Source organism: Streptomyces sp. NPDC046122 (assembly GCF_056429965.1).
The window spans coordinates 688,428-803,770 of record NZ_JBWKLQ010000001.1 but is presented as its reverse complement, the minus strand read 5'-3'; the positions used below and the strand labels follow the sequence as shown (position 1 = coordinate 803,770).

General features: G+C 72.8%; 85 protein-coding genes and 4 pseudogenes (2 of these 89 cut by a window edge). 49 read left to right on the top strand and 40 right to left on the bottom strand.

The window, feature by feature from the left end; genetic code table 11:
- Window positions 1–1,405, bottom strand: partial view of an acyl-CoA dehydrogenase family protein gene (locus AC07FK_RS03485; protein WP_479102106.1) — the 5' portion only. It extends 230 nt beyond the left edge of the window; only the first 1,405 of its 1,635 coding nucleotides appear in the window; the start codon lies at window positions 1,403–1,405; its stop codon lies off the left edge, out of view.
- 17 nt (window positions 1,406–1,422) lie between these two features.
- On the opposite strand from AC07FK_RS03485, the gene AC07FK_RS03480 reads away from it, so the two are divergent.
- Together AC07FK_RS03480 and AC07FK_RS03475 are read left to right on the top strand one after the other, a co-directional pair.
- Complete coding sequence (locus AC07FK_RS03480) at window positions 1,423–2,610, top strand: YihY/virulence factor BrkB family protein (RefSeq protein ID WP_479102105.1); 1,188 nt, start codon at window positions 1,423–1,425, stop codon at window positions 2,608–2,610.
- Between the two features lie 71 nt (window positions 2,611–2,681).
- Entirely contained in the window at window positions 2,682–3,449 is a 768-nt protein-coding gene (locus AC07FK_RS03475) for a helix-turn-helix domain-containing protein (RefSeq protein ID WP_479102573.1), read from the top strand.
- Here the strand turns inward: AC07FK_RS03475 and AC07FK_RS03470 are convergent.
- The 3 genes from AC07FK_RS03470 to rpmF form a co-directional block, all read right to left on the bottom strand.
- Window positions 3,377–3,775: a VOC family protein gene (locus tag AC07FK_RS03470; RefSeq protein WP_479102104.1), complete on the bottom strand. Its 399-nt coding sequence runs from the start codon at window positions 3,773–3,775 to the stop codon at window positions 3,377–3,379. The two genes, AC07FK_RS03475 and AC07FK_RS03470, sit on opposite strands and share 73 nt — an antisense overlap.
- Window positions 3,776–3,853: 78 nt before the next feature.
- Window positions 3,854–5,041 (bottom strand): GTP-binding protein, encoded by a 1,188-nt coding sequence (locus AC07FK_RS03465; RefSeq protein ID WP_479102103.1) that lies wholly within the window; start codon window positions 5,039–5,041, stop codon window positions 3,854–3,856.
- Window positions 5,042–5,046: 5 nt separating this feature from the next.
- The gene (gene rpmF / locus AC07FK_RS03460; protein WP_028814853.1) at window positions 5,047–5,217 is read right to left on the bottom strand and encodes a 50S ribosomal protein L32; all 171 of its coding nucleotides are present in this window, start codon (window positions 5,215–5,217) and stop codon (window positions 5,047–5,049) included.
- A gap of 164 nt (window positions 5,218–5,381) precedes the next feature.
- Here rpmF and AC07FK_RS03455 point away from each other — a divergent pair, with 164 nt between their 5' ends.
- Window positions 5,382–6,320 carry a slipin family protein gene (locus AC07FK_RS03455; RefSeq protein ID WP_479102101.1) on the top strand — a complete coding sequence of 313 codons (939 nt, stop codon included), beginning with the start codon at window positions 5,382–5,384 and terminating at the stop codon, window positions 6,318–6,320.
- 149 nt (window positions 6,321–6,469) lie between these two features.
- Here AC07FK_RS03455 and AC07FK_RS03450 read toward each other — a convergent pair whose 3' ends face one another.
- From AC07FK_RS03450 to tdh, 3 genes are all read right to left on the bottom strand, one after another.
- Window positions 6,470–7,387: a LysR family transcriptional regulator gene (locus AC07FK_RS03450; protein WP_479102100.1), complete on the bottom strand. Its 918-nt coding sequence runs from the start codon at window positions 7,385–7,387 to the stop codon at window positions 6,470–6,472.
- A complete protein-coding gene (locus tag AC07FK_RS03445; RefSeq protein WP_453402853.1) occupies window positions 7,384–8,565 on the bottom strand; it encodes a glycine C-acetyltransferase in 1,182 nt (393 codons plus the stop codon). The genes AC07FK_RS03450 and AC07FK_RS03445 overlap by 4 nt, the downstream gene beginning before the upstream one ends.
- Window positions 8,566–8,705: 140 nt before the next feature.
- Window positions 8,706–9,734 (bottom strand): L-threonine 3-dehydrogenase, encoded by a 1,029-nt coding sequence (tdh, locus tag AC07FK_RS03440; RefSeq protein WP_479102098.1) that lies wholly within the window; start codon window positions 9,732–9,734, stop codon window positions 8,706–8,708.
- A gap of 162 nt (window positions 9,735–9,896) precedes the next feature.
- Here tdh and AC07FK_RS03435 point away from each other — a divergent pair, with 162 nt between their 5' ends.
- The 5 genes from AC07FK_RS03435 to AC07FK_RS03415 all read left to right on the top strand — a co-directional run bounded on the left by AC07FK_RS03435 (window position 9,897) and on the right by AC07FK_RS03415 (window position 15,865).
- Window positions 9,897–10,934, top strand: a complete 1,038-nt coding sequence (locus AC07FK_RS03435; RefSeq protein ID WP_479102097.1) for an enoyl-CoA hydratase/isomerase family protein — start codon at window positions 9,897–9,899, stop codon at window positions 10,932–10,934.
- A gap of 36 nt (window positions 10,935–10,970) precedes the next feature.
- Entirely contained in the window at window positions 10,971–11,600 is a 630-nt protein-coding gene (locus AC07FK_RS03430) for an alpha-ketoglutarate-dependent dioxygenase AlkB (RefSeq protein WP_479102096.1), read from the top strand.
- Between the two features lie 127 nt (window positions 11,601–11,727).
- Complete coding sequence (locus tag AC07FK_RS03425) at window positions 11,728–13,494, top strand: S8 family serine peptidase (RefSeq protein ID WP_479102094.1); 1,767 nt, start codon at window positions 11,728–11,730, stop codon at window positions 13,492–13,494.
- A 56-nt stretch (window positions 13,495–13,550) separates the two neighbouring features.
- Window positions 13,551–14,630, top strand: a complete 1,080-nt coding sequence (locus tag AC07FK_RS03420; RefSeq protein WP_479102093.1) for a ComEC/Rec2 family competence protein — start codon at window positions 13,551–13,553, stop codon at window positions 14,628–14,630.
- Between the two features lie 38 nt (window positions 14,631–14,668).
- Window positions 14,669–15,865 (top strand): patatin-like phospholipase family protein, encoded by a 1,197-nt coding sequence (locus AC07FK_RS03415; protein WP_479102091.1) that lies wholly within the window; start codon window positions 14,669–14,671, stop codon window positions 15,863–15,865.
- A gap of 39 nt (window positions 15,866–15,904) precedes the next feature.
- Here the strand turns inward: AC07FK_RS03415 and AC07FK_RS03410 are convergent, their stop codons facing one another.
- On the bottom strand, window positions 15,905–16,720 hold the full coding sequence (locus tag AC07FK_RS03410; protein ID WP_479102090.1) for an SDR family NAD(P)-dependent oxidoreductase: 816 nt from the start codon (window positions 16,718–16,720) through the stop codon (window positions 15,905–15,907).
- Window positions 16,721–16,913: 193 nt separating this feature from the next.
- On the opposite strand from AC07FK_RS03410, the gene AC07FK_RS03405 reads away from it, so the two are divergent.
- From AC07FK_RS03405 to AC07FK_RS03385, 5 genes are all read left to right on the top strand, one after another.
- On the top strand, window positions 16,914–19,448 hold the full coding sequence (locus AC07FK_RS03405) for an ATP-binding SpoIIE family protein phosphatase (RefSeq protein ID WP_479102571.1): 2,535 nt from the start codon (window positions 16,914–16,916) through the stop codon (window positions 19,446–19,448).
- Window positions 19,449–19,630: 182 nt separating this feature from the next.
- Window positions 19,631–20,353: a class I SAM-dependent methyltransferase gene (locus tag AC07FK_RS03400; protein WP_479102089.1), complete on the top strand. Its 723-nt coding sequence runs from the start codon at window positions 19,631–19,633 to the stop codon at window positions 20,351–20,353.
- Between the two features lie 183 nt (window positions 20,354–20,536).
- On the top strand, window positions 20,537–22,966 hold the full coding sequence (locus AC07FK_RS03395; RefSeq protein WP_479102087.1) for a SpoIIE family protein phosphatase: 2,430 nt from the start codon (window positions 20,537–20,539) through the stop codon (window positions 22,964–22,966).
- A 364-nt stretch (window positions 22,967–23,330) separates the two neighbouring features.
- On the top strand, window positions 23,331–24,461 hold the full coding sequence (gene rsgA / locus AC07FK_RS03390; RefSeq protein WP_479102086.1) for a ribosome small subunit-dependent GTPase A: 1,131 nt from the start codon (window positions 23,331–23,333) through the stop codon (window positions 24,459–24,461).
- 180 nt (window positions 24,462–24,641) lie between these two features.
- Window positions 24,642–25,994: a DNA-3-methyladenine glycosylase 2 family protein gene (locus AC07FK_RS03385; protein ID WP_479102569.1), complete on the top strand. Its 1,353-nt coding sequence runs from the start codon at window positions 24,642–24,644 to the stop codon at window positions 25,992–25,994.
- A gap of 91 nt (window positions 25,995–26,085) precedes the next feature.
- Here AC07FK_RS03385 and AC07FK_RS03380 read toward each other — a convergent pair whose 3' ends face one another.
- The 3 genes from AC07FK_RS03380 to AC07FK_RS03370 form a co-directional block, all read right to left on the bottom strand.
- Complete coding sequence (locus tag AC07FK_RS03380; protein WP_479102085.1) at window positions 26,086–26,457, bottom strand: PPOX class F420-dependent oxidoreductase; 372 nt, start codon at window positions 26,455–26,457, stop codon at window positions 26,086–26,088.
- 127 nt (window positions 26,458–26,584) lie between these two features.
- A complete protein-coding gene (locus tag AC07FK_RS03375) occupies window positions 26,585–27,067 on the bottom strand; it encodes a DUF456 domain-containing protein (RefSeq protein ID WP_479102083.1) in 483 nt (160 codons plus the stop codon).
- A gap of 107 nt (window positions 27,068–27,174) precedes the next feature.
- Entirely contained in the window at window positions 27,175–28,158 is a 984-nt protein-coding gene (locus AC07FK_RS03370) for a helix-turn-helix domain-containing protein (protein ID WP_479102081.1), read from the bottom strand.
- Window positions 28,159–29,090: 932 nt separating this feature from the next.
- Here AC07FK_RS03370 and AC07FK_RS03365 point away from each other — a divergent pair.
- The 4 genes and pseudogenes from AC07FK_RS03365 to AC07FK_RS03350 all read left to right on the top strand — a co-directional run.
- Window positions 29,091–30,557: pseudogene (locus AC07FK_RS03365) on the top strand (protein phosphatase 2C domain-containing protein); the annotation flags it as partial.
- A gap of 93 nt (window positions 30,558–30,650) precedes the next feature.
- Window positions 30,651–32,399, top strand: a complete 1,749-nt coding sequence (locus AC07FK_RS03360) for a pyruvate dehydrogenase (RefSeq protein ID WP_479102079.1) — start codon at window positions 30,651–30,653, stop codon at window positions 32,397–32,399.
- A gap of 103 nt (window positions 32,400–32,502) precedes the next feature.
- On the top strand, window positions 32,503–33,282 hold the full coding sequence (locus AC07FK_RS03355; protein ID WP_479102077.1) for a hypothetical protein: 780 nt from the start codon (window positions 32,503–32,505) through the stop codon (window positions 33,280–33,282).
- Between the two features lie 242 nt (window positions 33,283–33,524).
- Window positions 33,525–34,016: an ATP-binding protein gene (locus tag AC07FK_RS03350; RefSeq protein WP_479102075.1), complete on the top strand. Its 492-nt coding sequence runs from the start codon at window positions 33,525–33,527 to the stop codon at window positions 34,014–34,016.
- A gap of 36 nt (window positions 34,017–34,052) precedes the next feature.
- On the opposite strand, the gene AC07FK_RS03345 is transcribed toward AC07FK_RS03350, so the two are convergent.
- The gene (locus AC07FK_RS03345; RefSeq protein WP_479102073.1) at window positions 34,053–35,102 is read right to left on the bottom strand and encodes a DUF2637 domain-containing protein; all 1,050 of its coding nucleotides are present in this window, start codon (window positions 35,100–35,102) and stop codon (window positions 34,053–34,055) included.
- A gap of 192 nt (window positions 35,103–35,294) precedes the next feature.
- Window positions 35,295–36,170 carry a (2Fe-2S)-binding protein gene (locus AC07FK_RS03340; protein WP_479102071.1) on the bottom strand — a complete coding sequence of 292 codons (876 nt, stop codon included), beginning with the start codon at window positions 36,168–36,170 and terminating at the stop codon, window positions 35,295–35,297.
- A 121-nt stretch (window positions 36,171–36,291) separates the two neighbouring features.
- Here AC07FK_RS03340 and AC07FK_RS03335 point away from each other — a divergent pair, with 121 nt between their 5' ends.
- A complete protein-coding gene (locus AC07FK_RS03335) occupies window positions 36,292–37,050 on the top strand; it encodes a GntR family transcriptional regulator (protein WP_479102069.1) in 759 nt (252 codons plus the stop codon).
- Between the two features lie 58 nt (window positions 37,051–37,108).
- Here AC07FK_RS03335 and AC07FK_RS03330 read toward each other — a convergent pair whose 3' ends face one another.
- Window positions 37,109–37,882 carry a hypothetical protein gene (locus AC07FK_RS03330; RefSeq protein ID WP_479102067.1) on the bottom strand — a complete coding sequence of 258 codons (774 nt, stop codon included), beginning with the start codon at window positions 37,880–37,882 and terminating at the stop codon, window positions 37,109–37,111.
- 427 nt (window positions 37,883–38,309) lie between these two features.
- A complete protein-coding gene (locus AC07FK_RS03325) occupies window positions 38,310–40,046 on the bottom strand; it encodes a PucR family transcriptional regulator (RefSeq protein ID WP_479102065.1) in 1,737 nt (578 codons plus the stop codon).
- 337 nt (window positions 40,047–40,383) lie between these two features.
- Here AC07FK_RS03325 and AC07FK_RS03320 point away from each other — a divergent pair, with 337 nt between their 5' ends.
- The 9 genes from AC07FK_RS03320 to AC07FK_RS03280 all read left to right on the top strand — a co-directional run bounded on the left by AC07FK_RS03320 (window position 40,384) and on the right by AC07FK_RS03280 (window position 50,450).
- A complete protein-coding gene (locus tag AC07FK_RS03320) occupies window positions 40,384–41,274 on the top strand; it encodes an FAD binding domain-containing protein (RefSeq protein WP_479102063.1) in 891 nt (296 codons plus the stop codon).
- 2 nt (window positions 41,275–41,276) lie between these two features.
- Window positions 41,277–41,882 carry a (2Fe-2S)-binding protein gene (locus tag AC07FK_RS03315; RefSeq protein WP_479102061.1) on the top strand — a complete coding sequence of 202 codons (606 nt, stop codon included), beginning with the start codon at window positions 41,277–41,279 and terminating at the stop codon, window positions 41,880–41,882.
- A 2-nt stretch (window positions 41,883–41,884) separates the two neighbouring features.
- Window positions 41,885–44,269, top strand: a complete 2,385-nt coding sequence (locus AC07FK_RS03310) for a xanthine dehydrogenase family protein molybdopterin-binding subunit (protein WP_479102059.1) — start codon at window positions 41,885–41,887, stop codon at window positions 44,267–44,269.
- A 273-nt stretch (window positions 44,270–44,542) separates the two neighbouring features.
- Window positions 44,543–46,009: an NCS2 family permease gene (locus tag AC07FK_RS03305; protein ID WP_479102057.1), complete on the top strand. Its 1,467-nt coding sequence runs from the start codon at window positions 44,543–44,545 to the stop codon at window positions 46,007–46,009.
- Window positions 46,010–46,047: 38 nt separating this feature from the next.
- Window positions 46,048–47,199: an XdhC family protein gene (locus AC07FK_RS03300; RefSeq protein WP_479102055.1), complete on the top strand. Its 1,152-nt coding sequence runs from the start codon at window positions 46,048–46,050 to the stop codon at window positions 47,197–47,199.
- 27 nt (window positions 47,200–47,226) lie between these two features.
- Window positions 47,227–47,622 carry a ribosomal maturation YjgA family protein gene (locus AC07FK_RS03295; RefSeq protein ID WP_479102053.1) on the top strand — a complete coding sequence of 132 codons (396 nt, stop codon included), beginning with the start codon at window positions 47,227–47,229 and terminating at the stop codon, window positions 47,620–47,622.
- Window positions 47,623–47,779: 157 nt separating this feature from the next.
- Window positions 47,780–49,066 (top strand): glycoside hydrolase family 6 protein, encoded by a 1,287-nt coding sequence (locus tag AC07FK_RS03290; RefSeq protein WP_479102051.1) that lies wholly within the window; start codon window positions 47,780–47,782, stop codon window positions 49,064–49,066.
- Window positions 49,067–49,314: 248 nt separating this feature from the next.
- Window positions 49,315–49,527 (top strand): hypothetical protein, encoded by a 213-nt coding sequence (locus AC07FK_RS03285; RefSeq protein WP_479102049.1) that lies wholly within the window; start codon window positions 49,315–49,317, stop codon window positions 49,525–49,527.
- Window positions 49,528–49,946: 419 nt separating this feature from the next.
- Window positions 49,947–50,450, top strand: coding sequence for a DUF1360 domain-containing protein (locus AC07FK_RS03280; protein ID WP_479102047.1), 504 nt, complete (start codon window positions 49,947–49,949; stop codon window positions 50,448–50,450).
- Window positions 50,451–50,465: 15 nt separating this feature from the next.
- Here the strand turns inward: AC07FK_RS03280 and AC07FK_RS03275 are convergent, their stop codons facing one another.
- Window positions 50,466–51,119 (bottom strand): HAD family acid phosphatase, encoded by a 654-nt coding sequence (locus tag AC07FK_RS03275; RefSeq protein WP_479102045.1) that lies wholly within the window; start codon window positions 51,117–51,119, stop codon window positions 50,466–50,468.
- A gap of 108 nt (window positions 51,120–51,227) precedes the next feature.
- Window positions 51,228–53,380, bottom strand: a pseudogene (locus tag AC07FK_RS03270) (penicillin acylase family protein).
- 235 nt (window positions 53,381–53,615) lie between these two features.
- Between AC07FK_RS03270 and argC the strand changes: the two are divergent.
- From argC to AC07FK_RS03250, 4 genes are read left to right on the top strand one after another with little or no spacing between them, the layout of a single operon-like run.
- Window positions 53,616–54,650 carry an N-acetyl-gamma-glutamyl-phosphate reductase gene (gene argC / locus AC07FK_RS03265; RefSeq protein WP_479102043.1) on the top strand — a complete coding sequence of 345 codons (1,035 nt, stop codon included), beginning with the start codon at window positions 53,616–53,618 and terminating at the stop codon, window positions 54,648–54,650.
- Window positions 54,647–55,798 carry a bifunctional glutamate N-acetyltransferase/amino-acid acetyltransferase ArgJ gene (gene argJ / locus AC07FK_RS03260; protein WP_479102041.1) on the top strand — a complete coding sequence of 384 codons (1,152 nt, stop codon included), beginning with the start codon at window positions 54,647–54,649 and terminating at the stop codon, window positions 55,796–55,798. Before argC ends, argJ begins: the two co-directional genes overlap by 4 nt.
- Window positions 55,795–56,706 carry an acetylglutamate kinase gene (argB, locus tag AC07FK_RS03255; RefSeq protein WP_479102039.1) on the top strand — a complete coding sequence of 304 codons (912 nt, stop codon included), beginning with the start codon at window positions 55,795–55,797 and terminating at the stop codon, window positions 56,704–56,706. The genes argJ and argB overlap by 4 nt, the downstream gene beginning before the upstream one ends.
- Window positions 56,703–57,923: an acetylornithine transaminase gene (locus AC07FK_RS03250; protein ID WP_479102037.1), complete on the top strand. Its 1,221-nt coding sequence runs from the start codon at window positions 56,703–56,705 to the stop codon at window positions 57,921–57,923. Before argB ends, AC07FK_RS03250 begins: the two co-directional genes overlap by 4 nt.
- Window positions 57,924–57,982: 59 nt before the next feature.
- On the opposite strand, the gene AC07FK_RS03245 is transcribed toward AC07FK_RS03250, so the two are convergent.
- The 6 genes from AC07FK_RS03245 to AC07FK_RS03220 all read right to left on the bottom strand — a co-directional run bounded on the left by AC07FK_RS03245 (window position 57,983) and on the right by AC07FK_RS03220 (window position 63,691).
- Window positions 57,983–58,480, bottom strand: coding sequence for a GNAT family N-acetyltransferase (locus tag AC07FK_RS03245; RefSeq protein ID WP_479102567.1), 498 nt, complete (start codon window positions 58,478–58,480; stop codon window positions 57,983–57,985).
- Between the two features lie 269 nt (window positions 58,481–58,749).
- Window positions 58,750–59,001, bottom strand: a complete 252-nt coding sequence (locus AC07FK_RS03240) for a hypothetical protein (RefSeq protein WP_479102035.1) — start codon at window positions 58,999–59,001, stop codon at window positions 58,750–58,752.
- Window positions 58,998–60,575, bottom strand: a complete 1,578-nt coding sequence (locus AC07FK_RS03235) for an amidohydrolase (protein ID WP_479102565.1) — start codon at window positions 60,573–60,575, stop codon at window positions 58,998–59,000. Before AC07FK_RS03235 ends, AC07FK_RS03240 begins: the two co-directional genes overlap by 4 nt.
- Before the next feature lie 16 nt (window positions 60,576–60,591).
- Window positions 60,592–61,509, bottom strand: a complete 918-nt coding sequence (locus tag AC07FK_RS03230) for an ABC transporter ATP-binding protein (RefSeq protein ID WP_479102033.1) — start codon at window positions 61,507–61,509, stop codon at window positions 60,592–60,594.
- Window positions 61,506–62,627 carry a FecCD family ABC transporter permease gene (locus AC07FK_RS03225; protein ID WP_479102031.1) on the bottom strand — a complete coding sequence of 374 codons (1,122 nt, stop codon included), beginning with the start codon at window positions 62,625–62,627 and terminating at the stop codon, window positions 61,506–61,508. Before AC07FK_RS03225 ends, AC07FK_RS03230 begins: the two co-directional genes overlap by 4 nt.
- Complete coding sequence (locus AC07FK_RS03220) at window positions 62,624–63,691, bottom strand: FecCD family ABC transporter permease (RefSeq protein ID WP_479102029.1); 1,068 nt, start codon at window positions 63,689–63,691, stop codon at window positions 62,624–62,626. The genes AC07FK_RS03225 and AC07FK_RS03220 overlap by 4 nt, the downstream gene beginning before the upstream one ends.
- A gap of 214 nt (window positions 63,692–63,905) precedes the next feature.
- Here AC07FK_RS03220 and AC07FK_RS03215 point away from each other — a divergent pair, with 214 nt between their 5' ends.
- The 3 genes and pseudogenes from AC07FK_RS03215 to AC07FK_RS03205 form a co-directional block, all read left to right on the top strand.
- Window positions 63,906–65,600, top strand: coding sequence for an ABC transporter ATP-binding protein (locus tag AC07FK_RS03215; protein WP_479102027.1), 1,695 nt, complete (start codon window positions 63,906–63,908; stop codon window positions 65,598–65,600).
- An 86-nt stretch (window positions 65,601–65,686) separates the two neighbouring features.
- On the top strand, window positions 65,687–67,708 hold the full coding sequence (locus AC07FK_RS03210) for an ABC transporter ATP-binding protein (protein ID WP_479102025.1): 2,022 nt from the start codon (window positions 65,687–65,689) through the stop codon (window positions 67,706–67,708).
- Between the two features lie 58 nt (window positions 67,709–67,766).
- Window positions 67,767–67,889 (top strand): annotated as a pseudogene (locus AC07FK_RS03205) (Txe/YoeB family addiction module toxin); the annotation flags it as partial.
- Window positions 67,890–67,989: 100 nt separating this feature from the next.
- On the opposite strand, the gene AC07FK_RS03200 reads toward AC07FK_RS03205, so the two are convergent.
- From AC07FK_RS03200 to AC07FK_RS03185, 4 genes are all read right to left on the bottom strand, one after another.
- Window positions 67,990–68,199, bottom strand: a complete 210-nt coding sequence (locus tag AC07FK_RS03200) for an MbtH family protein (RefSeq protein WP_479102023.1) — start codon at window positions 68,197–68,199, stop codon at window positions 67,990–67,992.
- On the bottom strand, window positions 68,196–82,481 hold the full coding sequence (locus AC07FK_RS03195; RefSeq protein ID WP_479102563.1) for an amino acid adenylation domain-containing protein: 14,286 nt from the start codon (window positions 82,479–82,481) through the stop codon (window positions 68,196–68,198). Before AC07FK_RS03195 ends, AC07FK_RS03200 begins: the two co-directional genes overlap by 4 nt.
- 106 nt (window positions 82,482–82,587) lie before the next feature.
- Entirely contained in the window at window positions 82,588–83,631 is a 1,044-nt protein-coding gene (locus AC07FK_RS03190; RefSeq protein WP_479102021.1) for an iron-siderophore ABC transporter substrate-binding protein, read from the bottom strand.
- 128 nt (window positions 83,632–83,759) lie between these two features.
- A complete protein-coding gene (locus AC07FK_RS03185; RefSeq protein WP_479102019.1) occupies window positions 83,760–85,112 on the bottom strand; it encodes a lysine N(6)-hydroxylase/L-ornithine N(5)-oxygenase family protein in 1,353 nt (450 codons plus the stop codon).
- Between the two features lie 249 nt (window positions 85,113–85,361).
- On the opposite strand from AC07FK_RS03185, the gene AC07FK_RS03180 reads away from it, so the two are divergent.
- Both AC07FK_RS03180 and AC07FK_RS03175 read left to right on the top strand, forming a co-directional pair.
- On the top strand, window positions 85,362–86,309 hold the full coding sequence (locus AC07FK_RS03180; protein ID WP_479102017.1) for a methionyl-tRNA formyltransferase: 948 nt from the start codon (window positions 85,362–85,364) through the stop codon (window positions 86,307–86,309).
- Window positions 86,310–86,526: 217 nt separating this feature from the next.
- The gene (locus AC07FK_RS03175) at window positions 86,527–87,645 is read left to right on the top strand and encodes a MarR family winged helix-turn-helix transcriptional regulator (protein ID WP_479102015.1); all 1,119 of its coding nucleotides are present in this window, start codon (window positions 86,527–86,529) and stop codon (window positions 87,643–87,645) included.
- Between the two features lie 32 nt (window positions 87,646–87,677).
- Here AC07FK_RS03175 and AC07FK_RS03170 read toward each other — a convergent pair whose 3' ends face one another.
- Window positions 87,678–88,400, bottom strand: a complete 723-nt coding sequence (locus tag AC07FK_RS03170; RefSeq protein ID WP_479102013.1) for a DUF2470 domain-containing protein — start codon at window positions 88,398–88,400, stop codon at window positions 87,678–87,680.
- 186 nt (window positions 88,401–88,586) lie between these two features.
- Between AC07FK_RS03170 and AC07FK_RS03165 the strand changes: the two genes are divergently transcribed.
- The 4 genes from AC07FK_RS03165 (at window position 88,587) to AC07FK_RS03150 (ending at window position 92,627) form a co-directional block, all read left to right on the top strand.
- A complete protein-coding gene (locus AC07FK_RS03165) occupies window positions 88,587–89,735 on the top strand; it encodes a winged helix DNA-binding domain-containing protein (protein WP_479102011.1) in 1,149 nt (382 codons plus the stop codon).
- Between the two features lie 16 nt (window positions 89,736–89,751).
- The gene (locus AC07FK_RS03160; RefSeq protein WP_479102009.1) at window positions 89,752–89,967 is read left to right on the top strand and encodes a hypothetical protein; all 216 of its coding nucleotides are present in this window, start codon (window positions 89,752–89,754) and stop codon (window positions 89,965–89,967) included.
- A 180-nt stretch (window positions 89,968–90,147) separates the two neighbouring features.
- Window positions 90,148–92,463 carry a recombinase family protein gene (locus AC07FK_RS03155; protein WP_479102007.1) on the top strand — a complete coding sequence of 772 codons (2,316 nt, stop codon included), beginning with the start codon at window positions 90,148–90,150 and terminating at the stop codon, window positions 92,461–92,463.
- Window positions 92,460–92,627, top strand: a complete 168-nt coding sequence (locus AC07FK_RS03150; RefSeq protein WP_479102600.1) for a hypothetical protein — start codon at window positions 92,460–92,462, stop codon at window positions 92,625–92,627. The genes AC07FK_RS03155 and AC07FK_RS03150 overlap by 4 nt, the downstream gene beginning before the upstream one ends.
- A gap of 161 nt (window positions 92,628–92,788) precedes the next feature.
- Here AC07FK_RS03150 and AC07FK_RS03145 read toward each other — a convergent pair whose 3' ends face one another.
- Complete coding sequence (locus AC07FK_RS03145; protein WP_479102005.1) at window positions 92,789–93,535, bottom strand: hypothetical protein; 747 nt, start codon at window positions 93,533–93,535, stop codon at window positions 92,789–92,791.
- A 284-nt stretch (window positions 93,536–93,819) separates the two neighbouring features.
- Between AC07FK_RS03145 and gcl the strand changes: the two genes are divergently transcribed.
- Entirely contained in the window at window positions 93,820–95,604 is a 1,785-nt protein-coding gene (gcl, locus tag AC07FK_RS03140) for a glyoxylate carboligase (protein WP_479102561.1), read from the top strand.
- A 158-nt stretch (window positions 95,605–95,762) separates the two neighbouring features.
- Here the strand turns inward: gcl and AC07FK_RS03135 are convergent.
- Window positions 95,763–96,260: pseudogene (locus tag AC07FK_RS03135) on the bottom strand (DUF6542 domain-containing protein); the annotation flags it as partial.
- Window positions 96,261–96,518: 258 nt separating this feature from the next.
- On the opposite strand from AC07FK_RS03135, the gene ychF reads away from it, so the two are divergent.
- A complete protein-coding gene (ychF, locus tag AC07FK_RS03130) occupies window positions 96,519–97,607 on the top strand; it encodes a redox-regulated ATPase YchF (protein WP_479102003.1) in 1,089 nt (362 codons plus the stop codon).
- Window positions 97,608–97,791: 184 nt separating this feature from the next.
- Here ychF and AC07FK_RS03125 read toward each other — a convergent pair whose 3' ends face one another.
- From AC07FK_RS03125 to AC07FK_RS03110, 4 genes are all read right to left on the bottom strand, one after another.
- A complete protein-coding gene (locus tag AC07FK_RS03125; RefSeq protein ID WP_479102001.1) occupies window positions 97,792–98,199 on the bottom strand; it encodes a type II toxin-antitoxin system VapC family toxin in 408 nt (135 codons plus the stop codon).
- The gene (locus AC07FK_RS03120; RefSeq protein ID WP_479101999.1) at window positions 98,196–98,471 is read right to left on the bottom strand and encodes a hypothetical protein; all 276 of its coding nucleotides are present in this window, start codon (window positions 98,469–98,471) and stop codon (window positions 98,196–98,198) included. Before AC07FK_RS03120 ends, AC07FK_RS03125 begins: the two co-directional genes overlap by 4 nt.
- Window positions 98,472–98,892: 421 nt before the next feature.
- A complete protein-coding gene (locus tag AC07FK_RS03115) occupies window positions 98,893–100,140 on the bottom strand; it encodes a serine hydrolase domain-containing protein (RefSeq protein WP_479101997.1) in 1,248 nt (415 codons plus the stop codon).
- Between the two features lie 147 nt (window positions 100,141–100,287).
- Window positions 100,288–100,902 carry an antibiotic biosynthesis monooxygenase gene (locus AC07FK_RS03110; RefSeq protein ID WP_479101995.1) on the bottom strand — a complete coding sequence of 205 codons (615 nt, stop codon included), beginning with the start codon at window positions 100,900–100,902 and terminating at the stop codon, window positions 100,288–100,290.
- Window positions 100,903–101,158: 256 nt separating this feature from the next.
- Here AC07FK_RS03110 and AC07FK_RS03105 point away from each other — a divergent pair, with 256 nt between their 5' ends.
- A complete protein-coding gene (locus tag AC07FK_RS03105; protein WP_479101993.1) occupies window positions 101,159–102,232 on the top strand; it encodes a class I SAM-dependent methyltransferase in 1,074 nt (357 codons plus the stop codon).
- A 144-nt stretch (window positions 102,233–102,376) separates the two neighbouring features.
- Here AC07FK_RS03105 and AC07FK_RS03100 read toward each other — a convergent pair whose 3' ends face one another.
- Together AC07FK_RS03100 and AC07FK_RS03095 are read right to left on the bottom strand one after the other, a co-directional pair.
- Window positions 102,377–102,817 (bottom strand): ester cyclase, encoded by a 441-nt coding sequence (locus tag AC07FK_RS03100; protein WP_479101991.1) that lies wholly within the window; start codon window positions 102,815–102,817, stop codon window positions 102,377–102,379.
- Window positions 102,818–102,927: 110 nt separating this feature from the next.
- A complete protein-coding gene (locus AC07FK_RS03095; protein ID WP_479101989.1) occupies window positions 102,928–104,100 on the bottom strand; it encodes a threonine synthase in 1,173 nt (390 codons plus the stop codon).
- Window positions 104,101–104,367: 267 nt separating this feature from the next.
- On the opposite strand from AC07FK_RS03095, the gene AC07FK_RS03090 reads away from it, so the two are divergent.
- From AC07FK_RS03090 to AC07FK_RS03065, 6 genes are all read left to right on the top strand, one after another.
- The gene (locus AC07FK_RS03090; RefSeq protein ID WP_479101987.1) at window positions 104,368–105,939 is read left to right on the top strand and encodes a S8 family peptidase; all 1,572 of its coding nucleotides are present in this window, start codon (window positions 104,368–104,370) and stop codon (window positions 105,937–105,939) included.
- A gap of 295 nt (window positions 105,940–106,234) precedes the next feature.
- Window positions 106,235–106,987 carry a GntR family transcriptional regulator gene (locus AC07FK_RS03085; RefSeq protein ID WP_479101985.1) on the top strand — a complete coding sequence of 251 codons (753 nt, stop codon included), beginning with the start codon at window positions 106,235–106,237 and terminating at the stop codon, window positions 106,985–106,987.
- 214 nt (window positions 106,988–107,201) lie between these two features.
- Entirely contained in the window at window positions 107,202–107,381 is a 180-nt protein-coding gene (locus tag AC07FK_RS03080) for an SPOR domain-containing protein (protein WP_479101984.1), read from the top strand.
- Between the two features lie 25 nt (window positions 107,382–107,406).
- A complete protein-coding gene (locus tag AC07FK_RS03075; RefSeq protein ID WP_479101981.1) occupies window positions 107,407–107,826 on the top strand; it encodes a (deoxy)nucleoside triphosphate pyrophosphohydrolase in 420 nt (139 codons plus the stop codon).
- Window positions 107,827–107,992: 166 nt separating this feature from the next.
- On the top strand, window positions 107,993–108,421 hold the full coding sequence (locus AC07FK_RS03070; protein WP_479101979.1) for an ATP-binding protein: 429 nt from the start codon (window positions 107,993–107,995) through the stop codon (window positions 108,419–108,421).
- A gap of 190 nt (window positions 108,422–108,611) precedes the next feature.
- The gene (locus tag AC07FK_RS03065) at window positions 108,612–111,131 is read left to right on the top strand and encodes a SpoIIE family protein phosphatase (protein ID WP_479102559.1); all 2,520 of its coding nucleotides are present in this window, start codon (window positions 108,612–108,614) and stop codon (window positions 111,129–111,131) included.
- Between the two features lie 109 nt (window positions 111,132–111,240).
- Here AC07FK_RS03065 and AC07FK_RS03060 read toward each other — a convergent pair whose 3' ends face one another.
- From AC07FK_RS03060 to AC07FK_RS03045, 4 genes are all read right to left on the bottom strand, one after another.
- Window positions 111,241–111,951, bottom strand: a complete 711-nt coding sequence (locus tag AC07FK_RS03060; protein ID WP_479101977.1) for a PspA/IM30 family protein — start codon at window positions 111,949–111,951, stop codon at window positions 111,241–111,243.
- Between the two features lie 95 nt (window positions 111,952–112,046).
- Window positions 112,047–114,155, bottom strand: a complete 2,109-nt coding sequence (locus AC07FK_RS03055; RefSeq protein WP_479101975.1) for a TPM domain-containing protein — start codon at window positions 114,153–114,155, stop codon at window positions 112,047–112,049.
- Window positions 114,156–114,245: 90 nt separating this feature from the next.
- Window positions 114,246–115,097, bottom strand: coding sequence for an arylamine N-acetyltransferase family protein (locus AC07FK_RS03050; protein WP_479101973.1), 852 nt, complete (start codon window positions 115,095–115,097; stop codon window positions 114,246–114,248).
- 85 nt (window positions 115,098–115,182) lie between these two features.
- A protein-coding gene (locus AC07FK_RS03045; RefSeq protein WP_479101971.1) for a succinate dehydrogenase/fumarate reductase iron-sulfur subunit crosses the window boundary here: on the bottom strand, window positions 115,183–115,343 show its 3' end. 610 nt of this gene lie beyond the right edge of the window; 161 of the gene's 771 nt are visible here — the last part of the coding sequence; the start codon falls outside the window, past its right edge; it ends in the stop codon at window positions 115,183–115,185.

Below are 115,343 nucleotides of genomic sequence, written 5' to 3'. Positions count from 1 at the left end.
GGTCCTTGATCGCCCCGTCGAGGCGGTGATCGGCGCCGCGCGCCTGCCCGATCTCGGTGAGGAAGGCGTTCAGTGCCTGCGGTTCGCGCTGGAGCGCCCGCAGGACGTCCAGGGCCTGCACGTTCCCCGAGCCCTCCCAGATCGAGTTGAGCGGCGACTCGCGCAGCAGCCTCGGCATGCCGGACTCCTCGACGTACCCGTTGCCGCCCAGGCACTCGAGCGCCTCGGCCGCGACCGGCGTGCACCGTTTCGTCACCCAGTACTTGGCCGCGGGCACCGCGAGCCGCAGGAAGGCGCGGTCCTGCTCGGTGTCGCTGTCGTACGCCGCCGCCAGCCGCAGCGCGAGCGTCGTCGCCGCCTCCGACTCCAGCGCCAGGTCCGCCAGGACGTTGCGCATCAGCGGCTTGTCGATCAGCTTCCCGCCGAACGCGCTGCGGTACGCCGCGTGGTGCGTCGCCTGGGCCACGGACTGGCGCATCAGCGCCGCCGAGCCGATCACGCAGTCCAGCCGCGTCGCGGCCACCATCTCGATGATGGTGCGCACGCCGCGCCCCTCCTCGCCGACCAGCCGCGCCCACGTCCCGTCGAACTCGACCTCGCTCGACGCGTTCGACCGGTTGCCCAGCTTGTCCTTCAGCCGCTGGATCCGGAACACGTTCCGGGTCCCGTCCGCGAGCACCCGGGGCACCAGGAAGCAGCTCAGCCCGCCCGGCGCCTGCGCCAGCACCAGGAAGCCGTCGCACATCGGCGCCGAACAGAACCACTTGTGCCCGGTGAGCAGGTACTCGCCCTCGCCGGCCAGCGGCTCGGCGTTCGTGGTGTTGGCGCGTACGTCGCTGCCGCCCTGCTTCTCCGTCATGCCCATCCCGAAGAGGGCCCCGGCCTTCAGCGACGGCGCGGTCAGCCCCTCCTCGTACACGGGGGAGGTGAGCCGCGGCTCCCACTCGGCGGCCAGCGCCGGGTCGGTCCGCAGCGCCGGTACGGCGGCGTGCGTCATCGACACCGGGCAGCCGTGCCCCGCCTCGGCCTGCGTCCACACCAGGAACCCGGCGGCCCGCCGCACGTGCCCGCCGGGCCGCCCCCACGCGTCGGTGAGCCCCGCCGCGACGGCCTTGCCCAGCAGCCGGTGCCAGGACGGATGGAAGTCGACCTCGTCGATCCGGTGGCCGTAGCGGTCGTGGGTGCGGAGTTTCGGCGGGTTCTCGTTGGCCTGCACGCCCCATTCCTGCGCCTGCCGGGATCCCGCGGAGCGGCCGAGGGCCGCCAGTTCCTCCCGTACGCGCACCGCGAGTTCGGGCGCGATGTGCCGCTCCACACCCTCGGACAGGGCCCTGTCGGCGGTGAATACGTCGTACTCGACCAGGGGCGGAGCCTGGTTGGTCACTGTGTGTGTGGTGGCTGCCATGCCGCTACGGTAAGGAGGTGCAGGCAGCAAAAGAAACACCCGAACGGCCTGAGGGCCGGCTTCACCGGGCCAGAGTCCTCTACCGCAATGTCTCGAAGCGCAAGTTGGTCTGGTTGCTGCTGAAGGACACCGTCAACTCGTGCATCGAGTACCGCATCCTCGGTCTCGCCGCCGAGGCGGCGTTCTTCACCCTGCTGTCCCTGCCGCCCCTCTTGCTCGGCATGATCGGCCTGCTCGGTTACGTCGACGCCTGGACCGACACCGACACGGTCGCGTCCATCGAGCGCAACATCCTGACCGCCGCCGAAACGGTCCTCTCCGAACGGGGCGTCAACGACTTCGCGAAACCCCTCATCGCCGACGTGACCCAGGGCGCCCGCCCGGACATCATCTCCATCGGCTTCGCCATCGCCCTGTGGTCGGGCTCGCGCGCGGTCAACGTCTTCATCGACACCATCACCGTCATGTACGGCCTCGACGGCCACCGCGGCATCGTGAAGACCCGGCTGCTCGCCTTCCTCCTGTACGTCGTCGCACTGATCATCGGCGCGGTGGTGCTGCCGCTGATGGTGGTCGGCCCCGACCGGGTGGTGGACCTGGTGCCGTTCGGGACGGAGGTCATAAGCGTCCTGTACTGGCCCGTGGTCATAGTGCTGTCCATCGTCTTCCTGACGACGCTCTACCACGTGTCCGTTCCCGTGCGTTCGCCGTGGGTCGAGGACGTCCCCGGTGCGCTCATGGCGCTCGCGATGTGCGTCCTGGGGAGCTTCCTGCTCCGTATCTACCTCACCAGCACGGTCGAGGGACCGACCATCTACGGCTCCCTCGCGGCCCCGATCGCCGTCCTGCTGTGGATCTGCATCTGCGCCTTCGCGGTCCTGGTGGGCGCGGCGGTCAACGCGGCGATCGACCGCGTCTGGCCCTCGGTCGCCACCGCCGCGGCCCGCGAGGCGAACGACCGGGTACGCACGGCCCAGGCGGCGGCGGTCATAGCGCGTGCGGAGGCGGCGCGCGCCGCGGCGGCCGACGGGGAAGGGGACGATTCCGACCCGGACATGCCGTCCGAGTTCCCTGAGCGCTGGTCGCGGTTCCTGCCGCCGGACGACGTGAAGTCCCGCCTGCACACGAGCCGCGAGAAGGAAGCGAAGGAGACGCCCCCCCGGGAGCCCCGGGAGGCGCGCGAGACCCGGAAGTCACAGCCGTAGGCGAGGCGCGCCACGCGGCGGCCCCGCCCCCGGCGCGGTCGCCGGGCAGGACGGTCTCGGCGTTCCCTACGCTGGGAGGCGTGTACACGGAACGCGCATCCCGGCTCGGCGGCGCCGTCGTCTGGTCCCGCACCGTTCCCACCGCGTCCGGTCCCGCCCACCCCGTCCTCCCCGACGGGTGCATGGACCTGCTGTGGACCGACGGCACGCTGTACGTCGCGGGCCCGGACACCCGCGCCCATCCGCCGGGTGACACCCCCGCGGGCGCGGAAGCCCGCTACGACGGAGTGCGCTTCGCCCCCGGCGCGGCCCCCGCGCTCCTCGGCGTGCCCGCGCACGAGCTGCGCGACCGGCGGGTGGCTCTCGCGGACCTGTGGCCGGCGGCGAGGGTGCGCGCCCTGGCCGGCGCGGTCGGCGGCGCGCCGGATCCGGCCGCCGCCCTGGAGGCCCTGGCTCTGCGGCAGGCGGCGCAGGCGCCGCCGCCGGACCCGCTGCTCCGCGCCGTCGCCCGCCGGCTGGACGCGGGCGCCACCGTCGGCGTGGCCGCCGAGGCCGCCGGGCTCAGCGCCCGGCAGCTGCACCGCCGTTCACTGGCCGCCTTCGGATACGGACCCAAGACGCTGGCCAGGATCCTGCGGCTGCAGCGGGCACTGGCCCTGGTGCGCGCCGGTGTGCCGTACGCCGAGGCCGCCCTCGCCGCCGGCTGCGCCGACCAGGCGCACCTCTCCCGCGAGGTGCGCGACCTGGCCGGCACGACGCTGGGCGCCTACGCGGCGTCCCGGTCGGCGAACAGCGAGACGCCGCAGCCGTCGGGGTCCAGCACCACCGCGTACCGCTGACCCCAGAACGCGTCCCAGGGCTCGAGGTGTCCCCGGTGCCCGGCGGCGGTCAGTTCGGCGTACACCGCGTCGACCTCGGCGGGGCTGTCGCAGCGGAACGCGAGCCCGACCCGGTCGCCGCCCTCGGGCCTGGTCCATTGCGGGTCGAAGGAGCGCATCGTCTCCTCGGTGTCCCACAGGACGCGCAGCCCGTTGGGCAGCGTGGCCTCCGCGTGCGGGGCGGTGTCGGCCCCGGCGGGGACGTTCAGGCCGAGGAGCCGGTAGAAGGCGAGCGAGGCGGCCATGTCGGCGGCCACGATCCCCAGGGCGTCGAGTCGTGGAGTCATGCGTTCACCGTAGGCGGGCGGCCCGCCACCGATCTTGAAGGAATCGGACACCGGGCCGCCCGTGTGCGCGGCGCGGGATCAGGCTCCCTGCGGTACCGGGGCCTCGTGCGCGCACGCGTCGTCGATGCCGTACGTCTCCCAGGCGGGGAACGGGTCGTCCGCCACGGCGTCCTCGCCGGCGGCGGCCAGGCACGCCGTCAGCGCGCCGTGCAGCGCCTCCGCCCGCAGGCCCGTACCGATGAAGACGAGTTCCTGCCCGTGCCCGGTGGCCGGGTCGTACGCCCCCGAGGGTTCGAAGCGGGCCACCGCGCCGGCCTGCGACCACAGGCCCGTGACGCGCGGCCGGGTGGCCAGCCGGAAGAAGCCCTTGGAGCGCAGGATCTGCCCGTACGCCCCGCTGTCGAGTCCGGCGGTGACGAACTCCCACAGGCGCCACGGATGGAAGGGGCGTTCCGCGCGGAACACCGTGCTGGAGATGCCGTACTCCTCGGTCTCCGGCACGTGGTCGCCGTTCAGCTCCCGCACCCAGCCCGGAGCCTCCTGGGCACGCTCCAGGTCGAAGAGCCCGGTGCCCAGCACCTCGGCGGGGGAGACGCGGCCGTGGGTGGCGGTGACGATCCTGGCCGCCGGGTTGAGGCGGGAGAGGGCCGCCCGCAGCCGGTGCGCGGTCTCCGTGTCGACGAGGTCGAGTTTGTTGAGCACGATGACGTCGGCGAACTCGATCTGGTCCATCAGCAGGTCGCTGACCGTGCGGTCGTCGTCCTCGTACTGGTCGAGACCGCGTTCGGCGAGCCCGTCGCCGCCGTTCAGCTCGGGCAGGAAACCGGCGGCGTCCACGACGGTGACCATGGTGTCCAGGCGGGCCACGTCGCCGAGCGTCGCCCCGTCGTCGCGGGGGAAGGCGAACGTGGCGGCGACCGGCATGGGTTCGGAGATGCCGCTCGATTCGATGAGCAGGTAGTCGAAACGGCCCTCCCCGGCCAGCCGGCCGACCTCTTCGAGCAGGTCGTCGCGCAAGGTGCAGCAGATGCACCCGTTCGTCATCTCGACCAGACGCTCCTCGGTGCGCGAGAGCTCAGCCGTGCCGCCCCGCACGAGCGCGGCGTCGATGTTGACCTCGCTCATGTCGTTGACGATCACGGCGACGCGCAGGCCGTCCCGGTTGCCCAGGATGTGATTGAGCAGGGTCGTCTTGCCCGCTCCCAGGAACCCGGAGAGCACGGTGACGGGCAGCCGGCCGCGGCCGGGGAGGGTCGGCTCGCTCATGCCGGTCAGCCCTCGGGGCGCAGGAGGCCGCGCTCGTACGCCTTGGCCAGCCGCTGCGGCACGCGGTACACCGAGCCGTCGACGGTCACGGGAACGAGCTGCGGTGTGGTGGCTTTCCACTGGGCGCGCCGGTGGCGGGTGTTGCTGCGGGACATCTTCCGCTTGGGTACGGCCATGGGAGTCCTCCTGGGGAGAGAGTGCGCCGGGTGTGCGGTCACCGAACGCTACATGCAAATGGATTCCATGTTCAATTGCGGGGAGTGATGGGCTTCTCGACCTGGGCGCATACCCGGGCGTATCGTGACAATTAAGGTGCGGCTCGGACCCATTGGGGGTCGTGATGCTCGAGGAGCTTCTGACAGTCGGGGCGGCCACGGGAGCGGCCGTCGTCGTGTACGTGGCGGCTGGGGCGCGCGTGGTGCGGCAGTACGAGCGGGGCGTGGTGTTCCGCCTCGGGCGCCTGCGCCAGGACATCCGGGGCCCCGGTCTCACCATGATCGTGCCCGGGGTCGACCGGCTGCGGAAAGTGAACATGCAGATCGTGACGATGCCGGTGCCCGCTCAGGACGGCATCACCCGCGACAACGTCACGGTGCGGGTGGACGCCGTCATCTACTTCAAGGTGATGGACGCCGCCGACGCCGTCGTCCGGGTGGAGGACTACCGGTTCGCGGTCTCCCAGATGGCGCAGACGTCGCTGCGCTCGATCATCGGCAAGAGCGATCTCGACGACCTGCTGTCGAACCGGGAGAAACTCAACCAGGGTCTCGAGCTGATGCTCGACAGCCCTGCCGTGGGATGGGGCGTGTCGATCGACCGGGTCGAGATCAAGGACGTGTCGCTGCCGGAGACGATGAAGCGGTCCATGGCCCGGCAGGCCGAGGCCGACCGCGAGCGGCGGGCGCGCGTCATCAACGCGGACGCGGAACTCCAGGCGTCGAAGAAGCTGGCGGAGGCGGCGGGGGTCATGTCCGACCAGCCGGCGGCGCTGCAACTGCGCCTGCTGCAGACGGTGGTGGCCGTGGCGGCCGAGAAGAACTCGACGCTGGTCCTGCCCTTCCCCGTGGAACTGCTGCGGTTCCTGGAGCGGGCGGCGCAACAGCAGGGGCCGCCGCCCGAGCAGCACCGGGAGCGAGGGCGGGCCGGCGACGGGCCGGAACACCCCGCGGACGCGCCGGCCTCCGAGCCCCGGCTGCCGCTCGCGGACGAGGCGGCGGCCCCGGCCGCCGAGCGGGCGCGGGCCGTCACCGGCCAGGCGGGGGACTTCGCCCGGTCGTGACGGCGAGCGCCGGGGCGTAACGGTGGGCCTCGTCTCCGGCCTGTCCCGGGTGAGTTGCGCGTTCGGACGGGCGGGGGTGTGCTGCGGGACGCCGAAGACGGCGGGACCGCGCTCGGACCGGCCGGTGCCGCCGGGTCCGCAGGCCGCCGTCAGCCCGTGGTGGAGAGGCCGGCCGCCGACGCTGCGAGGGCGTCAAGCACCGGCTTGATCAGCGGGTGGTCCTCCGCCCCCCGGCGCACCGCCGCGAACACGCGGCGGGTGGCGGCGGGGCCCGCGACCGGACGTACCACCGTGTCCTTCAGTTCCATCCCGCGCAGCGCCGAACGGGGCACCAGCGCCACGCCCGCCCCCGCGCCCGCCAGCGCCACGACGGCCCGGAAGTCGTCCGACGAGTGCGCCAGGCGCGGCTGGAAGCCGGCGAGTTCGCAGGCCAGCAGCATCACGTCGTGGCAGGGATTGCCGGGGTACGGGCCGATCCAGTCGCTGTCGGCCAGTTCGGCCAGCGCGACCTCGGGGTTCTGGCCGAGTGGATGCGACGCGTGCAGCACGGCGTCGAAGGGCTCCGCGTAGAGCGGTACACGGGCGAGGCGCCGGTCGTCCTCGCGCGGCGCTCCCCGGTACTCCACCGCCAGCGCCACGTCCGCCTCGCCGTCCAGCACCAGGGGCAGGCTCTCGTCGCCCTCGGCGTCCCGCACCCGTATCCGGATGCCGGGGTGCCCGTCCGCGAGGCGGCTGATCGCCGGGGCCAGCACCTCCGCGATGCCGGTCGCGAAGGCCACCACCCGCACCTCGCCGGCCGCCCCGCCCGCGTACGCCGCCAGCTCGGCCTCCGCCCGCTCCAGCTGGGACAGCACCGCGTTGGCGTGGGCCAGCAGGATGTCGCCCGCCGCCGTCAGGCGTACACCCCGACCGCTGCGGGTCAGCAGGGTGTGCCCGGTCTCCTGCTCCAGCGCGGCGAGCTGCTGGGAGACGGCCGACGGGGTCAGGTACAGCGCCGCCGCCGCGGCGGTCACCGTCCGGTGGTCCGCCACGGCCCGCAGGATGCGCAGTCGTCTGGGGTCGATCACACAGCCATTGTCGCGCGGGCGTCGACGAAGGCCGCCACGGCCCGCTCGACGTCGGCGGTCGAGTGCGCCGCCGAGAGCTGGACGCGGATGCGCGCCGCGCCCATGGGGACCACGGGGTACGAGAAGCCGATCACGTACACGCCGCGCTCCAGCAGCAGTTCCGCCATGCGGCCGGCCTCCGCCGCGTCGCCGATCATGACGGGCGCGATGGCGTGGTCGCCGGGCAGGATCTCGAAGCCGGCCTCGGTCATCTTCGTGCGGAAGAGCTTCGTGTTGGCGGTGAGGCGCTCGCGCAGCTCGCCCGCCGACTCCAGGAGGTCGAGGACCTTGATCGACGCGGCGGCGATCACCGGGGCGAGGGAGTTGGAGAAGAGGTACGGGCGCGAGCGCTGGCGCAGCAGCTCGACGATCTCCGCGCGGGCCGCGACGTAACCGCCGGACGCGCCGCCCAGCGCCTTGCCGAGCGTGCCGGTGATGATGTCGACGCGGTCCATCACGCCGTGCAGTTCGGGGGTGCCGCGACCCTCGGGACCGACGAAGCCGACGGCGTGCGAGTCGTCGACCATGACCATGGCGTCGTACCGGTCGGCGAGGTCGCAGATCTCGGCGAGCGGGGCGACGTAACCGTCCATGGAGAACACGCCGTCGGTGACGATCAGGCGGCGGCGGGCGTCCTGCGTGTCCTTGAGCTGCTGCTCCAGGTCGGCGAGGTCGCGGTTGGCGTAGCGGTGGCGGCGGGCCTTGGACAGGCGGATGCCGTCGATGATCGACGCGTGGTTCAGGGCGTCGGAGATGACCGCGTCCTCCGGGCCGAGGAGGGTCTCGAAGACGCCGCCGTTGGCGTCGAAGCAGGAGGAGTACAGGATCGTGTCCTCCTGGCCGAGGAACGCGGAGAGGCGCTGCTCCAGCTCCTTGTGGATCTCCTGGGTGCCGCAGATGAAGCGGACCGAGGCCATGCCGTAGCCCCAGCGGTCGAGGGCGTCCTTGGCGGCGGCGACGACCTCGGGGTGGTCGGCCAGGCCCAGGTAGTTGTTGGCGCAGAAGTTGAGGACGTCGCCGGAGGGGACGGAGACGGAGGCGCTCTGGGGGGTGGCGATGACGCGCTCGGGCTTGTAGAGGCCGGCGGTGCGGATCTCGTCGAGGGTGGTGCGGAGGTCTTCGCGGACGGAGGTGAACATGGGGCGGGCTCTCCTGCGGTGAGGTGGTGTGGGCGGTCCGGGCTGATCGACGCCGCGCGGGACCGGGCGCCGGACCGGACGGTCGCCGCGACGCGGCGCTCCGTGCTCCCGCCGCGTCGGGGCGGCGGGGCGGTAGGGGCTCAGGTGGTCCAGTCGAGGATGATCTTGCCGCTGCGTGCGGTCGCCGCCTCGTCGAACGCCGCGTCGAAGTCCTGGTGCGCGTAGCTCCCCGTGATGACGGGGCTCAGGTCCAGGCCACCCTCCAGCAGCACCGTCATGGCGTACCAGGTCTCGAACATCTCGCGCCCGTAGATTCCCTTGACGGTGATCATCGACGTCACGATCTTCGACCAGTCGACCGCGAACTCCTCGGCCGGCAGGCCGAGCATCGCGATCCGGCCGCCGTGCGTCATGTTCGCGACCATGTCCCGCATCGCCTCCGGCCGGCCCGACATCTCCAGACCGATGTCGAAGCCCTCCTTGAGGCCCAGCTGCCGCTGCGCGTCCGCGATGTCCGACTCCGCGACGTTGAGGGCGAGGGTCGCGCCGGCCTTGCGGGCGATGGCCAGACGGGACTCGCTGACGTCGGTGATCACCACGTTGCGCGCACCGGCGTGGCGGGCCACGGCCGCCGCCATGATGCCGATGGGGCCCGCGCCGGTGATCAGCACGTCCTCGCCGACCAGCGGGAAGGAGAGCGCGGTGTGCACCGCGTTGCCGAACGGGTCGAAGATCGCGGCCACGTCCAGGTCGACCTTCGCGCGGTGCACCCACACGTTGGAGGCCGGCAGGGCCACGTACTCGGCGAACGCGCCGTCGCGGCCGACACCGAGCCCGACCGTGGAGCGGCACAGGTGGCGGCGTCCCGCCAGACAGTTGCGGCACTTCCCGCACACCAGGTGGCCCTCGCCGCTGACCAGGTCCCCGACCGCGATGTCCTGGACGTCCGCGCCGACGGCCGCGACCTCTCCCACGAACTCGTGGCCGAGGACGAGCGGTGTGGAGACGGCCTGCCGGGCCCAGCCGTCCCAGGACCTGATGTGCAGGTCCGTGCCGCAGATGCCGGTGCGCAGCACCTTGATCAGCACGTCACCGGGGCCCGTCTCCGGCTCCGGCACGTCCATCAGCCACAGCCCGGGCTCGGCGTACTGCTTGACAAGTGCCTTCATGGCTTCGGCTCCAGGCGGGGTGCGGGGGAGATCGTGAACGCGTACCAATCTGTCGCGCCGGCGGCGCGCGGTCCATCGAGGTTTTCTTAACCGGGCCAACAGCGCAGCTTCACGCGCGGCCCGGTTGCACCCGATCGGACGAACCGTCCCTACCCTGGGCCGATGACCGACTCCGTACTGCTGCGCACCGACGGGCACGCCGCCCGCCTCACGCTGAACCGCCCCCGCGCGATCAACGCCCTCGACCACGCCATGGTGAACCGCGCCGCCGCCGCCCTCGGCTCCTGGGAGCGGGACCCGGCCGTCGCGACCGTGGTGGTCACCGGGGCGGGGGAGCGGGGCCTGTGCGCGGGCGGGGACATCCGGTCGATCCACGCGGACGCCCGGGCCGGGGGCACCGCCTCGGCCGCGTTCTGGCGCGACGAGTACCGGCTGAACGCCCACATCGCGCGCTACTCCAAGCCGTACGTCGCCGTCATGGACGGCATCGTGATGGGCGGCGGCGTCGGGATCTCCGCGCACGGCGGCGTCCGCGTCGTCACCGAACGCTCCCGGGTGGCCATGCCGGAGACCGGCATCGGTTTCGTGCCGGACGTCGGCGGCACCTGGCTGCTGTCGCGGGCCCCGGGCCAACTCGGCACGCACCTCGCCCTCACCGGCGCGGCGGTCGGCGCGGCGGACGCCCTGCTGTGCGGGCTCGCCGACCACTTCGTGCCGTCGGAGCGGCTGCCCGCCCTGCTCGCGGAGCTCGCGACGGAGGAGGCGGCGGCCGCGGTGGCCCGGTACGCCCGCCCGGCGCCGGAGGGGGAGCTCGCCGCCCACCGGGCGTGGATCGACCACTGCTACGCGGCCGGCACCGTCGAGGAGATCCTCGACCGGCTCTTCGACAGCGGCGAACCGGCGGCGAAGGAGGCGGCCGGGACGATCCTCGCCAAGTCGCCCCTCGCCCTCAAGGTGACGCTGACCGCGATGCGCCGGGCGGCGGCGCTCGGCACACTGGCCCAGGTCCTGGAGCAGGAGTACCGCGTCTCGTGCGCGGCGCTGTCCTCGCCCGATCTGGTCGAGGGCATCCGCGCCCAGGTGATCGACAAGGACCGCTCCCCGCGCTGGTCGCCGCGCTCCCTCGCGGAGGTCACCGACGCGATGGTGGCGGGCTTCTTCGCGCCGCTCGGCCGGGGCATCGAGCCGCTCGCGCTGTAATTCGTACACACGTTTGAGTGACGGTACGCTGGACCCATGGCCGTACACCTCCAGGGCTCGCTCTTCGACCAGGGGGACGAGATCGCCCTCGGCCCGCTGGACGGGCTGCGCCGTACCGCACTGGGACACGGCGCCTGGATCGACGTGCTGGCGCAGTGGGTCACGGGGGCCGACACGCTCTTCGACGTCCTGGCGCACGACGTCGAGTGGCGCGCCGAGCAGCGCGTCATGTACGAGCGCGTGGTGGAGGTGCCGCGCCTCCTGGCGTTCTTCGGCGCGGACGACCCCCTGCCGCACCCGAGCCTCGAAGAGGCCCGTACCGCGCTGAACGCGCACTACGCCGCCGAGCTCGGCGAACCGTTCGTGACGGCCGGGCTGTGCCTCTACCGCGACGGACATGACAGCGTCGCCTGGCACGGGGACACCATCGGCCGGGGCAGCACGGAGGACACCATGGTCGCGATCATGTCGCTGGGCGCGCCCCGCCAGCTGGCGCTGCGTCCGCGCCGGCGGGACGCCGCCACGGTGCACAAACCTCTCGGGCACGGCGACCTCATCGTCATGGGCGGCAGTTGCCAACGCACCTGGGAACACGCGATTCCCAAGACGACGCGAGCCGTGGGGCCGCGCATCAGCGTGCAGTTCCGCCCACAGGGCGTGCGCTGAACGCCCGTTGTTGCGGCCCCCGGGACGCGGACGGAGAATGGGAGCACCACCCGTAACACCGGTTCCGCCGATGTCCGTCCCTCCGTCACAGCCGCTGTACGGGCTGACCAGGGATCCGGGAGCCCTCATGGACCGCGACCGACTAGAGGCGGCGTTCTACGGGCAGGGACCGTTTCCCGTTCCGTGGGCCACCAACTGCCCCGTGCGTTTCGACGCCTGGCTGGCACTCGCCCAGCCGTGCCCGCCGGAGCACCGTGAGGATCTGATCCTGGCCATCAACGAGGAGCACGGCGCCCTGCGCGTCCTCCAGCACTTCAGGGAACTGGAGATGACGGAGTGCGAACCGGTCGCCGCGGGCAGCTTCGTGGCGGCGCGGCTGACGCTCGGCGAAGTGGTGCGTGCGGTCCTGCCCATGACGAACCTCCTCAGCCTGGTCCGCCTCGCCCAGGAGATCGCCGAACAGGTGGGGCAGCCGGGCATCGAGGCGGCTCTCCAGGGACATGTGAAGAGCCCGCCGACCAGCGACGTCCACGACAACATCGAACGGCGCCAGGAGCGCGGCAAACACCTCGAGTGGTTCCTCAACCTGTTGCACGGCGTCATCGCCGCCTCGCACGCGGACCGGCCGGGCGAGCCGGCCGGTGAAGGGGCCATCACCCGGCTGATGACCGGCATGCTGGCGTCCGTCGCCCTGGAGTCGCCCCTGACCCGGCCGGCGGACCTGCCGGCGCGCGGGGTCATCGACCGCAGGCAGCGCCACCCGGTCACCTCGGTGACGACGAACCGTCAGGCCGCCCCGGCGGTCGTCCGTTCCCGCTCGACCATCAAGGCGGACGCCGCCGAGCAGGTGTTCTCCGTCGACTGCGGCTCGATCGGCTGGGCCGTCGTCGACAGCGGCATCGACGCCCGCCACCCCGCCTTCTACGGCTGGGACACCACCGTCACCCCGGCGAAGCAACTCGCCTCCCGCGTCACCCGGGCGTTCAACTTCGTCGGTGTACGCGGCACTCTGTCCGCCGACGCGCTGGAGAACGGGCTGATCGACTGGACCCGCGCCCTGCCGTACGTCGAGATGGGACTCCCCACGGCCCAGGTCCGGGCGGTGCGGACCGACATGCCGTACACGACACCGGGCGACCCCCACGGCACCCACGTCGCCGGCATCCTCGGCGCCAGCTGGCCCGACCGCGCGTTCCGCGGCATCTGCCCGCAGATCCGCCTCTACGACTTCCGGGTGCTCGACGACGGGGGCGAGGGCGACGAGTTCTCCATCGTGACGGCGCTCCAGGCCATCCGGCACATCAACGAGCAGGCCGGGCGGTTCGTCATCGCCGGGGTCAACATCAGTCTCTCCGTACCGCACGACGTGGCGACCCACTCCACCGGATGGACGCCCGTCTGCATCGAGTGCGACCACCTCGTGCGCTCGGGTGTCGTGGTCGTCACGGCGGCCGGAAACGCAGGGTTCGGCGGAGCCGTCCGGACCCTGGGCGCCGACTACCGCAGCATCAGCATCTCCGACCCGGGCAACGCGGAGTCGGTCATCACCGTCGGCTCGACACACCGCAGCAACCCGCACCGCCACGGCGTCAGTTACTTCTCCAGCCGCGGCCCCACGGGCGACGGCAGGCCGAAGCCGGACCTCCTCGCCCCGGGCGAGGACATCGACGGCCCCATCCCCGGCGCGGGCATCTCCGCGATGCACGGGACCAGCCAGGCGGCCGCCCACGTCAGCGGGGCCGCGGCGATGCTGCTGGCCCGCAACAGGGAACTCCTCGGGCGTCCCGAGCGGGTCAAACAGATCCTGTGCTCCACGGCAACGGACCTCGCACGCGAGCGCGACTTCCAGGGGTACGGCCTCGTCGACGTCCTGCGGGCCATGCAGTCCGTCTGACGGAGGCGGGACGACGGCGGCCGGAAAGCGGCAGCGAAGGAGGAAGGCGACCCGCGATGCTCACCTTCGATTTCCTCGACGCCCGGCACGGCGACTGCTTCCTCGTACGGTGGGGACGGCCGGACGGGCGCGTCATGCTCGTCGACGGCGGCCCCGGCGGAGTGTACGAAGCCTCGCTGCGCGACCGGCTGACGCGGCTGGAGCCGGGCGGCGGCGGCGTCCCCGTGCTCGACGTCGTCTGCCTGTCCCACGTCGACGACGACCACGCCGCCGGACTGCTCAGGCTGCTCGCCGAGATACGGCGCGCCCGGCGCGAGGAGCTCGCCGAGCCCTTCGCGGTGACGCGGCTGTGGTTCAACTCCGTGGAGGAACTCGTCGACCGGCGGGCCCCGGGCCTCAGCGCGTCCGTCCAGCCGCTCGTCGACGCCGCGCTCCTTGACAGCGGTGCCGTCAAGGCGAGTTACGGGCAGGGGCGGGCCATCCGCGACGAAGCGGCGGCGCTGGGCCTGGCCGGGAACCCCCTGTTCGACGGGCCGCTGACCGAAGGCGCCGAGGCGACGCTCGACGACCTCCACGTCACGGTCGTCGCCCCCGACGACGTGGCCCTCGCGCAGTTGGAGAAGCGCTGGGTCGAGGCGAAGAAGCGGGGCGACCCGGAGGTGATCTCGGCTGCGTACACGGACGGCTCCGTCCCGAACCTGTCGAGCATCGTCATGCTGCTGACGCACGAAGGGCGCACCGCCCTGCTCACGGGGGACGCCCGCGGCGACCGCATCCTCACCGGGCTGCGGACCGGCGGCCTGCTCACCGACGACCGGCCGCTGCACGTCGACCTGCTCAAGCTGCCGCACCACGGCAGCGAGCGCAATGTGGAACCCGGCTTCTTCGAGAGCGTGCACGCCGACCACTACGTGGTGTCCGCCGACGGGATCAGACACCACCACCCCCACGAGGACACCCTGCGCTGGCTGGTGGAGTCCCGGGACGCGGACGACGAGTACGTCATCCACCTCACCAACGCCGTCGACTTCGCCACCGACGCGCTGAAGGCCCTCGGCAGGAGACGCAGTTTCGAGGTCGACGTCCGGCCGCCCACGGATCCCGCACTCGTCATAGAAGTCGGTGACCAGCGATGAACGGCTCAGCCCGGAACACTGCCGCGACCCCCTGGGTCGTGGACTCTCCCGCCGTGGGCACCGGCCTGAAGGCACGGCCGTGCGGCGACGCGCTCCGCCCGGCCGAACCGCCGCCCGCGGCGCGGCCGGTCGCCCTCACCCTCTCCGGCGGCGGCTTCCGCGCCACGCTCTCCGCGCTGGGATTCGTACGGCTGCTGGCCGACGCGGGACTGCTGTCCAACCTGCGGTACGCCTCGTCCGTGTCCGGCGGCTCCGTCGCGAACGGGTTCCTCGCGACGGCCTGGCCGGCCCTCAGGGAACGCGGCTGGAGCGCCGCGGCGGTCGACGAACTCGTCGTGGAACCGGTCCTGCGACGCGTCTCCTCCCGCTCGTTCAAGAGGTCGCTCCTGCGCGGCCTGTGGCGGACGATCGGCCCGACGACCCGGACCGAACTCATGGCACGACGCCTGGACGAGTGGTTCTTCGACGGGATCGAGCTGGCGGACCTCGACCCGGAGGCGCGCTGGATCCTGAACGCCGCGAACCTCACCACCGGGGCCCGGTTCACCTTCGAACGCGACGTGTTCGGCGACTACACGACCGGACTCGCCCGGACCTCCGGCACGGGGCTGAGACTGAGCCTCGCCGTGGCCGCCTCCGCCGCCGTGCCCGGCGCGTTCCCGCCCCTCGTCCTGGACCGGGCCCACTTCCCCTGCGCCGCCCACCCACCGGCCCTGCTGGACGGCGGAACGTACGACAACACCGGCCTGGAGGCGATCGACAGCGAGCGCTACCGGCACGCCTTCGTCCTCGTGCTCAACGCCGGGGGGCTGCTGCGGCCCGGCGTGTACGGCCGCGTCCCGGTGATCCGCGACCTCGCCCGGGCCAACTCGCTGCTGTACCGCCAGAGCACGGCCCTGCGGACCCGCGCGATCGTCGAGCGCTTCCAGCAGGGCGAGGGAGCCGGCGACGGCGAGGTGCCGCCCGGCGCGCGCCGGGGTGTACTCGTCGGCCTCTCCACCGACTTCCCGGCCGACGGCTCCACGCCGCTGCGCGGGTGGCGCGACGCCTTCGACGAGCACCGCGCGTTCGGGGGCCGGGACCTCGCGCTCGTGCCGACCGTCTTCGACCGCCTCGACGCCGGCCTGTGCCGGGCGCTCGTGTACCGGGGGTGGTGGCTTGCGGGGGCCGGGCTCGCCGCCTTCCACCCGCACCTCCTGCCGGACCCGGCCACGCTGGCGCCGCCGCGTCTGTGACGGGCTCCGGCGCCCCACCGGGGCGTCGCGGACCGGTGCTCAGCCCCGCTCGCGCGGCTCGACGCGGAAGTCGAACGCCGCCGTGCCCGGGTCCAGCGCCGTCACCCCGCCGTCGACCGTGAGCACCGCCCCGTTGACGTAGGAGGCGGCGGGCGACAGCAGCCAGGTGATCGCCTCGGCCACCTCGCGCGCCTCGCCGGGCCGCCGCCCCGGCAGCAGCCGGGTCGCCTCCTCGTAGGCCGCCTCGACGCCGCCGTCGCCAAGCCCCGCCTCCTCGGCGAACCGGGCCATGCGCCGGTCCGCCATCTCGGTACGGACCCAGCTCGGGCACACGGTGTTGGCGCGCAGCCCGTACCGCCCGTAGTCGACGGCGAGGGAACGGCAGAGCTGGAGCAGGGCCGCCTTGGACGTGGCGTACGCGGCGTTGCCCACACCGTTGCGCAGTGCCGAGACCGAGGCGACCGCGACCACCGCGCCGCGCGTCTGCAGCAGGTGCGGCAGCGCGGCGCGCAGCAGCAGGAAGGGGCCGTGCAGGTTCGTGCGCATGACCTCCTCCCAGTCCTCCAACGTGACGTCGCCCACGGACCCCGGGCGTCCGATCCCGGCGTTGAGCACCAGCCCGTCCACCCGCCCGTACGCGGCCACGGTCGCGTCGACCAGGCCGCGGACGGCGTCGGGATCGGCGGCGTCGGACGGATGCGCCAGCGCCCCCGTCTCCTCGGCGAGGCGGCGCAGCGGCTCGGGCCTGCGCCCCGAGACGACCACCTGGTGGCCGGCTCCGCGCAGCAGCCGGGCCGTGGCCGCGCCGATGCCCGTTCCGCCGCCCGTGACGATGACAACTCGCTTTTCTGTCATGGCTGTTCGCACCCTCCGTCGTCGTCGCGCGCCGTCCTCGTGATCATAGGGAGGCGGACTCCGCCGGCCGTCCGCGGCCCGCCGCGCAACCCGATGGAGGCATTTCCCGCGGTACGCATCGCACCGGCCGCTACTCGCCCGTACGGTGAGGGCGATGTCGGAGGATCTTGCCGCCGGGAGGGAACGCAACCCCATGGAAGCTCAGGTTCCACGGCAGCGCGCCGTGTCCGGACGGGTGCCGCTCGCCGTCGTCGTGGTGGGCGGGGACGGCCTCATCTCACATTGGAGCTCCGGCGCGCAGCGGCTGTTCGGGCACCGCAGGGAGGACGCCGTGGGCGCCTCCGCCGCAGACCTGCTGCCCGTCTCGGGCGCCCTGGGCACGCCGTACGGGTACGACCCCCTCGCCCCGGGGCCCGACGGGTCCGACGGGCCCGCCCAGGAAGGTCTCACCGGGCACCTCACGTCCGGGCGCGCCAAGTGCCCCCGGCCGGGCGACGGACCGCACCCGCCGGGCGAAAGCGGATCGCTGGACGTGCTGTGGTGGGCGTACCCGCTGGCCCTGCCGGGGCCGGAGCGGCTGCTGGTGCTGGCCGCCGACGCGTCGCGGCTGGGCGGGGAGGGGGAGCCGTACCGGCGGGTCGCACCCGGTTTCGCGCTGCACACGGAGTTCCCGGAGGCGGGCCGCCTCGCCGAACGGCTGCCGGACATCCTGCCCCACATGGGCCCGGCCACCGCGAGCCGCATCGTGGCTCAGGTGCTCGAACTGGGCTATCCCGTACTGGAGACGAGCACCTACGAGCGCTACCCGGTCACACCGGACTGGGGCGTGCCGAGACACCGCCTGCGCCCCATGCCGGTCGACAGGACGCCGGCGCCGGAAGCGGACGCCGGCCGGAACGGGGAGCCGGTCCATGACCGGGACCCCGGCCGGACCCTCGACCGGGAACCGGCCGACGGCCGCGTACCGGATCTCGACCGGCACTCTGCGGCCGACCGCGCCCAGGACCTCGAACACGCCGCCGTCCGCGAGCGCCTGGAGTTCCTCAACGAGGTGAGCGCCGGCATCGGCAGCTCCCTCGACATGGCCCGTACGATCCGCGAGGTCACCAGCGCTGCCGTCCCCCGGTTCGCGGACTTCGCGGGCACCCACCTGCGGGTGCAGGTGCTCTCCGGGGAGGGCTTCTCCGACGGCCCGCCGGACGGATGCACCGCGTGGCGCCGGGTCTGGGTGGAGCACAACGACGAACCGGGCCGCTGGGACGACACCGTGCCCGTGGGCGAGGAGCTGACCTTCCCGGAGCAGACCCCGTTCTTCCAGTGCATGGTGACGGGCGAGCCCGTGCTCGTCCCGCACATCGACGGCGAGCTGAGCGAGCGCATCGCCGGCCGGTTCGAGCAGCGGGACCTGCGTCCCCTGATCGGCGGACGCTCGCTGCTGGTCGTACCGCTCACCGCGCGTACGGCCGTCCTGGGGTTCATGGTGCTCATGCGCCGCCCGGGACGCGAGCCGTTCACCGACATGGACCGGAGAACCGGCGCGGAACTCGCCGCCAGAGCCGGGCTCGTCCTGGACAACGCCCGCATGTACACGCGCCAGCAGCAGGTGGCCGAGACGCTGCAGGAGAGCATGCTCCCGCAGGTCGAGCCCCGGACGGCCGGCTGCGACATCGCCACCCGTTACCTGCCGGGCACCGAGCTGGGCCGCGTGGGCGGCGACTGGTTCGACACCGTCCGGCTGCCCGGCTCCCGCACGGCGCTGGTCGTGGGCGACGTCGTCGGGCACGGGCTGAACGCGGCGGCCAGGATGGGCCAGCTGCGCACGGCGGTGCACACCATGGCCGCGCTGGGCATCACCCCGGCCCAACTGCTCCGAAACCTCGACGACCTGGCCCACCGGTTCGGCGACCAGTATCTCGCCACCTGCCTGTACGCGGTCTACGACCCGGTCGCCGGCGAGCTGCTGATCTCCAGCGCCGGGCACCTGCCTCCCGTGCTCGTCCGGGCCGCGACCGGGCGCGGTGAGCTGATCGACGTGCCGGGCGGCGCGCTGATCGGCCTCGGCGGAGTGCCGTTCGCCACCGCGCGGGTCCCGGTGTCGCCGGGCGACCGGCTGGTGCTCTGCACGGACGGGCTGGTCGAGGTGCGCGGGGAGGACATCGGGACCGGCCTGGCGGCGCTGTGCGAGGCGGCGGCGCACCCGGCGGCCACTGTCGACGAGGCGTGCGACGCCATCGTCCGGGCGCTCACCGTGCCGGCGGCGGAGCGGTCCGGCGGACGCGGCGACGACATCGCCCTGCTGGTGGCCCGGCTGAACGGGATGCCGGCCGCCGACGCGACGACCTGGCGCCTCGACCCCACCGCCGCCGACGTGGGACGGGCCCGGCGGCTGGTGGACGGTCAACTGGCGCGCTGGGGCCTGCCCGAGCTGGCCGACACCACCCGGCTGATGGTCAGCGAGGTCGTCACCAACGCGGTACGGCACGCCGGCGGGCGGCCCGTGGAGCTTCGGCTCGTGCGCGCGGACACGCTGCTGTGCGAGGTGGCGGACGCGGACCACACGCTGCCCGTGATGCGCGACGCCGGGCCGGAGGAGGAGTCCGGGCGCGGCCTTCGGCTGGTGAGCCGGCTCGCGCACCGGTGGGGGGCCAGCCACTCCGGTCCGGGCAAGGTGGTCTGGTTCGAGCAGGCGCTGCCAGTGGGGGCGAGCCGGGGCGTGCCGAGCGGCTGACCCTCCGCTCCTGGTGTCCGGGCGGGGTGCGGCGGGGTAGATACCGGGGGGCGCGGTCCGCACCGCGCCGGGGGCGCACCGCCGTGTCACCACGAACGTCCTCCGGCCGTCCTCGCGTCCGGCGGTCCGCGTGTCCCGCCGTCTTCGCGTTCCGCCGACATCGTCCGCACCGGGGGCCTCCGATGACTCTGACCGGCCGTTACGTACACGCGTGGGAGAGCTACTGGGGCGACACCCCGGGCACCCCCGGCGCGGCGATCTGGGACAGCGACCCGTCGCTGGCCGCCGCACCCCACCTGGAGCTGTTCGCTCCGTACGCCGACCCGTCGCGGCCCGTCGTCGATGTGGGATGCGGGAACGGCACGCAGACCCGCTACCTGGCCCGCCACTTTCCCCTGGCGGTGGGCCTCGACGTCTCCCACGCGGGGATAGCCCACGCGCGCAGGGCCGACACCGGGCGGACGGTCGAGTTCCGGCAGATGGACGTGACCGACACCGGCGCCGTGCGGCAGTTGCACGAGAGGCTCGGTGACAGCAACGTCTACCTGCGCGCCGTCATCCACCAGAGCGACCCACGGGACCGGCCCCTGGTCGCGGCGGCGGTCGCCGAGCTGCTCGGGGAGCGGGGGCGGGCCTTCCTGGCGGAGCTGACCGCCGACGCGAAGACCGTACTCGGGGAGCTGATGCGGGAGCCGGGCGGACCGCCGCCGAAGCTGGCCCGGGTCTTCGCGCACGGCCTCAAACCGGCCGGCTCCGCCGATACGGAAGTGCCGGACCTGTTGCGCGCGTGCGGGCTCACCGTCCTGGCGGACGGCCGTACGACGCTTCCGCAGACAGAGTTCCGGGCGGACGGCACCCGCATAGAGCTGCCCGCGCAGTGGCTGGTGGTGGGCCGTACGGGCTGAGAGCGCGCCGTACGCTCCCGGGCGCGCTCCGCGCCGGCCGCGAGCGGCTGCGGCGCCGACCCCGTACGGGCGTACCGCCGGCGTCCTGCGGGCCTTCCCCGGGCCTTGTACGGCCGCACCGAGGTTGTGCCCGACACCGGCACGGCGGATTCTGTAGGGGATGAACCGGGCTGGTGTGGCGCCATGAGTGCGTGGAACGCGGCGCAGAGTGCCGACTTCCGTGGTCCCCTCGACGTCACCAGGGCGGCCACGGTGGTCGTCGACGCCCAGGACACGGTCATCGGATGGAGCCCCGCCGCCGGGGAACTGTTCGGCTACCGGCCGGACGAGATCGTCGGGAAACCCCTGTCGGTGTTCCTGCCGCCGCGCCGGTGCGCGGCGCCCCCGCCCGCGGAGGAACCCGCGTCGCCCCTGGTCGCCCCCTTCCGGGGCAACGAGATCCGCGTCGCCCGGCACCGGGACGGGCACGAGCTGCTGGTCGCGACGGCGGTGTGCCACCTGTCGGGGCCCGGCTCGGCGGAGCGCGTCGTCGTGGCGACCGGCCTCGAAGACCTGCGGGTGTGGGAGTCGCGGCTGGCCCTGCTGCACGGACTGGCCACCCAGTCACCCGTCGGCCTGGCCATCTACGGCGGAGATCTGCGCCTGACCTGGTGCAACACGGCGTACGAACGGGAGATCGGCCGGCCGTTCGCCGAGTTCAGCGGCCTGCGGGCCGACGAGCTGTACTCCGAGGGCCGCTTCGTCACGCGCGGGAACCCGCTCACGCTCGACGCGGTCATGCGTCACGTACTGGACACCGGGGAACCCGTGCTCGACCTCCACTTCCTGGGCCGGCCCCCCAGCGACCCGGAGACGGACCACCTCTGGTCCTGCTCCTACTACCGGCTCCAGGACGCCGACGGGCACGTGTTCGGGGTGTGCGAGGACGCCTTCGACATCACGGACCGCTACCGGGCCCAGCGGCGGCTTGCCCTGCTCGTCGAGGCGGGGCGCGGCATCGGGGCCGCCCTCGACGTGCTGGTCACCGCCGAGAAGATCACCGAGGTGGCGGTCCCGGAGTTCGCCGCCGCCGTCACGGTCGACCTCGCGACGGCGGTCCTGGAGGGCGACGCGCCCACCGGCGACCCGGCGGCGACGGCTCTCGTACGGGCCGCCCACCGGTCGTCGGCCGGGCCGCCCGGCCACGGCGGCTCCGACGACGCGGAGCAGCCGCGCAGCCTGCGGCCCCCTCCCGCGATCGGCTACCCGCCGGGCTCCCCGCAGCGGCGCAGCCTCGCCTCGGGCGGGCACGTGCTCGACGACACCACCCTCGTCGTGCCGCTGCGGGCCGGGAACAGCACCCTCGGGCTCGTCACCTTCGTCCGCGACCCGGGTGCGGCCGTATTCGACGCCGACGAGATCGCACTCGCCGACGAGCTGGTCGCCCGTACGGCCGTGTCCCTGGACAACGCCCGCCGCTACGCCCGGGAACGCACCGCGGCCCTCGCCCTCCAGCGCCAGCTGCTGCCCCAGCACGTACCGCGGCAGTCGGCGGTCGACCTGGCGTACCGCTACCTGCCCACGGACGACCTGTCGGGGGTCGGCGGCGACTGGTTCGACGTCATCCCGCTGTCCGGCACCCGCGTGGGCCTCGTGGTCGGTGACGTCGTCGGCCACGGACTGCAGGCGGCCGCCACCATGGGCCGGCTGCGCACGACCGTACGCGCGTTCGCCCAGATGGACATGGCCCCCGACGAGCTGCTGACCCGGCTCGACGACCTGGTGGGCCAGTCGGGCGAGGAGCAGTGGGATGAACTCGGCCCGCACGACGGCGCCTTCGACGACGTGACCACCGGGGCGACCTGCCTGTACGCGGTCTACGACCCGGTCACGCGCCGGTGCGTCATGGCCCGCGCCGGACACCTGCCGCCCGCGGTCGTCCACCCGGACGGCGTCCTCACCTTCCCGGACCTTCCGGCGGGCCCGCCCCTGGGACTCGGCGGGCTGCCGTTCGAGTCCATGGAGATAGAACTGCCGGTGGGCAGCCTGCTGGCCCTCTTCACGGACGGCCTCGTCGAAGCCCGGGACCGCGACATCGACCACGGGCTCGACACCCTGGGCCGGATTCTCGCCGACCGGCACGCCTCGCTGGAGGAACTCTGCGACCGCGCGGTGGCGCAGCTCCTGCCGGACGGCACGACGGCCGACGACACGGCCCTGCTCCTCGTCCGCACCCGGGAACTCGGCGCCGCGCGGGTCGCCGAATGGGAACTGCCCGCCGAACCCGTCGCACCGGGCCGCGCCCGCGAGCTGGCCACGCGGCAGCTCCGGGACTGGGGGCTGGAGGAACTGTCGTTCTCGACGGAACTGGTCGTCAGCGAGCTGGTCACCAACGCGGTGCGCTACGCCGCCGGACCGCTGCACCTGCGCCTCATCCGCGACCGCACCCTGCTGTGCGAGGTCGCGGACACCGGCCACACCTCACCGCACCTGCGCCACAGCCGCGAGGACGACGAGGGCGGCCGGGGCCTGTTCATCGTCGCGCAGCTCGTCCAGCGGTGGGGCACGCGCTACACGCGGTCCGGCAAGACGATCTGGACCGAACAGACCTTCCCCGCCGACGGGGCCGGCTGACTACGCCCGGTGCAGTGCGGTTCACCGACGCGGTACGGGCAGGGCCGCGGCGCCGTGCCAACCGGCCTGCGCGGCCGCCGGGTTCAGCGCCGCGCCTCTGCCCGAACAAATCACTGGCGCCGTGTTCGGCGTGGGGTTATGGTTCTGTCCGTTCCGGGGCGCGGCTCTGCGCCGCCTCCGCGTGAACGCGTCGGTTCGTCGAGGAAGAAGCAGGAGGTGAGGACATTGATGACTGTCACGGTGACGGGCGCTGCCCGCATTCAGGAGTTCATCATCGTTTCCACCCCTGTGGCCTCCGGCTGACACTCACTCACCTTCCGCGCGTTTCAGCGCGCCGCCGGGGCCGCCCTTCGAAGGGTTTCCCTTGTCCCACGCTTCGCTCCACCCGTCTCCCTCCACCACTTCTGATGCCCGGCACCCTCTCGCTCCCTACGGCTGGGACGCGGCCTGGGAAGCCGAGTTCGCGCCCTACGCCGCACAGGGGCTGCTGCCCGGCCGCGTCGTGCGGGTCGACCGCGGCCAGTGCGACGTGCACACCGCCGGCGGCGTCGTGCGCGCCGACACCACCTATGTGACGCCGCACGACCCGCTGCGGGTCGTGTGCACCGGCGACTGGGCCGCCGTCGACCCCGCCGGTGACCCGCAGTTCGTACGGGCGTACCTGCCGCGCCGTACCGCCTTCGTACGCTCCACCTCCTCCACCAGGTCCGAGGGGCAGATCCTCGCGGCCAACGTCGACCACGCGATCATCGCGGTCTCGCTCGCCGTCGAGCTGGACCTCGGACGGATCGAGCGTTTCCTGGCGCTGGCCTGGGAGTCGGGCGCCCAGCCGCTGGTCGTCCTCACCAAGTCCGACCTCGTGCCGGACGCCACCGGGCTCTCGTACCTCGTCGACGACGTCGAGACCACCGCGCCGGGCGTTCAGGTGCTGCCCGTCAGCTCCGCGACGGGGGACGGCATCGACGTGCTCACCGCTGTCGTGTCGGGCGGCACGAGCGTGCTGCTCGGGGTGTCCGGTGCGGGTAAGTCGACGCTGGCCAACGCGCTGCTCGGCGCCGACGTCATGGAGGTCCAGGCCATCCGCGACGTCGACGGCAAGGGCCGGCACACCACCACCACCCGCAACCTCCTCGCGCTGCCCGGCGGGGGAGTCCTCATCGACACGCCCGGCCTGCGGGGCGTGGGGCTGTGGGACGCCGGGGCCGGAGTGGGGCAGGTCTTCTCCGAGATCGAGGAGCTGGCGGCACAGTGCCGGTTCCACGACTGCGCCCACGAGTCGGAGCCCGGCTGCGCCGTGCTCGCCGCACTGGAGGAGGGCGCGCTGCCGGAGCGCCGGCTGGAGAGCTACCGCAAGCTGCTGCGGGAGAACCGGCGCATCGTCGCCAAGACCGACGCGAGGCTGCGGGCGGAGATCGGGCGCGAGTGGCGGCTGAAGACCGCGCAGGGCCGGGCCAGTATGGAGGCCAAGCGCGGCGGCGGCGGCCGGCGCCGTTAGAGGCTCCGGTCCCTGCCCCGGGCCCCCGGTCTGCCGTGGGCCCAGGGCCGGGTTCCTGGGCGTACCTACGGGGGTTTCGGGGGCGGTGGCGTGCCGGGGAGCGCCTCGACGTGGCGCGAGGCGCTCCGTGTCCGAAAGCCGCCAGTGCGGCGGTGGAGGGCGGCGCACACTGGGGGTGTGATGGACGAGGACAGCAAGTACGAGGCCGTGACCAGCCGCGACGCGCGCTTCGACGGAGAGTTCTTCTTCGCCGTGGTGACCACCGGCATCTACTGCCGGCCGAGCTGCTCCGCCGTCACCCCCAAGCGCGAGAACGTGCGCTTCCATCCCACCGCGGCCGCCGCCCAGAGCAACGGCTTCCGGGCCTGCCGCCGCTGCCGCCCCGACGCCGTACCCGGATCCGCCGACTGGAACACGCGCGCAGACGTCGTCGGCCGCGCGATGCGCATGATCGGTGACGGCATCGTCGACCGCGAGGGCGTGCCGGGCCTCGCGGACCGGCTCGGCTACAGCACCCGGCAGGTGCAGCGCCAGCTCACCGCCGAACTGGGGGCGGGCCCCGTCGCCCTCGCCCGCGCCCAGCGCGCCCACACCGCCCGCGTGCTGCTCCAGACCACCGGGCTGCCGGTCACCGAGATCGCGTTCGCGTCCGGCTTCGCGAGCGTGCGGCAGTTCAACGACACCGTCCGCCAGATCTACGCCCGCACCCCCAGCCGCCTGCGCGCGGAGTCCGGGACGAAAACCGGCGCCCCGCGGCCCGCCGCCGGGATCCCGCTGCGACTCGCCTACCGCGGGGCGTACGCCGCCGCCGAGGTCTTCGACCTGCTCGCGAGCGAGGCCGTGCCGCGCGTCGAGGAGGTGCTCGGCGACCGGGGCGGTCGTACGTACCGGCGTACCCTGCGCCTCCCGTACGGAACGGGCATCGCCGCCGTGGACGAGACGCCGCATCCCGGATGGCTCGACGCCCGTGTCCACCTCACCGACCTGCGCGACCTGACCACCGCCGTCCAGCGGCTGCGCCGGCTCTTCGACCTGGACGCCGACCCGTACGCCGTCGACGAGCGCCTCGCCGCCGACCCGGCGCTGGCGCCGCTGGTCGCGGCCCGGCCGGGGCTGCGCTCGCCCGGAGCCGCCGACCCCGACGAGTTCGCCGTACGGGCCCTGGTGGGCGGAACGGCGGCGGCCGGTCTCGTCGAGGCGTACGGGAAGCTCCTCGACCAGCCGTGCGGCGCGCTGACGCACGTGTTCCCCGAGCCGGGCGTCCTCACCGGGGCCGAGGACCCGGCGCTGCGGACGCTCGCGACCGCGCTCGCCGACGGCGTCGTACGCCTCGGCCCCGGCGCGGACCGCGACGCGGCGGAACGGGCACTGCGCGCCCTGCCGGGGATCACCGCGAGGACCGCGGGCCTGATCCGCATGCGGGCGCTGGGCGACCCGGACGTCGCACCGGACGGCGTGGGGGAGGGGGACGCGGGCGCCGGGCAGTGGCGACCGTGGCGGTCGTACGCCGCGCGCCATCTCCGGGCGGCGTGAGCGGCACCGGCGAGCAGGCCGGCCCGTGACTCCCGGCGTCCGCTGCCGAGTCGCCGCCCCCGGCCCCTCGCGGGCCCGAGCCGGACCGGGGTCAGGCGTCGTCCAGGCCCCAGCTGTGGATCTTCTGCGGGTGGATCCGGATCAGCTCCTCGCTGAAGTGCGGGCCCAGCTCGTGCGGCCCGGTCAGCAGCTCGGCCTCGCCCCGGATGTCCACCCCGCGCACGGCCCACGGCTTCAGGCTCACGATGTCGTCCACCACGAGGGCGACCTTCGGGTTCACGAGGAGGTTGCGCCACTTCTTCGTCGTCCCGAGGGCATGCCCCCCGATCAGGATCGTCCCGTCGTCCTGAGGGAAGAACCCGACCGGGTTCGCCTGCGGCCGGCCCCTGGGGTCGACGGTCGCCATCCGTCCCAGGCGCTGCGTCCTGAGGTACGCGCGCTCGGCATCGCTGAATGCGGTCATGCCGCCAGCCTCACACGCGCGACCCGCCCCGCACATCGGTACGGGGGCCCAGGACTTGTGCCGCATGCCGCCGGGCCGAAGTCACGCACCGCCTGCGGCCGCCCGCCGTGCGGAACGGGTGGGTGGGTCAGCCCCAGATCTGTACGCCCACCCACGTGCCGGCCACCAGCAGGCAGGCGAACAGTTCCACCAGCACCGGGTAGCCGATGGCGCGCATGACCGTACGGGTCGAGGCCCAGCCGCCGCCGTGGCTGCCGAGCCGCGCCCGCTCGACGGCGTAGATGCCGCCGACGAACCCCGCGATGCCGCCCAGCACCGGCAGCAGGAAGAACCCCGCGATTCCCGCCACCCCGCCCATCATCAGCGTCCGCGGCGGTGCTCCGGACTCCTGGGGGCGGCGGGCCGGCAGCAGGGGTTTGAGCGCCTGGTTGAGCAGCATCAGACCGGTCGCACCGATCAGTACGCCCCAGGCGAGCACCGTATTGTCCTCCAGCGCCCACCACAGCACGGCCGCCCAGACGATCGCCTGCCCGGGTACGCCCGGCACAAGTACGCCGAGCAGGCCGAGCAGCATGACGAGGCCGACCAGAAGGAGCTGCCACGCGCCCATCTGTCCAGGGTGCGCGACGCGCGCCGTCACCGCAGGTCGGCACCGCCCCGGTACGCGGAGGGCCGGGACGGCGGCCCCCACGGCCCGACGACTCCGTACCGCACCGGTCAGCGTCTCGCCACCCAGCCCCGTTCGTACGCGTGCCAGCCGAGCTGGAGCCGCGTCGTCACGCCCGCCAGTTCCATCAGTCCCTTGACCCGCCGCTGCACGGTCCGCAAGCCCAGCTCCAGCTGCTTCGCGACACTCGCGTCCGTCATCCCGGCCAGCAGGAGCGACAGCACCTGGAGGTCCATGGCGTCCGGGCCCGGCCGCCGCTCCTCCGACACCGCCCCGTCCGATCCGAGCCGCAGCGGGAGCGCCTCGCACCACACCGCCTCGAAGAGGCCGGTCAGGGACTCCAGCAGCCCGCCGGCGTGCACCACGAGCGCCGCGGGCTCCGCGCCGCCCTCGGCCAGCGGCACCATCGCGACGGTCCGGTCCGCGACCACGAGCCTCGTCGGCACCTTCTCCACCACCCGCACCTGGTCGTCACGCCCCAGCGCCGCCGACAGCTCCGCCAGCCCGTCGGGCGTGGTGAGCACCTCGCGTTCGAGCACCACCCGATACGTCACGCCGCGCGCCGCCGCCCGTTCCTCCGTCTCGTCGTCCATGCCGCTGATCGCGATCGGAGCGCCCGTGACCAGGGCGCACACCTCCTTGGTGGAGCCGAGCCGCAGCTGGAGGCAGCGGTGCGCCACCGCGCTCGCCCCCGTCACCACCTCCACCAGATCGTGCACGGCGGGCTCGGCCGCCTCCGCCCGGTACTCCCGCGCCAGCCGGGCCGCCGTCAGCTCCGCCTGCTCCAGCTCGTGCCGCTGCCGGATCAGCAGCGCGCCCAGCGCGGCCCCCGGCGGAGCGGCCACCCAGCGACCCGCGCAGGACGACGACCGGGCCGCGAGTCCCTGCCGTTCCAGGCGACGCAGCGCACGCTCCGTGTCGGCCTCCGGCAGCATCAGCCGGTGCGCGAGGTCCGGGACCTCGGCCGCGCCGAGCGCGACCAGCGCGCGGTACGTCGACTCCTGGGCCTCGTCCAGGCCGATGGCTCCCAGCACCCCTCCACACCCTTCCCCGGACGCTTCGGTTCCGCACCACCCGCGCCCGACTGTGCCCGCCGTCTCGTGGCGGGGAAGCGGCCTCGGCGTGAACCCGCCGTACGCATCATCCCCACACCACAGGTCACTCTGCCAAGGTGGGCCACGAAAACACCAACAGCTCCCGCTGTCACGGCTTTTGCATCGAATGCGGCGGGGCACGGGGATACGTCCGATATCGCGCAGCGCGTCTGCGCGGCACGTCCGCGCAGACCGGCCGCAAGGCGTCACCCCTGTGGGGGCGAGGTCGCCCGGCGGACTTATTTTTCCCGATGCCCCGTTTTCGTACGGCACTTGAGGTGGACAATAGGGGCATGAGCCAGCAGGGGGACAGGCGCATCACCGGCGAGGACGAGTGGTGGAACCGGCTGTACGGCGACGAACCCGTCCCGGACACGGGGCCCGTGCGGGGGGACGACGGTACCGACGACACCCTGGACGCCCGTTTCCACTCGGCAGCGGACACACTCGCACCACCGCCCCGACCGGACGGGCCGGCGCCGCCACCCGCACCGGGCGAGCGGCGTCCCGAGACGTCGGCCACCCCTGCTCCGGCGGACGAGAACCACGCCGCGCCGCCGCCGAAGCCACGGGACGCGGGGCCGCCGCCGGCGCCCTCGGACGCCCCGCCGTGGTGGGCGACCCGCCGGCCCACCACGGCCCCGGAGCCTCCACCCCCCACGACGTCCCCGGAGCCCCCACACCGTCCCGCGTCGCAGCGTCCAGTCCCGCCACCTCCGCCGCCGCAGGCACCCCCGCCGCCGGCCACGGAACCCCTCGTCGGGCCGCCCGGGCCCCGGCGCCCGTCGGTGTCCGCACCACCCCCCGGCCCGCCCGCACCGCGCCGCGCCGAGCCGCCCGAGCCGGGGCGCGCCGCCTCCGGGCCGCCGCGACCGGCGTCGCCGGGCCCCGCGCCGCAGTCACCGCCCGTGCCCGCCGCGCCCGCACCCCCCGTCGCAGCACCCCTCCGTGCCCCCTGGGAGGCGCCGGACGTGTCCCCCTTGCCGCCCGGCCGACGCGAGTCGGCCACGCCACCGGAGGGCCGCCGGCCCAAACTCCCTCGCGCCCCCTGGCGCTCGGCGCGGTCCGCCGCGTCCGTACCGCCCCAGCCCGAACGCCCGACGGACCCGAGCTCCACGGCTTCGCACCCGGCCGCCCGGACCTCGCCCGCACCGGCCTCCACATCCCCGGACGCCGAGCGGTCGCCGGAGGCAGGCGGCAGGGCCGGTGGTGACGTCGGGACCAGGGGTGCCGTAGGGACGCCTGGTGACGCCGGAGCCGGCTCTGCCCCCCGCCGTGACGACACCGCCCCCGGCGGTGCAGGGCGGACGCCGGAAGGCGGCGGGCGTCGGCGGCCGGCCGCCCGCGTCGCATTCGTCGGCGACCGCCCGCCCACGTACGACGCCGAACCCACCGCCCTGCCCGCCGCCGACCCGCGCGAACTCGGCACACTCGTCGCCGACACCGTGCTCGACGGCGCCCGCTACGGCTCGTTCACCCTGCGCGCCGCCTCCGTCCGCGGCGACTCCGCGCGCTACCGCGGCGAACCCCGCCGCGATTCCCTGCTCACCGCCCGCTTCGGCCGAGGCGAGGACGCGCTCGTCCTGATCGCAGTGGCCGGCGGGGCGCGCGCTGCCGAGAGCGCGCACTTGGCCGGTGCCGACGCCTGCCGCTGGATCGGCGAAGCCGTCGGCCGCAGCCACGCGCGCCTCGCCGACGACATACGGGCGGGCCGCAGGGGCGACCTCAAGTCCGGCCTCCACCGCCTGACCGACCGCGGCTACGGCAAGCTGCGCGCCCGCGCGTCCGAGCTCGGACTCGACCCCGGCGCCTACACGGTGAGTCTGCGCTGCCTGCTGCTGCCCGCCGATCCCCGATGCCGCACCCGGGTCTTCTTCGGCATCGGCGGCGGGGGCCTGTTCCGGCTGCGCGGCGGCGTCTGGCAGGACATCGAGCCCGCCGTCCCCGAGCCCGCCGCCGTCATCGGCGCACCCGTCGTCGGCTTCGGCTCGCCGCCGCCCGACGGCCCGGGCGCGGTCGCGTCCGAGACGCCCGAGGGTGACCGCCTCACCATGGACCTGGGCATCACGACGCCCCCGTCGCCGTACGTGGAGAGCGCCCCGCCGCCGAGCGAGCCCTTCCGCTTCCGGGCCTCCGTCGCCCGCCCGGGGGACACCCTCCTGCTGTGCAGCGGCGGCCTCGCCGACCCCCTGCGCGGCGAGCCGGCGCTCGCCAAGGAACTCGCCGAACGCTGGGCCACCGCCGAACCGCCCGGCCTCGCCGACTTCCTCGCCGACACCGGCCTGCGGGTGAAGGGGTACGCCGACGACCGTACGGCGGCGGCGGTCTGGGAGGCGTGACGGCGTACCGCGTGGGTTGATGGACTCGGCACCGCACGGTGCGCGGCACCGTGCGCGACCCGCCGACCGTCTCCCGAAAGGCGCGCGCATCCCATGGCCAAGCAGAAGGTGGCGGAGCAGTTCGTCGACATCCTCGTGAAGGCGGGCGTGCAACGCCTCTACGGTGTCGTCGGCGACAGCCTCAACCCGGTCGTCGACGCCGTCCGCCGCACCCCCGGGATCGACTGGATCCAGGTCAGGCACGAGGAGGTCGCCGCCTTCGCCGCCGGCGCCGAGGCACAGGTCACCGGCCGGCTCGCCGCCTGCGCGGGCTCCTGCGGCCCGGGGAACCTGCACCTGATCAACGGCCTGTACGACGCGCACCGCTCCATGGCCCCGGTGCTCGCCCTCGCCTCGCAGATCCCGTCGGGCGAGATCGGACTCGGGTACTTCCAGGAGACCCACCCCGACCAGCTGTTCCGCGAGTGCAGCCACTACTGCGAGCTGGTCTCCAGTCCCCGGCAGATGCCCCGCGTGCTGCAGACCGCGATCCAGAACGCCGTCGGCCGCGGCGGCGTCAGCGTCGTCGCCCTGCCCGGCGACGTGGCGTCCGAACAGGTACCGGAGCGCGCCGGCGAACACGCGCTCGTCACGTCGCGCCCCGTCGTGCGCCCCGGCGAGGCGGAACTCGAGAAGCTCGCCCGCATGGTCGACGATGCCGAGCGGATCACGCTCTTCTGCGGCAGCGGCACGGCGGGCGCCCACGCGCAGGTCATGCAGTTCGCGGAACGCGTGAAGTCCCCCGTCGGACACGCGCTGCGCGGCAAGCAGTGGATCCAGTACGACAACCCGTACGACGTCGGCATGAGCGGGCTCCTCGGCTACGGCGCGGCGTACGAGGCCACCCAAGAGTGCGACCTGCTGATCCTCCTCGGCACCGACTTCCCGTACTACGACTTCCTGCCCCACGACGGCGACGTGAAGATCGTCCAGGTCGACGTGCGGCCCGAGCGCCTCGGCCGCCGGTCCAAGCTGGACCTCGCGATCTGGGGCGATGTGCGGGAGACGCTGACCTGCCTGACGCCGCGCGTGAAGGCCAAGTCCGACCGCAGGTTCCTCGACCGGATGCTGAAGAAGCACGCCGACGCGCTCGAGGGAGTGGTGAAGGCGTACACCCGCAAGGTCGACAAACGAGTGCCGATCCACCCCGAGTACGTCGCCTCGGTCCTCGACGAACTCGCCGACGACGACGCCCTGTTCACCGTCGACACCGGGATGAACAACGTCTGGGCGGCCCGCTACATCACCCCCAACGGGCGGCGCGGCATCATCGGCTCCTTCACCCACGGCTCGATGGCCAACGCCATGCCGCAGGCCATCGGAGCCCAGTTCACGGACCCGCACCGCCAGGTGATCGCGATGTCGGGTGACGGCGGGTTCAGCATGCTGATGGGCGACTTCCTCACCCTCGTGCAGTACGACCTGCCGGTGAAGGTCGTCGTCTTCAACAACTCCTCCCTCGGCATGGTGGAGCTGGAGATGCTGGTCGACGGCCTGCCGTCGTTCGGCACGGCGAACAAGAACCCGGACTTCGCGGCAGTAGCGCGGGCCTGCGGGGCGTACGGCGTGCGGGTGGAGAAGCCGAAGCAGCTCGCCGGGGCGCTCAAGGACGCCTTCAAGCACAAGGGACCGGCACTCGTGGACGTCGTCACCGACCCGAACGCGCTGTCGATCCCCCCGAAGATCCGCGCCGAGATGGTGAGCGGCTTCGCCCTGTCCGCCGGCAAGATCGTGCTCGACGGCGGAGTCGGGCGGATGCTCCAGCTGGCCCGCTCGAACCTGCGCAATGTGCCGAGGCTGTAGGTCCGTACGAGTGGAATGAGAGGCCGGGGCGGGGCGGAGGCGGCGTGTCGCGGAAGGTCTCACGGGGAGCGACTGCTAATCACCCCAGCCAGCGAAAGGGCCCGTGACGCGCATGTTCCCGCGCAGGTCTTTCCCCCGCCGCTTCCGCCGCGGCCGTATCTCCGCCGCCGCGGCGGCCGCCGTCGTCATCGCCACACCCGCTGCGATCGCCGTGCTCCCCGACGCTCTCACCTCGGCCGTGGGCTCCGCGCCCGGCCCGGCGGGCCGGAAGGCGCCCGGGGCCGAGGCGGGCGCCCCCGCGCCCGGCACTCCGATCAGGGCAGGGCTGCTGACGCTGGACCTGGGCGCCGCTCTCGGACCCGCGGGGCAGGGCGTCGCCGTCGCCCCCGTCGACGGCGCGGGCCGGCCGGCCCCGGGCACGGTCGCTCTCAAGGCCCGCGCGGGAAGCAGGTTCGCGCACGGGGGCGGCAGGCTGACGAGCGGCAAGGTGCTCCTCGACGGCGGCGTACGGCTGTCGAAGGGCGACCGGGCGGTCGTCATCGTCAAGGACTTCGCCGTCGACCTCCACACCCGCGTCGTCACCGCCACGGTGGGGGCGGGCAAGCCGGGTACCCGCCTCGGCGTACTGACCGACACCACCACCCGGCTTCTCCCGCGCGCGACGCCCGAGGAGGCGAACATCGCCATCGGCGGGCGGCTGGTCTTCGACAAGGCGGCGGGGGAGCGGATCGAGGCGGGGCTGCGGACGGCGGCGTTCGGCGGGTCCGCCGCGGGCACGTCGGCCGGTGTGACGTTCGAGGCGGGAGCCGACCTGGACGTCGACCTCGCGCACGCGTTGGGCCTGGACGAGCAACTGGGCCTGGAGCCCCGCCGCGACCGGTAGTAGGGGCGAGGGGCGGCAGTACGGGCGAACGGCGGGCCGGGGGGACTTCGGGTACGGCGAATGCGGCAGCTGTCCCTCCTCGGTTCGGCCGACCGTCCCCGGAGGCGTGCATCCGCCCAGATCCGGATATGACCCCAACACCACTTAATTGACCCATGGCATGAGTGCCGCCGAGTCTGCGGGGCATGCATCCCGTGAACCAGTTCGAGAGGAAGGGTCGATCCGGCGTGCGGGTGGGGGCTATGACAGGGCAACAGGCGGGCGGACGCGGTGCCGCCGCGCGAGGGCCGTCGGGAGCGCCGGCGGGTACGGCGGGGGAGGAGACGGACGGCGAGGGGGCTCTCATTCAGCTGCGGCGCAGACTCGGGCACGCGGATCTCACAGCGGTCCCGGAGATACGGCGCGCTCTGCGCGAACTCCTGCGGCACCGGGGAGGACAGACCTGTACGGACGTCGCCGAGCTCCTGACCACTGAGCTGGTCACCAACGCCCTGATCCACACGGAGCACGACGCCGAGATCACGGTCACCGTCGCCGCCTCCCGGCTCCGGGTCGAGGTGCGGGACTTCGCCCGTGACCATCCCCAGCTGCGCTTACCGGTCGCCGACGACGGTACGCACGGCAGGGGCCTCGTCCTGGTGCAGGCACTCGCGGACGCGTGGGGTGTGCAGGCGCAGGGCGTAGGGAAATCGGTGTGGTTCGAACTGGACGTGGACGGCGGCGGACCGGCGTGAGCACCCGGTCCGCCGCCGTCCTCACGACAGCGCCGCTCAGCCGAACTGCTGCTCAAGATCCTTGAGTTTGCGTTCGAGCGAGTCGAGGCGCGGCAGCGCCTGCGTATCGTCCTCGGCGGTGAGGTCGACGGTCGTCACCGTCTCAGAACCTTTCACGGCCTGAAGGGAGGGCCTTTGTCGAAGCGGCAGTTGTCCGGGTTCCGGTATGGCGGGCTCCGCGACCGCTTGCTGCGGTGCGGAGCCCGGAGCGAGTGCTGACACCTCGACGACCTGGCGGCCGCCACGACCGCGCCCCCAGGCCCGGTGCTGCCGGTTGATGGCCTTCAGCTGGGCCCGTTCCATCTTCTGGTGGTCGCGTCGGCGGATACGGTTCTGCTCCTTCTCGCGTACGTCCTCCCGTACTTCCTCGACCGCCTCGTCCAGCGTCCGTACGCCCTCGAGGAGCATCAGCGACCAGGCGCCGAAGGTCTCCCGGGGCGCCCGCAGCCACCGTACGATCCGGATCTGCGGCAGTGGCCGGGGCACGAGTCCCTGTTCACGCAGTGCGGCCCGGCGGGTCTGCTTCAGCGCCCGGTCGAACAGCACGGCGGCCGAGAGCGACATCCCGGCGAAGAACTGCGGGGCCCCGGCGTGCCCCAGCCCCCGGGGGGCGTGGACCCAGTTGAACCAGGCGGCCGCGCCGGCGAACGTCCACACCAGCAGGCGTGAACCCAGCGCCGCGTCACCGTGGCTGGCCTCGCGCACGGCGAGCACCGAGCAGAACATGGCGGCGCCGTCGAGGCCGAAGGGGACGAGGTACTCCCAGCCGCCGGAGAGGTTGAGGTTTTGCCGGCCGAAGCCGACCAGGCCGTGGAAGGAGAGTGCGGCGGCGACGGCGGCGCAGCAGAAGAGCAGCAGGTACGAGGCGATCCCGTAGATCGCTTCCTTCCGCCTGCGCCGTTCCTCCGTGCGTTCCCAGGAGTCGTCGGCTGCGGCCTTGCCACCGGCGCGCTTGCCGCGCGCGAGCACCGCAACCGCCGCCAGGACCCCCGCGAGCATCACGCCGCCCGGAAGCAGCCAGTCCAGCGATATGTCGGTCAGTCTCATTGCGGTGTCCCTTGCATCGCGGTAGGCGTTCGGGCGCCATATTGGCGGAAGCCAAGTGGCCCGAAGAGGCTTTCGGGGCAAGAGAACGCCAAGGGAGTGCCAGGGCACGCGAATAGGTGCGATCTGGTCGAACCGCCGTACGGCTGGCGGGTGTTGAGTTCGATTCAAGCCACCCGATCAGGTGGCGTGCCGTCAGACGGCGGCGACCGAGGACGCGGCGGCGGCTTCCTCGCTCAGCTTCCGGACGCGCTCGGCGTCACACGTCCGCGGGCACGTCACGCAGGTGTCCTCGGGACGCAGCGTGTAGAAGAGGCAGCAGCTCGCGCGGTCGCGGGTCGGCAGCGTCTCGCCGTTCGGGCCGGTCAGGTCGCGGAAGCCGGCCGTCCCGGCGTACGGCTTGGTCGTGCCCGGCAGCAGTTCCTCCAGCTCCCGCATCGCGCGCCGCTCCTCGCCGAGCAGGTGCGCGACGTACCAGAGCCCTTCCACGATCTCGTCCGTCGCCATGCCCCACAGGGCGCGCTTGCCGCGCCGCATGCGCGGGCCGAAGCCGTCGAGCACGGGCCCGAGGTGCTCCGCGACGGCGTCCCGTACCTCGCCGCGCAGCGCTTCGGCGTCCGGCACCACGCGGGCGCCGGGCAGGGCGGCGGCCGGGTCGCCCGGCAGGCAGGCGAACTCCCGCACCCGCACGGTCATGCGGCCCAGCGTCCGCTGGAAGGCGACGTCCTCGACGGGCACGCGCGGCACCCGGCGGTGCAGGAACCACGGCACGGTGACCAGCAGGCAGGCGGGCCAGGCGTAGCGGTGGAGGCCGAAGCTGGCGACGACGTCGGGCCGGGCCTGCTGGCCGTAGTCACGCAGCACCTGGGCGTTGTCCCAGGCCAGGAAGGCGTCGAGGGCCGCGCCGCCGGCCGCGAGCTCCGCGGCCCCGACCCAGCCGCCGCCGCGCGGCGCCTGTTCCCCGTCCGCCAGCTCGCTCACGCGCAGTCCGGCGAAGACCTCGGTGAGGCGGGCATAGGAGGCCGCCACGGGAGAGGCGGCGACGGCGGGAAAGAGCACGGGCACGGTCATGCAGGGGACCACCGAATCGCGATCGTTTGCAGGTAAGCCTTACCTTACCCGATCAATCCGATGTTTGAACTGTGACCCCGCCCCCCTATCGTGCTCGGGGGACACGGCACCGGAGGAAACCATGGAGCACCAGGGCAGACCGCGCGACGCGGCGTACGGGCACGCGCCCGCCCCGCAGGCGCCGCCCGCCGTGCCCGTTCCGGAACAGGCGCGTGGCGAACACACCCACAGTGAGTCCCCGGCCCCCCGGCCCGTCCGGCGCCACTCCGTGCGCGGCCAGATCCTCGACGCGCTGCGCTGCGCCCTGGTCAGCGGCGAGCTGGCGCCCGGCGAGGTCTACTCCGGCCCGGCCCTCGGCGCCCGCTTCGGCGTCTCCGCCACGCCGGTCCGCGAGGCCATGCAGCAGCTCGTGCTGGAGGGCGCGGTGGAGGTGGTGCCGAACCGCGGCTTCCGGGTCACGGTCCGCAGCGCCACGGAACTCGCCGAGCTCGCGGAGGTGCGGGCGCTGATCGAGGTCCCAGTCATGCTGCGGCTGGCCCGTACGGTGCCGGCGGGCCGCTGGTGCGACCTGCGGCCCCTGGCGGAGGCCGCCACGGCGGCGGCGGCCACGGGCGACCGGGCGGCGTACGCCGAATCGGACCGCGCCTTCCACCGCGCGGTCCTCTCCCTCTCGGGCAACCACCAGCTCGTCGTCGTCGCGGACGACCTCCACCGCCGGTCCCAGTGGCCCCTGCCGACCGGCGACCCGCTGGGCCGCCGGGCGGACCTCCTGGCGGACGCGGCCGAGCACCTCGCCCTGCTGGACGCGCTGGCGGCGCAGGACCTGACGGTGGTGCAGTCCCTCGTCCGCGAGCACTTCGCGGGCGCCGACGGCGCGTAGCCGGACCGCTGAGCGACGCGGTCCCCTGGCCGGACCGCGCCCGCGCCGCGCCGGACCGCTAGGCCGCCGCGGTCGGCGTCAGCTGCGCCGCCAGCCAGGTCGGTACGCCGCCCAGCAGGCGGAACAGCCGGCCCGCCTCGGCGCGCAGGCGGGTCGCCTCCGGCTCCGGCTCGGCGTCGGCCAGTGCCGCGAGGGCCGGGGCCGTGCCGACCAGGTAGCCCAGCTCCTCCCGTATCCGCAGGGACTCCGCGAACCCGTGCCGCGCGTCCGCCAACTCGCCCTCCCGCAGGGAGAGTCCGGCCAGGTGCCGCCAGGTGAACGACAGCAGCAGCGTCTCGCCGTGGGCCGTCGCGCCCGCGTGCGCGCGGCGGTAGGCGGCGCGGGCCGACTGCGGCGAATCGGCGATGTGCTCGGCGACCAGGCCCCGGCGGAAGTCGAGGAGTGGACGGCCCGGCGCGTCGGGGGCGAGCAGCGCCGCCGCCCTGCCGAGCGCGGAACGCGCCTCGTCGGCGCGGTCGCGCGCGCCGAGCACCGTCGACGCGTACGCGAGCTGGCCGCGTTCGCACGCCGCCGCGCCCCGCTCGTCGTCGGTCCTGGCCACCGCCTCCGCCGTGCGCAGGGCGTCCTCCGCCTCCGCCCAGCCGTGTTCCGTGAACAGGCAGCGCTCCACGAGCAGTGACGCCCGCTGGAGCGCGACCGCCGGTGTCGGGCCGTCGCCCCCATGCGGTTCGAGCAGGGCCGCGGCGTCGGTCCAGCAGCCGCGCGAGCGCAGCCGCCATACCGCGGTCTGGAGTGGGCTTCCGTCCCCTGCGGTCGAACCAGAACCAGACATGGCGGTATGCGCCACATTGCCCTCCCCGAGCAGCACGTCATTGAGCTGTGAGTGATGGAGCCGTGATCGGTCGAACCGTGATTGTCGCTGGTGCCCAGTGGGCGAATCTCAGCATGGATTGGCACTCCGGGCCAAGAGCTCAGGTGAACGAATTCACAATCGGCCCGGTCAGGGCGGCGGCGGGCCGCCTGCGGGGGCCCGCACGGGGCCGGTCCGCCGAACGGGTGCGGGCCGGCGTACCACCGCTCGGGGGAAGCGCGCGCGGCGGACCGTCATACGTGCGGGTGATCCCGGCCGGCGTCGCGCCGGTGTGAGCGGCTCGGCGCCGCCCCGGGCCTGCGCGCGGCTCCTCGGCCCCGGCGCCGGTGATCTCCCTGGCCGGAAACGATCCCTGCCCCGCCCCGTCGAGGTGCCTCCTCCGCCCGTGCTAGCTCATCCTCAGAGCGAGGAAGAAGTCCAGCTTGTCCTCCAGACGCGAAAGGTCACGACCCGTCAGTTGCTCGATCCTGCCCACCCGGTAGCGCAGGGTGTTCACGTGCAGATGCAGCCGGGCCGCGCAGCGCGTCCACGAACCGTCGCAGTCGAGGAACGCTTCGAGGGTGGGGATGAGTTCCGCCCGGTGCCTCCGGTCGTAGTCCCGGAGCGGGTCGAGCAGCCGCGCGGTGAACGCCCGGCGCACGTCGTCCGGCACGAACGGCAGCAGCAGTACGTGCGACGCCAGCTCGTGATGGCCCGCCGCGCAGACCCGGCCGGGCCGGGCGGCCGCCACCCGGCGGGCGTGCCGGGCCTCCTCCAGCGCCCCGCGCAGCCCCTCGGCCGAGTGCACGGCCGCGCTGACACCCAGTGTCAGCCGCCCGTCGTCGGCGAGACCCCCGGAGAGCGGCTCGCGCACGGCCTCCAGGAGCACGTCGGCGTGCAGCCCCGTACGGGCGGCCGGAGCGGGACCGTCCTCGGCCGCCTCGCCGTCGTCGTCCGGCGCGACCGCCGGCAGCGGTACGAGCGCGATCGCCTCGTCGCCCGCGTGGGCCACCGCGATCCGGTCCGAGGAGTCGGAACCGGCCACCGCCGGGTCGACCAGTATTTCCTCCAGGAGCGTCTGGGCCACGGGCCCGGACTGGATCGCGGCGGCCGAGCCGACCGGTCCGCCGGCCCCGCCCGGCCCGCCTTCCAGCCAGTCGACGCGCGCCACGACGACCTGCCAGTGCGGCGCCGAGCCCAGGCCGGGCAGCAGCACCGGCGCGGCCACCCGCAGGCGGGCCGCGATCTCGGCGGGGGCGGCGCCCGTCTGCACCAGTTCCAGGACCTCCTGGGCGAGGCGGCGGCGCACGGTGCGGGCCGCGTCGCGCCGGTCCCGTTCGACGGCGATCAGCTGCGTCACCCCTTGCAGCAGGTCCAAACGGGCGGCGGGCCAGTCGCCCGCGTCCGCCTCCACCGCCAGCAGCCAGTCCGACAGCACGCTCTCGCGCACGTCCCGGGAGGCGGCCACGGCGGCGCGCCCGCCGCTCCTGATCGGGAACAGCGAGTACGTCGTGCCGTGCACGGCGGCCCGGTGCGGGGCCCGGCGGCCCGTGCGGCTCGCGGCCAGGTGCTCGCCGGCGAGGACGGGCCCCACGGCGGGCGGCAGCGGGTCGCCCGCGCCCGCGATCTGCCGTCCGGTGGGCGAGAGCACCCAGGCGCGCAGGTCCAGGTCGGAGGTCAGCAGGTCCAGGACCACCTCGGGGCCGCCGCCCGTCGGGCCGGACGTCATCAGCCTGCGGTGCCGGTCGACGACCGCCGCCAGGTCGCCGGCCCGCTCGCCGGAGACCTGGCGCACCACGTGCTCGGTGATGGTCGCGAAGGCGACGGCCTCGCTGACCGCGAAGAGCGGCAGCCGGTGGCGTACACACGCCTCGACCAGGTCGTTCGGGATCGCGCCGAGCTCCGCCTCGCCCGCCGCGAGGCCGACGACGCCCGCGCTCGCCAGGATGCGCACGAACGGCTCGGAGTCGTGCGCGTCACGCCGCCAGGCCAGGCCGGTGAGCACCAGCTCACCGCCGGACAGATACCGGCTGGGGTCCCGCAGGTCGGTGGTCATCACACCGCGCACGGTGCGGTCCAGTTCGTCGTCGCCGCCGAGCAGCCGCAGGCCCAGCGCGTCGGTCTCGAGCAGTGCGCGCAGCCGCATGGGTGTTCGCCGCCGATCTGTCTCTTGGTGTGAATGGATGGTGAGGGCGGATCAAGCACGGGTGCTTGTTGTTTCCGGAGGAAAGCGGTGGGGCGAGTGGGTCCCGCCTTTCGTTCGAATCTACAAGACGTGAGCGGGCACCAGCCAACTCCTTCATGGTTTCGGTGACTGCACCAGGCGGAGCCCCGGAGGTGTACTTGGGCCAAGCCACGTGAACAGCAGATGAACGCCCCAGCGCGACCCAGAACGGCTTGCAGGAACCGGGTCGACAGCAGGCGGTTGGCCGTCTCCAGCCCCAGCGATACGCGAACCACCCGATTGAGAAGAAGAGAGCCTCATGGACTTCCTTCGCCCCGCCAGCTGGGAGGAGGCGCTCGCCGCCAAGGCCGAGCACCCCACGGCTGTGCCCATCGCGGGCGGCACCGATGTGATGGTCGAGATCAACTTCGACCACCGCCGCCCCGAGTACCTCCTGGATCTGAACCGCATCGGCGAACTGCGCGAGTGGGAGGTCGGCGAGGAGAAGGTGCTGCTCGGCGCCTCCGTCCCGTACACCCAGATCATGGACCACCTCCGGGCGGAACTGCCGGGCCTCGCGCTCGCCGCCCACACCGTCGGATCGCCCCAGATCCGCAACCGCGGCTCTGTCGGCGGAAACCTCGGCGCCGCTTCCCCCGCCGGTGACTCGCACCCCGCCCTGCTCTCCGCGGGCGCCGAGGTCGAGGCCGAGTCGGTGCGCGGCACGCGCCTCATCCCGGTCGAGGAGTTCTACACCGGGGTCAAGCGCAACGCGCTGGAGCCGGACGAGCTGATCAAGCGCGTCCACATCAAGAAGGCCGACGGCCCCCAGCAGTTCTCCAAGGTGGGCACCCGCAACGCCATGGTCATCGCGGTCTGCGCGTTCGGCATCGCGCTGCACCCCGAGACCCGCACGGTCAAGACCGGCATCGGATCGGCCGCCCCCACCCCGCTGCGCGCCCGCGCGGCCGAGGACTTCCTGAACGCCGCGCTCGAAGAAGGCGGATTCTGGGAGAGCGGGAAGATCATCACCCCCTCGATCGCCAAGCAGTTCGCGGAGCTCGCCTCCGGCGCCTGCAACCCGATCGACGACGTGCGCGGCACCGCGAAGTACCGCCGCCACGCGGTCGGGATCATGGCCCGCCGCACGCTGGGCTGGACCTGGGAGCAGTACCGCGGCACCGGCCGCACGCTTGAAGGAGCTGCATAGCAATGCGCGTGAATTTCACGGTCAACGGCCGTAAGCAGGAAGCGGACGACGTCTGGGAGGGCGAGAGCCTGCTCTACGTCCTGCGCGAGCGCATGGGCCTGCCCGGTTCCAAGAACGCGTGCGAGCAGGGCGAGTGCGGCTCCTGTACGGTCCGCCTCGACGGCGTCCCCGTCTGCGCCTGTCTCGTCGCCGCCGGCCAGGTCGAGGGCCGCGAGGTCGTCACGGTCGAGGGCCTCGCCGACTTCGCCAAGCAGCGCGAAGAGGGCTGCGCGACCGGCGCCTGCGGTGGCGGCGGTACGTCGCTCCAGGCGGCGCAGCAGTGGAGCGCCAAGGGAACCGACTCGCAGACCGGCGAGGGCGAGGCGCTCGCCCCCATCCAGCAGGCGTTCATCGACGCCGGCGCGGTTCAGTGCGGTTTCTGCACCCCGGGTCTGCTGGTCGCGGCCGACGAGCTCCTCGAGCGCAACGCCGAGCCGTCCGACTCGGACATCCGCGAGGCGCTCTCGGGCAACCTGTGCCGCTGCACCGGTTACGAGAAGATCCTGGACGCGGTGCGCCTCGCGGCCGCCCGCCAGGACCGCCAGGGACTCCAGGAAGGCGCGGTCTGATCATGGGCGTCACAGGTACCCCCACCAGCATCAACCAGGGGTCGAAGACCAAGGGCGGCATCGGTGAGTCGACGCTCCGCCCCGACGGCACCCTGAAGGTCACCGGCGAGTTCGCGTACTCCTCGGACATGTGGCACGAGGACATGCTCTGGGGCTACACGCTCCGCTCGACCACGGCGCACGCCGAGATCCGGTCGATCGACACGTCCGAGGCGCTCGCCATGTCCGGTGTCTACGCCGTGCTGACGTACGAGGACCTCCCGACGGACGTCAAGAACTACGGCCTGGAGATCCAGGACACCCCGGTTCTCGCCAACGGCAAGGTCCGCCACCACGGCGAGCCGGTCGCCATCGTCGCCGCCGACCACCCGGAGACGGCGCGCCGCGCCGCCGCCAAGATCAAGGTCGACTACGCCGAGCTGCCCGTCATCACCGACGAGGCGTCGGCCACCGCGCCCGACGCGCTGCTGATCCACGAGGGCCGCGACGACCACCACATCGGTCACGTCCCGCACCCGAACATCGTGCACCGCCAGCCGATCGTCCGCGGCAACGCCGACGAGGCCGCCAAGCGGGCCGACGTCATCGTCTCCGGCGAGTACGTCTTCGGCATGCAGGACCAGGCGTTCCTCGGCCCCGAGTCCGGCATGGCCGTACCCGGTGAGGACGGCGGCGTCGACCTGTACGTCGCCACCCAGTGGCTGCACTCGGACCTCAAGCAGATCGCCCCCGTCCTCGGCCTGCCCGAGGAGAAGGTCCGCATGACGCTCTCCGGCGTCGGCGGCGCCTTCGGCGGCCGCGAGGACATCTCGATGCAGATCCACGCCTGCCTGCTCGCCCTGCGCACCGGCAAGCCGGTCAAGATCGTCTACAACCGGTTCGAGTCCTTCTTCGGCCACGTGCACCGCCACCCGGCGAAGCTCTGGTACGAGCACGGCGCGACCAAGGACGGCAAGCTCACGCACATGAAGTGCCGGATCGTGCTGGACGGCGGCGCCTACGCGTCGGCCTCCCCGGCGGTCGTCGGCAACGCCTCGTCGCTGAGCGCCGGCCCGTACGTCATCGAGAACGTCGACATCGAGGCCATCGCGCTCTACACGAACAACCCGCCCTGCGGCGCCATGCGCGGCTTCGGCGCGGTCCAGGCGTGCTTCGCGTACGAGGCGCAGATGGACAAGCTCGCGGCGAAGCTCGACATGGACCCGGTGGAGTTCCGCAGGCTCAACGCCATGGAGCAGGGCACGCTCCTGCCGACCGGCCAGCCGTGCGACTCGCCGGCGCCCGTCGCCGAGCTGCTGCGCCGCGTCAAGGCCATGCCGCTGCCGCCCGAGCAGCAGTGGCTGGCGGCCGGCGAGCAGGCCGACGTACGCGCCCTGCCCGGCGGTCTGTCGAACACCACGCACGGCGAAGGCGTCGTACGCGGCATCGGCTACGCGGTCGGCATCAAGAACGTCGGCTTCTCCGAGGGCTTCGACGACTACTCCACCGCCCGGGTGCGCATGGAGGTCATCAACGGCGAGCCGGTCGCCACCGTGCACACCGCGATGGCGGAGGTCGGCCAGGGCGGTGTCACCGTCCACGCGCAGATCGCCCGTACCGAGCTCGGCGTCGCGCAGGTGACCATCCACCCGGCCGACACCCAGGTCGGCTCGGCGGGCTCCACGTCCGCCTCCCGCCAGACGTACGTCACCGGCGGCGCGGTCAAGAACACCTGCGAGAACGTCCGCGAGAAGGTCCTGGAGATCGGCCGCGCGAAGTTCGGCTCCTACCACCCCGCCTGGGCCACCGCCGAGCTGCTGCTCGAAGGCGGCAAGGTCGTCACCGACGGCGGTGAGGTACTGGCCGACCTGGTCGACGTACTCGAGGACGAGTCGGTCGACCTGGAGCTGGAGTGGCGCCACCGGCCCACCGAGGCGTTCGACCTGAGGACCGGACAGGGCAACGGCCACGTCCAGTACTCGTTCGCCGCGCACCGCGCGGTCGTCGAGGTGGACACCGAGCTCGGCCTCGTGAAGGTCGTCGAGCTGGCCTGCGCGCAGGACGTCGGCAAGGCGCTCAACCCGCTGTCCGTCGTCGGCCAGATCCAGGGTGGCACCACCCAGGGCCTGGGCGTCGCGGTCATGGAGGAGATCATCGTCGACCCGAAGACCGCGAAGGTGCGCAACCCCTCCTTCACGGACTACCTGATCCCCACCATCCTCGACACGCCGACGATCCCCGTCGACGTGCTCGAACTGGCCGATGAACACGCGCCGTACGGTCTGCGCGGCATCGGCGAGGCCCCCACACTCTCGTCGACCCCGGCCGTCCTCGCGGCGATCCGGAACGCGACGGGTCTGGAACTCAACAGGACGCCGGTGCGGCCCGAGCACCTCACCGGTACCTGATCCCCGAGTTCCGCCGAAAGCTCCCCGGGCGGTGCCGTGCCTCCAAGGAACGTCACACTTCCCCGCCTGACACCGCCCGGGGTCTTCGAACACCGCACCGCTCGCGGTCACAGCACCACCGGCAACAACCGCTCACCGCACCACCGCTCAACCCAGGAAGAATCCCCGTTCGTCTCGGGCCGTCCCCCGGGTCGTGCAGCCCTCGCAGCATCCCAAATCCCGCGTTTCCAATCTCCATGCGGGTGCCCCTTTGAACCTTGGGAGACAGGCACCATGACCCAGCAGTCCACAGAGCCGACGACCACGGCGGAAGACGCCGGCGCGGGAACGCGCCAGCCCGCCGGCCGGTCCTGGCTCGACCGGTACTTCCACATAACCGACAGAGGATCCACCGTCGCGACGGAGGTCCGCGGCGGCATCACCACCTTCATGGCGATGGCGTACATCCTCCTGCTCAACCCGCTGATCCTCGGCGGCAAGGACGTGGCGGGCAATGTCCTCAGCCAGCCCGCCCTCATCACCGCGACTGCTCTCGCCGCTGCCGTGACCACCCTGCTCATGGGCTTCTGGGGCAAGGTCCCGCTGGCTCTCGCGGCCGGTCTCAGCGTCTCCGGTGTGCTCGCCTCGCAGGTCATCCAGGTCATGACCTGGCCGCAGGCCATGGCCATGTGCGTGGCCTACGGCGCGGTGATCTGCCTCCTGGTGGTCACCGGTCTGCGCGAGCTGATCATGAACGCGATCCCGCTCGCCCTCAAGCACGGCATCACCATGGGCATCGGCCTCTTCATCGCGCTGATCGGCCTGGTCAAGGCTGGCTTCGTGCACGAGAACCCCGCCCCGGGCGGCGGCCCCGTGTCCCTCGGCCCGGCAGGTGAACTGGCCGGCTGGCCCGTCCTGATCTTCGCGGTCACCCTGCTGCTGATCTTCGCCCTCCAGGCCCGCAACATCCCCGGCGCCATCCTGATCGGAATCGTCGCCGGCACCGTCATCGCGGCCATCCTCAACGCGATCGCCGACATCCCGGGCAAGGCCTGGTTCTCCGGCGCCCCCGAGCTGGAGGGCAGCGCGGTCTCCGCGCCCGACTTCTCGCTGATCGGCGACGTGTCCTTCAGCGGCCTCGGCGACGTCGGCTACATCACCGTCACCATGATCGTCTTCACCCTGGTGCTGGCCGGCTTCTTCGACGCCATGGCCACCATCATCGGTGTCGGCAGCGAGGCCAAGCTCGCCGACGACAAGGGCCGCATGCCGGGCCTGTCCAAGGCGCTCTTCATCGACGGCGCCGGCGGCGTCATCGGCGGCGGGGTCGGCGGCTCGGGCCAGACGGTCTTCGTCGAGTCGGCGACCGGCGTCGGCGAGGGCGCCCGTACGGGTCTCGCCTCCGTGGTCACCGGCGCGTTCTTCGCGGCCTGCCTCTTCTTCACCCCGCTCACCGCGATCGTGCCCCAGGAAGTCGCTGCCGCGGCCCTGGTGGTCATCGGCGCGATGATGATGCAGAACGCCAGGCACGTCGACTGGAGCGACCGCGCCGTCGCCATCCCGGTGTTCCTCACCGTGGTCCTGATGCCGTTCACCTACACCATCACCACGGGTGTGGCCGCCGGTGTCATCTCCTACGCCGTCATCAAGGTGGCGCAGGGCAAGGCCCGCGAGGTGAGCGCCTTCATGTGGGGCCTGACCGCGATCTTCGTCGTGTACTTCGCGATCCACCCCATCGAGTCCTGGCTCGGCGTCGGTTAGCCCCGCGCCCGCCCTCCGCACCCCGTAAGGAGACAGTCATGCTGGACATCGCCGAAGAGCTCAACCGGTGGGTCGAGCAGGGTCGTGAGTTCGCCGTGGCCACGGTCGTGGCGACGCACGGCAGTTCGCCCCGGCAGCCGGGAGCGGCCCTCGCGGTCGACTCCGAAGGCACGGCGATCGGCTCTGTCTCGGGTGGGTGTGTGGAGGGCGCGGTGTACGAACTGTGCCGGCAGGCTCTGGAGGACGGCCACACTGTCCTGGAGAGCTTCGGCTACAGCGACGAGGACGCGTTCGCCGTGGGCCTGACCTGCGGCGGCGTGATCGACATCCTCGTCACCCCGGTACGCGCGGACTCTCCCGGCGGGGAGGTGTTCGCGGCAGCGCTGGCCACCGCCGCATGTGGGGATGCGGCGGCGGTCGCGCGGATCACCGACGGGCCGGCCGACGTCATGGGCCGCGCCCTGCTCGTCCGCCCCGACGGTTCGTACGAGGGCGCCCTCGGCGGGCACCCCGAGCTGGACCGTACGGCGGCGGGCGAGGCCCGTGCCATGCTCGACGCCGGACGCACCGGCACCGTCCTCATCGGCGAGGACGGCTCACGCTGCGGCCGGCCGCTGACGCTCCTCGTCGAGTCGAGCGTCCCCGCCCCGCGCATGATCGTCTTCGGGGCCATCGACTTCGCCTCCGCGCTGGTGCGCGTCGGCAAATTCCTGAACTACCACGTGACCGTGTGCGACGCGCGGCCCGTCTTCGCCACCGCCGCCCGCTTCCCCGAGGCCGACGAGATCGTCGTCGACTGGCCGCACCGCTACCTGGAGTCGACCGAGGTCGACGGCCGTACGGTGCTCTGCGTCCTCACCCACGACGCGAAGTTCGACGTACCCCTCCTGGAGCAGGCGCTGCGCCTTCCGGTCGCGTACGTCGGCGCGATGGGCTCCCGCCGCACGCACGAGGACCGCAACCGGCGGCTGCGGGACGTGGGCGTCACCGAGCTCGAACTCGCCAGGCTGCGCAGCCCCATCGGCCTCGACCTCGGCGCGCGCACGCCCGAGGAGACCGCGCTGTCCATCGCCGCGGAGATCGTCGCGGCCCGGCGCGGCGGCAGCGGCGCGTCGCTCACCGGCGCGCACACCCCGATCCACCACGAGGGTCCCCGGACACCGGCCGGCCGGATAGGTTCCGTCGCCTGACGGCGCCGCGGACGTACAGTGTCCGCCGTGAGCGACCTTCGCCGTACGCGCGTCTCGGCGGCCCTGGCCGCCGGCGCGACCCTGTGCGCCGGGCTCGGCGTCCGGGGCGCCGCGCACGGCGACGTCGCCGAGTACGCAGGGGACGCGCTCTACACCGTCCTGCTGTGCACGCTCGTCGTCCTGCTCGCGCCCGCCTCCCGGGCGCCGGTGGCCGCCGGCGTCGGCCTCGCGCTGAGCTGGGCGGTCGAATGCGCCCAGCTCACCGGCGTACCCGCCGCGCTCGCCGAGCGCAGCGTCCTCGCGCGGCTCGTACTCGGCTCGACCTTCAACGCGCCCGACCTGTTCTGGTACGCGGCCGGTGCGGGCCTCTTCCTGCTCATACGCACCGTGGTTCCCCGGCCGGGCGGCCCGCGCCCCGCTTAGCGACGCGGCCCCGCCCGGACGCCCTTCCGGCCGATTCCGGTGCGCGCCGCGTTCCGACGACCGGATCCGTTTCGAACCCTCGCATTCGACGAGGTCGCGCCCGGCAGAGGTGGGAGCGCTCCCACCAGCCGGCGCGCCCGCGATCCAGGAGTGAACCGTGCCCCACAGACGACCGATCCTGCACACGGCCCTTCCGCTCGCCCTGACCACCGGCCTCGCGTCCGCGCTGCTCCTCGGCTCGCCGCCGGCCCTCGCCACCGAGGACCCGGTCGACGCCGTCACCACCGGCCTCTACGCGCCCCGGGCCAACCCGGCGGCGTACCGCCAGGCCGACGAACTGGAGGGCGCGAAGCATTCGCGCGAGGCGGCCGGGCTGCGGGCCATGGCCCGTACCCCGCACGCCGTCTGGCTGGCGGGCCGCACGCCGGACGAGGTCCGCAAGGAGACGCGCCGTGTCGTGCGCGACGCCGCCCGCCGCGGGACGACCCCCACCCTCGTCCTCTACAACGTCCCCGGCCGCGACTGCTCCCTGTACTCGGCGGGCGGCCTGCGCGACACCACCGCCTACCGGGCCTGGGTCGGCGCGGTGGCGGAGGGCATCGGCCGCGGTCGCGCGCTGGTCGTGATCGAACCGGACGCGCTCGCGCTGGTGCCGGCGGACTGCCCGGACGGCGACGCGAAGGGCGCCGGGGGCGGGAAGGACGCGAAGGAGACCGAGCGCGTCAAGGCCGTCAAGACGGCCGCCCGCTACGCCCAGGTCACCGAGGCCGTCACCACCCTCGGCACGCTGCCCCGCACGAAGGTGTACGTCGACGCCGGGCACCCGGCCTGGCACACCGTGGACAGCATCGTGCCCCGGCTGATCAAGGGCGGGGTGGCGCAGGCCACGGGCTTCGCCGTGAACGTCTCCAACTACGGCACCGACGAGGCCAACTCCTGGTACGGCAGGCTCGTCTCGTCCTGCCTCGCCTACGTCGACAAGGGCGGCAAGGCGTCCGCCTGCCCCACCCAGAAATGGAAGCGTGCCGACGCGCGGCGCTGGCTCGACCGTCACGTCCCGCTCGACCCGGCCCGCATGAAGCACTTCGTCACCGACACCAGCCGCAACGGGCAGGGGCCCTGGACCCCGCCCGCCGGCAGGTACCGCGACGCGCAGGACTGGTGCAACCCGCCGGGGCGCGGCCTCGGCGTCCGCCCGACGACCCGCACCGGCGACCCGCTCAACGACGCCAACCTCTGGATCAAGACGCCGGGCGAGTCCGACGGTGCGTGCCTGCGCGGCACGAAGGGCCCCAAGGACCCCGAGCGCGGCACGATCGACCCGAAGGCGGGCGTCTGGTTCCCGCAGCAGGCGCTGGAACTGGTCCGGCTCGCGAACCCGGCGATCATGCCGCCGGAGAACCGGATGCCCGGACGCGGGAGCGAAGGCGTCTCCACGGGCTGACCCGCGGCCGCGCGCTGAGTGTGCCGGCGCAGCGACATTCGTAGGTCCGGTCTCAGGTGCGGATGCTTTCTCCCTTCGATCATGAAAATGGGAAAGAATCCGCACCCTTCCCCAAGTGCCGGCCCGGTGCCCGCGAACACCGGTCGTACATCGGCGGCACGGGAGCCTGTCCGTGCGGTGGCGGGACAAGTCTCCGGGTTTGAATATCCTGTCTGTCCCATTTCGGGAGGCGGGCATACCGTGGAGACATGGGCAGCAATGAGCGTGAGACCGAAACGCCGGCCCGGCACGTCTGTCAGGTCTGCAAGCACCCCGTCACCTCCGAGATACAACGGCACAAGTCCCTCGGGGTCTTCGTGCCCGTCTGGCGCCCCGGCCCGTGCCGCAACCCCGACTGCGCGGCGTACGGACCGGAGGCGGAGGGCGAGCACCGGACGTCGTCCGAACGCCGCCGCGCGTGACACCGGCCGCGCCGTCTGCTCGGCGCCGGTCCGGGGCGTGGGCGGAGGCCTGCGGCGTCAGGCGTACAAGCGGGACAGGCTCTGGAGCACCGCGGCCGGTTCGCCGGACGCGACCGGGACCTGCGCCTGTTCGACGCCATGTGGCCGATGACCGCCGTGCCCGTCTTCGGCTTCCCCGCCGTCACGGTCCCGTCGCCCTCGGCGACGGCCCTCTGAGCACGCAGCTCATCGGAGGGCGCTTCGAGGAGGAAGCCGTTCTCGACGCCGCACAGGCGATCGAGGACCGCACACCGGTGATGTGCGTGTGGTCGTGAGCGCCGGCGCCGGCCGCGCCGGCCCTCGATCCGCCGGTCACGGGTTTGGGTCCGGCCGCGAGTGGCACTCGGGCAGCCGACCGTCCCAGTGAGAAGGTGCGATGCATGGTGGACCTCTTCCGGCGTACACGCTCGGCCTATTCCCGCTCCGAGTACCGCCACCTCGGTGGCTACGCGGCGGCCACGGCGGCCTACTGCGGTTTCGCGGCGGCCTGGGCGACGGCCGTCCGCAGGAGCGGACGGCCGTTGCCGGACAGGGCCGCTCCGGCCGACGTGGCGCTGACCTCGGTGGCGACGTTCCGGCTCAGCCGCCTGCTGACCAAGGCGTCCGTGACCAGTCCGCTGCGGGCGCCGTTCACGGAGTACGAGGGCCCGCAGGGACCGGCCGAGCTGGCGGAGAAGCCGCGTGAGGGAGCGCGGAAAACGGCCGGCGAGCTGCTGACCTGCCCCTTCTGCATGAGCGTGTGGGTGGGGACCGCGCTGACCGCGAGCCATGTGCTCTGGCCGCGGCCCACCCGCGTCGTGGTGGCCGCCCTGGCCGCCGTGGCCGGGGCGGACGCGCTGCAGCTGTCCTACAGCGCGCTCATGAAGGCGGCCACCGAGGACTGAGGGCACCCCCGCGGTCTACGACAGCTGGCCGCCGTAGTCGGGGAGTTTGAACGTCCTCTCGGCGTGGCCGCCCACCAGGTCGCTGGTGTTGTTGCCGATGTTGGCGATGATCGTGTAGCCCTTGGCCTCGATCTTGGCCCGCATGTCGGTCTTGTACGCGCTGACCTCCTCGAAGAGGTCGGGCAGGCTGCGTGCGTACAGCCCCGCGACCGGATAGCCGACCCTCTCCAGGTTGTACTCCGTCAGCGAGTGGATGATGCCGGGCCGGGCGGTGACGAAGAAGACGTCCACGCCGCGCGAGTCGGCGAAGCGGCTGAGGTCGCGGACCGGTGCGACCGCCGGCGTCGGGTAGTCCCAGAAGTCGTGGAACGCCGTCTCCAGCGAGGTGTTGTCGATGTCGAGGACGATCGCCCGCTTCTCGGCGGACGGCTGCGAGGTCCGCTGCTCCAGGTAGGGGCGGGCGGTCGCGACGACGGCGGCCACGTCGCGCTGCCACGTCCGGTAGTCGACGGCCAGGAGCTGCGCGGAGGACGTGGCCCGGGTCTCGAGCGCGGGTCCCTGTGGACGAGCCGAGGCGGCCGGCGCCGTGAGGGTGACGGCGGTGACCGCGGACAGGACCAGCGCGGTCACGGTCGCGGCGGCCCGTGTTCTCCATTCGCCTGTACGCATGGGGGGTGCTCCTTCGAGTCACGGCGCACGGATGGCCCGTCCCTCCCCGGGGAGGACCGAGCTATTGGCATGTACGCGCCCAATGATGGAGCGTCCGGGATGATGCCTCTACTGGTCGGTAGCATGATTCTTCGCCCGCCCCCCGGTCGCGCTGGCGCTCCGCCGGATGCCGGCGCCGCCCGTCGCCCCTTCCCACCGGCCGGTGCCGTGTGCGGTGAGCCGGCCGAAATCGGTGACCACGGGCGCGAGTTCGCCGCGCAGCCACAGCGGCAGCTGGTCGCGTCGGTGGGCGCCCGGGATGCCGCGGGCGCCCAGGGGGACGATCCAGAGGCTGTTCCCGCGGTCGGAGAGATCCCAGACGTACCGGGCGGACGGGCCGCGTGCGCTGAGGTCGGTGACGCCGGGGATGCTCGACGTGGCCAGGACGCAGTCGTGGTCGCCGCCCAGTCCGGGCCACGGTTCGTCCTCGGCTGCTGGCAGCGCCTGGCAGGGCGCGAGGCGGTGGAGCTCGCCCCACTGAGCCGGTTGCTCCGCGGCGATCTCGTCCAGGGCGGAGCGGACGTGTCCCGGGAGGTCGAGGCCGGGAAGCCGGTCGGTGGTCAGCAGGGTCTCCAGTGCGAAGGCGACCTTCGAGGTGAGCGTCAGCCAGGGTGCGAAGACCGCGGGGTACGGCAGAGGGATGGCGAGGGCCGCCAGCTGCGGGGCTGCCGCGATCCGGCGGGTGACGGCCGAGCGCAGGCGCGCGTAGTCCGCGGCGGCGGTGCTGTCGGCGTCCATGTGGCGGTCCCAGGACAGCAGACGTTCCCTGACGCGCTCGGCGCCGGGGCCGAGCGCGCCGAGCAGCGCCACCTGCTCCAGCAGCGGCCCGGCGGCCGCGAGGTGGGTGTCCATGTGCACGGCCGCCATGTCGGCGGCCGCCCAGTCCCGTGACGCGCGCAGCAGGGCGTCGATGCGCGGTGCGGCGGGGCGAACTCGACCCCGAGGGGGGCGGCGATGCCCCGGGCGTTCGCCATCACGGCGACGCCGTCGACCGGGGCGCGGGGCGTGTCGACGCGACCGTCCCAGTCGTGACCCGGCTGCCAGGCGGGCACGACCCGCAGCCAGTTGTCGCGGTGCCGGGAGGGTACGTATCCGGCCACCCGGTGCAGCAGCCCGCCGGACGAGTCGGCGGCGTGCACGACGTTGACGGGTTCGATCCAGCGGTCGAGAGCCCGGTCCACGTCCGCGACCGTGCGGGCCCTCAGCAGGTCGGGGAGCACGTCGAACCCGAGGTCCGAGGTGACGCGCGGCGGGTAGCGCAGGCTGATTCCCCCGGGAAGGCCCGTCGGTTCCGCACCCGGGCCCGGCTCCTCGTCGAGGCCGTCGACGATGAGGGGACCGCGTTCCGTCTCGACCACGTCGATCTCGACCGGTTCACCTCCCGCGACCTGGACGGTCTCCCGGTGACGGGCCGCCGGCCGCCACCCGTCGGGCCCCAGCGCCTCGATGCCGCCGCCCGCCCGGCGCAGCCGCTCCCGGTACAGGTCGTGGTAGTCGGACATGGCATTGGTGATGGCCCAGGCCACCGTCCCGGCGTGACCGAAGTGGGCGATCCCGGGGACGCCGGGAACGGCGAAGCCCACGACGTCGAACTCCGGGCAGGACAGGTGGATCTGCTGGTAGAAACCGGGATCCTGGATGAAGCGGTGCGGGTCGCCCGCGATGAGCGGCGCGCCGGCGGCCGTGCGGTCGCCCGAGACCATCCAGCCGTTGGACCCCGCGGTGCCGGGATCGTCCGTGGCGAACAGCTCGACGGCGTCGTCGCCGAGCCGCCGGGCGACCTCCTCGCGCCACAGCTTGGTCGGGAAACCCGCGAACAGGATGTGGTGGGCGAGCCAGACGCCCAGGGGGGTCCACCGCTCCCACGGCTGCGGGGCGAGCCCGGTCTCCGCGAACTGGGGAGCGGCCTCCGCGCCCCGCTCCAGGCCCGCGTTCACCCCGTCGACGTACGCCGACACCCATGCCGCGGTGGACTCGTCGAGCTGGTCGAAGCAGCGCCGTGCGGTGTCGTCGAGCCGGGCCCGGCGGGCGAACACGTCCCACGGGACGGCGTCCGCGCCGAGGAACGAGGCGGTGGTGCCCCGGGAGCGGTGCCGCTCGACCTCGATCTGCCAGGCGCGGTCCGACGCGGCGTTCTCCCCCTGACCGTAAGCCAGTTGCAAGGGGTCGGACGCCCGGAGATGCGGAATGCCCCAGGCGTCCCGGTAGGTGGTGACCGTCATCGTCTCTCCGTCTCTCCGCACCCGCGCTCGACATGATTTAGGTTAGCCTAAGCTAAGCTCCCAACTGGCCCAGTGAGCAGCTCTGTTGTACGGGCCGCACAAGCCTTGCTCCGTCCAGCGGTGCCGCGCGACCTGGTGCTCGGCGGGGTCGGCACGCGCCGCATGGCGATCCAGCAGGCACAACCCCGGCCGGTCGGCGGCCGGCATCGGGCAGGTGCGAGGAGAGACGGAGAACATGACGGTACGGGTCGCGGTGGCCGGCGCGAGCGGCTACGCCGGAGGGGAGATCCTGCGGCTGCTGGTGACACATCCCGACGTGGAGATCGGGGTGGCCGCCGCCCACAGCAGCGCCGGCCGCACGCTCGGCGAGGTGCAGCCCCACCTGGCCGCTCTCGCGGACCGGGTGCTCGTGGACAGCGCGCCGGCGTCGCTCGACGGGCACGACGTGGTCTTCCTGGCCCTGCCGCACGGCCGGTCGGCGCCGCTCGCGGCCCGGTTGGGGCCCGAGACGCTGATCGTGGACTGCGGCGCGGACTTCCGGCTGCGTGACGCGGCCGACTGGGAGCGGTTCTACGGCTCGCCCCATGCCGGCGCCTGGCCGTACGGCCTGCCCGAACTTCCTGGTGCACGAGCTGAGTTGAAGGGCTCCACCCGGGTGGCCGTGCCCGGCTGCTATCCGACCGCGGTGACCCTGGCGCTGTACCCGGCCTTCGCCGCGGGCCTGGTGGAGCCCGAGGCCGTGATCGTCGCGGCGAGCGGGGCGTCGGGGGCGGGCCGTGCGGCCAAGCCGCACCTGCTCGGCTCCGAGGTGATGGGCTCCATGAGCCCGTACGGAGTCGGAGGCGGCCACCGGCACACACCGGAGCTGACGCAGAACCTGTCGCGGGTGGCCGGTGAGCGGGTGACCGTCTCGTTCACCCCGACGCTGGCGCCGATGGCCCGGGGCATTCTCGCCACCTGCTCGGCGCGGGTGCGCCCGGGAGCCGCCGCCGGTCCGCGCGAGGTGCGGGCGGCGTACGAAGCCGCGTACGCCGACGAGCCGTTCGTCCGGCTGCTGCCGGACGGCCAGTGGCCGTCGACCTCCGCCGTACTCGGCTCCAACACCACGCAGGTGCAGGTGGCGTTGGACGAAGGGGCCGGCCGCCTGATCTGCGTGAGCGCTATCGACAACCTGACGAAGGGCACCGCCGGTGGCGCGGTGCAGAGCATGAACGTCGCCCTGGGCCTGCCGGAGGGGCTGGGCCTGCCCACGAATGGAGTGGCTCCGTGACCGTGACCGCTGCACAGGGATTCCTCGCGAGCGGTGTGGCCGCCGGCATCAAGGAATCCGGTGATCCCGATCTGGCGCTGGTGGTGAACCGCGGTCCGTCGCGAGCGGCGGCCGGCGTGTTCACCTCCAACCGGGTCCAGGCCGCCCCCGTCCGCTGGTCCCGGCGGGTGCTGGCGGACGGCCGGATCTCCGGGGTCGTCCTCAACTCCGGCGGCGCCAACGCGTGCACGGGGCAGGCGGGCGCCGTCGACGCCCGGCTGATGGCCGAGCACACGGCGCGGGCCGTGGGAGTGGACGCGCGCGAGATCGCGGTGTGCTCCACGGGGCTCATCGGCGTTCTGCTGCCGATGGACCGGGTCACGGCGGGGATCGAGACCGCCGCCGCGCGGCTGACGCCCACGGGGGGCCAGAACGCGGCCGTGGCGATCAAGACGACGGACTCGGTGCACAAGACGGCGGTGGTCTCCGGCCCCGGCTGGACGGTCGGCGGCATGGCGAAGGGCGCGGGCATGCTCGCTCCCGGCCTGGCCACCATGCTCGTGGTGCTCACGACCGACGCCGACGTGAGCACTCCGGCGCTCGACTCCGCGCTGCGGGAGGCGGTCCGTACCACCTTCGACCGGGTGGACTCGGACGGCTGCATGTCCACCAACGACACCGTTCTGCTGCTCGCCTCGGGCGCCTCGGGGGTGACACCGGCCCCGGGCGACTTCGCGGAGGCGGTGCACGCGGTCTGCCGGGACCTGGCACGGCAGTTGATCGCCGACGCGGAGGGCGCGTCGAAGGAGATCGAGGTGGAGGTCGTCGGTGCGGAGTCGGAGGACGACGCGGTGGCCGTGGGCCGGTCCGTGGCCAGGAACAACCTGCTCAAATGCGCTCTGCACGGCGAGGACCCGAACTGGGGCAGGGTGCTGTCGGCGATCGGCACGACGGACGCGGTGTTCGACCCCGACCGTCTGGACGTGGCCGTCAACGGTGTGTGGGTGTGCCGGGACGGCGCGGCGGGCGAGTCCCGCGACAAGGTCGACCTGTCGGGGCGCCGCGTCACCGTCACGGTCGACCTGCGCGCGGGTGACGCGTCGGCGGTGATCTGGACCAACGACCTCACGGCCGAGTACGTCCACGAGAACAGCGCGTACAGCTCATGACCGGGGCCGCGGCACCGCACGGGGAGCCACGGGGCGCGTCCCGCGCGCGTAAGGGCGCCGAGGAGACTTCCCGGCCGGCGGGATTCCGGAGCCGGACGGTCCTGATCAAGTTCGGCGGCAACGCCATGGTCGACGAGGACTTGAAGCGGTCGTTCGCCCAGGACGTGGTGGAGCTCCGGCGGGCGGGGCTGCATCCGGTCGTCGTGCACGGCGGTGGCCCGCAGATCAGCGCGCTGCTCGACCTGCTCGGTCTCGACGTCCGCTTCGAGCAGGGACTGCGGGTGACCACCCCGGAGATCATGGACGTGGTCCGCATGGTGCTGACGGGCCGGGTCCAGCGGGAGCTGGTGGGCCTCATCAACCGCCACGGGCCGTTCGCGGTGGGGATGACGGGCGAGGACGCGCACACCATGACGGCCGTGCGGCGGCCGGCCTGGGTGGACGGCGAGCCGGTGGACATCGGGCTGGTCGGTGACGTCGTCGCCGTCGACCCGGCCACCGTACGGGCCCTGCTGGAGCAGGGCCGTATCCCGGTGGTCTCGCCGGTGGCGCGGGGGACGGACGGACAGGTCTACAACATCAACGCCGACCTCGCGGCGTCGGCGCTGGCGGTGGCCCTCGACGCGGAGAAGCTGGTGATGCTCACCGACGTCGAGGGGCTGTACGCGAACTGGCCGCACAGCCCCGAGGTGATCGCGCATCTGACGGCCGGGGAGCTGGAGAAACTGCTGCCGGAACTGGCGAGCGGGATGCTGCCCAAGATGGAAGGGTGCCTGCGGGCCGTCCGGGCGGGCGTGCGCAAGGCGCACGTGCTCGACGGCCGGGTGCCGCACTCGGTGGTGCGGGCCGTCTCCGGCGACGGCGCCGGCACCACCGTGGTTCCGGATCTGGAAGAGGACGACGCATGACCACCGGCCAGGCCGAAGGGTTTTCGCCCGCCACGGGGGAGGGCGGCCGGGGGCTCAGGGACCGCTGGAGTTCCGTGATGATGGACACCTACGGCACTCCGCCCCTGGCCCTGGTGCGGGGGGAGGGCAGCACCGTGTGGGACGAGTCCGGCCGGGCGTACCTCGACTTCACCGGCGGGATCGCCGTCAACACCCTCGGGCACGCGCACCCCGTCGTGGTCTCGGCGGTGAGTGACCAGATCGGCCGCCTCGGCCACGTCTCCAATCTCTACGTCAGCGCACCCCCGGTCGCGCTGGCCGAGCGGCTGCTGCGGCTGATGGGAAGGCCGGGACGGGTGTTCTTCGCGAACTCCGGTACGGAGGCGATCGAGGCGGCGTTCAAGATCGCCCGCCGAACCGGGCGGCCGCACCTGGTCGCGACCCGGGGCGGCTTCCACGGCCGGACCATGGGAGCGCTGGCCCTCACCGGGCAGCCCGCCAAACGCGAACCGTTCGTGCCGCTGCCCGGCGAGGTGACTCATGTGCCGTTCGGTGACGCGGCGGCGCTGCGTGCGGCGGTCACCGGGGAGACGGCGGCCGTCTTCGTGGAACCCGTCCAGGGCGAGGCCGGCGTGGTCCCCGCCCCTGAGGGGTACTTGCGGGCCGCCCGTGAGATCACCCGCGCCACCGGCACGCTGCTGGTGCTGGACGAGGTCCAGACCGGGATCGGCCGCACCGGCCGCTGGTTCGCCCATCAGGCGGAGGAAGGCGCCGACCCGGACGTGGTGACCCTGGCCAAGGGACTGGGCGGGGGGCTGCCGATCGGCGCGACGGTGGCGTTCGGCGCCGCGGCCGGCCTGCTGGGACCGGGCCAGCACGGCTCGACGTTCGGCGGCAATCCGGTGGCCTGTGCGGCAGGGTCGGCCGTACTCGCGACCATCGAGGCGGAAGGGCTGCTGGCCCACGTCACCCGGATGGGCGCGCACGTGCGGCGCGGGATCGAGGATCTGAGGCACCCCCGCATCAGCCATGTACGCGGCGCGGGGCTGCTGCTCGGTGTCGTCCTGCGCGCACCCGTCGCACCGCGCGTACAGCGGGCGGCGCAGGACGCGGGGTTCCTCGTCAATGCCGCGGGCCCCACGACGGTGCGCCTGGCCCCGGCGCTGACGGTGGCCGAGGAGCAGGTGGACGAGCTGCTCGCGGCGCTGCCGGGAATCCTCGACGCGTCGGACGCCTGAGAACGGCACAGCGCACGGAGCGTGGTCGTCCCCCTACTGCGCGGGCCCCTGGCGGGCATTCACAGCATGCGGGCGAGGACGCGCGAATTGCGGCGGGGATCCAGGGAGTTCGCCCAGGCCGCCGGTGCGGTTTGGGCACCGGCGGGTGCGAAGCCGTACCGGAGGAAGAGGTCGCCGCCGCCGGTGGTCGCGGTGAACAGGGCGTGCAGAGACTGCCCGGCCGCCCTCGCCAGCGCCGCGCGCAGTAACAGGACGCCGACCCCGCGGCCCTGCCTGCGGGGCGCGACGCAGAAGTTGTAGAGGACCCCCGCGGGCCCGCGCCCGCCGGCCGGGTCGGCGGGGTGGACGCGCAGGCCCAGACAGCCGTCCAGCGTGCCGTCGCCGGCGTCCACCACCAGGAAGTCGGCCGCGTCCGAGGCGTAGAGGGACAGCGGACGCTCCCGCAGTGCCCCGGAGCGGACGAACGGCCGGGAGAGCGCTTCGAGAGCTGCGGCGTCCCCGCGGCGCCCCGCCCGTAAAGCGGACAGGGCTGCCGGGGCGGGCGAGGTGAGGGAGATGAGGCAGGCGGACGGGGCGGTGGGGGACGTCGGTGTGCCGAGGCGCGGGGTGGTCGTGATCAAGGGGTTCCCTTCCTTCGGTCCCACCGTGCGCGGAGACGGCTCGGCCACCTGAGCACCTGGGGACACCAGATCAACTAAGGTTAGCCTGGCCTAAGTTCAGGACCAAATGGGCAGGCCGGCCGCCCATTGACGGCAACTCCGTGCGCTTTCAGGCCTGTTGGCGCCACGGCGTACGGACCGGTGGATCCATGGCCGACGGGGCCGCGTCAGTCGAAGCGGGGGCCGGCCTCTCCGCAAGGGTGGCCCGGGTAGTCGGCGCTCTCCGGCACGCCCGCCTCGCGCATGCGGCGCAGGACCTCGTCCAGGGTCGCCTCGTCGTCGATGAACACGGGGCAGTTCGTCTGCCGGTCGAAGACCATCGTCTCGGCCGGTACGGTCCAGATGACCCAACGGTGCGGGTGCGGGCGCGCCGCCCACAGGTGGGCGTACCGCTCTACGCCGTCCGTCCGGGCGCTCACAGCGCGGCTTCCTTGGGCGCGCGGCCGTCGACGAACGTCGCCACCACCTCGATGTCGCCGATCCGCGACGTCTCGACGCGCCCCGGGTCGTCTCCCAGCACGACCAGGTCGGCGCGCTTGCCCGGAGCGAGACTGCCCGCGCTGTCGTCCCAGTCGCAGGCGTAGGCGCCGCCGACGGTGTACGAGCGCAGGGCCTCGTCGACGGTGATGCCCTCGTCCGGGCCGATCACCCGGCCCGACGCGGAGGCGCGCTCGACCATGAACTGCACGGCGCGCAGCGGCGAGCCCTCCGTGACCGGCCTGTCGGAGCTGCCCACCAGCGTGATGCCGTGATCGAGGAAGCCCTTGCCGCGATAGAGCCACGGCGCCCTCTCGTCGCCCATGATCGTCGAGTAGTCGTCGCCGAAGTAGCGCAGGAAGCTCGGCTGGACGACGGCGCTCACGCCGAGCCGGGCGAAGCGCGGCAGCTGGTCGGGCCGGATCAGTCCGGCGTGCTCGATGCGGTGGCGTGCGGCCGGGCGCGGCCGCAGGCGCTGAGCGCGTTCCAGCGCGTCCAGCGCCAGATCGGCGGCGCGGTCGCCGATGGCGTGGATGGCGAGCTGCCAGCCGGCGAGATGGCCGTCCACGATGGTGTCGGCGAGCACGTCCGGGTCGTCCTGCAGCTGACCGGCGTGGTCGAGGCCGAGGTACGGGGCGCTGAGCGCGGCGGTACGGGCCATCATGCCGCCGTCGGTGTAGATCTTGAGCGCGCCCACGGAGAGCCAGTCGTCGCCGAATCCGGTGCGCAGACCGAGGTCGAGGGCGCGTGGAATGCCGTCGGCCTCGTGCGAGGCAACCGGGTGCAGGTTGTTCGCGGCCACCATGAGCTGCACCCGCAGGGGCAGCCGGCCCTGGTCCCGCAGGAGTTGGTACGCCCCGAGCTCGACCGGGCTGTGGCCGAGTAGGCCGCTGCCGATGCCCGCCTCGGCGCAGGCGGTGACGCCTTCGCCCAGACAGGTCCGGGCGGCGTGCGCGATCGCGTCGGCGAGCTCCTCCTGGGAGTACGGCGGGCGCAGCGCCCGTGCGGCGATCATGGCGCCCTCGGCGAGGAAGCCGTTCTCGTGCGGGATGCCGGCGGGAAGCTCGTCCAGGACGGCGCTGTTGACCACGGCGCCGTGTCCGGAGTCGTGCATCAGGAACACCTTGCGTCCCCGGCTGACGCCGTCCAGTTCGGCGGCGGTCAGATGCCGTCCCAGTGACCGCTGGTCGTACCCGCCGATGTCCACCCAGGCGCCGGGCGAATCCTTCCCGGCGACGGCCGCCGCCACGACCGCGAGCACGTCCTCGACGCGGGCGCACGGTGCCACGTCCGGCGTGCCGGCCTTGAGCCCGGCCCAGGCCAGGTGGACGTGGCTGTCGATGAATCCGGGCAGCACGGTGGCGCCCTGGAGGTCGATGACATCGCGTGCGGGAAGGGAGGTCACGGCCTCGTCCAGGCCCACGATCCGGCCGTGCCAGATGCCCAGGTCGTGAGCGACGGGGTGGTCCGGGTCCATGGTGAGGATGTGCGCGTTCGTCAGCCTCGTGCAGAGCATCACGGTCGGATCCGTCCTAGCTGGTTTCGGCCATCACGGCGTCGGTGGCGCAGGCTTCGCGCCGGCCGTCCTCGGGCGTGTGCCGCCTGGGCGCGGCCGGCACCATGAGCGGCGTACCCGTCTCCGGGTCGTCGATGATCCGGCAGGGCAGCCCGAACACGTCCTCGACCAGCTCGGCGGTCATGACCGTCGCCGGGTCGCCCTCGGCCGCGACCGTGCCGCCGGGACGCATCACGATGAGGTGGGTGGCGTAGCGGCACGCCTGGTTGAGGTCGTGCAGGACCGCCACGACGGTGTGCCCCTTGCGGGCGTGCAACTCGGCGCACAGGTCCAGCACTTCGACCTGGTGGGCGATGTCCAGGAACGTGGTGGGTTCGTCCAGCAGCAGGATGGAGGTCTGCTGCGCGAGCACCATGGAGAGCCAGACGCGCTGGCGCTGGCCGCCGGAGAGGTCGTCGACGGGACGGTCGGCGAGTTCCAGTACGCCGGTCTGCCGCATCGCCTCGGTGACGGCCGCCTCGTCCTCCGCGGACCACTGCTTCAGCATCCGCTGGTGCGGATAGCGGCCCCGGGCCACGAGGTCGCCGGCCGTGATGCCGCCGGGCGCGGTCGAGGACTGCGGCAGCAGCCCCAGCCGGCGGGCGACTTCGCGCGAACGGTACGACGAGATGGCCGCGCCGTCGAGATAGACCTGCCCGGCCCGGGGTTTGAGCATTCGCGCGAGCGCCTTGAGGAGCGTGGACTTGCCGCAGGCGTTCGGCCCGATGATCACGGTGAAGGAGCGGTCGGGGATGTCGACGCCGAGGGAGGTCGCCACCGTCCGCTGGTCGTACGACAGCGTCAGGTCCTCGGCGCGCAGGCGGGGGGCCGGGCAGGCGGCGCCGGCCGGCCCCGTCGTCCCGGTCGTGCCGGTCGTCTCGGTCGTTCCAGTCATGCGCGGCTCTTTCGCGACTCGGTGACAAGCAGCCAGATGAGGTACAGCCCGCCGATGGTGCCGGTCGCGGTGCCGACCGGGAGGAGGGCGGGGGAGAAGACGCGCTGCGCCGCGAGGTCGCTCGCGGCCAGCAGCAGCGCGCCCATGAGTGCGGCGGGAGCCAGCGCGGGACCCGACGACCGGGTCAGCCTCCGGGCGAGCTGGGGCGCGGCCAGGGCGATGAACCAGATGGGGCCGGCCACCGCCGTGGCGAACGCGGCGAGCGCGACACTGACCAGGAGCAGCGCCGTGCGGGTGCGCGCCACGTTGACGCCGAGCGCCATGGCCGTGGTGTCGCCCATCTCCACCATGGAGAGCCGGCGGGAGAGGAAGAAGGCGAGCGGCAGCAGGACCGCGACCGCGATGCCGATGGCGTTCGCGTGCTGCCAGCCCCGGTTGCTCAGGCTTCCGATGAGCCATGCCTGGGCCTCCAGGGCCTCCTGCCAGGTCGCCCGCGTGATCAGGTAGGAGTTGACGGCCAGCAGCAGAGCACTCACGCCGATACCGACGACGACCAGCCGGAAGCCCTGCAGCCCCCGGCCGAGCATGAGGAGGTAGACGGCGGCGGCGGTGGCGAGGCCGCCGATCAGCGCGCCCAGCGCGATCTGGGTCATGCTGCCGTGCAGCACGATGATGACCACGAGCGCCCCGACGGCCGAGCCGTTGGTGAACCCGATGATGTCCGGGCTGCCGAGGGAGTTGCCGGTCAGGCTCTGCAGGACGGCCCCGCTGACCGCGAGGGCCGCGCCCACGCACAGCCCGGTCAGCAGACGGGGCATGCGCAGGGTGTTGACGATGAAGTCGGCCGCGCCCGATCCGGTGCCCGTCAGGGCCCCCAGCACTTCGCCGACGGTCAGTGGGAAGTCGCCGGTGGTGAGCGTGACGCCCATGACGACGGTGAGCGCCAACAGCATCACCGCCGTCACGGCCAGGGTGCGTCCCTGAACACGCAGGGACCACCCCCCGGTTCCGACGCGCAGGACCAGGCCGCTGACGACGCGCGGCCGTACGGCGGCCGTCCCGTCGGCGTCCGGGGACTTCTGGGCGGGGGAGGAGCCCGCCTCCCGTACGGCACTCACAGCATGACCAGCTTTCGACGACGGCACAGCGCGATGAACAGCGGCGCACCGAGGAACGCGGTGATGATGCCGACCTGGACCTCGCCCGGCGCGCCGAGCACCCGCCCGAGGACGTCCGCCCCGATGAGCAGGACCGGTGCGAGCAGCGTCGAGTAGGCCAGAACCCACCGCTGGTCGGGGCCGGCGACGAACCGGGCGACGTGCGGTACGGCGAGCCCGACGAAGCCGATCGGCCCCGCCGCGGCGGTGGCGGCGCCGCACAGCAGCATGACGGCGACGGCGCCCAGCGCCCGGGTCCGGCCGACGTTCAGTCCCAGGGCGCGGCCCACCTGGTCGCCCAGCGCGAGGGCGTTGAGCGACGGGGCGAGTCCCAGGGCGATCACGAGCCCCACGGCGACGAACGGCAGGATGACGTACACGACGTCGAGGTAGCGGCCGGCGAGGGAGCCCACGGTCCAGAAGCGGAACTGGTCGAACGCCCGCGGATCGAGCAGCAGGACCGCAGAGTTGAAGGCGTACAGCACCGCGGTGACCGCCGCGCCGGCGACGACGAGCCGGTCGGGCGTCGCCAGGTTGCGGCCCGAGGAGCCCAGCAGGTAGACGATCACCGAGGTGACGGCCGCGCCGAGGAAGGCGAACCACACGTAGCCGAGGACCGAGCCCACTCCGAGGAACGCGATGGCCACCACCACTCCGGCGGAGGCGCCCAGGCTGATGCCGAGCAGTCCCGGGTCGGCGAGCGGATTGCGCGTCAGGGCCTGCATCACCGCGCCGGACAGGCCGAGGGCCATGCCGACGAGAAGCCCGACGAGGGTCCTCGGGATGCGGTAGTCGTGGATGATGACCGAGGTCTCGGACCCGTCGGGACTCCACAGCACACTCACGATCGAGGTGAACGGGATTCCCCTCGTGCCCACCCACACACTGAGCAGTCCGACCAGGACCAGGGCGCCGAGCACCAGCAGCAGGCCCAGCCCCCGGAGGGTCGACACCGTCCGGCCCGTCCGGGGGGTGACCGGAGCGGCGGCCCGGTCTGCGGGCACCGCCTGGGCTTCGACCGACAACGACAGCTCCCCCCGGCGGCGATTCCGACGTACCGCACGACATCAGTGCATGGACGGCTGTAAGACTTAGGTGAGGCTAACCGAACATGTATAACTGGTCAACGCGCAGGCGGAGTAGGCGAGATGGGCCATCCGGGGTGTCAGGATGGGGACAGGGGCACGCGTCCTGGTTAGAGTAGCCTTACCTAACCATTTGATGCCCTGGAGGGGCCGCATGCCAGCTGGAGGACCAACCGGGGGGCACGTCCTCCGCGAAGCGATCAGAGGACAGCGCCGCCGGGTCGTCGCGGCGTCCCTGCTCGGCATGACCCACCAGGGCTGTGAGGCTCTGGTGCCCGTGGTCATCGGTGTCACCATCGACTCGGCGGTGGCCACCGGTTCCTCCGAAGCCCTGCTGCGGTGGCTCCTGGTGCTCGCCGCCCTCTTCCTCGTATTGTCCACGTGCTACCGGACCAGCGCCCGGATCACCGAGGGCGCGGGCGAACATGCCGCGCACCGGCTCCGGCTGGAACTCGGCGCCCGGGTGCTCGACCCGCGCGGCGGCGCCGACGCGGGCCGGCTGCCGGGCGCGCTGACCAGTATCGCCACCAACGACGCCCGCCGGGTGGGCTCGGTGGCGACCGTCCTGACGTACGGCGTCGCGGCGATCGCCGCCCTGGTCATCAGCTCGGTGGCGCTGCTCAGGATCTCCGTCCCGCTCGGACTCCTCGTCCTGCTCGGCATTCCGCCGCTGCTGTGGCTCGGACACCGCATCAGCCAACCGCTCGAACGACGCAGCGAGACGGAGCAGGAGCGCGCCGCGCACGCCTCCGGCGTCGCCGCCGACCTGGTCGCCGGCCTGCGCGTGCTCAAGGGCATGGGCGCCGAGTCGGCCGCCGTGTCCCGCTACCGCACCACCAGCCAGGACTCGCTCGCCGCGGCCCTGCGGGCGGCCCGCAGCCGGGCCGGCCACGAGGGCGCGGTCCTCGCCCTGACCGGTGTCTTCATCGCGGTCATCGGCATCGTGGGCGCGTACCTCGCGATGCGGGGCAGCATCAGCGTCGGCGACCTGGTGGCGGCGGTGGGACTGGCGCAGTTCCTCCTCGGCCCGTTCCAGCTGCTCACCTACGTCAACGCCGAGTTCGCCCAGGGCCGCGCCTCCGCGCGCCGCATCGCCGAGGTGCTGGCATCGCCCGCCGCCGTGGCGGGCGGACAGGAGGCACCGGCCGGCCGGGCCGCCGGGCACCTCACCCTGCGCGGGGTCTCGATGGGCACGCTGCGCGCACTGGACCTCGACATCCGCCCCGGCAGCCTGACCGGCGTCGTCGCCCGGGACCCGGCCGTCGCGAACGACCTGCTGCTCTGCCTGGCACGGGAGTCGGACCCGGACGAGGGGCAGATCGCACTCGACGGCGTACCGCTGACCGAACTGGACCCCGACGGGCTGCGCCGCTCCGTCCTGGTCGCCCACCACGACGCCGACCTGTTCGAGTCCAGCCTGCTGGACAACGTGCGGGCGGGGGCCGCCGCAACGGCCGCGGTCGACGACGCCCTCAGCGCCTCGGCGGCGGACGAGGTCGCCCGGCTGCTGCCCGACGGTGGGGACACCCTGCTCGCCGAACGCGGCCGGTCGCTGTCCGGCGGACAGCGCCAGCGCGTGGCGCTCGCCCGGGCGCTCGCCGCCGACCGGCCCGTACTGGTCCTGCACGACCCGACCACCGCCGTGGACACCGTCACCGAGTCCCGGATCGCCGCACGGCTGCGCGAGGCCCGCCGGGGCCGCACCACCGTTCTCATCACCACCAGCCCCGCCCTCCTCGCGGCGACCGACCGGGTGGTGGTCCTCGACGACGGCGCCGTGACCGCCGACGGCCGGCACGCCGAACTCGTCGCCGCCGACGCGACGTACCGGGCGGCGGTGCTCGCATGACGTCCACGCCCGAGGGCCGCGTCGCGGCCGCGGCGACGCCGACAGACACGCGAGTGACGCATAAGACGGAAGAGGCGGAAGAGGTCATGAGCGGAACCAGCACGGAGCGCGCGGACGCCGTGAACGACACCGCCGGCGCCGACACCGCCGACGACACGGCCCGCGCGGACGGCGGGGAGGGGCCGCACGGCACGGACCGGGCGGACGACACCGAGGCCACGCCGCGCACGGACGAGACGGCACACGCGGACCACAGCGACGGCACGGCGCACGCGGACGGCGCACCCCGCCCGGACGGCGCACCCCGCCCGGACGGCGCGGACCGCCCTCTCCTGCCGACCGCGACCGGCGCCGAGAGCCTGGCGGCGCTCCGCGCGATGCTGCGCGGCCACCGCCTCCTCACCGCGGTCGCCCTCACCGTCCTGGTCACCGGAACGGGAATCGGCCTGCTGACGGCCCCCCTGCTCGGGCACATCGTCGACCTGGTGGTCGAGCGGAAGGGCTCACAGGCGCTGACGGTGCCCCTGGTCCTGCTCGTCGTGGTGGCCCTGGCACGCGGCGCCGCCGCCGCGATCGGCAGCTCCCTGGTGGCCCGGCTGGGCGAGACCGTTCTGGCGTCTGTGCGCGAGCAGTTCATCGAGCGGGCGCTGCGGCTGCCGCTCGAACGCGTCGAGGCCGCCGGGTCGGGAGACCTCGTCTCGCGGGTCACCACCGACGTGTCCATGATCGCGAAGTCGGTGCGCCAGGCCCTGCCGGAGTTCGCCCGCTCCGCCCTGACCATCGTGCTGACCCTCGTCGGACTCGCCGTACTGGACTGGCGGTTCCTGCTGGCGGCACTGCTGGCCATGCCCGTCCAGGTGCTGTCCGTCCGCTGGTACCTGCGCCGGGCCGCGCCCGTGTACGCCGAGCACCGGGTCGCCACCGGCGCGCTCCAGCACCAGCTGCTCGACAGCATCGGCGGCGTGCGGACCGTACGCGCCTTCCGCCTCAACAGCGAGCACGCCGCCCTCCTGGAGGGACGGTCGGCGTCCGCCCGCGATCTGGCGCTGCGCGGCCTGCACATCGTCACCGGGTTCTTCTCCCGCCTGAACCTCGGCGAGTTCATCGGCCTGGCCGCCATGCTCGCCACCGGCTTCGTGCTGGTCGACAACGGCTCGGTGAGCATCGGCACGGCCACCGCCGCCGCGCTCTACTTCCACAGCCTCTTCAACCCCATCAACGCCACGCTGTTCCTCCTCGACGACGCCCAGTCGGCCGGCGCGAGCTTCGCCCGCCTGATCGGGGTCTCGAACCTCCCGGCCGAGCGCACGCCGCGGGGCGGCAGCGCGCCGGTGGACGGCTCGGTGAAGGTGACGGCGCTCGGCCACGCGTACGACAACGGCCGTCCCGTACTGCGGAACGTCGACCTGGAGGTGCGCAGCGGGGAGCGGGTGGCGCTGGTGGGCGCGAGCGGCGCCGGCAAGACCACCCTCGCGAAGGTCGTCGCCGGCGTGCACGAGCCGGTGAGCGGGTCGATCGCCCTGGGCGGTGTCGACGTCGGTGAGCTGGGCCCGGCCGGCGTACGGCGCGCGGTGACGCTGATCAGCCAGGAGGTCCACGTGTTCGCCGGACCGCTGGCCGAGGATCTGCGGCTGGCCCGCCCGGAGGCCGCGGACGAGGACCTGAGTGCCGCCCTGGCCCACGTGGGAGCCCTGGAGTGGGCCCAGGCCCTGCCCGACGGTCTGGCCACCGTCGTGGGGGAGGGCGGCCACCGGCTGACGGTGACCCAGGCGCAGCACCTCGCCCTGGCGCGGCTGGTCCTGGCGGACCCGCCCATCGCGATCCTGGACGAGGCCACCGCCGACGCGGGCAGCGCGGGCGCGCGCGTGCTGGAGGAGGCCGCCCTGCGGGCCCTGGAGGGGCGTACGGGCCTGATGGTCGCCCACCGGCTCCCCCAGGCGGCGACCGCCGACCGGGTCGTCGTCCTCGACGAGGGGCGGGTCGTCGAAACGGGCACCCACGACGAGCTCGTCGCCGCGGGCGGCCGGTACGCCGCGCTGTGGGCCGCGTGGTCCGACAGCCGCCGGGAGCCGGCGGACGCGGCCGCAGCCGTGGAGAACCGCACGTAGCGCGGAGAGGGGCCGCACCACCCCGCGGAGCGGCCCGGAGGAGCGTCCGGGCGGCGGGATCCGGCGCGCGCCCTACGCGGGCGTCGGCAAGCCGGAGCCGCTGAAGGGCGGCCTGTCCGGCTACGGCGCACGCCGGATCGACGACGAGCACCGGCTCGTCCGCCGGGTGGACGACAAGGAAGCGACAAGGAAGCCAAGATCCTCAAGGCCCGCTCCCGCTCCTGAGCACGACGCCGCCGCCCCGGGAGGGTACCCTGGGGCGGCGGCGTCGTGTCGTGGTGTCAGCCCTGCTGGGCGATCAGGCTCGCGGGCCGCAGGTCGGTCCAGTGGGACTCGACGTAGGCGAGGCACGCCTCCCGGGTGTCCTCGCCGAAGACGCTCCGCCACCCCGCCGGCACCTCGGCGAAGGACGGCCACAGCGAGTGCTGGTTCTCGTCGTTGACCAGGACCTGGAAGCGGCCCTGCGGGTCCTCGAACGGGTTGGTGCTCATGCGTTGTCACTCCTTGTGGACGGTACGGTGAACAGCTCGGAGAGCGGCTGCTGCGGACGGGCTGCCACGGTGCGCAGCAGTGCTTGGAGTTCGTCGGCCAGGCGCCGCGCCTTGGCGGTGCCGAGCACATCGGTGGCGTGGATCAGCCCGCAGTGCACCGGGCCGTCCCCACGCGGCTCGTAGAAGCTGAGCGTCAGCTCCGCCCGCGCCGAGCCGGTCGGTACGGCCTCGAGCGAGCCCACGCCGCCCTCCAGCTGCTCCAGATCGGCCTGCTCGTGGTGGATCACCATGACCTGCGGCCCCCGCGGAGGCAGGCCGGTCGCCCGGACGACCGCGTCGAACGGGACGTCCTGCCGGTCCAGGGCGCTCAGCGTGGTCTCCCGTACCCGGGTGAGCAGTTCCGTGAAGGTCGGGTCGCCCGCCGTGTCGGTGCGCAGCACGACCGTGTTCAGGAAGCAGCCCACCAGATCGGCGAGTCGGTCGTCGGTGCGGCCGGCGACCATGGTGCCGATGGGCAGGTCGGTGCCCGCGCCGTGGGCGGTGAGCAGGGCCGCGAGGGCCGAGTGCAGCACCATGAACATGCTGGTGCCGGTGGCCCGGGCGAGCCGGTCGATGCCGGCGTGGAGTTCCTCGTCCAGGACGAAACCGACGTGGTCGGCGGAGCGTCCGGCGGCCCCGGCGGCCGGTCGCGGGCCGTCCGCCGGAAGCGCCAGCTCCCCCGGCGCGTCCTTGAGCGCCTGCCGCCAGTACGCGAGCTGCTGCCCGCCCCGGCTGCCGGGTTCGGTGAGGTCGCCCAGGACCTCGCCGGCCCAGTGGGCGTAGTCGGCGTACGTCACCGGCAGCGGCTCCCACGCGGGCTCCCGGCCCTCCGTGCGGGCCGTGTAGGCGGTGGTGAGGTCGCGGAACAGCGGGACCACCGACCACTCGTCCACCGCGAGGTAGTGCATGGTCAGCAGCAGCGCCTGGCTGCCGTCGGGGCCGGTGAGCAGGCGCGCCCTCAGCGGCGCCTCCGTTTCCAGGTCCGGCGCCGACGCGGCGAGTTCGGCCAGACGGGCGTCGAGGTCGTCGCATGTCTCGACGACCGGCGCCGGTACCTCGGCCGGCCGCCGGAACACCGTGCCGTCGCGCTCGGTGAACGCCGTGCGCAGCGGCTCGTGACGGGTCGCCACGTCGGCGAGCGCGGTGGCGAGCGCGTCCGCGTCCAGCCGGCCCGGGGAGCGCAGCACCAGTGCGTGGTCGAACCCGGGGCTGCGGCGGTACGCCTCCCACTGCGGGCGCTGAACGGGTGCGATCACCGGAGGGCCGTCGCCGTGCCGGGCGGGTCGCAGCGCGGGACGGGCCGCGGCCGCGCCCTCCAGCTTGCCCGCGATGCCGGCGACGGTCAGGGCGTCGAAGACGTCCCTGATGCTCAGCTCGACCCCGAACTCGGCGCGGATCCGGCCCAGCAGCCGCATCGACGCCATGGAGTGGCCGCCGAGCGCGAAGAAGTTGTCGTGGACGCCGACCTTGTCCAGTTTGAGGATCTCGCAGAACAGGTCCGCGAGGCGCGCCTGCGTCGGCGTCGCCGGGCTCGCGTCGCCGGTCATAGCCGACCAGTCCGGCGTGGGCAGGGCCTTGCGGTCCAGCTTGCCGTTGGGCGTGAGCGGCAGCGGCCCGTCCAGGGGCACCACGAGCGCCGGGACCATGTACTCGGGCAGCAGCCCGGCCACATGGGCCCGCAGCTCCCGCGGGTCGAGTCCCCCGGCCTCGGGCACCGCGTAACCGATCAGGCGGACGATGTCGCCGTCGCGGTCGGGCAGCACGGCGGCCTGCGCGACCGACGGGTGGCCGGCGAGCGCCGCCTCGATCTCACCCAGCTCGATGCGGAAGCCCCGCACCTTGACCTGGGTGTCGACCCGGCCGAGGAAGTCGAGGTTGCCGTCCGTCCGCCAGCGGGCGCGGTCGCCGGTGCGGTACATGCGGCCGCCCGGCGCGCCGAACGGGTCGGCGACGAACCGCTCCGACGTCAGCCCCGCCCTGCCGAGGTAGCCGCGCGCGAGACCGCGCCCGGCGACGTACAGCTCGCCCACCACACCGGGCGGGACCGGCCGCAGGTGCTCGTCCAGGACGTAGCAGCGGGTGTTGGGGTCGGGGCGCCCGATCGGCACCCGGCCGGACGGGCGGCCGCCGTACTCGCGGCCCGGCCACAGCGTCGAGTTGACCGTCGCCTCGGTGAGCCCGTACGCGCAGATCAGGTGGGCGGTGGCGCCGAACCGCTCGAACAGGTCCGGCGGCACGGTCTCGGTGCCGACCAGGACGGTCGACCCCTCGGGCAGTGCACAGCCCGGCGGCAGCGCCGACACCAGGGACGGCGGCAGGATCATGTGGGTGACCCGCTGGTCCGCGAGGAAGTCGGTGAGCGCGGGACCGGCGACCCTCGCCTCGTCGGAGACGAGGACGAGCCGCCCGCCGTGGCACAGCGCCATCGACAGCTCGAAGACGAACACGTCGAAGCCGATCGACGCGAACTGGAGCACCCGGCTGTCGGCCTCCAGGCCCATCCGGTCCACCGCGGTGGCGACGAGGCTGGAGACGCCCTCGTGCGGTACGACGACGCCCTTGGGGCGGCCGGTCGAACCGGAGGTGTAGATGACGTACGCCGCCTGGTCCAGGCCGACGGGCCCGCCGTCGACCGGCGCGCCGGACAGCGCGTCCAGCTCGGCGGACGTGTCCGGGGCGTCCAGCAGCACCACGGGTACGCCCGCCGCGTCGGGGATCTTCCCCGCGACCGGTTCGGTGCCGATCACGAGAGCGGCCCCCGAGTCCTCGATCATGTACGTGAGCCGGTCGCCGGGGTGGACGAGGTCGAGCGGCAGGAACGCGGCGCCGAGCTTCAGCGCGGCGAGCACCGCGGCGACCATGTCCACGGACCGGGGCACCGCCACGCCGACCACGCTCTCGGCCCCCACGCCGCGCGCGGCCAGCAGCCGGGCGATGCGGTTGGCCCGGTCGTCGAGCTGCGCGTAGGTCACCGAGCGGGAACGCTCGACGACGGCGACCGCGTCGGGCCGCTCCGCCAGCCGCTGGGCGAACAGCGCGGGCAGGGACGCCTCGTCGACCTCGCGCGGGGCGGCGTTGAAGCCCTCAAGGACCAGCTCCTGCTCGTCGGCGGTCAGAATCTCCGCCTGCGAGACCGGGGCTTCGGGCGCGGCGACGAGTGCCGCGACCAGCCGGCGCAGCCGGTCGCCGAGCCGCTCGGCGGTCTCCTGGTCGAACAGCTCGGTGGCGAACTCCAGACGGCAGCTCAGCGAGCCGGAGCCGTCGGCCGAGGTGTGCTCCGTGAAGCTGAACACCAGGTCGAACTTGGCCGAGCGGACGCGGAACGGCACGTACTCCAGCCGCAGGCCGGGCAGTTCCAGCGCGTCGCCGGTGCGGGCGTGGTAGCCGACCATCACCTGGAACAGCGGGTTGCGCGAGAGGGAGCGCGTCGGGTTGAGCTGCTCCACCACCGCCTCGAACGGCACGTCGGCGTGGGAGAACGCCGCCAGGTCGGTCTCGCGGACCCGGGCGAGCAGTTCGGTGAAGCCGGGGTCGCCGCTGACGTCGGTGCGGAGCACCAGCGTGTTGACGAAGAAGCCGACGAGCTCGTCCAGCGCCTCGTCGCTCCGCCCGGCGATGGGCGAGCCGAGGGGGATGTCCGTGCCGGCGCCCATCCGGTGCAGCAGAGCGGCCACGGCCGCGTGCACCACCATGAACATGCTGGCGCCGGTCTCCCGCGCGAGGCGCTTCAGCCCCTCGTGGACCGTGGCGTCGAAGTCGATGTCGAGCTCGGCGCCCGAGAACGCGGGGCGCGCCGGCCTGGGCCGGTCGGTGGGCAGTTCCAGTTCCTCCGGGGCCCCCGCCAGCGTCGTACGCCAGTACTCCAGCTGTCGGGCGGCCAGGCTGTTCCCGTCGGCGGGGTCGCCCAGCAGCCGTTGCTGCCACAGGGCGTAGTCGGCGTACTGAACGGGCAGCGGCTCCCAGTCGGGGGCGGCGCCGTCGAGGCGTGCGGCGTAGGCGGTGGCCAGGTCGCGCAGGAACGGCCGGTCCGACCATTCGTCGGTGGTGATGTGGTGCAGCAGCAGTACGACGACGTGGTCCTCGGGTGCCAGCTCCACGATCGTCGCGCGGACGGGAAGCTCGGCGGCGAGGTCGAACGGCCGGTTGATCGCCGCGTCGACGATGCCGGGCACCTCGCCCTCCGCCGCCCGCAGGCGCTCCACCACGGGGTGCGCCTGCCCGGCGGGCAGGACGCGCTGGAACGTCCGGCCGTCCGGAGCCGTGAAGAAGAGCGTGCGTAGCGCCTCATGACGTCCCGTCACATCGGCCAGCGCGCGGGACCAGGCTTCAACGTCGAGGGCGCCGCGCAGCCGCATGACCAGCGGGAAGTTGTACGCCGCCGACGTGCACTCGATCTGCTGGACGACCCACAGCCGCTGCTGGGCGTGGGACAGCGGCAGCTCTTCGGGCCGCTCGCCGGCCGTCAGCGCCGGGCGTGCGGCGCCGTCCGCACGGGCGGCGCGCTCCACCAGCTCGGCGACGGTGGGCGCCTCGAACAGGTCCCGGATCGCCAGTTCCGCCTCGAGCGCGGTACGGGCCCGGCTGATCAGCCGGGTGGCCAGCAGGGAGTGGCCGCCCAGCTCGAAGAAGTCGCCGTCGATGCCCACGCTGCCCGCGGGCAGCCCGAGCACCTCGGCGAAGAGCGCGCACAGCGTCTCCTCGCTGGGTGTGCGGGGCGCGCGGCTCGGACCCGTACCGCCGAAGTCCGGGGCGGGCAGGGCGCGTACGTCCAGCTTGCCGTTGACGGTCAGCGGCAGCGTGTCCACGGGGACGAGCGCGGAGGGGACCATGTAGTCGGGCAGACCGGTCTTCAGGTGGTCGCGCAGCCGCTGGAGCAGGTCGTCGTCCGCCGTGCGGCCGTCCTCCGGCGCGAAGTAGCCGACCAGACGCCTGGTCCCGGTGCTCTCGTTCACGACGACCGCCGCGTGGGCGACCTCGGGGTGCGCGGACAGCGCAGTGGAGATCTCCCCCAGCTCGATGCGGTAGCCGCGGATCTTGACCTGGTCGTCGGTGCGGCCGAGGAAGTCCAGCAGCCCGTCGGGCCGCTGCCGTACGAGGTCGCCGGTGCGGTACATCCGCTCGCCGGGCGCGCCGAAGGGGTCCGCCACGAACCGCTCGGCCGTCAGGCCGGGCCGGTCGTGGTAACCGCGGGCCAGGCCGGTGCCGGCGATGTAGAGCTCGCCGGGGCAGCCCGGCGGGACCGGCCGCAGCATCGTGTCGAGCACGTGGGCGCGGGTGTTGCGGATCGGCATGCCGACCGTGGGGGTCGTGCTGTCGGTGGTGGACCCGCCGAGCGTGTTGATCGTGTACTCGGTCGGCCCGTACAGGTTGTAGCCGTACGTCCCCTCGGTGCGGCGCAGCTTCGTCCACACCGTGTCGGACACGGCCTCGCCGCCGAGCAGGACGAGGGCGGGCCGGTGCTTGCCGGCCGTCCCGCCGGTGGCCTCCTCCTGGTCGAGCAGGCCCTCCTCGATGAGCAACTGGGCGTACGTGGGCGTCACGTTGACCACGTCGACGCGGTGCAGGTCGCAGTACGCGACCAGCGCCTCGGCGTCGCGGCGCAGCTCCTCGTCGCAGACGTGCACCTCGTGGCCCTCGACGAGCCAGAGCAGCTCCTCCCAGGACATGTCGAAGGCGAAGGACACGGTGTGCGCGATGCGCAGCCGCCGTCCGCCGGCCGAGGCGATGGCCGGGTCGAAGATCTCCTTCTGGTGGTTGAGCTGCATGTTCGTCAGCCCCCGGTACGGGGTGACCACGCCCTTGGGCCGACCGGTCGACCCGGAGGTGTAGATGACGTACGCGGGGTGCTCCAGGCGGTCCGGCACGTCGTGCGCGAACGCCGGGCGCTCGGCGTCGGTGACGACGCCTCCCGGCAGCGCTGCCAGCCCGGCGGCCACGGCGTCGTCGTCCAGGAGCAGTTCCGGCGCGACGGGTCCGTGGTCACCGCGCAGCGTCGGGGCGACGGCGGCGGTGGACACCAGGCACAGGGGCCCCGTGTCCTCCACCATCAGCCGCAGCCGGTCGGCGGGATGGTCGAGATCGAGCGGCAGGTAGGCGGCGCCGGTCCTCAGCACGGCGAACAGCGCGGCCACCATGTCGATGGAGCGCGGCAGGGCGAGCGCCACGACCTTCTCCGGGCCCGCGCCCCGGGCGAGCAGCAGCCGGGCGAGCCGGTTGATGCGGTCGTCCAGCTCGGCGTACGTCAGGGCCCGCTCGCCGAAGACCAGCGCCACCGCGTCCGGAGTGCGGGCGACCTGGGCCGTCAGCATGTCGGCGACGGTCTCGTTCGGCACCGGCTCCCGGCCGGACCGCCGGTCGCGGGCCAGCGCGGCGCGCTCGCGGGGCAGCAGCAGATCCACGCCGACGGTTCGGGCGGAGCCGGCGGCGGCGCCCGTGAGGGCTTCCGACAGCCGGTCCAGCACGGTGGTGAACCGGTCGAGAACGGTGGTCGCGTACTCGGTGTCGAACAGGTCCGGCCTGGCCGCGAGGGTCACGCGCAGGCAGGTCTCGGGTGTGACGATCAGAGTGAGCGGGAAATGGGTGCCGTCCACGTTGGACACGTCGGTGATGCCGTGCCGCTGCCGCAGCTCGGCGGCGCGGTCCTCACCGTCGGCCGAGCGGAGCACGAACAGCGTGTCGAACAGGCGGCGGTGCCCGGTCTCCTGCTGGAGGGTCCCCAGACCCACGTACTCGTACGGCATGACGGCGGCGCGCTCGGACTGCATCCGCCGCAGCAGGTCGAGCAGGGGCTCGTCCGGGGTGAAGGCGACCCGGGCCGGGACGGTGTTGAGGAACATTCCGATGATGCCGGCCACGTTCGGCACGTCCGCCGGCCGTCCGGCGACCGCGGTGCCGAAGGCGACGTCGGCGCGGCCCGTCATCGCCGAGAGCACCAGCCCCCACGCCGCGTTGAGCACGGTGTTCAGGGTGAGCCCGTGCCGCCGGGCGAGGGCGCGCAGCCGGTCGCTGGTCTCCCGGGTCAGCACGGCGTCGAAGTCGACCGGGATCACCGGGTCCCCGTCGCGCCCGGCCGGTGCGAGGAGGGTCGGCTCGTCGAAGCCGGCGAGCGCCCGGCGCCAGGCGCCGAGGGCGGCCGCCGTGTCCTGCTCGTCCAGCCAGGCCAGGTAGTCGCGGTACGAACCGGGGGCCGGCAGGCCGGTGGCGTCGCCGGCCCGCTCGTACAGCGTGAAGAGCTCCTCCAGGAACAGCCACGCGGACCAGCCGTCCCACAGGATCAGGTGGTGCGTAACGACGAGCCGGTCCCGGCCGTCGCCGAGCCGGATCAGCAGCAGCCGGCACAGCGGAGCCGAGGACAGGTCGAAGCGCTGCCGCCGGTCGGCCGCGAGCAGCTCCTGTGCACGGGAGCGCTGTTCGTCGGCGGGGAGGCCGGAGAGGTCCGCCTCGACGAGCGGGATCTCGGCCCCGTCGACGATGAACTGGACCGTGCGGGGCAGCCCGTCGCTGGTGAACCCCGCCCGCAGGCTGGTGTTGCGCTCCAGCAGCGTCCGGCAGGCGGCGCGCAGCCGGCCGGTGTCGACCCGGTGGCCGAAGTCCAGGGTCTCCTGCGAGAGGTAGACGTCGAGTGCCTCGCCCGCGTCGTAGGTGGCGTGGAAGTACATGCCCTCCTGGAGGGGGGAGAGCGGCCAGATGTCCGCCACCGGGAGCCCGGCGACCGCTTCGACGCGGGCCTTCTCCTGCGGCGAGAGCTCCAGCCCGCCCAACGGGGCGGGTGCCGGGGCCACCTGCGGTGCGCCCGCGGCGGTCAGCTGCTCCAGCAGAGCCCGCAGCGCGGGGTCGACGGCCGCACCGGCGCCGTCCTGCCGCGCCAGCACGGCCTGGAGGGCGGCGGCGGCCTGGCCGGCGTCGGTGGCGGAGACGGTGACACCGGCGGCCCGCGCCGGCGCTTCGGGGGCCGACGGGCCGGCCGGGGCGGACCCGGAGGCGGCGTTCGCGGCCGCGACGGCGAGCGCGGCCGGGGTGCGGCACTCGAACACGTCGCGCGGGCTGAGCGTCAGTCCGCGCTCCCGGGCCCGGGTCGCGACGGCGATCGAGGAGAGGCTGTCGCCGCCGAGGACGAAGAAGTCGTCGTCGGCGCCGATTCCCGCCACACCCAGTACGTCGGTGAAGACCTCGCACAGGGTGCTCTCGCGCGCGTCGCGGGGCGGGCGTCCGCCCGCCCGGGGCGCGATCCCGGGAGACGGCAGGGCGTTCTGGTCGAGCTTGCCGCTGGGCGTCAGCGGCAGTTCGGCGAGAGCCACGACGGCGCCCGGCACCATGGTCGCGGGCAGCGCCCCGGCGAGCGCGGCGTGCAGGGCGCCGGTGTCCAGGACGGCGCCGGGGGCGGGCACGGCGTAACCGACCAGGGCGCCGTCGCGCACGATCACGGCGGCGCGGGCGACGCCCGGCAGCCCCGCCAGGGCGGCCTCGATCTCGCCCGGCTCGACGCGGTTGCCGCGGATCTTGACCTGGCGGTCCGTGCGGCCGAGGTACTCGACGGCTCCGTCGGCGCGGCGTTGTACCAGGTCGCCCGTGCGGTACATGCGCGTGCCCGGCGCGCCGAACGGGTCGGCGACGAAGCGTTCGGCGGTCAGCCCGGGACGGTCGTGGTAGGCGCGGGCCAGCTGCACTCCGGCGAGATACAGCTCGCCGGGCACCCCGTCGGGCACCGGGCGCAGGAAGGCGTCGAGCACGTACAGGCGGGTGTTCCACACCGGCCGGCCGATGGGGACGGTGAGCTCGGCGCCGCCCTCGTAGGGGAAGTACGTCACGTCCACGGCCGCTTCGGTGGGGCCGTAGAGGTTGTGCAGGGGTACGGGTCCGCGCCCCGCACGGGACGTCAGCTCCGCCCAGCGCCGCGCGTCCGGGCCGGTCAGCGCCTCGCCGCTGCAGTACACCCGCCGCAGGCTCGCCGCCCAGTCGGGGGCGGTGGGCCCGCTCTCCACGACCTGGGTGAAAGCGGCCAGCATCGACGGCACGAAGTGCAGGGTGGTGATCCGCTCGGCGCGGATCAGCCCGGCCAGGTAGGCCGGGTCGCGGTGGCCTTCCGGCCGGGCCAGGACGACGGTCGCGCCCTCGACCAGGGGCCAGAAGAACTCCCAGACGGACACGTCGAAGCTGGAGGGCGTCTTCTGGAGCACCCGGTCGTCCGCGCCGAGACCGTACTGCGCCTGCATCCAGGCCAGCCGGTTGACGACGGCCCGGTGCGTGACGGCGACACCCTTGGGGCGCCCGGTGGAGCCGGAGGTGTAGATGAGGTAGGCGGGGTGGTCGGGACCGGCCGCCTGCGCCGGCGCGTCGGACACGGCTGCGCTCCGGACGTCCTGGCCGTCCGGCAAGTCCCGGTCCACGACGAGATGCTCCAGACCCGGCACCGCGGGCAGCCGCCCGGCCGCGTCGGCGGTGGTCACCACGGTGCGCGCGCCCGAGTCGCCGAGCATGAACGCGACCCGGTCGGCGGGGTAGTCGAGGTCGACGGGCAGGTAGGCGGCGCCGGCCTTGAGGACGCCCAGCAGCGCGACCATCAGCTCGGCGGACCGGGGCACCGCGACCGCGACGTACCGTTCCGGGCCCGCGCCGCGCGCCCGCAGCCGCCGGGCCAGGGCCTCGGCGCGCCGGTCGAGTTCCGCGTAGGTCAGGGTGGTGTCCTCGAAGACGACGGCCGTGGCGTGCGGGGTACGGGCCGCCCGGGCGGTGAACAGGGAGGCCAGGGTGGCTTCGGGAACCGGGTGGGCGGTGGCGTTCAGCGCGGTGAGGTTCGCCTGTTCCCGGTCGGACAGCAGGCCGGTCCGGGCGACCGTGCGGCCGGGCTCGGACACCAGGGTCCGCAGCAGCGTCACGAACCGGTTGGCGAGCACGGCCACGCTCACCGGGTCGAGGCGCGCCGCGTCGTGCTTGAACCGCAGCAGCAGATCGCCGTCGCCCGGCTCGACGACGAGCGCCAGGGGGTAGTGCACGGCGTCGAACACCTCGGCGCCGGTGACGCGCAGCGCTCCCGGCTCCGGGGACCCGGCCGGCTCCCCGGCCGGGTAGTTCTCGAACACGACGAGCGTGTCGAAGAGTTCCCCGCCGCCCGCGATCCGCTGGATGTCGGCGAGGCCGAGGTGCTGGTGGTCCAGCAGCGCGGTGTGCTCGTCCTGTACGCGTCGCAGCAGATCGGCCAGCGACTCGTCGGCGCGCAGGCTCACCCGGGCCGGGACCGTGTTGATGAACAGGCCCACGGCGGAGTCCAGGCCCGCGACCTCCGTCGTGCGGCCGGACACGGTGGTGCCGAAGACGACGTCCTGGCTGCCGGTGAGCGTGCCCAGCAGCAGACCCCAGACGCCGTGGACGACGGTGCTCAGGGTGAGCCCGTGGATCCGCGCGCAGGCGGTCAGCGCGGCGGCGAACTCCGCGGGCAGCCGGGTTTCGACGTTCTCCGGCCTGGCCGGCGCCGCGCCGTCGCTCCCGGGGGCGGCGAGGCCGCTCCCGGCGCCGAGCCCGGGCAGCCGGGTCGGCCCCGGCAGACCGGCCAGGGCCTCGCGCCACACGTCCCGCGCGGCGTCCCGGTCACGGCCCGCCAGCCACGCCAGGTACGGGTGCGGATCCACCGGCTCCGGCAGCTCCTCGCCCCGGTAGGCGGCGGCCAGTTCGCGCAGCAGGACGGTGACCGACCAGCCGTCGGCGACGATGTGGTGCAGGGTGAGCAGGAGCCGGTGGCGCCGGCCGTCGCGGATCAGGGTGGCGCGCAGCAGCGGCGGTCGCGCCAGGTCGAACGGCTCGGCCCGGTCGGCGCTCAGCAGTGCGTCGAGCCCGGTCGCGGAGGCGTCGGCCTCCCGCCACGGGAGGGTGACGCGGTCGGCGAGACGCTGGACGACCTCGCCGCCGGGGAGCTGGCGGAACGACGCGCGCAGCAGGGGGTGCCGGTCCAGCAGCCGTTGCAGGGTCCGGCGCAGCCGGTCCGGTTCGACCGGGCCGGCCAGTTCGAGAAGCTCCTGGACCACGTAGAGGTCCGCCGTCCGCCCGTCGAACTCCGCGTGGAAGAAGAAGCCTTCCTGGAGCGGGGAGACCGGCAGCGCGTCCTCGTCCAGCTCCACCCGGGCCGCCGGGGCGCTCGGCGCCTCACCCGCGACCCGGGCGAGGGCCGACACGGTACGCAGCCGGAACACGTCGCGCGGGCTGATCGCCAGGCCGGCCTCGCGGGCGCGGTTCACCAGCTGGATGGCGACGATGCTGTCGCCGCCCAGCTCGAAGAAGCTGTCGTGGACGCCCACCGACGGCAGACCGAGGACGTGCGCGAAGAGCTCGGCGAGCGCGGTCTCGGCCGGGGTGGTGGGGGCGTCGGCGCCGCTCAGGGCCGTCCAGCGGGGCTCGGGCAGGGAGCGGCCGTCGAGCTTGCCGTTGGGCGTCAGCGGAAGGGGCCCGTCGAGGACGACGACGGCGGACGGAACCATGTGGTCCGGCAGGGTGTCCGCCACCCGGGCCCGCGCCTCGGCCGCGGCGGCGTCCGTGTCCCTGCCGCCGTCACCGACCAGGTAGGCGACCAGGCGCTTGACGCCCCGGTGGTCGTCACGGACGAGGACGGCGGCCTGTGCGATGCCGGGGCACGCCATCAGCGCGCTCTCGATCTCGCCCGGCTCGATGCGGTGACCGCGGATCTTGACCTGGCCGTCGGCGCGTCCCAGGAACTCCAGGTTCCCGTCGGCGCCCCAGCGGACCCGGTCGCCGGTGCGGTACATCCGGGCGCCGGGCTCACCGTACGGGTCGGCGACGAACCGCTCCGACGTCAGTCCGGGGCGTCCCAGATAACCGCGGGCGAGGCCGCGCCCGGCGACGTACAGCTCGCCCTCGATCCCCACGGGGACCGGGCGCAGCGCCGCGTCGAGCACGTAGGCCCGGGTGTTCGGGTCGGGCCGGCCGATGGGCGTGGGGCCCGGCCGGCCGGACCGGGCAGGCCACAGCGTGGAGTTGACGCTCGCCTCGGTGAGGCCGTACGCGACGACGACCTGGAGCCGCCCGGACCAGCGGGCGATCAGTTCGCCCGGCACGGCTTCGGTGCCGACCACGAGGACGGCGCCCTCGGGCAGTTCGCACTCCTGCGGCAGCGCCGAGACGAGCGACGGCGGCAGGATCATGTGGGTGGCGCCGTGCCGCGCGATGTACTCGGTCAGGGCGGGGCCGGCGACGCGCCGCTCGGCGGGCACGACGATGATCCGGCCGCCCACGCACAGCGACATGATCAGGTCCCAGACCGTCACGTCGAAGCCGACGGAGGCGAACTGCACGACGCGGCTGGTGGCGTCGACGCCGATCCGGTCGGTCGCGGTGGCGACGAGGCTGCCGACGCCGTCGTGCGGGACGACGACGCCCTTGGGGCGGCCCGTCGAGCCGGAGGTGTAGATGACGTACGCGGCCTGGTCCAGTGCGACCGGGACACCCGGATCGGTGTCGTCGAGGGCGGCGAGGGCGCCGGCGGTGGCCGGGTCGTCGAGCAGGACGTGCGAGACGTCCGTGGCCCGCGGGAGTTCACCCGCGAGCTCCCCCACGGTGATCACTGTGCGCGCCCCGGCGTCGGACAGCATGTAGGCGGTCCGGTCCCGGGGGTGGTCGGCGTCCAGCGGCAGGTAGGCGGCGCCCGCCTTCATCACCGCGAGCAGCGACACCACGAGCTCGGGGGAGCGCGGCAGGGCCACGGCCACGACGTCCTCCGTGCGCACGCCCCGGGTCGCGAGGAGGCGGGCGAGGCGGTTGGCGGCGGCGTTCAGCTCCGTGTACGTCAGCTCGCGGTCCTCGCACACGAGCGCGACGGCCTCGGGTGAGCGGCGGACCTGCCGCTCGAAGGCGGCGGGCCAGGACAGCTCGGCCACCTCGCGCGGTGAGACGCCGAACTCGGCGAGCAGACGGGTGCGTTCGGTGGCGGAAGTGAGCTCGATGTGGCCCACGGGGCGGTCGAGGTCCTCGGTGAAGGCGTGCAGCAGGGTGAGGAAGCGGCGCTCATGATCGCGCAGCGTCTCCTCGTCGCAGACGTCGGCGTCCGCGTCGAGGTGCACGCGTACGCCGCCGCCCCGGGTCCCGGCGAAGCTGAAGGCCAGATCGCTGACCGGGCCCAGCCACACCGGGCGCAGTTCCGCCTCGTGGTCCGCGAAGTGCAGGTCGTCGCCCCGCGGGAGGATGTTGACGGTCGGCCCGACGAGCTCCGGTACGCCGTCGACGAGGCCGAGGTCCCTGGCCAGGTCCTCGGCGCGGTACCGCCCGTGGGCGACCGCCTCGGCGACCGCGTCGCGCACGTCGGCCAGGAGGGCCGCCCCGGTCGTGCCCGGGCGGACGCACACCCGCAGCGGGACGACGTTGGACACCATGCCGGGGACGTCCGCCGACACGGCGTCCGGGCGGGCCGCGACCGGCAGGCCGAGGACGAGGTCCTGCTCTCCGCCGGCCCGGTGCAGATAGGCGGCCACGGCCGCGGTCAGCAGGCGGGACGTCCGTACCCCCGCGCGCTCCGCTGCGGCGCGCAGCGACGCGTACTGCCGCGCGGACAGTTCGGTGGAACGCCGCAGGCGCCGCGTCATGAGCGACGGGGCCCGCTCGACGAGGCGTACGGGCTCGGGCCGGCCGGCCATCCGCTCCTGCCACCAGCCACGGTCCGCCTCGTAGTGCGCGGACGCGCGGTACGCCTGCTCGGCGGCGGTCAGACGGGCCGGCGACCAGTCGCGCCGCGCCGGCGCCCTCTCGCCGAGGGTGTAGAGCTCACCGGCCCGGCGGGTGACGAGGGCGACGCCCATGCCGTCGAGCACGATGTGGTGGTAGCGCTGGTACCAGCAGACCCGGTCGTCCGCGAGGAGCAGCAGCGCCTGGGCGAAGAGCGGGCCGCGGGCGAGGTCGGCCGGCCGGTCGCGGTCGGCGGCCATCCACGCGTCGGCGGCCTCTTCGGGGGCCGGAGCGTCGCGCAGGTCGACGACGGGGACGTCGAAGGACGGGGCCCCGGGCCTCTGGAGCACTCCTCCGTCACCGGGTACGACGCTCACATGCAGGCACCCGGCCTCCTCGACGGCCTGCCGGACGGAGGCGGTGAGGCGGTCGAGATCGACGTCGCCGCGCAGGTCCAGGGCGAACACGATGTTGTAGGCAGAGTTGTCCGGCTCGATCTGCTGGGCAAGCCAGATGCCGGATTGCCCGCCGGTCACGGGTATCCCGGAAGCGGAGGTCCGGTCCGACTCGACGTCAAACATCGTACGCAATGGCCTTTCCCTGGTGGTGCGTCAACGAAGGTGGTGCGTGCGTCGCGCACCGCCCGTCCGCGGAGACCTCCGGCGGAACGGGCGGGACGCGCCGGACCTACTTGATGGCTGTCAGCAGCGGGTCGATCTCGTCGATCGCGTAGGGGATCGACAGGACCGTGTTGAAGGAGAAGGCGGCGCCGATGTCCGGGTCCTGGTACGGCACGAACAGGTCGCGCTTCTCCTTGCTGACCTCCAGCTTCTTGTAGAGCGGCTCGGCCTTGATCCGATCGTTGGCGTCGGTGCTGGAGGTCACCCAGACCAGCCGGTCGGCGTCCAGGACGTTCAGCTTCTCGGCGCTGAGCTCGGCCACGTTGGCACCGGGCTTGGCCAGCTCGTCGATCTCGGGGTTCAGCTTGAAGCCGAGCTCGGAGAAGAAGATCGACTTGGGGTCGGTCCTGGTGAACGCCGAATACTTGCCCGCCTCGAAGCTGTCGGCCACGGTCAGCGTCTTGCCGGCGAACTCGGGGTGCTTGTCGCGGACGGCCTTGAAGCGGGCGTCGATGCCGTCGATCAGCTTCTTGGTCCGGGCCTCCTTGCCGAGCGCCTTGCCGATCTGACGCGTCATCACCTGCCATGACGCGCCGTAGTCGGGGAGGCCCTCGGGCTGGGCGACGACCTTGGTGAACGTGGAGAGCGTCTCGTACTGCTCCTTCTTCATTCCCGAGTACTGGGCGATGACCAGGTCGGGCTTGAGCGCCGCGATCTTCTCCATGTTGTACTCGTCGCGCTCGCCGACGATGTCGGGCTGGGCGCCGCCCCACTTGTCCTTGGTCCAGGGCCACTTGCCGTACGGCTTCTCCTTGAACCAGTCGACCGCGCCGACCGGCTTCACGCCGAGCGCCAGCACGGCGTCCTGGTCGGACAGGCCGAGCGTGACGACCTTCTTCGGCTCCTTGTCGATGGTGGTGCTGCCGTACTTGTGCTTGACCGTCACGGGGAAGGAGCCGGACGTGGCGCCGGTGTCGCCCGTGGGCTTCGACTCGGTCTTCTCGGCGCCGCCCCCACAGGCGGACAGGGCGAGCGCGGCGACGGCGGCGACGGCCACGCGGGGGACGTTTCTGGCGAACCGCGTCAGCGCGGGGCGTGTACCAGTGGACACGGATGTTCCTTTCACGGGGATTTCACAGTGCGTGCCGCGACCCGCCGCGTACGACGGCGCTACCGGCGGGCAGGGCGTGTGGGGGGCTCGGCCCAGAAGGGTCCCTGGGGGCCGGGGGAGCGGGGGGTCTAGCGGCCCGTGCCCACACCGTCGGCGACCGGCCGGGTCTCGGAAGAGGCGTGCTTCAGGCTCCGCTCGAGTACCGAGTCCAGGATCTCGCCGACCCTGATCGCGGTGTTGGACAGCAGGGACGACGTGATGCCGTGCGTGTGCTCGGTGCCGCCCTGGAGATAGATGCCGCAGCGCAGCTCGGGGTCCGTCGTCACGCGGTAGTCGCGCTCGACCCGTACGCGTCCCTGGTCGTCGAGGTGGCAGCGGTCCGCGACCCCGCCGAGGACGCGCAGGGGCTGGGCGGGGCTGTAACCGGTGGCGAGGACCACGACATCGGCCTCCAGCGGGCTCTCCTCGCCGGTGACCAGGGACTTGACCGTGGCGCGGACCTTGCCCTCGGTCTCCTCGACACCGGTCAGCCGGGAGACGTTGAGGAAGCGCAGGCGCTCGGCGCCGAGGACCTTCTCCTGGTACGCCTGGCGGTACAGGTCGTCGATCAGGTCGATGTCCACCACGGAGTAGTTGGTGTTCCCGTGATAGCCCATCAGTTTCTGCTTGATGTCGTCCGGGGCCGTGAAGTACTCGTCGACCGCGTCGGGGTCGAAGATGCGGTTGGCGAAGCTGCTGTCGTCGGCGGGGCTGTAGCCGTAGCGCGAAAAGACCGCGCAGACCTCGGCGCCGGGGAAGCGCCGGTGCAGATAGGCAACGTTCTCGGCGGCGCTCTGGCCGGCGCCCACCACGATGAAGCGGGTGGGGTCGGTGCCCTCCAGCCCCTCCACCTTCGTCAGCAGGTCGGAGTTGTGCCACACGCGGTCCGTCCGCTCGACGCCCTCCGGCATGAGAGGGCTGAGTCCCGTGCCGATGACGAGATTGCGGGCGCGGTGCACCACGGTCTCCGACCCGGAGCGGGCGGTCACGTCGAGGTACTCCACCACGCCGTCGCGTACGACGGGCTCGACGGAGACGACCTCGTGGCCGTACGAGACCATGTCGTCGACCTTCGCCGCGGCCCACTCGAGGTAGTCGTGGAACTCCACGCGCAGCGGGAAGAGGTTCTTGTGGTTGACGAAGTCGACCAGCCGGCCCCTGCTCTGCAGGTAGCACAGGAAGCTGTACTCGCTGGCGGGGTTGCGAAGCGTCACCAGGTCCTTGAGGAAGGACACCTGCATCGTCGCGTCGTCGATGAGCATGCCGCGGTGCCAGCCGAAACTCGGCTGGCGCTCGAAGAAGTGAGCAGTGACGGCCTCCTGCCTGCCGACGCGGGCGTTGTGCTCACTGAGCGCAAGCGCCATGGCCACATTGGACGGTCCGAAGCCGATACCTATGAGGTCGTGGATCAGAGGTGCGTCGCCAGGAAGAACCTGAGACATGTCACTCCCATCGTGCGGGACAGCCGCCTGTGCCAGGCACGGCTGAAAACGAGACGCCGGGCACAACCAAGGCTGGCGGCGCGGAACTTAGGTAAAGCTAACCTGATCTAGCCATGCTGTCGACGGGGGCAAAACCGGACAATCGACAGGTGGGCGCTCTGAACACCGTTGAAAACATGGCCTGTTGCGCCCTTAGGTAAGCCTTGCTTTACTTGGCGCGGCTCTAACGCTCATCAGAGGAGGAACCCCATGCGGGTCGTCATGTTCGGTTATCAGACCTGGGGCCACCGCACCCTGCAAGCGCTCCTGGACTCCGAGCACGACGTGGTGCTGGTCGTGACGCACCCCAAGAGCGAGCACGCCTACGAGAAGATCTGGAGCGACTCCGTCGCCGACCTCGCCGAGGAGCACGGCGTACCCGTCGTCATCCGCAGCCGGCCCGACGACGAGGAGTTGTTCGACCGGCTCAAGGAAGCCGACCCGGACGTCATCGTGGCCAACAACTGGCGCACGTGGATCCCGCCGCGCATCTACACCCTGCCGCGCCGGGGCACCCTGAACGTCCACGACTCGCTGCTGCCCAAGTACGCCGGCTTCTCCCCGATCATCTGGGCCCTGATCAACGGCGAGCAGGAAGTGGGCGTCACGGCCCACATGATGGACGAGGAACTCGACGCCGGCGACATCGTGGACCAGCGCGCGGTGAAGGTCGGGCCGGCCGACACGGCGACCGACCTGTTCCACAAGACCGTCGACCTCATCGCGCCGGTGACCATCGGCGCCCTCGACCGCATCGCCTCGGGGCAGAGGGAGTTCACCAAGCAGGACCGCTCCCAGGCCAGCTTCTTCCACAAGCGGTCCGAGGAGGACATCCGTGTCAACTGGGACTGGCCCGCCGAGGACCTGTCGCGCCTCGTCCGCGCCCAGTCCGCCCCGTACCCGAGCGCCTTCACCTTCCACAAGGGCAAGCGCCTGGAGATCGTGGCGGCGGTCGTCTCCGAGGGCCGTTACGGCGGCACTCCCGGCCGCATCTTCTACCGCGAGGGCGACGGCGTCGTCGTCGTCGCCGGCGCCGACGCCCGCACCGGCCGCAACCACGGCCTCGCCCTCACCCGCGTACGGACGGAGGACGGCCGCGAGCTGTCCGCGAGCGAGTACTTCACCTCCATGGGCGGCTACCTCACCAGCCGCCCCTGACGACCGGAGTGCCCGTCGCCGCCGTGCGGATCACCTGATCCACACGGCGGCGACAGGTGTGTGACGATCAGTCAAAGTACGGCTCATGCCGGGGAGTTGTGTCGGCACATTCGTGTCCGCCGGGGTCTTTAACGGCAAGCGAGGTTAGGCTAACCTCAGTTCATACGAGGAGTGAGGCGCGTCTGCCGGCGGCTCGAACAGGGGAAGGGGAGAGCCAATGGATCAGCCGGTCGTCTCAGGGACGGCTCACGACCCGTCAGGCGCCAAGTTCGCCTTCATCGGCGTGTCGAACCTGCCGACCGACTGGTCCGAGGTCTTACGCGCCATGGTGAACGCCGGTGTGACCGTCGACGCCGACGCGGCGAGGGCCGAAGGGGGCGACGCCTGGGGTGCCGCGGTACGGGCACTGACCGGCCCCGGCGCGGCAGGCGGCTCGACACCCGAGGCGGACGGCGGCCGGGCCAGGGTCGCCGGACCGCCGCCCATGAGCACGACGCCGCCCAGTGTGCTGGACCTCAACGCCTACCTGATGTACGCGATCGGCAAGGCGGCGCGGCGCAGGCTCACGGAGAAGCTGACGGCCCGCGGGCTGCGGCTGTGGCACCTGACCGTGCTGGCCCTGCTGGCCGATCTCGGCCCGCAGTCCAAGGGAACCCTGGCCGCCCGCCTGGACATGAACCTGAGCGACCTGGCCAAGGTCGTGATCGACCTCGGCAAGGCCGAGTACGTCGACTGCACCCGCGATCCGGCCAACCGCCGCCGCGTCATCGTGCGGATCCTGCCGGCGGGGAAGTCGGCGCTGGCCCAGCTCAACGCCGAGGTGTCGTCCACCGACGACGAACTGCTGGCCCCGCTGAGCGAGGAGGAACGGACCCGACTCGCCGGCCTGCTGCGGCGCGTGCACAGGGGCCTCGACCCGTCGCCCTCCGGCGTCGTCCATGACGGCGCGCGCCACGGCGCACCGGACCCGGCGCACGGCGACGCCGTCCGTGAGCGGTCGGTCGAGGATCTCCGCATCGACTGGAACCTGCCCGCCGGAGACATCGCGCGCCTCGTCCGGGCCAGGTCCCACGCCTACCCGGGCGCGTACACCCACCACGACGGACAGCGCCTCGAAATCCTGGCAGGCTTCGTCTCCGAGGGCAGCTACGGCGGCGCTCCCGGCCTTGTCGTCCGGCACGAGGACGAGGGCGTGGTGATCGTCACCGGCGCCGACGCCCGCACGGGCCGCCACCACGGCCTCGTCGTCACCCGCGTACGTACCGAAGACGGCCGGGAGTCACCCGCGGTGGATCACTTCCGGACGGCGGAGGGCGACCGCGTCGCCGGCGTCTGACGCTCAGACAAGTCCGTATGGATCAGACGGCGTTACGGCCGGATCGGCGACCTGCGGCGACGCGGGCAGGAGCGCGCCGCGGCGAGCAGGGTCTGGATCCGGTCGCCGGCCTCCGCGGCGTGGTCCAGCGGAATGGGGAAGGGCAGTCGCACGTCGTGGTGCGCGTCGGTGTGTTCGAGCCGCAGGGTGAGGCCGTACCGGTCCACGGCAACCGGCATGACCCGCCGTACGCCCTGTACGAGGTGCGGGTCCACGAGCCGGGTGAGCCGGGCGACTTCGTCGCTGTGCGCATCGACGAGGTGGGTGAGCATGCCGGCCTCGCAGGCGGCCAGCGGGTCGGGGCCGGCGAGGGTGAGTTCGTCGAGTCCGACCGTGACCGTGCCCGCCGCCGTCGTCAGTTCTGCGTGCGCGAAGTCCAGACGCACCACGCCCGGTTCGGACGCCGTGGAGACGGGGGCGAGCCACCCGGTGAGCGTCACGCGAGCCCGCACGCGGTCGCGCACCGCAGTGGGTGCGATGTCGGTGAACTTCAGTACGGCGGCCACGATGCCGCGCGGCGCCAGGGCGACCTCGGCGGCCAGCGGGCAGTCGTCCGGCACCCGCAGGCACAACCTGCCCCGCTCGTCGAGGGTGTGAAGGCCGGCCGGCTCGCAGGAGTGCCGGTCCGTGACCACCATGAGCGACCCCGCCGCGGCCACCACGCTGCGCACACGCTCCCCGTTGGTCGGCTGGGCCGTGCAGACCTCGGCATCCATCCCGGACCCCCCTTTCAGATTAGGTAAGGCTTGCCTAAGTTACATCATGGGGGTCTCGACGGCCACCCTCCGCTTCGTTCGGGGGGTGCGGACAGGTTCCGGGACGTGGGGGCCGACGCCCCGCAGGTTTCGGCGACTTCGTTGCTGCGGACCGAACATGTCCGCAAGGGTGAGTAGCGTGCGGGCATGGCCTCGAAGAAGACGAACGCGGGACCCGCGCCGACCGTACTGAGCACGCGCGCCCTCAATCGCGCCACTCTTGCGCGCCAGCTCCTCCTCCGGCGCACCGCCATGTCCGCGAAGGACGCCGTCGCACACCTGGTCGGGCTTCAGGCGCAGAACACCAAGCCGCCGTACTACCAACTCGCCGCCCGGCTCGACGGCTTCGACCCGGCGCACCTGTCGGAGCTCATGGCCTCCCGTGAGGTCGGGCGCCTGGTCACCCTGCGCTCCACCATTCACACCCACACCGCCGACGACTGCCTCACGCTGCGGCCTCTCGTCCAGGCCGCGCGGGACCGTGAACTGAAGGGGTTCCGCGCGGGCCTGACGGGCGTGGACCTGGAACGGCTGGCCGCGATGACGCGGGACTTCGTCGAGGAGCGGCCCCGGACGCTGAAGGAGATCCGCGAGCTGCTGCTGAAGGAGTGGCCGGACGCCGAGCCGCTCGCCGTCGGCGTCGCGGCGCGCTGCCTGCTGCCGCTGGTGCAGGTCACCCCGCGCGGCTTGTGGGGGCAGAGCGGTCAGGTGGCGCTGACGACCGCCGAGCAGTGGTTCGGGCGCGAGTCCGAGCCGCCCCCGGCGCCCGACGCGACCGTACTGCGCTACCTCGCCGCGTTCGGCCCCGCCTCGGTCAAGGACATGCACACCTGGTGCGGGCTGACGCGGCTGCGGGACGCCTTCGAGCGGCTGCGGCCCCGGCTCGTCACCTTCCACGACCCGTACGGCGTCGAGCTCTTCGACCTCCCCGACGCGCCCCGGCCCGACGAGGACACTCCGGCGCCCCCGCGTTTCCTGCCGGAGTTCGACAACGTGCTGCTGTCTCACGCCGACCGTACGCGGGTGCTGCCGGCGGAGTACAAGGGCCGCACCTGGACGGTCAACCAGAGCCACTCCACCTTCCTGGTGGACGGCTTCCTGGCGGGGATCTGGCGGCTGGACGAGACGAAGGACGGCTCCTCGGCCGTACTGACGGTCTCGCCCTTCGGACCGCTCACCCGGGCGCAGCGGACGGCGCTGGAGGAGGAGGGCCAGCACGTACTCGCGACCATGACGCCGGCCACTGCGCGCGACGTGCGGTTCGGCACCCACCCGGCACTCGAAGACGCCGAATGAACCGCCCGCCCGCCAGATGAAGCGGGCCTGGGAGCCGAAGCTGGGCTGCCTGATCTCGGCGGCACAGAATGCCGAGGAAGAGGTCCTGGTAGGCATTTACGAGGCCCGTGAGGACGGGCTGACCCAGGCGGATAGCGGCTATATGCTGGGCGGTCTCTCGCCCTCCGGAGTCCAGCCCAAGGCCAACAAGAGCGAGAAGATCGCCATGGAGCGCGTCAGCGAAGAACGTTAACCAGAAGTCACGGTCGAGAGGTCCGTCAACACGGAGCACGACGAAGACGCCTACTGCCGCCTGCTGAAGCTGCTGTACTCCCCACGCGTCGACAGTCCTGCGGCTTAGGCTGCCCGCCACATGGGTGACCCCGGAGCGCTCCACACGCTGCCGGGGTCTGGCCAGTCGGGAAGGACTGACATGACAAAGACTCTCACGCGGGCCATTGAGTCGGTGCAGCGAGCCGTGGATGGCCTGCGCGCCGTCGACTATCTAAGGGTGTCGACAGAGGAACAGACCAAGGGCTACGGCATCGCCTACACCGGCAAGTGCACCAGGGCTCACATCACCAAGAAGGGCTGGAGCCATGCCGGCACCTACGCCGACGAGGGGTTCAGCGGCAGTCTCGACCACACCCAGCGCCCGGACTTGAAGCGTCTTATGGCAGACGCCCGGCAAATCCCGCGCCCCTTCGATGTGGTCGTCGTCCATGCAGAGCGGGCCATCGGCCGGCGCGACCGCGCCTTCTGGCCCTGGGTCTGGAAGCTCGAAGACCTCGGGATCTTCGTTGCCGTCGTCCGTGGGGAGTATGACAACACCACCGAAGAAGGCCGCTCCCGCATGCGCAGGGAGCAGGACCGCGCGGAAGACGAGCGGGTCACCATCCGCGACCGTACGCAGGGCGGCGTGCAGGAGAAGGCGGAGATCGGCGGACACCCCGGAGGGGTCGCCCCATACGGCTACCGCATCGAGAACAAGGGCGTGAAGGGCGAAAGCCGACTCGTCCTTGATACGGGCGACGTGCACGCGGGCTATCCCACTCTGCATCGGGCCTTCCGCCACATCGTCGAAGACGGGATGAATCCCGGCGAGATCGAGGCCATCTTCAACGCGGAACAGATCCCCGCCCCGGCCCTGGACTACTGGCCCAGCGGCTCTCTGAGGCATGTACTCACCAGCCAAGCCGTCCAGGAGGCAGTACGCGTCTTTCGGAACCCCAAGGGGCCGAAGGTCCGCCTGGACGCGGATGGCAGTCCTCTGTTCGGGGACAGCGTCTCCATTAAGCTGGAGCCCGTTTTCACGAAGACGCAACTGGAGCGCCTGAACAAGGCGCTCGCCCGTACCTCCAGCGGTCCGCGGACCAAGGAGGCGGCCGTCTATCCGCTGAGCCGGCACATCGTCAGCACCTGCGGTCGCACCCGTACTGGCGTGAGCAACATCGGCAACAACAAGGGCCGGGCGTACCGGTGCTCGGGTAAGACTCCCCAGGGCACGAATAAGGCAAAGTGTGACTGCGCGCAGATCGACGCCGCGGCCCTGGAGAGCCGCGTCTGGTCGGAGACGTGCCGGATGCTGGAAGATCCGGACCGCCTTCGGCAGATGGCGCAGGACTGGGTGGAACTGGCCGAGAGCAACGGCGTGGACTATGAGGCCCGCGTCAAGGAACTCAACGAGCTGATTGAGGAACAAGAAGACACCATCGACGCCACCACTGAAGCCACGGCCCGCAGGGCCCGGCGCAAGGGGCTCGACAAGCTCGCGGCGCAGGAAGCCATCGCCCGCGCAACGCGCGACCTTGAGATCCAACTGACCGACCTTGAGAAGCTCAGGGACGAAGCGCTGGCGTGGCAGTCGGACATGCGGCGCAACATCGACCGGGCGCACGGCCTCGGGCGACTGGCTGACATTGCCCGCGTGCGTCTGCACTCCATGGATGCGCGGCAGCAGGAAGAACTCATGGACCTTCTGGACCTGCGGGTGACGATCCTTGGAGAGGCCCCCCGTAAGACCCGCAGAGACGACCAGATCAGCGCCTGGTTCCGTGAGCGTGAGCGCGTCGTCCCGAACCTCACAGACGCCGCCTGGGCGCTCGTAGATCCCGTTCTGAAGGCCCGCAAGGGGCGGCGCCCTGCGGACGCCCGGGGACTGCTGGACGCGCTGCTTACGAAGGCACGTACGGGCTGCGCATGGAGCGATCTGAAGTACGGCAACGTAGCCAGCATCTGGACCCGCTGGCTCAAGTCGGGGCTTTGGGATGACCTTATGGAGGCCCTTGCAGTGGCGCCGGGAGTGCCGACGCGGGACGCCATCACGTTGCCGCCGCTGCGCACCGAGGGGCGCATTGATCCGCGTCTGTTCATTGGGGAAGAGCAGTCGCCTGATCATGAGGACCTGTTCAAGGCGTCCGACTACAAGGTCTCCCCCTTCGAGCTGGAGAGCGCACTGCTGGAGCACGAGGCGGTGGCCGAGGCGGCCGTCGTGCCCGCGCCCGACCCGCTGCGGCTCGCCGTGCCGAAGGCGTACGTCGTACTCGCCGAGGGCTGGGCGCCGGGACCCGACACGGCCAAGGTGCTCTTCGCGCACTCGCGGTCGGTGCTCGCGCCCTACCAGCGGATCCGGCGCATCGAGTTCGCCGAACTGCCCAAGACCGTGTCCGGCAAGATCCGCCGGATCGAGCTGCGCGAGCGCACGGCGCGCGGCTCGGAGACGGAGTACGACGAGGAGGACCTGCGATGAGCGCCGTCAGCTCGTACGCCCACGGGACCGGCGCCACGCCGCTCCTCGACGACACCGCCGGCCGCGATCTCGGCCGGGCGGTCGCGGCCCACCCGGAGCGGGAGGCGCTCGTCGACGTGGCGGCGGGAACTGCTCCGGGCTGCGCGCGTCCACTGCGTCGGTGACCGCACCCGGGACGAACTGCCCGACAAGGCGATCGTGGACGGCCGGCACCGGCCCGTGACTGTCGCCTGCGAGGTCGGGAAGGCTCTGAGCTGAGCCCCGACGACAGATGAGCCTGCCCGGCCTGAGGGCCGGCGGGCTCATGCCGTGCTGCTTCAGCCGTTCACGCGCCGGTGCTGATCAGTTCGTCGGCCGGGCGGTTGACCGGTTGCGGCGTGCCCGTGAGGTCCATGACGAAGAGCGGGACCCCGAGACTCTCGGCGCGGGCCCGCGCGTCGTCGGTGTACCCGGCGAGGGAGAAGAACACGCTCACCGCCGAAGCGCTGAGTCCGTGCAGCCACAGGCACTCGACCTCGCGCACGCCGGCGGGGCGGGTGGTCGGGTCGACCTGGGCGACCACGCCGGGCGCCCGCAGGTCGATGCCCGAGGCAGGCCGCTCGGGGGACTGCATGATGTCCTGGAAGCCGAGCCACTTCAGGTAGAGCGCCGCCGCGGTCACCGCGTCCCGCGCGGTCCTGATCGTCATCGGGCGAAACCGCGGGCGCGGGGGAGCGGCGGTCCGCGGCAGGGGGATGTGCGCCGGACGTCCGGCGGCCGGGGCGGGTGTCCGGCCGCCGCCGGGGGCGGCCGTGGGCGGCGCGGAGCGCGGTACGGGGCGTACCGGTATGCGCAGGACCACGCCGCAGGCGCACCCCAGCTCCGGCTGCGGCCACTGGCCCTGGCGTCCGCACGAGCCGCACCGGACGGTCACCCAGGCGTCGGTCCAGGTGCGGTGTGTGATCCGCTCCGGGGCCGCGCCCCGTAAGAGCGGCGGCGCCACCGGCTCCCCGCACGCGCACGGGAAGACCGGCGGCGTGAAGGTGTGCTGGCGACGGCAGGCCGGGCAGCGCACCGGCACGTTCTCTCCCATGACCGTCCCCCTCGGACCGTCGGCGTGTGCGTCTGTGCGTCTGTGCGTGCGGGGGACCGCGGCGTGCGGCCGGGCGCCCGCGACCGCGGTACGTCGCCCATCGTCCACCAAGACCGACGCGTTGGGGAGGGTCTTCAACCAATGCCCGCTCTTGACGCGCGCCGGACCTCACCCTAGATTGCTTCCGTATAGCAGAATCAGAATTCCGCATTATGGAAACTATGGAGTGGCGCTCATCGGCCCGCAACGGTGAGCCGCTCCGACTGGCCGAGCAGGAGTACGCGATGCCTCGAATGACCGCCGCCGCCGCTGCAGTGGAGATCCTCAAGCTGGAGGGTGTCGAGCAAGCGTTCGGCGTGCCCGGCGCTGCGATCAACCCCTTCTACCGCGAGCTCAAGAACGTCGGTGGCGTCAAGCACACGCTGGCCCGTCACGTCGAGGGCGCCTCGCACATGGCCGAGGGCTACACGCGTGCCAAGGCGGGCAACATCGGCGTCTGCATCGGTACCTCGGGCCCGGCCGGCACCGACATGATCACCGGCCTGTACTCCGCGATCGCGGACTCGATCCCGATCCTGTGCATCACCGGTCAGGCTCCGGTCGCGAAGCTCCACAAGGAGGACTTCCAGGCCGTCGACATCGCCTCGATCGCCAAGCCCGTCACCAAGGCCGCCACCACGGTCCTGGAGGCCGCGCAGGTCCCCGGCGTCTTCCAGCAGGCGTTCCACCTGATGCGTTCCGGCCGCCCCGGCCCGGTTCTGATCGACCTCCCGATCGACGTCCAGCTGACCGAGATCGAGTTCGACCCGGAGACCTACGAGCCGCTGCCGGTTTACAAGCCGCGCGCCACCCGCGCCCAGGCGGAGAAGGCCATCCGGTTCCTGCTGGAGTCCGAGCGCCCGCTGATCGTCGCCGGTGGCGGCATCATCAACGCCGACGCCTCCGACCTGCTGGTCGAGTTCGCCGAGCTGACCGGCGTCCCGGTCATCTCCACCCTCATGGGCTGGGGCACCATCCCGGACGACCACGAGCTGAGCGCCGGCATGGTCGGTGTGCAGACCTCGCACCGCTACGGCAACGCGACGTTCCTGGAGTCGGACTTCGTCCTCGGCATCGGCAACCGCTGGGCCAACCGTCACACCGGTTACAACCTCGACGCGTACCTGGGCGACCGCAAGTTCGTCCACGTCGACATCGAGCCCACCCAGATCGGCAAGATCTTCGCGCCGGACTTCGGCATCGCCTCCGACGCCAAGGCCGCCCTGGAGCTCTTCATCGAGGTCGCCAAGGACCTCAAGGCCGAGGGCAAGCTGCCCGACTTCAGCGCGTGGGCCGCCTCCGGCCAGGAGCGCAAGGCCACCCTGCAGCGCCGTACGCACTTCGACAACATCCCGATGAAGCCGCAGCGCGTCTACGAGGAGATGAACAAGGCCTTCGGCCCGGAGACGCGCTACGTCACCACCATCGGCCTCTCCCAGATCGCCGGCGCGCAGATGCTGCACGTCTACCGGCCGCGCAACTGGATCAACTGCGGCCAGGCCGGCCCGCTCGGCTGGACCATCCCGGCCGCGATCGGCGCCGCGACCGCCGACCCGGAGACCCCGATCGTCGCGCTCTCGGGCGACTACGACTTCCAGTTCATGATCGAGGAACTGGCCGTCGCCGCGCAGCACAAGGTTCCGTACGTCCACGTCCTGGTGAACAACGCGTACCTGGGCCTGATCCGCCAGGCGCAGGGCGGCCTGGGCATCAACTTCGAGGTCAACCTCGAGTTCGAGAACATCAACACCCCGGAGCTGGGCGCCTACGGCGTCGACCACGTCAAGGTCGCCGAGGGGCTGGGCGTCAAGGCCATCCGGGTCACCGACCCGAACGAGCTGGGCGCCGCCTTCGAGCAGGCCAAGAAGCTGGCCCAGGAGTTCCAGGTGCCGGTGGTCGTCGAGGCCATCCTGGAGCGCATCACCAACATCTCGATGAGCAAGACGGTCGACATGAGCGACGTCACCGAGTTCGAGGAACTGGCCACCGAGCCCGGCCACGCCCCGACCGCGATCCGTCCGCTGGTCTGACGCACCGCGTCACCGCCTGCCCGTCCCCGGGGCAGGGGGGGGGGGGGGGGGGGGGGGGGGGGGGGGGGGGGGGGGGGGGGGGGGGGGGGGGGGGGTGGGGGGGGGGGGGGGGGGGGGGGGGGGGGGGGGGGGGGGGGGGTGGGGGGGGGGGGGGGGGGGGGGGGGGGGGGGGGGGGGGGGGGAGTGCCCCCCCCCCCCCGCGCCATCAGCCGCACCTTGCGCACGGTCGCGATGACCCCGGCGACGAGCGTGCCGCCGTACAGCCAGCCCGCGTGTACGGCGAGCGCCGTGACCACCGCCATGAGCCGGCTGCCGAACCCGCCCGCCCCGCCGGCGATCGGCACCAGGCCGACGGCGAAGGCGATGGGTACGGCGATCGGCGCCGTGACCAGGTCGGCCGGCCGCACCCACAGTGCGGTCAGGGCGCTGACCGGCAGGAACAGCAGTCCGTACACGGTCGGCGAACCGTCGAACAGCAGCTGGTCGAGGCCGCCGAGCACCAGCATGACGGCGGACGCGAACAGCCCGCTGCCGAGCCCGGTCAGCCGCGGGTTCGGCAGCCGTCGCAGGGCCAGCACGACGGGCGGCACCGGACGCGCCGGTCTCGCCGGCACACGGTGGACGGCGGCGTCGGCGGACCCGCCCGGGGGGAGCAGGGGGGTCTGCGACCGCTGCTGGGGACGAGGGGGACGTGCCCTGTGTTGCTCCACCCCGACAACGTAGGTCGCGGGGAGGGAGGAATGAGGCGCAGGACACGCCCTTTGGCCGACCTTGGCCGTGCGTTCGATGCGACGTGGCCGATCCGAGCCCCCCGGGCGCTTGTCAGGTTCCCGTCGTCGGCCTCGCGCCGCCCGCCCGTAAACTGGGGGATCGGTCCACTCCCGGGCCAGTCCTCACTTCAGGAAGTCGCCAACGTGTCGCTCACGATCGGAATCGTCGGCCTGCCGAATGTCGGCAAGTCGACCCTGTTCAACGCCCTGACCAAGAACGACGTGCTGGCGGCCAACTACCCGTTCGCCACCATCGAGCCGAACGTCGGCGTCGTCGGCGTCCCCGACGCCCGCCTGAACAAGCTCGCCGAGATCTTCGGCTCCGCCAAGGTCCTCCCCGCGACGGTCGACTTCGTCGACATCGCCGGCATCGTGCGCGGCGCCTCGGAGGGTGAGGGCCTTGGCAACAAGTTCCTGGCCAACATCCGCGAGTCCGACGCGATCTGCCAGGTCATCCGTGCCTTCAAGGACGAGAACGTCGTCCACGTCGACGGCAAGGTCTCGCCGAAGGACGACATCGAGACGATCAACACCGAGCTGATCCTCGCCGACCTCCAGTCCGTCGAGAAGGCGGTCCCGCGCCTGACGAAGGAGTCGCGCCTCCAGAAGGAGAAGGTCGCGGTGCTGGCGGCGGTCGAGGAGGCCCAGAAGATCCTCGAAGCGGGCACCACCCTCTTCGCGGCCGGCATCACCGCCGGCACGGAGAAGGGCCAGCTGCTGCACGAGCTGCACCTCCTCACCACCAAGCCCTTCCTCTACGTCTTCAACGTCGACGAGGACGAGCTGGTCGACGAGGACTTCAAGAACGAGCAGCGCGCCCTGGTCGCCCCCGCCGAGGCGATCTTCCTCAACGCGAAGATCGAGTCCGAGCTGATCGAGCTCGACGACGACGAGGCGCTGGAGCTCCTGCAGTCCATGGGCCAGGAGGAGCCCGGCCTGGCCACCCTCGGCCGCGTCGGCTTCGACACCCTGGGCCTCCAGACCTACCTGACGGCAGGCCCCAAGGAGACCCGCGCCTGGACCATCAAGAAGGGCGCGACGGCCCCCGAGGCGGCCGGTGTGATCCACACCGACTTCCAGAAGGGCTTCATCAAGGCCGAGGTCATCTCCTTCGACGACCTGGTCGAGACCGGCTCGGTCGCCGAGGCCCGCGCGAAGGGCAAGGCCCGCATGGAGGGCAAGGAGTACGTCATGCAGGACGGCGACGTGGTGGAGTTCCGCTTCAACGTGTGAGCGGATGCAATAACACCACGTCGGTGACGTGGCAAACATGCAGGTCGGGAGGGGTTCGGCTTTCTGGAGCCGGACCCCTTGGTTTTTCCCGTGCTGGGATGGGGCTGGGATGGCTGCCCCCTCGTCACCTGCCATCACCCCTGCTCATCCCCACCGTGCTGGGATTGCGCTGGGATGTGGATGGTCAGACGTCCTTGATCTGTACGCGGTCGCCGCACAGTTTCGACCAGTCGTCGCGGTCCGAGGTAAGCACGAGGACGGGTGCCGGGGAGCGGAGCGCCATCGCGGCAACGAGGGCGTCGATGGCGTATTTGTGACCGTGCAGGCCACCGGCGTCGCTCAGCAGCTGCACCGCGGTGAGGCTGTCCGCCTGGGTGACGTCCTGGACCTGAAGGCGGGAGAGGACCCAGTGCAGCCGGGCGGTGTCCGTCTTCCCGTAGGCGGCCTCCACCACCGTGAGGGCAGATACGAGAACGGGTACGCCCACGCGCCGAGCGGCCTCGATCCGGGTGATCATCTGGCGGTCGTTACGCAGCAGCAGTGACAGTGCCTGGGAGTCGAGCACCAGGGACCTGGCCGCAGGTTCCTTCATGCGGCGCTGTCGTTCGACGCGTAGGGCGCCGGGGCGTCACCGAACAATTCGCGCTGCGCGTCTTGGACTTCGGCTTCGCTCAGTGGCTCGTGCTCGGCTTCGTAGGCGGCCACGATCTCGGCCAGGCCATCCATGGCGAGCTGATGCCGGACCGCTGCCGTCACGTACGCGGACACCCCACGCTTGCCGGTACGTGTGCGCAGAGCGCCGAGGAGATCCGAGGGCATCGAGACGGAGATGTTCTCCGTGCCGCCGGGGCGGGATGTCTTCATGGGGGCAGTGTAGTACATAAATTATTACAGCGCCGAGGTCCTGTGCGATTTCTCTCCTTGATGCGTAGTCTTGGCGTTCTGGATCTTCTTGTGCTTTGTCGAGAATCCCGTGCTGGGATGGTGCTGCTGGGATGCACCTACATAGCGCCTACATAGCCGCAGGTCAGAGTGGTTGTGGTGGAGTTCCGCTTCAACGTGTGAGCGGATGGGATAACACCACGTCGGTGACGTGGCAAAAATGCAGGTCAGAAGGGGTCGGGCTCTTGAGAGCCCGACCCCTTCGTCGCCCCCGTGCTGGATCGGTGCTGGATGGGGTCGTCGGAAGCCGCGTTTCCGCAGTCGTGTCCGGCCTGTACGACCCACACCACCAGTGCGGCAAGCGGGGCCGGCCAGGCTGTGGGGGTGCGGGAGGGGGCGGGGGTCAGCCGACCGTCATGGGGGTGTCGGGGGTGAGTTCGGCCGCGATGCGTTCGGCCACTTCTTCGGCCATGTTGCCCGCGGGCGTCTTCGCGGTCTTGGTGGCGGCGACCGCGATGGCGATCCGCTTGGACGGCTGGTACGCCTTGATCGCCGCGTAGCCCGAGAACGACGGGTTCTGGATCACCCAGCCGTTGACGACGATGACGCCGAGACCGAAGTGCCTGGCCTTCGTCTGCTTCACGCAGACCGTGGCGGGACAGGTCTTCGTCGCGCCACCGAGGCCGACCGTGCCCGGGTTCAGCAGCGTGCGGTAGGAGCGGGGCGACAGGAGCTCGCCGCTGCCGATGCCCTCCGCCGAGCGGGCCAGGTCGCAGATGTGGGTGGTGATGACCGCGCCGGGCGCCGTGGTCCACGACGGGTTCCAGAAGGTGGATTCCTCGTACAGGCCGCGTTCGGAGGTGAAGGCGTGCAGGACCGGGCCCGGGATGTCGGGGGTGAAGCTGTTCCGGGTGTCGCCGAGGCCCAGCGGCCCCGTGACGCGCTGGTGCAGCAGCTCCTCGATGGGCGTGCCGGTGATCTTCTCCAGTGCCGCGACGAGGAGCACGAAGTTGGCGTGCGAGTAGCTCCAGTTGGTCCCCGGCTTGTACCAGAGCGGGTGGCTGAGCGAGTAGCCCACCAGCTGCTTCGGCGTCCACTGCCGGAACGGGTGGGCCTCCAGCGCGGCCAGGAAGTCCGGGTCCGTGACGTAGTCGTGCAGGCCGCTGGTGGCGTTGCCCAGCATCCGCAGGGTGATCCTGTCGGCGTGGGGCAGTCCGGGCAGCCAGCGCTCCACCGTGTCGTCGAGGCCGACCTTCCCCTCTTCGACCAGCTGGAGGAGGGTCGTGCCCAGGTAGGAGAAGACCACGGAGCCGGCGCGGAAGTGCATGCCCGGCTCGGCCGGAACGTTGGTCATGGACTCGCCGAGCGCGTCGGTGACGACGTTCCGCCCGTCGGCGGTGACCCGCACCTGCACGGCCTTCAGCCGGAGTTCGGCCTTGGCCCTGCGGACGATGTCCAGGACCTGCCCGGCCTCGCCGCCGGGTCCCTGGGCCCTGACGCAGTCGGGGCCGCCCCGGTCGTCGGGGCCCCCGGCCGCCGCGGGCGCGGCGGCGGTGGTCTGCAGTGTGGCGGCGAGGAGGGCGGCGCACAGGAGGGCCCCGCGAGCGCGCGCCGGGGTGCGCGGCCGCGTACGGAAGGGAGTACGTGTCATGCCCGCACTATGTCGGGAAGAGCGCCGCAATTGCGTACAAAACACCTCCACAACGTCGGTGTCCCGCCATGTGGGGCAAGGCGGCCCCCGGGAAGCGCCCGCGCGTCACGACAGGCGCTCCGCGCCGTGTCGGACCACGGAGGCTCCTCAAGCGGGGCGTACGGTCCGGGCGACGAGCACGTCGAACTCCTCGATGCTGCGCGTGACCACCCGCGCCTGCGCCGTGGCCTTCTCCCGCACCGCCGCCACCGCCCCGCGCGACGCCGCCAGGGACTCCCGGTCGGTGTACATGGCCCCCACGCAGGCCCGGCCCCCGGCGCGGTCCACGAGCAGCGACACCCCGGCGAAGCCCGGGATCTTCCGCAGCCCGGGCAGGGCGGTGTCGCGGAACGTCTCCACCAGCCGGTCCGTGTCCGCCGGATCGAACTCCAGACGGACCAGCCGGAACCCGGCGCGCGGCCCCAGCGACTCCGGAGGGCTGACGACCGCCGCCTCCCAGTGGTCGGTCGCCACCGTCGCTGCGAAGGGCGCGATCAGCTCGGCGCGGCGCTCGCGCAGGTGGTCGTCGCTGGCCCGCAGGCTCTCCTCGTCCTCCCACCACGACCCCACCAGGAGCTTGCCGAGCTCGCGGTCGACGAACAGGCCGATCCCGCGGTGGCCCGGCTCCTCCGACAGCAGCCTGCGCCCCTCGGTGCTGATGGCCTCGGCCACGCCGTCGAGCTTGGCCGGATCACCGGTCGCGTAGGTCGTGCGAACGTACATGGCGCCCTCTCCTGTGGTCCGGCGGCCCCGTCCGCGACGGGGCCCCGCTCGGCGCGGGAGGCCTGACGGGCCCCCGTGCGCTGTGCTCCATGCGACGGGGGGAAGCGGCGGGAATCAAGGCGGCAGGTGCGTCCGGGTGACGCTCCGCGCGCCGTGGAGTGGAGGGCCTGCGCCAACCGGCGGAGCATGGAGGAGGAGCCCGCTCCGGCCCGCGGACCGTCGGTGGTGACCTGGCGGGCGGCAGGAGGACAGCGACATGACGGAGCAGACGCTCGACCCGGCCCGGCAGGAACAGTTCGCGGAGCGGATGCTGCACGTACTCAACGACTCCTGCCTCGGGTACCTGTGCAGCCTCGGCCACCGCACGGGGCTCTTCGACGTCATGGCAGGTCTGGCGCCGTCGACCAGCCCGCAGATCGCGGAGGCCACGCGCCTCGACGAGCGGTACGTACGGGAGTGGCTCGGCGGGATGACCGTCGGGGGCGTCGTCGAGTACGACCCGGCGCGCGGCACCTACCGGCTGCCGCCCGAGCACGCCGCGTCGCTCGTGCGGGCGGCCGGGCCGGGCAACGTCGCCTCCTTCATGCAGGACCTGGCGATGCTGGGCAACGTCGAGGACAAGGTGCTCGACGCGTTCCGACGCGGTGGCGGCGTCCCGTACTCGGCGTACCCGCGCTTCCAGGAGCTCCAGGCGGAGGAGACCGCGCGGGTGTACGACGCGGCGCTCGTCGACGAGATCGTCCCGCTGGTGCCCGGCCTGCCGGAGCGGCTGAGCCGGGGCATCGACGCGCTGGACATCGGCACCGGTCAGGGCCACGCGGTCAACCTGCTGGCCCGGGCGTTCCCCGCCAGTCAGTTCCTCGGTGTGGACATCTCCGACACCGGGATCGCGGCGGCGCGGGAGGAGGCGGAGCTGCTGGGGCTCGACAACGCCCGGTTCATGGTGTCCGACACCGCCGAACTGGCCGGCACGTACGACCTGATCACGGCCTTCGACGTGATCCACGACCTGGCACGGCCGGAGCGCGCCCTGTCGGCGGTGGCCGGCGCGCTGCGGGACGACGGGGTGTTCCTGATGGGGGACATCGCCGCCTCCAGCAAGCTGGAGGAGAACATCGGCCACCCCCTCGGCCCGACCCTCTACGCCTTCTCGGTCTTCTACTGCATGACCGTCTCGCTCGGCGAGGGCGGCGCCGGCCTCGGCACGGTGTGGGGCAGGCAGCGCGCGCTCCAGATGCTGGGGGAGGCGGGGTTCGACGACGTCGACGTGCGGGAGGTGGAGGGCGACGTCCTCAACGTCTACTACGTGGCGCGGACGTCCCGCCGCTGACGCGTAGGTGGTGCGCACGTCCCGCCGCGTAGGTCGTTGACGCGTACGGGGTGCGTACGGCCCGCTCCTCGGCGCCGCACGGCGGACGGCCGCACCCCGGCCCCGGACCGGTGACCGAGGGGCCCGGGGCATCCGGCGCCGCCCTCACTCCGGGGCGGCCGACCCGTCCGGAAGCAGGCCGAGCTGCCCGAGGAAGTCCATCTGGTCGAAGTACAGCCGGTAGCTCACGATCCGGCCGTCCTCCACCGTCGCGACGTCGCACCCCCGCACCCTGACCTCCCGGTGCGTCGGCTCCAGGCTCTCGCCGGACGGCAGCACCAGCGGGCCGGTGTTCCTCCCGGTGAAGAAGCCCTCGTCGATGGCCGTGTCGCCCGACTCGTGCTGGTGCACTGCCTCGTACCCGCTGTCCGGCATCGCGTCCATCGTCTGGCGCCAGTACTCGCCGATGCTCTCCCGGCCCCGGATCTCCCCGTCCGGGGTGATGGCGACCGCGTCCTCCGCGAAGCACTCCATGACGGCCTTGAGGTCCGTGCCCTCGGTGAGCGCTTCGGTGAGCCGGTCCATGACCTCACGTGCCTGCCCCATGATCCACCTCCGGATCGCGCGTGGTGCATATGGCATGTTCGTACCATTTTCCCACAAGGCGGGGTGCGCGCGAAGGCGCCTGCGGGCCGCGGCGGCCGACGGCGCCCGGGTCAGCCGGCCGCGAGGCCCGTCTTCGCGCCCGCGCCGCACAGGGGGACCACCGCGGTGCCCACCGCGTGCCCGGGGTGTGCGGTGAGCGCGGCCCAGCACGCCACGCCGGTCGACTCGACGAAGAGCCCGCGGGCCGCGAGGTCCCGTTGGGCGGCCCGGATCTGCGGCTCGGTCACGGTCAGGAAGGTCCCGCCCGACTCCCGTACGGCGCGCAGGATCTGCGGGGCGCGCGGCGGTCGCGGGATGGCGATGCCCTCGGCGAGGGTGGGCTGCGCGGGCGCCGGCGACGCGTCGCCGGGCAGGTCGTCCGCGCCCGCGTGGAACGCCGCCGCCAGCGGCGACACCGCCTCGGCCTGTACGGCGACCAGCGCGGGAAGGCGGTCGACGAGCCCCTGGCCGTGCAGCTCGTTGATCGCGAGCCAGGCGCCGAGCAGCAGCGTGCCGTTGCCGACGGGGACGACGACGGTGTCGGGGAGACGGCCGCCGAGGTCCTCCCACAGTTCGTAGAGATACGTCTTCGTGCCGTGCAGGAAGTAGGGGTTGTGGACATGGCTCGCGTAGAAGGAGCCGGGTTCGTCCGCCGCCGCACGGGCGGCCGCCGCCGCCGCCTCGCGGTCGCCGGGGACGAGGGTGACGTGCGCGCCGTGCGCCCGGATCTGCTCCGTCTTCTTGGGCGAGGTCGCCCCGGGGACGTACACCGTGCAGGGCAGCCCGGCCCGTGCGCAGTACGCGGCGATCGCCGTGCCCGCGTTGCCGCTGCTGTCCGCGACGACGCGGGCCACCCGGCGGGGCCCGAGACGGCGGGCGAGCTCCGCGAGCATGACCGCGCCGCGGTCCTTGAACGACAGCGTCGGCATCAGGAAGTCGAGTTTGGCCGAAACCCGGTCGGTGAGGGGGATGAGCGGAGTGCGGCCTTCCCCCAGCGTGAGACCGGCCGCCGGTTCTCCGAGGGGCAGCGCCTCCGCGTAACGCCACAGTGAATTCACCCGGCCCGCCAGCGCCTTCAGGGGAACGGGGGAGGAGGGCGTGAAGTCGAGATCCCAGGGGCCGCCGCAGGTGGGGCAGCGCCAGGCCAGGGACTCGACCGGGGCGCGGGAGCCGTCGGCGGGGCAGCGGTAGGCCATGGACGCCGTCGGCGCCGCCGAAGGGGCCGAAGCCGTGGAGATCGTCATGCGGGGAGCCTAGGCGGCGGGGCGCCTCACGCACGCTCATGTCGGCTGTGTGGCAGGCATATTGCGGGTCCGATTTGACTCTTGTGGGATTCCTATGGATGCGTCAATCTTTCGCCTGTCGGCAAGGCGTGGGAAACGACGCGGATCCGTAGCGTTCGTTTGTCATGCCCCTGTCGTGCCGCGTACCGATGCACCGCCGCACCGATGTACCGCCGCACCGCCGCACCACCCCCCACCAGCGCACCGCCAATGAGGAGGACCCCTCACATGTCCGTGATGCGTAGTTCCCGGCGAAGAGTTGTCGCAGCCAGTGCCACCGCCGTCGTAGCCCTCGCGCTCGGCGCGGCCTCCGCCCTCCCCGCGACCGCGGCCGACGCCGCCGAGGGCCGGATCCTGAACGCCGGAGTCCCCGGAACCATCGCGGGAAGCTACATCGTGACCCTCGACGAGGCGGCGGCCGACGCCGGTTCGGCGGAGGGCAGGGCGCTGGCCAAGGAGTACGGCGCCACGATCAAGAAGACGTACACCGCGGCCCTCAACGGGTACGCCGTCGAACTGTCCGAGGCGCAGGCGAAGAAGTTCGCCGCCGACCCGGCCGTCGACGCCGTCGTCCAGAACCGCACCTTCACAGTCAGCGCGACCCAGCCCAATCCGCCGTCCTGGGGCCTGGACCGCATCGACCAGAAGGCGCTCCCGCTGAACCAGAGTTACACCTACCCGGACACTGCCGGTGAGGGCGTCACCGCGTACGTCATCGACACCGGCGTCCGCATCACCCACAGCGACTTCGGCGGCCGTGCCTCCTACGGCTACGACGCCATCGACAACGACAACACGGCCCAGGACGGTCACGGCCACGGCACCCACGTCGCCGGTACGGTCGCGGGCGGCGCGTACGGCGTCGCCAAGAAGGCCAAGGTCGTCGGCGTCCGCGTGCTCAACAACCAGGGCTCGGGCACGACCGCCCAGGTCGTCGCGGGCATCGACTGGGTGACGAAGAACGCCGTCAAGCCGGCCGTCGCGAACATGAGCCTCGGCGGCGGCGCCGACGCCGCCCTCGACACGGCCGTGCGCAACTCCATAGCCTCCGGCGTCACCTACGCGGTCGCCGCCGGCAACGAGAGCACCGACGCCTCGACCAAGTCGCCCGCCAGGGTGGCCGAGGCGATCACGGTCGGCGCCACGACCAGCACGGACGCCAAGGCCAGCTACTCCAACTACGGCAGCGTCCTCGACATCTTCGCGCCGGGTTCGTCGATCACCTCGGCGTGGAACACCAGCGACTCGGCGACGAACTCCATCTCCGGTACGTCGATGGCCTCCCCGCACGTCGCCGGCGCGGCCGCCCTGTACCTCGCGGCCAACAAGACCGCAACGCCCGCCCAGGTCTCCAGCGCGCTGACTTCGGCCGCCACCACGGGCGTCGTGACGAGCCCGGGCACCGGTTCGCCGAACCGTCTGCTGTACGTCGGCACCGGCACCACCCCGCCGCCCGGCAAGAGGTTCGAGAACCTCACCGACTACGCGATCAGCGACAACTCCACCGTGGAGTCCCCCGTCACCGTCAGCGGCATCACCGGCAACGCGCCGGCGACGCTGAGCGTGCCGGTCGACATCAAGCACACGTACATCGGTGACCTCAAGGTCGACCTGATCGCCCCCGACGGCACGGCCTACACGCTCAAGGGCTACGGCACCGGCGGCAGCAGCGACAACCTGATCACCACGTACACGGTCAACGCCTCGTCCGAGGTGGCCAACGGCACGTGGAAGCTGCGGGTCAGCGACAACGCGGCGTACGACACGGGGAAGATCGACTCGTGGGCGCTGCAGTTCTGACCTCGCGGTGCTGACGCGCTGAACGGATGAGTGGGGGGGGCGGTCGCCCGGGCGGCCGCCCCCTCGCGCGCGTCCGTGCCGGCGACCTGACGCTGCGTCGTCGGACGGGGGTGCGGAGGGCGGAGAAGGGATCGAAGCGGCGCGGACGCCGGTCATGAGGTTCCGGCTTCTATACCCCCGTAACCCCCTGCGTAAAGACAAGTCATCACTTCGGGTGAAACCTTGGCCTGTGCTTGCGGTCAACAACCGACGGTTGCCACGCTGTTGCTGTGTGTCAACCTGATGGGAGTGGCCAGTGACATTCGGTGAGCAGCCGGCCTATCTGCGCGTCGCGGGCGATCTACGGCAGAAGATCGTCGACGGTTCCCTGCCACCTCACACCCGTCTCCCGTCGCAGGCGCGCATCCGCCAGGAGTACGGCGTCTCCGACACCGTGGCACTGGAGGCGCGCAAGGTCCTCATGGCGGAGGGCCTGGTCGAAGGCCGTTCCGGCTCCGGTACGTACGTACGGGAGCAGCCCGTCCCGCGCCGCGTCTCCCGCGGGGGCTATCGCGGAACGGTGCCGCCGACGCCGTTCCGGCAGGAGCAGTCGGAGGCGGGCGCGCGCGGCACCTGGGAGTCCAGCAGCGAGCAGGAGGAGGCCACTTCGTCCATCGCCAAGCGGCTCGGTGTCCAGGAGGGCGACCGGGTGATGCGCACGCGGTACGTCTTCCGGGACGCGGGCGAGGCGATGATGCTCTCCACCTCGTGGGAGCCCCTGGCGCTGACGGGGCGTACGCCCGTGATGCTCCCGGAGGAGGGCCCGCTGGCCGGCTGCGGTGTCGTCGAGCGGATGGCGGCCATCGACGTCGTCGTGGACAACGTGGTGGAGGAGGTCGGCGCGCGCCCCGGGCTCGCCGAGGAGCTGCTGCGGCTCGGCGGCGTGCCGGGGCACGCGGTGCTGGTCATCGAGCGGACGTACTACGCGTCGGGGATGGCGGTCGAGACGGCCGACGTCGTGGTCCCGGCGGACCGCTACCGGATCGCGTACCACCTGCCCGTGAAGTGACCGCCCGCGGGGGTGAGCGGGGACCGGGGGGCCCGAGGGGGAGGGGGAGGGGGCGCACTTCTAAAAGTGCGCCCCCTTCGGCATGGCTGGATGTGTACCTCTTTGTGTAAAAGCGTATCCGCTGAGTAAAGGTCAGGCGTACGCTCGGGCATATGCGGATTGCGGTTTCCTGGAGATCCTTAGAGGCGAGTGCACCGGCGGACGGGGACGCGAAGTGAACGACAGCGGTGCTGTGCTCCCCTGGCTGGTCATACGGCAGGACGACAACGGCAACCGCTACCGCGTCGGCCGGTACGCGACCAGGGCGGAGGCGCAGAAGATGGCCGACAGTCTCGAGGGCCGCGGCCACAAGCAGCTCTACTGGGTCGAGCGCATAGGGCATAGCGTCCAGTAGCGGTGTAACGCCGTAGGCTCCCGCCATGACTGATCGTGTCGTGGTGGTGGGCGCCGCCGTGTTCGACGCCGGCCGGCTGCTGGCCGCGCGCCGCAGCGCCCCGCCCGAGCTGGCCGGCCGCTGGGAGCTGCCCGGCGGCAAGGTGGAGCCCGGCGAGACGCCGCCCCAGGCGCTCGTACGGGAGCTCCGTGAAGAGCTGGGCGTCGAGGCGGACGTACTGGAGCGCATCCCCGGCGAGTGGCCGCTGAAGCCGGGCTACGTCCTCCAGGTGTGGACCGCCCGGCTGCTGTCCGGCACGCCACGTCCCCTCCAGGACCACGACGACCTGCGCTGGCTCCGTCCGCACGAGGCGGACGCCGTGGACTGGCTCCCCCAGGACCGCCCCGCCGTGACCGAGGCGGTGCGCCGTCTGAGCGCCCTGCCGGGACCCGCCGCACCGGCCTGACGCCGCACCCGCCGGCGAGCCGTACGCAGGGCGTGCGGGGAACGCGCGTACGCCGTTCGTGCCCCAGTGCCTCGGGGTCAGGGATAGCCCGCACCTTATATCGGGTATGTGCTGATTAACCCTCTGAAATAGGACGCGGGCCTGCGGCTGATCTGGGATCTGGGATGTGGTCGGCGTGATCGACACCGACGGCGACTGCGCCGAGTGGACGTTCCCTGCTGAGCCCGACGCCGTCCGCAGCGCCCGTCACGCCGTCCGGGAGGCGCTGCGCGCCTGGGGGCTGCTCGACACCGTGGGGGACATCACGGTCCTGCTGGTCAGTGAACTCGTGACCAATTCCTTGCGGTACGCCTCCGGACCGATCGGCGTCCGTCTCCGGCGGCCCGCCGCCGACAGCCGTGCGCCGGGCGTACGCCCCGTACTGGTGGTCGAAGTCTCGGACCCCCTTCCGGATCCGCCCCTGGAGCGGGTCGCGCGCGCCGACGACGAGGGGGGACGCGGTCTCCAGCTGGTGGCCGACGCGGCGCAGCGATGGGGCACCAGACCAGGCAGAACGGGCAAGACGGTGTGGTTCGAGCTGGCTCTCCCTGGTTAGAAGAGTGAAGGGAGAACGATCATCGCGCGACTCTCTTCCCCCGGCCGAAAAGGAACGAGACCGTGCTGTGATCGTGAACGCCGTGCAGGTTGCGACCGTAGTGCTGAATACTGCGGGAAGGACCGGTCCGGTGCGTTGAGCTGGAGGGGACGGTCGCGTGAACGAGATATCAGCGGCAGCGGGCGAAGTGATGTGGCAGAACAGCCCGCCCGGCTCGATCTACGACTACATAAGAGTCGCGTCCTTCTCGATCGGCCCGGGAGGGCTGGTCGAGCAGTGGAGCAAGCGGGCCGAGGAGCTGTTCGGCCTGCCCGCGTCCGATGTCGTCGGCAGGGACCCGGTCGAGGCGTTCATACCCCCCGAACTGCGTACGCGGGGTCGGCGCCGGCTCTCCGAGATACTCGACGGCAGGGAATGGACGGGCCTCGTCCCGTTCCGGATGCCCGAGCGCGAGGGCGTCGAGGCGCGTGCGCACGGCCTGGCGGAGATCTACGTGATGCCCAGCGCCACGGCCGACGGCGAACAGGCCGCGCTCTGCCTCGTCGTCGACGTCCGCGCCGTACGCGGGATCGAGACCGATCTTGCCGCTTCGCAGGCCATTTTCGGCCAATCTCCCTTCGGCTTCCTGCTGTTCGGCACCGACTTCACGGTGCAGCGCGCCAACAAGCGCTTCGCCACCGTCTTCGGCGGGGTCGCCGAGGACCACCGCGGCCGCACCGTCCACGACTACCTCAGCCCCACCGAGGCCGGCCGTATGACCGCCGCCCTCCAGCGGGTCCTGGAGACCGGCGAGGCCGTCACCGACATGCAGCTCGTCGGCACCGCGCCGGGGGAGACCGAGCGCAGGCACTGGTCGGTCAACCTCTACCGGGTGCACAGCGGAGCCGGCCGTCCCATCGGGGTCGCCGGACTCGCCACCGACGTGACCCGCCGTCACGTCGCCGCCCGCGAGGCCGCCGACGCCCGCCGCAACCTCGCCCTGCTGAACGAGGCCGGCGCCCGCATAGGCAACTCGCTCGACCTGGAGACCACCGCCCGCGAACTCCTCGACGTGGCCGTGCCCGGCTTCTGCGACCTCGCGTCCGTCGACCTCTACCAGGGTCTGCTGGCCGGTGACGAGACCCCGCCCGGCCGGGCCGACGGCAGCGCCGAGCTGCGCCGCGTCGCCTTCGCCAGCGCAGTGTCCGACGGTCCGCTGGCCGCCCCCGGATGCGTCGCGGACGGCGACGACCCCGGGCCCACCGAAGTCGGCGCCGTACACCGCTACCCGTTCCACTCGCCCTGTGCGAGCGCCCTGCGCACCGGCCGCGTCCAGACCGTTCCGGGCCAGGACGGCAGCCTCGTCCACACCACGCTGGCCGTGCCCATGGTCGCCCACGACACCGTCGTCGGCCTCGCCCAGTTCTCCCGTACGAAGGGCAGCGAGCCCTTCGGGGAGCGCGACTGGGCCCTGGCCACCGAACTGGCCGCCCGCGCGGCCGTCTGCATCGACAACGCCCGCCTCTACCGGCGCGAGCACGAGCGCGCCCTGATTCTCCAGCGCAGCCTGCTGCCGCCCGGTGACCCCGAGGCGGCCGGACTCGACATCGCCTGCCGCTACCTGCCCGGCAACACGGCGACCGAGGTGGGCGGCGACTGGTTCGACGTCATCGAACTGCCGGGCCACCGCACGGCCCTGGTCGTCGGCGACGTGATGGGACGCGGCCTGCGCGCGGCCGTCGCGATGGGAGAACTGCGCACAGCCGTACGGACGCTGGCGCTGCTCGACCTGGAACCCGCCGAGGTCCTCTCCGCCCTCGACGAGATCGCCCGCGGCCTCGGCACCCCCGGTGGCACACAGCACGCCTCCCGCGCCAGCCACAAGGCACGGGAGGCCGACCTCTCCGAGGTCTACCTGGCGACCTGCGTGTACGCCGTCTACGACCCGGTCACCCGCCGGTGTACGTTCGCCAACGCCGGCCACCTGCCGCCCGTACTCGTCGAACCGGGCGAGGAGGCGCTGCTGCTCGACGTGCCGCCGGGGATGCCGCTCGGCGTCGGCGGCGAGCCGTTCGAGGAGGTCGAGGTCGAAGTGCCGGAAGGGGCGCTGCTCGCGCTCTACACCGACGGGCTCGTCGAGTCGCGGGACCATCCGCTGGACGAGGGGCTCATGGCGTTCCGCGCCGCCCTCACCGACGCGGCGCACCCCCTCGAAGACGTCTGCGACCACGTGCTGAGCACCCTCGACACCCGGCACGGCGAGGACGACATCGCCCTGCTCATGGCCCGCATCCAGGGGATGCCCGCCGAGTCGGTCGGCGACTGGTCGCTGCCGCGCGAGCCGCGCTCGGTCGGCCGGGCGCGCGAGCTGGCGCGGGCGCAGCTCGTCACCTGGGGCCTCGAAGACCTGGTGGACACCACAGAGCTGCTGGTCAGCGAGCTGGCCACCAACGCGCTGCGGTACGGCGAGGGCGACATCAGGCTCCGGCTGCTCCTCGACCGTACGCTCGTCTGCGAGGTCTGGGACGCCGGGCTGGTGCAGCCGAGGCGGCGCCGGGCCCGCGACACCGACGAGGGCGGGCGCGGACTCCAGCTGGTGGGGCTGCTCAGCGCGGCGTGGGGCTCGCGGCGTACACCGCGCGGGAAGACGGTGTGGTTCGAACTCGCGCTGCCGACGGGGGAGGCGGAGAAGGACGAACTCAGCGTCGACCAGCTGCTGAGCCTCTTCTGACAGCGCGCGGCCGGGCTCGCCCGGCCGAGGTGCCCAGGCCCGGGCCCGCCGGTGCCCGCCCGGGCCCGTGTTGCGAACCCGCCGGGTCTCGCGTCGCCCCCGCCGGTGCTCACCGGGCCTTCATGGCGGCCAGTCTGGCCTCGATCTCCGCGTCGTCGCCGAGGTTCTCCAACTGCTCGAACTGCGCGTCCAGTGACGAGGCGGCCAGCTCCTGTTTGCCCAGGGCCCGCGCCTCCTCGCGGCGCACCTTGTCCTCGAAACGGCTCAGTTCGCTCGTCGGGTCGAGGACGTCGATGTTCTTCACGGCGTCCATCATCCGGTGCTGCGCCTGCGCGGACGCGGACCGGGCCACCAGTTCGTCGCGCTTGGAGGTCAGCTCCGTCAGCTTCGTCTTCATCTGCACCAGACCGGCCTTCAGCTTGTCGACGACCTCCGTCTGCATCGCGATGACGGGCTCGGCCGCCTTCGCCTCCTTCTCCGCGCGGAGCTGGCGCTGGAGCGCGACCTTCGCGAGGTTGTCGAACCGGTCCGCCTCCGAAGCCGGTCCCGCGCCGCGCAGTTCGTCGGCCTTCCTGCTCGCGGCCAGCGCCTTGACGCCCCACTCCCTGGCCGCCTCCACGTCCTCCTTGTGGTCCAGCTCCAGGAGCCGCAGATTGCCGATCGTGGTCGCGACGGCCTCCTCCGCCTCGGAGATGTTGGCGGTGTAGTCGCGGATCAGCTGGTCCAGCATCTTCTGCGGGTCCTCGGCCTGGTCGAGGAGAGCGTGGACGTTCGCCCTCGCGAGCTGGGTCACGCGGCCGAGGATGGTCTGCTTCGTCATGCGCGTCTCCTTGCGTTCTCGGGTGCCGTTGCGCCTGCCTGCCTGCCTGCCTGCCTGCCTGCCTGCCTGCCTGCCGGTCCGTCCGTCCGTACGGGTCAGAACCGTCCGCCGCCGCCTCTGCGCCCCCGCGTGCCGCCGCCCCCGAAACTGCCGGGCCCGCGGCCGAAGCCCCCGCCGCCGAAGCCGCCCCCGCCCATGCCCCCGCCGAATCCCCCGCCGGCCCGTCCGCCGCCCAGCAGACCGCCGAGGAGGATGCCGCCGAGCACGGCCCCGTTCAGGCCCCCGCCGCCCGTGCCGCCCGCGATCCCGCCGCCGAAGTCCGTGGAGCCGCCGTCGAGCAGGCCGGCGTACTCCCGCACGTCCTGCTCGGCCAGCATCTGCGCCTGCTGGGCCAGCGCGTCCGCCTGCTGCGCCTCGGCCAGCGCTGCCGGGGCGTCGGACGCCGCGACGGCCGCCGAACGTTCGAGGTGGCGCTGCGCCTCCGCGAGGCGGGTGCGGGCCCGGCTGCCGACCGCACCCCGGTTCGTCGCGATGTAGTCGGCGGCGGCGCCGATCGTGGAGCGGGCGGCGAGCGTGGCCCGGTCGAGCAGCGCGCGGGCCCGTCGTCCGGCCGACTCGCGCTCGCGCGCCCCCGCCAGGGCCTCGTCGAGCACGGCGTCGGCCTCCTCCACGCGGCGCAGGGCGTCGATCGGGTCGTAGCGCCCCGACTGCTTCTCCCGCTGTACGTCGGCGACCACCGCCTGGGCGCGGGCGATCCGCCCGTGGAGGTCTGCTGTGGCGCCCCCGCCCTCCAGGAGGCCGCGCGCGTCGGCCAGGTCGGTCTCCGTCTCCGTCAGCGCCCCCGGGAGCTTGCCCGCCGCCTCGGCCAGCTCGCGCGCCCGGCGGTCGACGGCGTCGACGAGCGTGGCGGCCTGGCCCACCGCGCCCTCGGCCGCCCGTACGAACACGGCCGCCCTGCCGGTGTCACCCGCGTCGACGGCCTGCCGGGCCTCGGTCAGGCTGGTGGTCGCGAAGGCCAGACGGTCCTTGGCCTGCGCGGCGTGGCCCGTGACGGGCGCGGCGGCGGAGTCGGCGTACCGCTGCCGCATGGCGGTCAGCATGGCCTCGGCCGTGCCCGTACGGCCGACGAGGTCACGGAAGGCCACCTCGGCGGCGGCGAGCGCCTGCGGGGCGTTGCGTTCCAGGTCCCGCAGCCGGTCGAAAGACTCGGACTCGTCGTCGAGGCGGCGGTCGGCCCCGGCGCAGCGGGCGATGATCTCGGCCAGCATGCGCCGGCGCGTGGCGTCGTCCTCCGGGTGGGCGTCGTCCAGTCGCTGCCGCAGCCGGAAGGCGACGGCCAGTTCGTTCTTCGCGTACGCGAGTGCCTCGGCGAAGGGCCGGGCCGCCTCCTCGCCGAACTGGGCGGCGGCGAAACCGAGTTCCTCCTCGCTGGTGTGGACGGCGTCGTCGGCCGCGACGAGTTCCCGCTTGGCCCGCGCGTCGAGCTCCGGCAGCGGCGTCTGCGCCTCCTGGGCGTCCTGGGCCGTCCGGGCGGGTGTGGTGCGGGTGCGCGCGCGCCGTCTGCGCCGGGCGTACGCGTACGCCGCGAGCGCGCCGGCCGCGCCGACCACGACCACCGGCAGCACCAGGTCGCCGGCCCCGCTCGCCCCGCCGTCCGGGCCGCCGCCGGGGTCGGCCGGTCCCGGGGTGATGTTCGGCACCGGGACGGGTTGCCCGGCGAGCACGGCGGCGTACCCGTTCGCGGCGCCGATCGCCGCACCGGCCCAGTCGTTCTGCCGAAGGGCGGGTTCGACGGCGGTCCGTGCCACGTCGTCGAGTTCGGCGTCGGTGAGGCGTGAGTCCTGGTCGACGGAGTAGGCGTACTGCCGGTCGTGGGTGGCGACGGCGAGCAGCGCGTCGTCGCGGCCGAGCCCGTTGCGCTCGGCGGTGTCGTCGGCCCAGCTCTGCGGGGACCTGCCGGAGAAGTCGCGGACGTACGCGACGAAGAGCTGGACGCGGCGGGTGTCGTAGAGCCGGTCCAGCGCGGACTCGACGGCGTTCCTGCGGTCGCCCAGCGCGTCCACGCGGTCCGTGATCTGGCCCTCGCGGGAGAGGCCGATGGGGTCCTCGGCGCGGGCGGTCACGGCCCCGGTGGCGGGCAGGACGAGACACCACGCGGTCAGCAGCGTGCTGAGGAGGACCCTGGCGGCGGCTGTTCGCGTCACGTTTGCGAGGTTATGTCCCCCTTGTTCGGCCCGCGACCGGACGGCGGGGCCGTACGGAGAGGGCCCCCGGCGCGGCGGGGCCCCCGGCGCTCAGGTCAGCTTCGTCAGGAGCAGGGCCGCGTCGTCCGGCGTCAGGTCGATGCCGAACACGTCCGACAGGACCTTGGGCACCTCCTGCGGCTCCAGCTCCCGGACCTCCGGCTTCGCACCCGGCCTGGAGGTGATCAGCTCGCGGTTGTCCAGCAGATGCAGGCGGTCCGGGTGCACCCGCTGGATGAACGGCCGGTAGCTGAAGGGGGAGTGCGAACTCGTGGCGATGAAGTGGTTGGCCATCGCGAAGTCGACGGGGTACTGCGGGTCGAGGGTGAAGGTGTGGCGCGCCATCCACCCGTCACCGGTGTCGTCGTGCTCCCCCTCCCCGTCCGCCGTCGGCTGGTAGAGCGTCCACCCGTCCGCACCGGGCGTGACCTCGCCCCGCCGCAGCCGGTACCTCCACACGCCGTCCGTCGTCTCGGTCCCCTCCTCCTTCATCTCGACCGGCTCCAGCGGACTCGCCCCGAAGCCGACGTCGCACAGCCACCGCCGGCCGTCGAGGTCCACGATCAGCATCGCGTGCGTGGTGGGCAGCAACTTCGGCGCGCCCATCCGGATGCGGCCCAGCACCGCGAAGAACGTGAAGCCCAGGCGTTCGAGGGCCGCGGCGAAGAGGGAGGCGTGCTCGAAGCAGTACCCGCCGCGCGGGTTGCCGATCATCTTGCTCTGGAGGGCGGCGAGATCGAGCGGCACGTCCTGGCGCAGCACCGCGTCGAGGTTGTCCCACCGCACGTTCAGCACGTGCGCGCGCTGCAGTGCGCGCAGCGTCTCCAGAGTGGGGGAGCGGTCCCCGTCGTACCCCAGATGTGCCAGGTAGGCGTCCAGATCGAGTGCGTCACCGTTCCACATGCGTACGTTCCCCGTTGTCTCGCGCGTCGGTGCGCGCCGGCTCCCCGGCGCGCGTGCGACAGGTGAACCGCGGGACGCGGTGCCTCTATTCCGTACGCCGGAAGATCTTGTCGCCGAGCCAGACCAGCGGGTCGTACTTGCGGTCGGCCGCGCGTTCCTTCAACGGGATCAGCGCGTTGTCCGTGATCTTGATGTTCTCCGGGCAGACCTCCGTGCAGCACTTGGTGATGTTGCAGTAGCCGAGCC

Excerpts from the sequence above, each read along its gene's own strand:
- AC07FK_RS03305 (WP_479102057.1), top strand. The coding sequence starts at position 44,543 with ATGACCCAGCAGTCCACAGAGCCGACGACCACGGCGGAAGACGCCGGC.
- tdh (WP_479102098.1), bottom strand. The coding sequence starts at position 9,734 with ATGAAGGCACTTGTCAAGCAGTACGCCGAGCCCGGGCTGTGGCTGATG.
- AC07FK_RS03185 (WP_479102019.1), bottom strand. The coding sequence starts at position 85,112 with ATGTCTCAGGTTCTTCCTGGCGACGCACCTCTGATCCACGACCTCATA.
- AC07FK_RS03210 (WP_479102025.1), top strand. The coding sequence starts at position 65,687 with ATGAGCGGAACCAGCACGGAGCGCGCGGACGCCGTGAACGACACCGCC.
- AC07FK_RS03340 (WP_479102071.1), bottom strand. The coding sequence starts at position 36,170 with ATGACCGTGCCCGTGCTCTTTCCCGCCGTCGCCGCCTCTCCCGTGGCG.
- AC07FK_RS03435 (WP_479102097.1), top strand. The coding sequence starts at position 9,897 with ATGACCGACTCCGTACTGCTGCGCACCGACGGGCACGCCGCCCGCCTC.
- gcl (WP_479102561.1), top strand. The coding sequence starts at position 93,820 with ATGCCTCGAATGACCGCCGCCGCCGCTGCAGTGGAGATCCTCAAGCTG.
- AC07FK_RS03175 (WP_479102015.1), top strand. The coding sequence starts at position 86,527 with ATGGATCAGCCGGTCGTCTCAGGGACGGCTCACGACCCGTCAGGCGCC.
- AC07FK_RS03300 (WP_479102055.1), top strand. The coding sequence starts at position 46,048 with ATGCTGGACATCGCCGAAGAGCTCAACCGGTGGGTCGAGCAGGGTCGT.
- AC07FK_RS03325 (WP_479102065.1), bottom strand. The coding sequence starts at position 40,046 with ATGCGGCTGCGCGCACTGCTCGAGACCGACGCGCTGGGCCTGCGGCTG.
- AC07FK_RS03155 (WP_479102007.1), top strand. The coding sequence starts at position 90,148 with ATGACAAAGACTCTCACGCGGGCCATTGAGTCGGTGCAGCGAGCCGTG.
- AC07FK_RS03170 (WP_479102013.1), bottom strand. The coding sequence starts at position 88,400 with ATGGATGCCGAGGTCTGCACGGCCCAGCCGACCAACGGGGAGCGTGTG.
- AC07FK_RS03405 (WP_479102571.1), top strand. The coding sequence starts at position 16,914 with ATGGAAGCTCAGGTTCCACGGCAGCGCGCCGTGTCCGGACGGGTGCCG.
- AC07FK_RS03465 (WP_479102103.1), bottom strand. The coding sequence starts at position 5,041 with ATGAGCGAGCCGACCCTCCCCGGCCGCGGCCGGCTGCCCGTCACCGTG.
- AC07FK_RS03095 (WP_479101989.1), bottom strand. The coding sequence starts at position 104,100 with ATGACGATCTCCACGGCTTCGGCCCCTTCGGCGGCGCCGACGGCGTCC.
- AC07FK_RS03285 (WP_479102049.1), top strand. The coding sequence starts at position 49,315 with ATGGGCAGCAATGAGCGTGAGACCGAAACGCCGGCCCGGCACGTCTGT.
- AC07FK_RS03165 (WP_479102011.1), top strand. The coding sequence starts at position 88,587 with ATGGCCTCGAAGAAGACGAACGCGGGACCCGCGCCGACCGTACTGAGC.
- AC07FK_RS03350 (WP_479102075.1), top strand. The coding sequence starts at position 33,525 with ATGACAGGGCAACAGGCGGGCGGACGCGGTGCCGCCGCGCGAGGGCCG.
- AC07FK_RS03410 (WP_479102090.1), bottom strand. The coding sequence starts at position 16,720 with ATGACAGAAAAGCGAGTTGTCATCGTCACGGGCGGCGGAACGGGCATC.
- AC07FK_RS03105 (WP_479101993.1), top strand. The coding sequence starts at position 101,159 with ATGACGGAGCAGACGCTCGACCCGGCCCGGCAGGAACAGTTCGCGGAG.
- AC07FK_RS03200 (WP_479102023.1), bottom strand. The coding sequence starts at position 68,199 with ATGAGCACCAACCCGTTCGAGGACCCGCAGGGCCGCTTCCAGGTCCTG.
- AC07FK_RS03455 (WP_479102101.1), top strand. The coding sequence starts at position 5,382 with ATGCTCGAGGAGCTTCTGACAGTCGGGGCGGCCACGGGAGCGGCCGTC.
- AC07FK_RS03345 (WP_479102073.1), bottom strand. The coding sequence starts at position 35,102 with ATGAGACTGACCGACATATCGCTGGACTGGCTGCTTCCGGGCGGCGTG.
- AC07FK_RS03395 (WP_479102087.1), top strand. The coding sequence starts at position 20,537 with ATGAGTGCGTGGAACGCGGCGCAGAGTGCCGACTTCCGTGGTCCCCTC.
- AC07FK_RS03375 (WP_479102083.1), bottom strand. The coding sequence starts at position 27,067 with ATGGGCGCGTGGCAGCTCCTTCTGGTCGGCCTCGTCATGCTGCTCGGC.
- argB (WP_479102039.1), top strand. The coding sequence starts at position 55,795 with ATGACCGGGGCCGCGGCACCGCACGGGGAGCCACGGGGCGCGTCCCGC.
- AC07FK_RS03115 (WP_479101997.1), bottom strand. The coding sequence starts at position 100,140 with ATGACACGTACTCCCTTCCGTACGCGGCCGCGCACCCCGGCGCGCGCT.
- AC07FK_RS03050 (WP_479101973.1), bottom strand. The coding sequence starts at position 115,097 with ATGTGGAACGGTGACGCACTCGATCTGGACGCCTACCTGGCACATCTG.
- AC07FK_RS03090 (WP_479101987.1), top strand. The coding sequence starts at position 104,368 with ATGTCCGTGATGCGTAGTTCCCGGCGAAGAGTTGTCGCAGCCAGTGCC.
- AC07FK_RS03275 (WP_479102045.1), bottom strand. The coding sequence starts at position 51,119 with ATGCGTACAGGCGAATGGAGAACACGGGCCGCCGCGACCGTGACCGCG.
- AC07FK_RS03075 (WP_479101981.1), top strand. The coding sequence starts at position 107,407 with ATGACTGATCGTGTCGTGGTGGTGGGCGCCGCCGTGTTCGACGCCGGC.
- AC07FK_RS03430 (WP_479102096.1), top strand. The coding sequence starts at position 10,971 with ATGGCCGTACACCTCCAGGGCTCGCTCTTCGACCAGGGGGACGAGATC.
- AC07FK_RS03145 (WP_479102005.1), bottom strand. The coding sequence starts at position 93,535 with ATGGGAGAGAACGTGCCGGTGCGCTGCCCGGCCTGCCGTCGCCAGCAC.
- AC07FK_RS03235 (WP_479102565.1), bottom strand. The coding sequence starts at position 60,575 with ATGCTCTGCACGAGGCTGACGAACGCGCACATCCTCACCATGGACCCG.
- AC07FK_RS03280 (WP_479102047.1), top strand. The coding sequence starts at position 49,947 with ATGGTGGACCTCTTCCGGCGTACACGCTCGGCCTATTCCCGCTCCGAG.
- AC07FK_RS03180 (WP_479102017.1), top strand. The coding sequence starts at position 85,362 with ATGCGGGTCGTCATGTTCGGTTATCAGACCTGGGGCCACCGCACCCTG.
- AC07FK_RS03120 (WP_479101999.1), bottom strand. The coding sequence starts at position 98,471 with ATGAAGACATCCCGCCCCGGCGGCACGGAGAACATCTCCGTCTCGATG.
- AC07FK_RS03060 (WP_479101977.1), bottom strand. The coding sequence starts at position 111,951 with ATGACGAAGCAGACCATCCTCGGCCGCGTGACCCAGCTCGCGAGGGCG.
- AC07FK_RS03110 (WP_479101995.1), bottom strand. The coding sequence starts at position 100,902 with ATGTACGTTCGCACGACCTACGCGACCGGTGATCCGGCCAAGCTCGAC.
- AC07FK_RS03400 (WP_479102089.1), top strand. The coding sequence starts at position 19,631 with ATGACTCTGACCGGCCGTTACGTACACGCGTGGGAGAGCTACTGGGGC.
- AC07FK_RS03420 (WP_479102093.1), top strand. The coding sequence starts at position 13,551 with ATGCTCACCTTCGATTTCCTCGACGCCCGGCACGGCGACTGCTTCCTC.
- argC (WP_479102043.1), top strand. The coding sequence starts at position 53,616 with ATGACGGTACGGGTCGCGGTGGCCGGCGCGAGCGGCTACGCCGGAGGG.
- AC07FK_RS03425 (WP_479102094.1), top strand. The coding sequence starts at position 11,728 with ATGGACCGCGACCGACTAGAGGCGGCGTTCTACGGGCAGGGACCGTTT.
- AC07FK_RS03160 (WP_479102009.1), top strand. The coding sequence starts at position 89,752 with ATGAAGCGGGCCTGGGAGCCGAAGCTGGGCTGCCTGATCTCGGCGGCA.
- AC07FK_RS03150 (WP_479102600.1), top strand. The coding sequence starts at position 92,460 with ATGAGCGCCGTCAGCTCGTACGCCCACGGGACCGGCGCCACGCCGCTC.
- AC07FK_RS03195 (WP_479102563.1), bottom strand. The coding sequence starts at position 82,481 with ATGTTTGACGTCGAGTCGGACCGGACCTCCGCTTCCGGGATACCCGTG.
- AC07FK_RS03230 (WP_479102033.1), bottom strand. The coding sequence starts at position 61,509 with ATGACTGGAACGACCGAGACGACCGGCACGACCGGGACGACGGGGCCG.
- AC07FK_RS03380 (WP_479102085.1), bottom strand. The coding sequence starts at position 26,457 with ATGACCGCATTCAGCGATGCCGAGCGCGCGTACCTCAGGACGCAGCGC.
- AC07FK_RS03315 (WP_479102061.1), top strand. The coding sequence starts at position 41,277 with ATGCGCGTGAATTTCACGGTCAACGGCCGTAAGCAGGAAGCGGACGAC.
- AC07FK_RS03470 (WP_479102104.1), bottom strand. The coding sequence starts at position 3,775 with ATGACTCCACGACTCGACGCCCTGGGGATCGTGGCCGCCGACATGGCC.
- AC07FK_RS03330 (WP_479102067.1), bottom strand. The coding sequence starts at position 37,882 with ATGTCTGGTTCTGGTTCGACCGCAGGGGACGGAAGCCCACTCCAGACC.
- AC07FK_RS03385 (WP_479102569.1), top strand. The coding sequence starts at position 24,642 with ATGGACGAGGACAGCAAGTACGAGGCCGTGACCAGCCGCGACGCGCGC.
- AC07FK_RS03335 (WP_479102069.1), top strand. The coding sequence starts at position 36,292 with ATGGAGCACCAGGGCAGACCGCGCGACGCGGCGTACGGGCACGCGCCC.
- AC07FK_RS03250 (WP_479102037.1), top strand. The coding sequence starts at position 56,703 with ATGACCACCGGCCAGGCCGAAGGGTTTTCGCCCGCCACGGGGGAGGGC.
- AC07FK_RS03320 (WP_479102063.1), top strand. The coding sequence starts at position 40,384 with ATGGACTTCCTTCGCCCCGCCAGCTGGGAGGAGGCGCTCGCCGCCAAG.
- AC07FK_RS03445 (WP_453402853.1), bottom strand. The coding sequence starts at position 8,565 with ATGTTCACCTCCGTCCGCGAAGACCTCCGCACCACCCTCGACGAGATC.
- AC07FK_RS03125 (WP_479102001.1), bottom strand. The coding sequence starts at position 98,199 with ATGAAGGAACCTGCGGCCAGGTCCCTGGTGCTCGACTCCCAGGCACTG.
- AC07FK_RS03065 (WP_479102559.1), top strand. The coding sequence starts at position 108,612 with ATGTGGCAGAACAGCCCGCCCGGCTCGATCTACGACTACATAAGAGTC.
- AC07FK_RS03215 (WP_479102027.1), top strand. The coding sequence starts at position 63,906 with ATGCCAGCTGGAGGACCAACCGGGGGGCACGTCCTCCGCGAAGCGATC.
- AC07FK_RS03310 (WP_479102059.1), top strand. The coding sequence starts at position 41,885 with ATGGGCGTCACAGGTACCCCCACCAGCATCAACCAGGGGTCGAAGACC.
- rpmF (WP_028814853.1), bottom strand. The coding sequence starts at position 5,217 with ATGGCCGTACCCAAGCGGAAGATGTCCCGCAGCAACACCCGCCACCGG.
- AC07FK_RS03100 (WP_479101991.1), bottom strand. The coding sequence starts at position 102,817 with ATGGGGCAGGCACGTGAGGTCATGGACCGGCTCACCGAAGCGCTCACC.
- AC07FK_RS03360 (WP_479102079.1), top strand. The coding sequence starts at position 30,651 with ATGGCCAAGCAGAAGGTGGCGGAGCAGTTCGTCGACATCCTCGTGAAG.